A 111,246-nucleotide genomic window follows, 5' to 3' on the forward strand; every position below is an offset into this window, starting at 1 on the left:
CTACGACTCGGCCCGCCCTCGACCGCACGAACCTAGCGGCCTTGGACCTTGACCAAACACATAGGGGCACCCCCCCCCGGCTTCCTCCACGATCACCAACGTTCCGTGACTGCCGGGACCGACGGCGTGCCGGGCGCCTGCCGGCACTCGGAACATCTCGCCTCGTTCCACGGCGAACTCGGCGCCCTCCACCAGCAGTTCCAGCCGTCCGTCGAGCACCAGCAGCACTTCAGCGGCCGCGTGCACCTCTTCGGGGACCGGACTGCCGTCCATGCGCAGGACTTTCACGCAGGCAGTTCCCACGTGTCCCACGGAGCGGGAACTCCAGGCGGCCGGCAGCACGCCCGCCGTCTCCACGAGGTTGACCGAACTCATCACATGCCTCCCCGCGGGCTGCTTCGGCCATGGCGGGGCAGCCCGCGCAGCACCTTCAGCAGCCCGCCCATCGCGTTCAACGGATGCCAGAAAGCTATGCGGGCGGGGGCGGCCGTTGGTCGACCGTTCGGCAAAACCTCGTCCGCTCCCTCGCCTGTCCGATATCCGCCAGTCGCCGTCGCGGCATCGGGTGGCAAGATCAACGCATGCTGAAGCTCACCGATTTCATCATCGACTGCCCCGAGCCCATGGAGCTTGCGGCCTTCTACGCCGAAGTCACCGGCGAACCCGTCAAGCCCGGCAGCGACGACCACTGGGCCGGCATCAAGTTCGGCAAGATCGAGCTCGCCTTCCAGCGCGTCGAGGACTTCCGGGCCCCGAACTGGCCCGACGACGAGCACCCGAAGCAGTTCCACCTCGACTTCGAGGTCGACGAGATCGACGCCGAGGAACAGCGGCTCATCGCCCTCGGCGCCACCCTGCGCAAGGACTTCATCAACGACGAGGGCTACGGCTGGCGCGTCTACACGGACCCGGTCGGCCACCCGTTCTGCCTGTGCCGCAACAAGCGCGTCCAGTGGGTCGACGGCGAGCCCGTCTGGCCCGCCTGACCACCACCGGAAGGGCCCGGATGCCCCCAGGCCCTTCCGTCTCGTCGCTGAGGGGCCCGGCGGGCAGCGGTCGGGCTACGGGACCGGCGGGCAGCGGTCAGGCCGACGGAGTCGGCGCCGCCGGACGCCCCTCGCTTGGTTCGTCGTTCGGCTCGTCGTTCGGCTCGTCGTTCGGCTCGTCGTGCGCTTCATCGATCGCTTCGTCGTGCGCTTCGTCGTGCGCTTCGTCGATCGGCCAGGCGATCTCCAGGCGGTTCGCCGGGTCGTCCGGCCTGCCGGTCCACCGGCGGGAGACCAGCCGTACCGGGCCGACGAAAGTGAAGCCGCGCTTGGTGATCCACTCGGCGACAGCGTCGTACGCACCGAGGATGCGCGGGTACGCGGCAGCCGCGCCTTCGACCTCCGTACAGGCCAGGGCGATACCGGGCAGCTCCCTGACGGTCATGCCCTCGGGCAGGTCCGTGGGCTGCGCACCCTTCTCCCAGAACGGGAGACAGGCCTCGACGAGCGTCTCGCTCTCGTCGTCGCACACACCATGGAAACGGACGAACGCGGGCCCGGTGAAGGTGAGCGGGCCACGGCCGGCGACCTCGTACATCTCCTGGTACGCATCTCGGAGGAAGGCGTCGAGCCCGGAGGCGTCCAGGGTTTTCCCGCGTACGAGGATCCGTTCGGCGGCACCTTGGCGCACGGTGACACGGTGAGTCATCTCGGCTCCTTCAGTGAGTCGGCTCAGCAGGCTGTGGACCGCGGAACGCTGCACTTCCAACCGCCGCTCGGCCGCCCGCAGATGCTCATGCAGGGCGGCGGCCAGTGCCTCATCGCCACCGCCGAGCAGCCGGCGCACCTCTTCGACAGGGATGTCCAACTGCCGCAACGCCCTGATCGATTGCGCCGTGCGCACCAGGTCGCGCGCGTAGTACCGGTAGCCGCTCACCGGATCGACGAACGTCGGCACCAGCACTCCACTGACGTCGTAGTGCCGAAGTGCGGTGACCGAGAGGCCGCTTGCCTGCGAGAACTGCCCGATCGGCAGCAGGTTTCTCCTGTCCACGGCTCTAACTGTGCCGTCTCGCGTTACCTGAGAGTCAAGCCCGTCCGCGAGCCGGAAACGGTCAGTTCTGGTCCGTGATCTCTTGGCTGAGTTGCTCGAGGAACTCCTGAATGCCGCAAGCCACGGGGCGGAAGTCGTCGCACCAGGAAGCCGAGGCCGACTTCCATACGCGGCCACTGCCGGCCACGGCGAACAGATGACCGCCGCCGTCGCCGGCAAAGACGAGCGCGGGCATCTCGTCATCGAGCCGTACGGAGCCGTGCTCGCGGAAATGCGCGTCGACCGTCGCGGGCGAGTGGATGAAGTACCCGCAGCCGACATCCGGCATGGAGACCTCGGAAAGCACCCAGTACAGCGTGGTCAGATCGGAAGGGATCGGCGTGAGGTCCACGAGCGCACCCGTCGCCTTGCTGCTCCCGTCAGTTGCCAGGAGGACGGCGTTCTCCCCGGGTGGGAAGCCGTGCCGCTCGGCAAACGAGGTCTGCAGCGCTTCAAGCGCCGCTGAGGTCCGCTCGCACCAGCTGCGCACCCACGCGGAGTCGAGCCGCTCACCAGAGATCAAGGCCGTGCTCCGTCCTCGTTGTCACCGGCACAGGGCGGGATGGTCCACCGGAGTACGGCTCCCGTCCCGGATGTGAGCGCCTCCTGTCGCGGCCGCCGGTATCGCGCGTGCCGACAGGCCGGCGCCGAGCTGCGGCCAGTGGTCGATCCAGGACGCCATCCCCAGAACGAGCACACCGGACGGCGCGGTGACGGTTCCCAGGGCGGGTTCAGTGGTCGGCATCCGGCGATTAGAACGATCACCGGCGCTCGGGATCAAGGCCTGCGCAAGTCCGGGGACGGACGAGGACACACGCACGAAGAAACCCCCTCCCATCCACGTTTCCGCAGATCGGAGGGGGTCTACCTTCATGTGGCGGCGCCAGGATTCGAACCTGGGAAGGCTGAGCCGGCAGATTTACAGTCTGCTCCCTTTGGCCGCTCGGGCACACCGCCGGGGATGCCGCCCCGGATGTTCCGCTTGCGCGGTGCTCCGTGGCAACGACGTAAACGATACCTGATGACCGGGGGTGCTCCGCCACCCGATTGATCGGCACCTGGGGCCTGGCCGGGTGGCTAGGCTTTGCGGCATATCCGTAAGCCGTACGCATCCCTACGCAAGGAGCCACAGGACATGGCCGACTCCAGTTTCGACATCGTCTCGAAGGTCGAGCGGCAGGAGGTCGACAACGCCCTCAACCAGGCCGCCAAGGAGATCTCCCAGCGCTACGACTTCAAGAACGTCGGTGCCTCCATCTCCTGGTCCGGCGAGAAGATCCTCATGGAGGCCAACTCCGAGGACCGCGTCACCGCCATCCTCGACGTCTTCCAGTCCAAGCTGGTCAAGCGCGGTATCTCGCTGAAGGCGCTGGACGCCGGTGAGCCGCAGCTGTCCGGCAAGGAGTACAAGATCTTCGCCTCCATCCAGGAGGGCATCACGCAGGAGAACGCGAAGAAGGTAGCGAAGATCATCCGCGATGAGGGTCCCAAGGGCGTCAAGGCCCAGGTCCAGGGCGAGGAGCTGCGTGTCAGCTCGAAGAGCCGCGACGACCTGCAGGCCGTGCAGGCGCTGCTCAAGAGCCAGGACTTCGACTTCGCGCTGCAGTTCGTGAACTACCGCTGAGGACGCGGCGTTCAGGCCCACGATCAGGGGCGGGATCAGGGGCGGTACGAGATTTCTCGTACCGCCCCTGTCTCATGTCCGCCGCACCTGTCTCATGTCCGCCGCACCTGTCTCATGCCGGCTGCACCGGTCGCATGCCGCCCACCCCCTTGGCGTCCCCGCCGCCCCTTGCGCATGCCCCGGCCCGTCGGCCGCCTCAGCGCCGCGACCGCGAATGGCCGAACAGGATCCGGTACGCGATCAGCAGGGCCAGGGAGCCCGCGATGGCGGAGAGCCAGGTGGCCGTGTCGTAGAAGTCCGTGGTGATGGGGCGGTCGAGGAAGTGGGCCGAGCCCCAGCCGCCCAGGAAGGCGCCGGCGATGCCGATGAAGGTGGTGCCGATGAGGCCGCCCGGGTCGCGGCCGGGCAGCAGGATCTTGGCGATGGCGCCGGCGAAGAGCCCGAGGACGAGCCACGCGAGGATGCCCATGGTGTGAGCCGCCTTTCTGGAGCACGGGTGAAGGGACGACTGCGTCGGCGCGATATCCGGTTTGCGGTCCCGTGAACAGAGACGGGTGCCGGCCGTGGCCTGGTTGCGGCCGTCAGTAGGGTGCGGCGTATGACACAGGGGCAGTCGGCAGCCGGGCGCGGCGTATGACACAGCGGCGTACGGCACAGCGGCGTACGACACAGCGGCGTACGACACCGGGGCAGCCGGCAGCCGGGCCCGTACCGGCGCTGCGGCGGACTCTCGGGCTGTTCGACGCGGTCGGCATCGGGCTCGGGGCCATGGTCGGGGCGGGAATCTTCGCGGCGCTCGGGCCCGCGGCCGATGCCGCCGGGTCCGGGCTGTTCTACGGCCTGGCGATCGCCGGGTTCGTCGCCTACTGCAATGCCACGGCTTCGGCCCGGCTCGCGGCCCTGTATCCCGTCGCGGGCGGGACGTATGTCTACGGGCGTGAGCGGCTCGGGGAGTTCTGGGGTTATCTCGCCGGGTGGGCGTTCGTCGTCGGAAAGACCGCTTCGTGTGCGGCGATGGCGCTGACCGTCGGCGCCTATGTGTGGCCCGGGCAGGCGCACGCGGTGGCGGTCGGGGCGGTGGTGGTCCTGACCGCGCTGAATTGTCTGGGGGTTCAGAAGGCCGCCTGGATGAACCGGGTGATCGTCGCGGTCGTGCTCGGCGTGCTCGCCGCCGTGGTCGTGGCCTGTCTCAGCAGCTCGCAGAGCGGTACGGCGGGGTCCCCCGGCGGATTCGGCGGGGTGCTGCAGAGTGCCGGGCTGCTGTTCTTCGCCTTCGCCGGGTACGCGCGGATCGCCACCCTGGGCGAGGAAGTGCGGGATCCCGCGCGGACCATCCCGCGGGCGATCCCGCTCGCACTCGGCATCGCGCTCGTCGTGTATGCGGCGGTCGCGCTCGCGGTCGTCTCCGTGCTCGGTACGGGCGGTCTGGCCGGCACGACTGCCCCGCTGGTCGATGCGGTACGGGCAGCCGGGGCCTCTGCTCTCGCCCCCGTCGTACGGATCGGGGCGGCCGTCGCCGCGCTGGGTTCGCTGCTCGCGCTGATCCTCGGGGTGTCGCGGACGACGCTCGCCATGGCCCGTGACCGGCATCTGCCCGGTGTGCTCGCGGCCGTGCATCCGCGCTTCCAGGTGCCGCAGCGGGCCGAGATCGCGGTGGGTGCGGTGGTGGCGGTGCTCGCCGCCACGGCCGATCTGCGGGCGGCGATCGGGTTCTCGTCCTTCGGAGTGCTGCTCTACTACGCGATCGCCAACGCGTCGGCGTGGACGCTCGGTTCGCGCCTGAGGGACCGGGCGCTGCCCGTGCTGGGGCTCGTCGGGTGCCTGGCGCTCGCGGCCACGCTTCCGCTGTCGTCGGTGGTGTGGGGCGCGGCGGTGATCGCGGTGGGTGCGGGAGTGTTCTTCGTACGGCGAACCCTCGTTCCCGTACGGAAGTGATCAACTCCCCCGCGCCCCGTCCGGAAGCCCCTACCAGCGCCCCGTTGCCGCGAACGCCTCGTCCGTGCGCACGATGTCGCGGCCGAGCGGCATCAGCGACACCGGGATGAGCTTGAAGTTGGCGATGCCCAGCGGGATGCCGATGATCGTGATGCACTGCAGGACGCCCGTGACGATGTGGGCGAGGGCCAGCCACCAGCCGGCCAGGATCAGCCACAGGACGTTGCCCACGCAGGACGGGGCGCCGGCGTCACGCTTCTCGACTGTCGTGTAGCCGAAGGGCCAGAGCGCGTAAACGCCGATACGGAACGCGGCTATGCCGAACGGGATGCCGATGATCGTGATGCACAGGATCACGCCCGCGAGGAGATAGCCCAGGAAGAGCCAGAAACCGCTCAGGACGAGCCAGATGATGTTCAGGATGGTCTTCACTTCGGGCGACCTGCCTCCGCTGTTCGCTGACGTTGTCTGCTCTCTAGGACGCGGACGGGCCGAGCCCGGATCCCGGTGGGAACCCTGACTCGACCCTGATCGCGTACGTCACCGTCTCGTCCGTCACCGCTGGCGGCCGGCCATCTGCTCCAGGCGGGCGATGCGCTCGGCCATGGGCGGGTGCGTGGAGAACAGTTTGGACATGCCCTGCCCCGGGCGGAAGGGGTTGGCGATCATCATGTGGCTGGCCGCCTCGATCTTGGGCTCGGGCGGCAGCGGCAGCTGTTTGGTGCCGGCGTCGAGCTTGCGCAGCGCGTCGGCCAGCGCGAGCGGGTCGCCGGTGAGCTGGGCTCCCGACGCGTCCGCCTCGTACTCGCGCGAGCGGCTGATCGCCAGGCGGATCACGGAGGCGGCGATGGGGCCGAGCAGCATGATCAGGAGCATCCCGAAGATGCCCGGGCCCTCGCGGTTGCTGTTGCCGCCTGACGGGATCAGCCAGGCGAAGTTGACCAGGAACATGATCACGGAGGCCAGGGCACCGGCCACCGAGGAGATCAGGATGTCGCGGTTGTAGACGTGGCTGAGCTCGTGGCCGATGACGCCGCGCAGCTCGCGCTCGTCGAGGATGCGCAGGATGCCCTCGGTGCAGCAGACCGCGGCATTGCGGGGATTGCGGCCGGTGGCGAAGGCGTTCGGCGCCTCGGTCGGCGAGATGTACAGGCGCGGCATGGGCTGGCGGGCCTGGGTGGAGAGCTCGCGGACCATCCGGTAGAGCTGGGGCGCCTCGAACTCGCTGACCGGGCGGGCACGCATCGCCTTGAGGGCGAGCTTGTCGCTGTTCCAGTACGCGTACGCATTGGTGCCCAGCGCCACGAGCAGCGCGACGATCAGTCCCGTACGGCCGAAGAAGCTGCCGATGACGAGGATGAGCGCGGACAGTCCCCCGAGCAAGGCGGCGGTCTTCAGACCGTTGGTACGGCGGTGCACGACTGCGCCCTCCTGGTGGTGCGGCAGGGGAACCCTTTGCTGACTGGCTTCCACTTTCCAGTGGACCCTCCCTGCCTGGTCAACGCCAGGCGGGAAGGTGGAGTTCCCCGGCCGCTGGCCGGGAGGGCTGGACTGAACGGGTGAGACGGTCCCTGCGGGCGGGCGCGCTAGAAGAGGACCGTCTCCGAGAAGCGCAGCACCATCTGCGGGGCGCCGGACAGGACGATGCCGGCCACGGCGGTGAGCGCGATGGCCGCCGTGAGCGGGAAGGGCACGGCGCGTGCGGGGGCGTGGGGGACGGCACGCACGGGCGCCTCGTCCTCGGGGGCGCGGAAGAGGACCGCCGTCCAGCGCAGGTAGTAGTAGAGCGCGATCACGACGTTGAGTGCCATGACGACCGCGAGCCAGCCGAGGCCCGCGTCGACCGCGGCCTGGAAGACGGTGACCTTGGCGAACAGGCCGATGATGCCCGGCGGCAGGCCGGCCAGGCAGAGCAGGAAGAAGCCGAGGGCCAGGGCGGCGAGGGGGTGGCGCGCGTACAGGCCGCGGTAGTCGCTGAGGCGGTTCTCGGGGGCCGTACGGGCCACCAGGGCGGCCACGGCGAAGGCGCCGAGGTTCACGGCGGCGTACATCAGGGCGTACGCGACGGTGGCGCCGATGGCGTCCGCCGGATCGTCCACATAGCCCGCGGCCGCGATCGGGACCAGGAGATAGCCGGCCTGGCCGACCGAGGACCAGGCGAGCAGACGTACGGCGCTGAAGGCGCGGCCGGCCTGCTGGCGCAGGGCGGCGACGTTGCCCGCGGTCATGGTGAGGGCGGCGAGCACCGCGAGCGCGGGGGCCCAGACATCCGCGTACGAGGGGAAGGCGACGACCGTCACCAGGATGAGGCCGGTGAAGCCGACGGCCTTGCCGACCACCGAGAGGTAGGCGGCGACCGGCAGCGGGGCGCCGATGTAGGTGTCGGGGACCCAGAAGTGGAAGGGGACGGCGGCCGTCTTGAAGGCGAAGCCGACGAGGGTGAGGGCGACGCCCGTGCGGGCGAGGGTCTGCAGGTCGCCGTCGACCGCGGTGAGCTTCGCGGCCACTTCGGTGAGGTGCAGGGTGCCGGTGGCCGCGTACACGAAGCTGACGCCCAGGAGGGTGACGGCGGTGGCGGTGACCGAGGAGAGGAAGAACTTGAGGGCCGCCTCGGAGGAGCGTCGGTCGCCGCGGCGCAGGCCGACCAGGGCGAACGCCGGGAGCGAGGCCACTTCGAGGGCGACGACGAGGGTGGCGAGGTCGCGGGATGCGGGGAGCAGGGCGGCGCCCGCGGCCGAGGAGAGCAGCAGGAACCAGTACTCGCCTGCCGGAAGTTCCTTGTTCTTCAAAGGGGTTACGGACAGCAGCGCGGTCAGGAGCGCGCCGGCCAGGACCAGGAGCTGGATGACGACGGTGAAGCGGTCGGCGGTGTAGCTGCAGACGCCGGCGTCGGATGTGAGGCAGAAGGTCTCGCGGTCGCCGTCGAGGAGCAGCAGGAGCGAGGCGAGGGCGGCGGTCAGGCCGGCCAGGGAGATCCAGCCCAGGAGGGGCTTCTTGCCCTGCGGTACGAACAGGTCGGCGACCAGGACGGCGAGGCCGACGACCGCCGCGATGGTGGGCGGGGCGACGGCGGTCCAGTCGACGGACTGGACGAGGCTCGCGGCCGCGAGGGTGCTGCTCATGCCTTGCCTCCTGCGAGGAGCTTCTGCACGGCCGGGTCGGTGAGGCCGAGCAGCAGCGCGGGCCAGAGTCCGGCGAGAACGGTGAGTGCGGCGAGCGGGGTCCAGGCGGCGAACTCGTAGCCCTGGATGTCGGCCAACTCCTGGGGGCGTTCCGTGGTGTCCCCCATGCAGACCCGGCGTACGACGATGAGCATGTACGCGGCGGTCAGCAGCGTGCCGAACGCGGCGATGGCCATGAAGGTGAGGAACGCCGGGCGGCTGAGGTCCTCGGCGGGCCTGAACGCGCCGAACAGGGCCAGCATTTCGCCCCAGAAACCGGCGAGGCCGGGGAGCCCGAGCGAGGCGACGGCGCCGAAGGCGAGCAGGGCGCCGAAGCGGGGGGCCTTGCCGTAGAGGGCCTGGCCCGTGCGGCCCGCGAGGGCGTCCAGGTCGGTGGTGCCGGTGCGGTCCTTGAGGGCGCCGACCAGGAAGAAGAGCAGGCCGGTGATGAGGCCGTGGGCGATGTTGGCGAAGAGCGCGCCGTTCACGCCGGTCGGGGTCATGGTGGCGATGCCGAGGAGCACGAAGCCCATGTGGCCCACGGAGGAGTACGCGATGAGGCGCTTCAGGTCGCCCTTGGCACCTTGCTTGGCGAGGGCCAGGCAGGCGAGCGATCCGTAGATGATGCCGACGACCGCGAAGGCGGCGAGGTAGGGCGCGAACTCCCGCATGCCGTCCGGGGCGACGGGCAGCAGGATGCGGACGAACCCGTACGTGCCCATCTTGAGCAGGACGCCCGCGAGAAGCACCGAGCCGACGGTGGGCGCGGCGGTGTGGGCGTCCGGGAGCCAGCTGTGCAGGGGCCACATCGGGGTCTTCACGGCGAGGCCGATGCCGATCGCCAATACGGCGATGACCTGCACGGATGTGGTCAGTCCACGGCCGTTGTCAGTGGCGAGTGCGAGCATGTCGAAGGTGCCGGACTTCAGGCCGATGAGCAGGAGTCCGAGCAGCATCACGACGGAGCCGAGCAGCGTGTAGAGGATGAACTTCCAGGCGGCCTGGGCGCGTTGGGCGCCGCCCCACCGTGCGATGAGGAAGTACATCGGGATGAGGACCATCTCGAACGCCAGGAAGAACAGGAGCAGGTCGAGGACGGCGAAGGTGGCGAGGGTGCCCGACTCCAGGACCAGGAGGAGGGCGACGAATGCCTTGGGGGAAGGGCCCGTTGGCATCTTGAAGTAGCTGTACAGCGCGCAGAGGAAAGTCAGGAGCGCGGTCAGTACGAGGAGGGGGAGCGAGATGCCGTCGACACCGAGGTGGATCCGCACGTCCAGTGCCGGGATCCAGCTGATGTCGGTCGTGGCCTGCATCGTGGCCGGGTGGTCGTGGTCGAAGCCGAGGGCGAGGACCACGGCGGCGATGAGGATGACGCCGGTGACGGTCACGCCGTGCCGAAGCACGGCCTGGTCCGGGGACTCCCCCTTCAGCCCGGGCGGGGCGGGCAGGAGGGCCGCGGCGGCGCCGATGAGCGGCCCGGCCACGATCAATGCCAGAAGGAACTGCATCACGGACTCGCTGATATCGATCACGGCTCAGGCTCCCGCTGCGACGAGGACGGCGGCGACGGCGAGGACGACCGAGCCGGCGAGCAGGGCGCTCAAGTAGGTCTGCACGTTTCCGGTCTGGGCCTTCCTGACCACGGCGCCGAGGAGGTTGGCCGCGTTGCCCGCCCCGCGTACGTAGGTGTCGACGACCTCGCGGTCCAGGAAGCGGACCACGCGGGCGGCGGCCTGGGTGGGGCGGACGAACAGGGCCGCGTAGACCTTGTCGAGGTGGAAGCCGGTGGCCGCGGCCCGGTGCAGAGGGCCGAGCAGGAGGCGGCCGGGGTCGGCCGAGTCCGGGGCTTCCGCGATCGAGCCGTAAACGGGGGTGTGGGCGGTGATGGCTTCCGCCTCGGTGGCGGCGGGGCCGTCCTCGGGGTGGGCTGCCACGGCGCCGAGGGGCTCGCGGCCGCCCAGGCCGGCGGATGCCGCGTGGCCGTCGGGGCCCAGGGGCGCCGGGCGTCCGTCGGGGCCGAGGGGTGCGCGGGCGGCCATGGCCGAGCTGTGGCGCCAGGCGCCGTAGGTGACGATCACGCCGACCAGGGCGAGGCCCGTGGCGAGTACGGAGGTGGTGAGCGTCGGGGTCAGGTCGACGCCGTCGAACCAGTCCGGGAGCACGCCGTAGGTCAGGCCTGCGGCGAGGGAGGGGATGGCCAGGACCCACAGGACCGAGGTCATGGCGAGCGGCTGCCTGCCGTGGTCGGGGGCGGCCGGGCCCGAGCCGCGGAAGGCGAGGAGCCACAGGCGCGTCGCGTACGCGGCGGTGAGCAGGGCCGTGACCAGGCCGGCGACGAGGACGATCCAGCCCGCCGTGGCGGGGGCGAACTCGCCGTGCCCGGTGGCGGTGTGCTCCGCGGCACCGAGGACGGCCTCCTTGGAGAAGAAGCCGCTGAAGGGCGGGATCGCGGCGAGCGCGAGCAGCGCCACGGTCATCGTCCAGAAGGCGTCGGGGACGCGGTCCTTCAGGCCGCCCATACGGGACATGGCGGCAAGGGAGTTGGTGCCCGCGGCGTGGATGATCACGCCCGCGGCGAGGAAGAGCAGCGCCTTGAAGGCGCCGTGGGACAGGAGGTGGAAGGCGCCGGCGCCGCGGTCGCCGACCGCGAGTGCGCCGGTCATGTAGCCGAGCTGGCCGATCGTCGAGTACGCGAGGACGCGCTTGATGTCGTCCTGTGCGAGCGCGGCGAGCGCCGAACCGGCCATGGTCACGGCGGCCATGACGGCGAGCACGACCAGGGCCGCCGCGGAGGCGGCGAACACCGGGAGGAGACGGGCCACGAAGTAGACACCGGCGGCGACCATCGTCGCGGCATGGATCAGTGCGGAGACGGGCGTGGGGCCGGCCATCGCGTCGGGCAGCCATGTGTGCAGCGGGAACTGCGCCGACTTGCCGGCCACACCGGCGAGCAGGAGCAGGGCGATCAGGGTCGGGTGGTCCAGGCCGCCGTCCGCGACCTTGCCCAGGATCGTCGTGATCCGGAACGAGCCGGCGTCCGCGGCGAGCGCGAACAGACCGATCAGGAAGGGGACATCGCCGAGCTTGGTGACCAGGAAGGCCTTCAGGGACGCGGCGCGCGCCTCGGGGGTCTCCCAGTAGTGGCCGACCAGGAAGTACGAGCAGATGCCCATGATCTCCCAGCCGACCAGGAGCACCATCAGGTCGCCCGACCAGACGACGAGCAGCATCGCGGAGGTGAACAGCGAGACCAGGGCGGCATACGAGGGGTAGCGCGGGTCCTCGCGCAGATACGCCGTCGAGTAGATCTGCACGCACGAGGCGACCACACCGACCAGGACGGCGGTGAGGACCGCGAACCCGTCCAGGTGGAGGGCGAGTTCGATCGGGACCGAACCCGTCGGGGTGAGCTCGGTGGCCGCGTCGATCGCCTGGTCACCGCCCTGGCGCACGGCCACGACCACGGCGAGAGCGAGCGCGGTCAGCGTGGGCAGGATCGCGAGCGGGCGGACGAACCCGGGGGCCTTGCGGCCCAGGAGCAGACCGAAGACGGCGCCCAGGAACGGAAGGAGGGGTACGAGAACGGCGAGGGTCGTGGTCGTCACGCGGCGGCCTCTGTGGTGTGTGCCGGTGCGGCTTCGGGTGCGTCGGTGTCCGGGCCTTCGCCGGGGCCGTGGCCCTCGGCGGTGTCGCGCAGCCGGTCGACGTCCGAGCTGCCGCGGTTGCGGTAGACCATCAGCACGATCGCGAGGCCGATGCCGATCTCGGCGGCGGCGATGGCGATCGTGAAGAGGGTGAGGGCCTGGCCGGCGTGCAGGGCGTCGCGCAGCCAGACGTCGAAGGCGACGAGGTTGAGGTTGACCGCGTTGAGCATCAGCTCGACGGACATCAGGACCAGGATCGCGTTGCGCCGCGCGAGCACTCCGTACAGGCCCACGCAGAAGAGCAGCGCGGAGAGCACGGCGGGATAGGCGAGGTGCATCAGCGCTGCTCCTTGTCCGGGGTCACTGATCTCGCGGTCTCGGTCGCGGTCGCGGTCGGGGGCTCTGTCCCGGCCCCGGCCTCGGTCTCGCCGTTCTCGCCGTTCTCGCCGTTCTTGCGGGAAAGGACGATCGCGCCGACCAGGGCTGCGAGGAGGAGAACCGACAGGGCCTCGAAGGGGAGCACCCAGTGGCGGAACAGGATCGAGCCGGTGACTTCGGTCGAGCCCTGGACCGCACCGTCGAGGTCGATCCACTGCGTACGGAAGGCGTCGACGACGACCCAGACCAGGGCGGCCGCCGAGGCGACGGCGACCGCGAGGGCGACCCAGCGGTTGCCCGAATCGGCGTCCGGGGAGCGGCCGATGGGGGCCCTCGTGAGCATCAGACCGAACAACAGGAGGACGACCACGGAACCGACGTAGATCAACACCTGCACCCAGGCGATGAATTCGGCGGTAAGCAGGAGGTACTCGACGGCGAGCCCGCCGAGCGCGACGACCAGCCACAGGGCGGCGTGCACCAGCTGCCGCGTGGTCACGGTGATGACCGCGGCGCCGAGCGTGGCGATGCCGACGAGGACGAACGCGATCTCCACACCGGTGGGCGAGAGGAAGCCCTGGGGGGCGGTCGCGGCGAGCAGGCTCTGCGGGGCGGAGGCGAGGATCATGCCTGGTCCTCCCCTGGCCGGGGCGCGGCGGTGGGCTGCTCGGACTCCTGGGCCGCGGCGGCCTGTTCGGCGGCGAGCTTCTCCGCCGCCTTGCGGGCCGCGGCCAGCTCCTTGGGCTCCTCGGCGGCTTCGTCGAGCGCCGGCGGTGCGGGCGCGGTCCACATCCACTCGCGGAGCTTGTCGCGCTCGTGGGTGAGTTCGTGGATGTCCGTCTCCGCGTACTCGAACTCCGGTGACCAGAAGAGCGCGTCGAAAGGACAGACCTCGATGCAGATACCGCAGTACATGCAGAGGGAGAAGTCGATGGCGAAGCGGTCGAGCACGTTGCGGCTGCGCTCGCGGCCGCCGGGGGTCGCGGCCGGGATCGTCTCCTTGTGGGAGTCGATGTAGATGCACCAGTCGGGGCACTCGCGGGCGCAGAGCATGCAGACCGTGCAGTTCTCCTCGAACAGGCCGATCACTCCGCGCGTACGGGGCGGGAGTGCGGGCTGAACGTCGGGGTACTGCGCGGTGACGGTCTTCTTCGTCATCGTGCGGAGGGTGACGGCCAGGCCCTTGGCCAGGCCGCTGCCGGGGATGGGAGCCACTAGTTGATCGCCACCTTCACGATGCCGGTGAGCGCGATCTGCGCGAGCGCGAGCGGGACGAGGACGGTCCAGGCGAGCTTCTGCAGCTGGTCCTCTCGCAGCCGCGGGTAGCTCACGCGGAGCCAGATCACGAGGAAGGCGAGGATGCCGGTCTTGAGCAGGGTCCAGAGCCAGCCGAGGCCGTCGGCGCCCCAGGGACCGTGCCAGCCGCCGAGGAACAGGACGGCGGTCAGACCGCAGAGCACGACGATTCCGGCGTACTCGGCGAGGAGGAAGAGAGCGAAGCGCAGGCCGGTGTACTCGGTGTACGCGCCGAAGATGATCTCCGAGTCGGCCACCGGCATGTCGAAGGGCGGGCGCTGCAGTTCGGCGAGGCCGGCCACGAAGAACACCAGCGCGCCGACGATCTGCCAGGGCAGCCACCACCACTCGAAGGCGTTGAGGATCCCGGGCAGCGAGACCGTGCCGGCCGCCATCGCGACGGAGGCGGCGGCGAGCAGCATCGGGAGCTCGTACGCGAGGAGCTGGGCGGCGGTGCGCAGGCCGCCGAGGAGGGAGAACTTGTTGGCGGACGCCCAGCCGGCCATCAGCGAGCCGAGGACGCCGACGCCCATCACGGCGAGCACGAAGAAGATGCCGGCGTCGACGACCTGGCCGACCGCGCCCTCGCCCGGGCCGATCGGGATCGCGACCAGGACGAGGAGGTAGGGCAGGAGGGCGACGGCGGGGGCGAGTTGGAAGACACGGCGGTCGGCGTCCGCCGGGACGACGTCCTCCTTCTGCGCGAACTTCACGCCGTCGGCGATCAGCTGCGCCCAGCCGTGGAAGCCGCCCGCGTACATCGGTCCGAGCCGGCCCTGCATATGGGCCATGACCTTGTGCTCGGTCTGGCCGACGATGAGGGGGAAGGTCAGGAACACGACGAAGACGACGAGCAGTCGCAGGGCGACGTCGAGTACGTCGTTCATGCGCGGTCGCCTCCGGCGGGGGGTTCGGTGGTGGGGTCGGGGTCGCTGTCGGGGGCGGACTCCGGGGCGGGCTCGGCGGCCGGCGCGGGTTCCGGGGCCGGCGCGGGAGCCGGCTCAGGTGCCGCAGCCGGGGCCGGGTCGGGCTCGGGAGCCGGCTCAGATGCGGCAGCCGGGGCCGGGTCGGGCTCGGGAGCCGGCTCGGAGGGTTTGGCCGCTTCGGCGGGTTTCGCCGCTTCGGCGGACGGGGCCGCTTCGGCAGACGCATCCGGTTGAGCAGGCGTGCCCGCCGATGCGGGCGCCGACGTGTCCCGTTCAGCCGGCGCGCCCGCCGACGTGCCCGGTTCAGCCGACGTGCCCGGTTCAGCCGGCGCGCCCGCCGACGTGCCCGGTTCGTCGAAGGCCGCGCGCGGGTTGTGCCAGGGGGCGTCGGATGCCGTGCCCGTCTGGCTCGCCGAGCCCTCGCTCGCGGTGCGGTTGCGGCGCGGAGGAGCGGGCGTGCCCGTACCGGCCTGGCTCGCCGAGCCCTCGCTCACGCTGCGGGTACGACGCGGACGAGGCGCCGCCTCCGGCGTCCCGGTGTCCTCGGCCGCCGGCGGTGTGCCCACCGCGGCCGCTCCCTGGCTCGCCGATCCTTCGCTCGCACTCCGCGCCCGCCGTACCGGCCGCTCCCCCGCAGCTGCGGCACCGGCACCTGCCCCGGCCGCACGCGCACCCGCGCCCGCAGCTCGTCCCGCCCCACGCGCCGGACGCGCCGGTGCGGGCGGGAGCTGGCCCTTCAGGGGGCCCCACTCGTTGGGGTCCGGGACGCCCGGCGGCAGCATCTGGCGCCGCTTGGGCCCGCCGTGCTCGGACTCCCCCGGCTCCTTCGCGCCCGGCCACGCCTTCACGACCCGCGCGGCAAGCACGAAGTCCTTGCGCAGCGGATGGCCCTCGAAACCGTCCGGGAGCAGCAGCGGGTCGAGCCCCGGGTGGTCGGTGAAGTCCACGCCGAACATTTCGTGCGTCTCGCGCTCGTGCCAGCCCGCGCCCGCGTACACCGAGATCGCCGAGGCGAGCCGGGCGGAGGCATGCGGAACCGTCGTACGGACGAGGAGGCGGCGTACGGGATGCAGAGCCGCCACATGCGCGCAGACACGGAAGCCCGTGCCCGGCTCGTCGACGGCGCTCAGCCAGTCGAAATACGTGCAGCCGAGGATGTCGCGCGCGACCGTGAGCGCGGAGATCCAGGAGTCGGCGGGGACGTCGACCGTCAGGAGGTCGTACGCCTCCTCGGCCGTCGCGTCCGGACCGAACAGCTCGGTCACCTCGCCGGGAAGCCAACCCGTCACTTGGTGCCCTCCCCGGAATCCGCCACGGGCGGCTTCACCAGACCGCTCTGCAGCGCCGCCGTGGAAGCGGGCGCCGCATAGCGCTCACCGAGCGACTCCCGCGCGATCTTCTCCTGGAGCTTGAGAATCCCCTGCAGCAGCGCCTCGGGCCGCGGCGGGCAGCCGGGCACGTAGACGTCGACGGGGATGATCTGGTCGACGCCCTTGGTCACGGAGTACGAATCCCAGTAGGGGCCGCCGCAGTTGGAGCAGGCGCCGAAGGAGATCACGTACTTGGGCTCGGGCATCTGCTCGTACAGGCGCTTCACCGCGGGCGCCATCTTGTCCGTCACCGTTCCGGAGACGATCATCAGGTCCGCCTGGCGCGGGCCCGGCGCGAAGGGGATCACGCCGAGCCGGATGAAGTCGTGGCGGGCCATGGACGCGGCGATGAACTCGATCGCGCAGCAGGCCAGGCCGAAGTTGAAGACCCACAGGCTGTAGCGGCGGCCCCAGTTGAGGACCACCTTCATCGGCTGCGGAGCCAGGCGCGCCAGCGGGCCGAGCTTCGGGGCCGGCAGATCCACGGGCCCCGCGGAGGCGGGTGTCACGTCCATGTGAGGACGCCCTTCTTCCATGCGTACAGCAGGCCGATGGCGAGGAAGCCCAGGAAGATGAACATCTCCACGAGCGTCGCCCAGCCGTATCCGCTTGCGGCGAAGACCGTGGCCCAGGGGAACAGGAAGATGGAGTCCACGGCGAAGATCACGTACAGGAACGAGTAGACGTAGTAGCGGACCTGGGTGTGCGCCCAGCCCTCGCCGACGGGGTCGACCCCGCACTCGTACGTCAGGAATTTCTCCTGCGTCGGTACGACGGGCCGCAACAGCTTGCCCGCCCCGAACGCGACCGCGACGAAGAGCACCCCGACGACGGCGAGCAGGCCGACCACGGAGTAGCTGTCGAAGTAGCCGGCCGCGACCGCATCGGCGTCGGCGGCGAGAAGCGGTGAACTACCTGTTGGTTCCGGCACGTCCGGACCTCGCTCCCTCATCTCGCTGCAGTTGTCTGCGCCCCGTTCGACGATCTGTACGCACGGGAGTCTAGGGGTTGCCTCTTCGGGGGTGAGCAGGCCGTCGCCACCGTGGTGGGGTTTTCCCCAGTTGATCCGGGCGGCGGACCTCATGGCGGGGGCGCCCGCGAACCGGCACGCTTGGCGGCATGACCACACGTACCGCCGTACAGCAGGGCACCGACCGGCTGCCGCCCGCGCGTTTCGCCTTGGACGGGCAGACCTGGAAGGAGATCGCCCATCTACTGATCAACTTCCCGGTCGCACTGATCGGCTTCGTGTATGTGGTGACCGTGCTGTTCACCGGCGGCATGCTGTCCGTCACGGTGATCGGCCTGCCGGTGCTCGCGCTCGGCCTGGGCGGCGCCCGGCTGCTCGGGCGCTGGGAGCGCGGCCGGGCCCGGCGGCTGCTCGGCGTGCGGATCGACGAGCCGAGCCCGCTGCCGCGCCGCGGTGACGGTCTGATCGCCCGGGTGTGGAACGGGCTGAAGGACCCGGTGGGCTGGCGCACGATGCTGTACTCGTTCATACGGCTGCCCTGGGGGGTCTTCACCTTCGCACTGACCCTTGTGTCGCTGTTCGTGCTGTGGCCGGTGCTGCCGTTCCTCGCGCGCGGGCTGACCAACGCGGACCGGGCGATGGTGCGCGGACTCCTTTCTCCCTCCGACGAGTTGGAGCGGCGGATCGCCGAGCTGGAGTCGGACCGCGGGGTCGTCGTCGACACGGCGGCGGCCGATCTGCGCCGGATCGAACGCGATCTGCACGACGGCGCCCAGGCCCGTCTGGTGAACCTGGCGATGGGGCTCGGTCTGGCCAAGGAGAAGCTGCTCGAAGGCCAGAACGACGACATGGTGGCCGAGATGGTCGAGGAGGCCCACGGCGAGGTGAAGCTCGCGCTGCAGGAGCTGCGCGATCTGGCCCGCGGTATCCACCCCGCGGTGCTCACCGACCGCGGGCTCGACGCCGCGCTGTCCTCGGTGGCCTCGCGGTGCACGGTGCCCGTGAAGGTCACGGTGGATCTGGCCGAGCGCCCGGCGGCAGCGGTCGAGGGCATCGCGTACTTCACCGTCTCCGAGCTGCTGCAGAACGTCAGCAAGCACAGCGGGGCCAGTACGGCGACGGTCGATGTGTGGCGCTCGGACACCCGTCTCCTGGTCCAGGTCGGCGACGACGGACGCGGGGGCGCGAACCTCGACGGCGGCTCGGGTCTTGCCGGGCTCACCGAGCGGCTCGGTGCCGTGGACGGTCTTTTCGTGGTGGATTCGCCCGAGGGCGGGCCCACGACGGTGACGGCGGAGCTGCCCTGGCGGGACCGCGCGTAGGGGCGGAGCAGTGCCGCGCAGCCGGGGGCCCGGCCCTTCCAAGGGCCGGGCCCCCGGCTTGAGGTAGGGAAAACCCCCGGTCGGAAACGGAGACGGGCCGCATGGTTTCCGGGGTCTCCGGGCGCGAAGGTTGAAGAGTCGCAAAGCCGCAAGCAGCGCCACGGACAGCAGACCCGCACCTAGCAGAACGGACGACGCAGATGGCGACCGAATACGGACACCGGACCTGGTCCCAGTTCGCGAGCGAGGACGACCGGGACGCCCCGGACCGTCGCGAGCCCGCGCGGCGCCCTCTCCTTCCGCCCGCACTGCGCGCACCGGTCGAGGCACGCACCTGGCGCGAGTTCGGCTATCTGCTGCTCAGCCTGCCGATCTCCGTCTTCACCTTCACGTACGCCGTGGCGATGATCTCGATCGGCGCCGGTCTGCTCATCACCTTCCTCGGCATTCCGGTGCTCGCGGCCGGCCTCGTCGGACTGCGCGGGCTCGGCGCCGTCGAACGGGCGCGGGCCCGCGGGCTGCTGCACCTCGATGTGGAGAGCCCCGAGCCGCTGCGGCAGAAGAAGCAGGGCGCGCTGTCGTGGATGGGCGCGGTGCTCAAGAGCGGCGCCTCCTGGCGGCATGTCCTGTACGCGCTGCTTCACTTCCCGTGGGCGACGTTCGCCTTCACCGTGGCGGTGACGTTCTGGACGACCGGCTGGGGTCTGTTCACGTATCCGCTGTGGCAGTGGGTCTTCCCGATGTACACCGGGCAGGACGGCATCCAGCTGTACGGCGACGAGACCCACCAGTTCTATCTGGACAGCCCCTTCGAGATCCTCGTCACCTGCCTGATCGGTCTGCTCGTCGTGCTGGTGACGCCCTGGGTGATCCGTGCTCTGACCAGCGTGGACCGGCTGATGGTGCTCGGTCTGCTCGGCCCGTCCCGGCTGGTGACCCGCGTCGTGGAGCTGGAGTCGGACCGCGGTGTGGTCGTGGACACGGCGGCGGCCGATCTGCGGCGGATCGAGCGCGATCTGCACGACGGCGCCCAGGCCCGTCTGGTGAACCTGGCGATGGACCTCGGTCTGGCCAAGGAGAAGCTGCGGGAGGACCCCGAGGCCGCCGCGCGGATGGTCGACTCGGCGCACGGCGAGGTGAAGACCGCGCTGCAGGAGCTGCGCGATCTGGCCCGCGGTATCCACCCCGCGGTGCTCACCGACCGCGGGCTCGACGCCGCGCTGTCCTCGCTGGCCGCGCGGTGCACGGTGCCGGTGCAGGTCGAGGTCGATCTGCCGTACCGCCCGGCGGCGGCCATCGAGGGCATCGCGTACTACACGGTCTCCGAGCTGCTGCAGAACGTCAGCAAGCACGCCCAGGCGCGGCGCGCCACGGTCGATGTCTGGAAGTCGGAGAACCGGCTGATGCTGCAGGTCATGGACGACGGGATCGGCGGGGCCGGGCTGGGCCAGGGTTCCGGGCTCAGCGGGCTCGCCGAGCGGCTGGACGCGGTGGACGGTGTGCTCGCGGTGGACTCCCCCAAGGGCGGGCCGACCTCGATCACGGCGGAGCTGCCCTGGCGGCGCTGAGTCCCGTTCCGGCCCCGGCCCCGGTGTGGGGTCGGGGTTCGGTGCGTTGGCGGGTGCGGGTGCGGGTGGGTGGCGCCTGCGGCGGGCCTTTCTCCCCTACCGCCCCTTCCCGAAACCGGGGCTGTGCCCCGGACCCCCGCATCCGGGCTTCGCTCGGATCTGCTCAAACGCCGCAGGGGCTGGAAGACCCTGGGATGCTGGAAGCATCAGCAGGTGCCTTGAGGGCCGGGGGGACGGACGGATCGTGGAGGACAGAGTGCGCGTGGTCATCGCCGAGGATTCAGTGCTGCTCAGGGAGGGCCTGACCCGGTTGCTGACCGACCGCGGGCATGACGTCGTGGCCGGCGTCGGCGACGGCGAGGCCCTGATCAAGACCATCGGCGAACTCGCCGCGCAGGATGCGCTGCCGGACGTGGTCGTCGCCGATGTGCGGATGCCTCCGACCCACACCGACGAGGGCGTGCGCGCGGCCGTCCATCTGCGCGGAAAGCACCCGGACCTCGGGGTCCTGGTGCTTTCGCAGTACGTGGAGGAGCAGTACGCCACCGAACTGATCGCGGGTTCCAGCCGCGGTGTCGGCTATCTGCTCAAGGACCGGGTCGCGGAAGTACGGGAGTTCGTCGACGCCGTCGTCAGGGTCGCCCAGGGCGGCACCGCCCTCGACCCCGAAGTCGTCGCGCAGCTCCTTGGCCGCAGCCGCAAGCAGGATGTGCTCGCCGGGCTTACGCCACGCGAGCGCGAGGTACTCGGGCTGATGGCCGAAGGCCGTACCAACTCGGCGATCGCGAGGCAGCTGGTGGTGAGCGACGGAGCAGTCGAGAAGCACGTCAGCAACATCTTCCTGAAGCTCGGCCTGTCACCTAGTGACGGGGATCACCGTCGCGTTCTGGCCGTGCTCACCTACCTCAATTCCTAGCGACCTGACACTCTGTCAGATACGGGAGAGGGGTCGGCGGGCACCGAGGGTGAACTCCCAGGCGGGACCGGAGACCTAGAACCAAAGAACGAGCAGAGAGCGTCATCAGTGAAGGGCCGGGGGGTGATCGTATGGGGGTCAAAACAGGGGCAAAGTCGGGCACACGGCTGTCTCATTTGACCGTCCACTATCTGACCACCCCAGGGAAGGCGACCCTTACCGACGTAGGGTGGCCCTGGGAAGGACCGGTCGGCCGGTCGCTTCCGTGCCACAGCCTCGAGGGAGGTCCAGTTCAGTGACCAGCCAGGTCAGTAGCCCAGCCGGGCAGGCGAACAGCGCCGCGGGCGGTTCCGTGGTCGGTGACGTTGTCAGTGAGCAGCGCAAACCCTCCGTGGAGAAAGAGGTCCGCCGTCTGGACCGGGTGATCATCCGGTTCGCGGGCGACTCGGGCGACGGTATGCAGCTGACGGGTGACCGCTTCACCTCGGAGACGGCCTCGTTCGGCAACGACTTGTCCACGCTGCCGAACTTCCCCGCCGAGATCCGCGCGCCTGCCGGCACGCTCCCCGGTGTCTCCAGCTTCCAGCTGCACTTCGCCGACCACGACATCCTCACGCCGGGCGACGCCCCGAACGTGCTCGTCGCGATGAACCCCGCCGCGCTCAAGGCCAACATCTCCGATGTGCCGCGCGGCGCCGAGATCATCGTGAACACCGACGAGTTCACCAAGCGCGCGATGCAGAAGGTCGGTTACGAGACCAGCCCGCTGGAGGACGGCTCGCTCGACGGGTACAGCGTGCACCCCGTGCCGCTGACCACCCTGACCGTCGAGGCGCTCAAGGAGTTCGACCTCTCGCGCAAGGACGCGGGCCGCTCGAAGAACATGTTCGCGCTCGGCCTGCTGTCCTGGATGTACCACCGTCCGACTGAGGGCACGGAGAAGTTCCTCCAGCAGAAGTTCGCCAAGAAGCCCGAGATCATGAAGGCCAACCTGGCGGCGTTCCGCGCGGGCTGGAACTTCGGTGAGACCACCGAGGACTTCGCGGTCTCCTACGAGGTGCTTCCGGCGGCGAAGGCGTTCCCGACGGGCACGTACCGGAACATCTCCGGGAACCTGGCGCTGAGTTACGGCCTCGTCGCGGCCGGCAAGCAGGCGGATCTCCCGCTGTACCTGGGCTCGTACCCGATCACGCCGGCCTCCGACATCCTGCACGAGCTGTCCAAGCACAAGAACTTCGGCGTACGGACCTTCCAGGCCGAGGACGAGATCGCCGGCATCGGCGCAGCGCTGGGCGCGGCCTTCGGCGGCTCGCTCGCGGTGACGACCACGTCCGGTCCGGGTGTGGCCCTGAAGTCCGAGACCATCGGCCTCGCGGTGAGCCTCGAACTGCCGCTCCTGATCGTCGACATCCAGCGCGGCGGCCCCTCCACCGGTCTGCCGACCAAGACCGAGCAGGCCGACCTGCTGCAGGCGATGTTCGGCCGCAACGGCGAGGCGCCGGTGCCGATCGTCGCCCCGCAGACCCCGGCCGACTGCTTCGACGCGGCGATCGAGGCGGCCCGTATCGCCCTCGAATACCGCACCCCGGTGTTCCTGCTCTCCGACGGCTATCTCGCCAACGGCTCCGAGCCGTGGCGGATCCCCGACCAGGACGAACTCCCGGATCTGCGCACCCAGTTCGCCCAGGGCCCGAACCACACCCTGGACGACGGCAGCGAGGTCTTCTGGCCGTACAAGCGCGACCCCGAGACGCTCGCGCGTCCCTGGGCGATCCCGGGCACGCCCGGTCTCGAGCACCGCATCGGCGGCATCGAGAAGCAGGACGGCACGGGCAACATCTCGTACGACCCGGCCAACCACGACTTCATGGTCCGCACCCGCCAGGCCAAGGTCGACGGCATCAAGGTCCCCGACCTCGAGGTCGACGACCCGACCGGCGAGGCCCGCCTGCTCGTGCTCGGCTGGGGTTCCACGTACGGCCCGATCACCGCTGCCGTACGGCGACTTCGCACCGCGGGGCAGAGCGTGGCGCAGGCCCATCTGCGGCATCTCAACCCGTTCCCGCGGAATCTCGGCGAGGTTCTGAGGCGTTACGACAAGGTAGTGGTGCCCGAGATGAACCTCGGCCAGCTCGCGACCCTTCTGCGGGCCAAGTTCCTGGTCGACGCCATCTCGTACAACCAGGTCAACGGCATGCCGTTCAAGGCCGAGCAGCTCGCCACGGCTCTCAAGGAGGCCATCGATGGCTGAGACGATCACGGAAGGTTCGGGCACGATCGAGGCGCTTTCCCTCGTGCCGAAGGCCGAGGCGAAGCAGTCCATGAAGGACTTCAAGTCCGATCAGGAAGTGCGCTGGTGCCCCGGCTGCGGTGACTACGCGGTCCTGGCCGCCGTGCAGGGCTTCATGCCCGAGCTCGGCCTGGCCAAGGAGAACATCTGCTTCGTCTCCGGCATCGGCTGCTCCAGCCGCTTCCCGTACTACATGAACACGTACGGGATGCACTCCATCCACGGTCGTGCGCCGGCGATCGCAACCGGACTCGCCACCTCCCGGCGGGACTTGAGCGTCTGGGTCGTCACCGGTGACGGCGACGCTCTGTCCATCGGCGGCAACCACCTGATCCACGCGCTGCGCCGCAATGTGAACCTCAAGATCCTGCTGTTCAACAACCGGATCTATGGGCTCACCAAGGGCCAGTACTCGCCCACCTCCGAGGTCGGCAAGATCACGAAGTCGACGCCGATGGGGTCGCTCGACGCGCCCTTCAACCCGGTGTCGCTCGCGATCGGCGCGGAGGCGTCGTTCGTGGCGCGGACGGTGGACTCGGACCGCAAGCACCTCACGGATGTGCTGCGGCAGGCCGCCGCCCACCCGGGCACGGCGCTGGTGGAGATCTACCAGAACTGCAACATCTTCAACGACGGCGCCTTCGAGGTGCTCAAGGACAAGCAGCAGGCCGAGGAAGCCGTGATCCGCCTGGAGCACGGGCAGCCGATCCGCTTCGGTATCGACGGCGCCAAGGGTGTCGTACGGGACTCGCTGACCGGTGACCTCAAGGTCGTCGACGTCACCGAGGAGAACCAGTCGCAGATCCTGGTGCACGACGCGCACTCCGCGTCCCCCACCACGGCCTTCGCACTCTCGCGCCTGGCCGACCCGGACACCCTGCACCACACCCCGATCGGCGTCTTCCGCTCCACGGACCGCCCGGTGTACGACACGCTCATGTCCGACCAGCTCGACCAGGCCATCGAGCAGAACGGCAAGGGCGACCTGGCCGCGCTGCTCGCCGGCAAGGACACCTGGACGGTCGTCGGCTAGGCACCGACGCGTCCAACTGCCTTACGGGGCCCGGTTCCTGAGGAGACTCAGGAACCGGGCCTCGTCGTTTCCTCAGGCGCCTCAGGACCGGGCCTTGTCGTACTCCTCGCGGTTCTCCAGGACGGTCAGCGTGCGCTTCTCGGTCCACAGCGCCAGGGCGCGGACCCGCTCGGCGGCCTCCCGGCCCAGGTCCGTGAGCGTGTAGTCCACGCGCGGCGGGATCACCGGCTTCGCGTCGCGGTGCACGAAGCCGTCCCGCTCCAGGTTCTGCAGGGTCTGGGCGAGCATCTTCTCGCTCACTCCCCCGACATGCCGGCGCAGTTCGCTGAACCGGTACGAGCGCTCGAGCAGCGCGATCAGGATCAGCACGCCCCAGCGGCTCGTGACGTGCTCGAGCACGCCGCGCGAAGGGCACATCGCGTCATTGACGTCCGGCTTCATGCTCGGGTCCCATGCACTTACGCTCATGCCAGTACCTTACTTCAAAGTGGGTACTTCCTTCTGGTTAGTGCCCAGCTTACGGTGGGGTCATCACCGAGAACAAGAGTCTCTGACGGAACAAAACTCTCAGACCCACCGAGGAGCACCCCATGATCGTCGTCACCGGAGCCACCGGACAGCTCGGCCGCCTCGTCATCGACGAGCTGCTGACCAAGGTCCCCGCGAGCCAGGTCGCCGCCGTCGTCCGCGACAAGGACAAGGCCGCCGGCCTCGCCGAGCGCGGTGTCGAGCTGCGGATCGGGGACTACTCGCAGCCCGAGACGCTGTCCGGCGCCTTCCGGGCGGGCGACCGGGTGCTTCTGATCTCCGGCAGCGAGGTCGGCCAGCGGGTGGCGCAGCACCAGGCCGTGATCGACGCCGCGAAGGACGCCGGCGTGGCCCTCCTCGCGTACACCGGTGTCCTCGGCGGACCCGAGGCCGACTTCAAGCTGGCCGCCGAGCACAAGGTCACCGAGCAGGCGATCCTCGACTCCGCCCTGCCGTACACCTTCCTGCGCAACGGCTGGTACCACGAGAACTACACCGCCAACCTCGCCCCGGTCCTGGAGCACGGCGCCGTCCTGCAGAGCGCGGGCGACGGCCGGGTCGCCTCCGCCGCGCGCGCCGACTACGCCGCCGCGGCCGCCGCCGTCCTGACCGGCGAGGGCCACGAGAACGCCACGTACGAGCTGAGCGGCGATGTGGCCTGGAGCTTCGAGGAGTACGCGGCCGAGCTCTCGCGCCGGACCGGCAAGACCATCGCGTACGCGAACGTGCCGGCCGAGCAGCACCTGGCCGTGCTCACCGGGGCGGGCCTGCCGGAGGCCTTCGCCGAGATCCTGGTGGACGTGGACGCGGCCGTCGCCCGCGGTCTTCTCGCGCGGCAGAACGGCGATCTGGCCCGGCTGATCGGCCGCCCGACCACCCCCATCGCGGATGCCGTCAAGCAGGCGCTGGCCGCCTGACCTGCACTCTCCTCGCACCGACCCGGCTGTCATGACCGTATAGCGATACGGGCATGACAGCCGGGCCCCTGTGCCGCTACCTTCGAATGGGTCGAGGTGCGAGGACGAGGAGGGGCCTTGAAGCCGTCGGGCGAAGGGCGAGCGGGGCTCATATACGGCTTTGCCGCGTACGGGATGTGGGGCCTCGTGCCGCTGTTCTGGCCGCTGCTCAAGCCGGCCGGCGCGGTGGAGATCCTCGCGCACCGGATGGTGTGGTCCCTGGTGCTCGTGGGGCTCGTGCTCCTCGTGATGCGTCGCTGGGCCTGGGCCGGGGAGCTGCTCCGCCAGCCCCGCAAGCTCGCCCTGATCACCGTCGCCGCCACCGTGATCACCGTGAACTGGGGCGTCTACATCTGGGCCGTGAACTCCGGCCAGGTCGTCGAGGCCTCGCTCGGCTACTTCATCAACCCGCTCGTCACCATCGCGATGGGCGTGCTCCTGCTCAAGGAGCGGCTGCGGCCCGTCCAGTGGGCCGCCGTCGGCATCGGCCTCGCGGCCGTGCTCGTGCTCGCGATCGGGTACGGGCAGCCGCCGTGGATCTCCCTGACGCTCGCGTTCTCGTTCGCCACGTACGGCCTGGTCAAGAAGAAGCTCAACCTCGGCGGCCTGGAGTCGCTCGCCGCCGAGACCGCGGTGCAGTTCCTGCCCGCGCTCGCCTATCTGCTGTGGCTCGGCTCGCGCGGCGACGCCGCCTTCGGCGCGCACGGCGCCGGGCATGCGGCGCTGCTCGCCGCGACCGGTGTGGTCACCGCGCTGCCCCTGGTCTGCTTCGGTGCCGCCGCGATCCGCGTACCACTGTCCACGCTGGGGCTCCTGCAGTACCTGGCGCCGGTCTTCCAGTTCCTGCTCGGCGTCTGGTACTTCCACGAGGCCATGCCGCCGGAGCGCTGGGCCGGCTTCGCCCTCGTCTGGCTGGCGCTGACCCTGCTGACCTGGGACGCGCTGCGTACGGCGCGCAGGAACCGGGCCGAGACGCTGCGGCTTGCGGTACAGGCCCAGGCGACGGCGCCCGTGCCGCCGCGGGAGCCGGCCGCCTGATCCACCTCACCCTTCCTTGAGGACGCCAGTTGTCCGCAAGCCCGGGTGTACTGGTGGCATGACTCTGCACTGGAAACTCGTCATCGACGCCGAGGAACCCCGCAGCCAGGCCGACTTCTGGGCTGCCGCACTCGGCTACGAGCTGGAGGACCACAGCGCCCTGATCGGGCAGCTGCTCACGGCCGGCGCGGTGAAGGCCGAAGAGGTCCCGGAGTGGAACGGCCGCCCGGCCTTCCGCGACTACGCGGCCGTACGGCATCCCGACGACCCGTACGAGGAGCACACGGGCACCGGTCTGGGGCGGCGGCTGCTGTTCCAGCGCGTACCGGAGAAGAAGACCGGCAAGAACCGGCTCCATCTCGACGTACATGCCGGTGAGGGCCGCCGTGACGAGGAGGTCGCGCGCCTCGAAGCGCTCGGGGCGCGGGAGCTGTACCGGATCAAGGAGCCGATCGGTGAGTGGGTGACGATGGCGGATCCGGAGGGGAACGAGTTCTGCGTCCAGTGACGGTGTGCGGTGACGGCTTCCGGTGAAGTCGTCACCGCACGCCGCCCGGTGGCGGCGTCCCCCTCCGACTCGGTGGATCAGGGCGCGATGCCGACGCCCTCGATCCGGCTCCAGCGGCGCTCCTGGCCCGCGGTCATCGCGGGCCAGTCGCGGCCGCCGTCCGGCCGGGCCTCGACCCGTGAGGCGTACGAGCCGGGCCGGAAGCCCGCGTCGTAGAAGCAGCCCGTGCCGTACGTGGCGTCGAACGCGGCGCAGGACTCCGCGACCGACCGCGCCGAGGGCCGCTTGCCGGTATCGGCCCACGCCGCGAGCCGGGCCATGGAGTTGGCGTACTCGGCCTTGCTGAGCTGGCTGTGCTCGCTCTCGCGCGTGAAGGTCTGCAGGAGCAGGTGATCGCGGCCGGCCTCTTCGAGCGTCATCCGGTACGCCGACTCGTGCTCGACGAACGCCGTCGGGTCGTCGATGGCGTGCAGCGTGAGGACGGGGATCTCGACGTCCCCCGTCAGGTCGCTGTCGTACGAGAGGTCGCGCAGCGCGGTGGGGTCGGCCTCGAAGCGCTCGACGCCGGCGTTGAGCGCCCTGTCGTCGTGCGAACCGGAGTAGCGGACGCCCTTGTTGGTGAAGGGGTTACGGCCGCCGAGCCGGGTGTGCACGATGTCGCGGAAGGTGAACACCGAGAAGCGCAGATGTGATTCGAGGGTGCGCTCGGGGATCTTCGTCACGGCGAGGATGTCGTCGAGGTTGCGCTGCTGCAGCACGGTGCGCTCGGCAGGGGCCAGGTCGTAACCCGTGCACTCGCGCAGGCGGGCGCGCAGCCCGGTCGTGGTCAGCGTCGAGTCGGCGCGCAGGCCCTGCCACAAGGGGTACTGCGGCTCGGTCGGGCGGGGCAGGTTGGCGCAGTAGTACTGGTAGACCACGCGCAGATCGACCCGGTAGTCGTAGCCGCGCGAGCCGCCGCCGAGCACACCGTTGGTGAGCAGCGCCGCGTCGTAGGGGCCGCGCCTGTCCCCGTACATCTCCAGGGCCTTGGCCGCGATATTGCCGCCCCAGGACTGCCCGTGCAGGAAGGTGCGCTCCGGCTCGCCGAACTCGGCGGCGAACTGCCGCCGTACGTTCTCGGTGTCGATCGCGCCCATCCGCGTGCCGTAGCCGCCGCGGCGGTACGAGGAGCCGGCCCAGGCGTATCCCTCGTCGACCATGACCGACCAGCGGTCGAGGTCCTCGACACTGCGGGCCGGGTCGGAGGCCTCGCCCAGGTCGGGGCCGCCGTGGGCGTGGACGACGAGGTCGCCGTTCCAGTCCTTGGGGACGGCGATCGCGTAGTACGCGCCGTTGGAGTCCTGGCCGGTGTAACAGGCCGCCTTGTCGCCGATGCTCGCCGGGCAGGCGACCTGGTCCGACCGCTGGGCGCCGGCCTGGGCCGGGCTCGCGGCGGTCAGGGTGCCCGCGAGGAGGCCCGCTGCCGCCGCGGCCGCCGCGAGGACGTGCCGCAGTCCTCCCCGTATAGGTCGTATCGCCGGTGTCGCCCGTATCAGTCGTTTCGCCCGTATCGAAGGTGTCCTCAAAACAACGCTCCTGACCTCGGTGGCACGCCGTCGTCGCGCCGAGCGCTGTGATGCTAGGAAGCGGATCGCCGCCGCTCCATGGGTCCGGTGATTGCGTTCATAGTGTGCGGACGCACGAGGGCCGGAGGGCGTCTCGCCCTCCGGCCCAACCGAACTTCTGCCGGCGCTACTTCGCCTCGTTCGCCGCCTTCACCAGCGCGTCCTTGGTGACCGCGCCCGCGTAGACCTTGCCGTCGTCCGTCATGAGGACGTTGATCAGACGGGTCTTGAAAACGGTGCCTTCGCCGAACTCACCGCTGACCTTGTCGCCGAAGGAGTCGAGCAGACCGCCTACACCGGCCGGCATGTCCTTCATCTCACCCTCGTCCGGCATGCCCTGGCCGCCGGTGTCGAAGGTGGCGATGGTGGACCAGCCCTCGCCGATGACGTTCATGCCGCCCAGGTCGCCCTCGGCCGGCATGCCTTCCTTGCCGAACTCCTTCTCCAGGTCCTTGAGGTCCTTCTCCACGTCCTTGGGCAGGTCCTTCGGCAGGTCCTTCGGAGCCTGCTTCTCCAAGTCCTCGCCCTCGGTGACCTTGGCGCCCTTCGGCAGCGCGAAGTTCGAAGCGTCCGGCTTCGAGAAGTCGATCTTCGTGAAGCCCGCGTCGACCACGGGCTTGCCGCCGTCGGTGGAGTTGAGCGCGAACTTCAGCGGTACGTAGGTGTCCGCGTCCACATCGATGGTGATCGAGCTGATCGTGGAGCCGGACTGCTTGGGCTCCAGCTTCAGCTGGTACGCGTCCTGTCCCGCGATCCGCGAGGTGCCGTCCACGGTGACCTTGGTGGTAGGGTCCGCGGCCTTGAGCGCCTGCTCCGCCAGCTCCTTGGGGGTGGCGGTCGGCTCGGCCTCGTGGCCCTCGCCCGCGTCGCCCTTCGTGTGCACGGCTTCCTTCGTGCCGCTGTCGTACGCCCAGACATCGTCCCCGTTGTGGATCAGGCTGTAGTCCGAGCCCTTGCCGAGGATCGTGACCTTCTGCTTGTCCGGACCGTCGGCGGCGACCTGCAGATGGTGGGTGCCGGTGGCGAGTTCGAGCAGCTTGCTCTGCGGATCGGCGGTGGCGCCCTTGCCGTCACCGCCGTCCTTGCCGCCGCCGGCCAGGTCGCCGAGGTCGGCGAGACCGGCGAAGGAGGGCAGGCCCAGGTCGGTGCTGATCTTCACGTTGCCGGAGAGCTGCTCGGTGTCCGACGCGGCGATCTTCTCGATGAGCTCCTGCGCGCTGATCTTCGGCAGATCGGGGTCGCCGGAGCTCGCGAGCGCCGGCACCAGGCCGATGGTGGCCGCCGCGACACCGGCCACGGCGATGGGCACGATGTAACGCGCCGCCTTGCGCCGGCCGTCGCGCAGGTCATCGGCCTCGTCGCGTACAGGTGCCGGTTCGTAGGGTGCGTTGGGTGCCATGGGTGCCTTACCTCCGTGGTGCGGCGGGCGGATCACGTCGTCTTCTGTGCCTCTCCATACGACCAAATCGCCTGCCCCGAAGCGTCAGCCCCCGGATGCAACTCCATGTACTGCTGTGGGATGACATGAGGTGGTGCCCAGTGCTCCGACCCGTAGGGGGTGGGGGTGCCTGCGGCGCCTTTCCCCCACCCCGCCCCTTCCCGAAACCGGGGGCGCTGCCCCGGGCCCCGCATCCGAACTTCGTTCGGATCTGCTCAAACGCCGCAGGGGCTGAATCAGTCCTGCACGAAGACGTAATCCGCCTTGTACGGGACCCTCACGATGTCGCCCTGCTCGCAGGCGCCGGACGGAGCCACCCCGCCCACCGTGTTCAGCCGCAGAATCTCCGTCGTGTGCGCGAGCAGGCCGTGGGGCTTGCCGGTCTGCTCGGCGTCGAGGGCCAGCTCGGGGATGTTGGTCTCCCCGTTCGGGGTCCTGGAGATCAGCTTCGCCTTGACCGCGCTGCCGTCGGGGGCGATCCACTGCGGCGTACCGGAGTTCGGCGCCACGAAGGAGTGGTCGATCCGGCCCGCGAGCACCGCGCGCACATCACGCTGCTGGAACGAGAGGCTGCCGTCCTGGCCCGCCTTGCACTCGTAGATCTGCTCGCCCTTGACCACCGCGGCCTGGAAGTTGGCGAGCGCGCGGCGGAAGTCGAACGGGTCGGTGACCTTGTGCAGCTGGCCGCGGACCGCGCCGCCCGGGAACTCCGCGGTGTGCAGGTTCGCGTAGAAGCCGCCGGGGTTCGCCTTGAGTTCGCCGAGAAGCGCCTGGTCCTTGACGGTGACCGTGCCGGTGGCGCTGTGGCCCTTCGCGTGCGCGAGGAGCTCGGTGAAGTCGACCTTGATGCCGCCGTTGACGCCCTTGGCGCCCTGGTGGAGGTGGAGTGCGGTCGGCTTGGCCGTGCCGCGCCACTTCACGGCGAAGGACACCTTGTCGCCGCTGACCTTCACGAACTGCAGGGCCGCGCCGTCCTTGTCGCCGACGGCCTTGCCCTCATTGTTCGGCACCTCGTTGGCGCCGTTCAGGCTCGCGGCGAGGAGGGTGCCGTCGGTGGTGGTCACGGCCGGGCTGCTGCTGTCCTGGCCGCCGTGTCCCCCTTGGCCCCCGTGGCCCTTGCCGTGCTGGACGCCCAGCGCCGAACTCGCCTTGCCCTGGCCCCCGTCGGGGCCGCCGTCCGCGACGGCCGGCAGGACCGCGACCGCCAGTGCGGCGGCCGCGACGGCGGCAGCGGAGGCGATGAGGATCGGACGACGGCTGGTGAATCCACTCGAACTGCCCATGGCCGGAAATCTCCCCGTATACCGGCTGACACCCCCTGCGTCAGCTTCTGGGCATGAGTACGGAACAATTCCTGGCTTGGACTCAATCCAGGGAAGTGACCTGCGTCACATGCGGGAGTCCCGGGCCTCAGCCCGCCCGGTGCACGACCGCGTCACACAGCTCCACGAGGGCGGCCTTGGCGTCGCACTCGGGCAGCGGGGCGAGGGCCGCGCGGGCGTCCTCGGCATAGCGCACGGTGTCGCGGCGGGCCTGCTCCAGGGCGGGGTGCACCCTCAGGCGGGCCAGCGCCTCGGCGTGCCGGGCGTCGTCGGTGAGGTCGCCGTCGAGCAGCTCGCACAGGGCGAGGTCGTCGGGGCGGCCGTACTGGGCGGCCTGGGCGCGCAGATGCAGGACCGGCAGCGTGGGGATGCCCTCGCGCAGGTCCGTGCCGGGGGTCTTGCCGGACTCGTGCGAGTCCGAGGCGATGTCCAGGACGTCGTCGGCCAGCTGGAAGGCGACGCCGAGGCGCTCGCCGTACTGCGTGAGCACGTCCACGACCGTCTCGTCGGCGCCCGACATCATCGCGCCGAAGCGGCCGGAGACCGCGATCAGCGAACCGGTCTTGCCGGCGATCACATCGAGGTAGTGGTCCACCGGGTCGCGGCCGTCGCGCGGGCCCGCGGTCTCCAGGATCTGGCCGGTGACCAGGCGCTCGAAGGCCTCGGCCTGGATGCGGACGGCCTCGGGGCCGAGGTCGGCCAGGATGTGCGAGGCGCGGGCGAAGAGGAAGTCGCCGGTGAGCACCGCGACGGAGTTGCCCCAGCGGGTGTTGGCGCTGGGCACGCCGCGGCGGACGTCCGCCTCGTCCATCACGTCGTCGTGGTACAGCGTCGCGAGATGCGTCAGCTCGACGACGACCGCGGACGGTACGACACCCGGCGCGTGCGGATCGCCGAACTGGGCGGCCAGCATGACCAGGAGCGGCCGGAAGCGCTTGCCGCCGGCCCGTACGAGATGCTGCGCGGCCTCCGTGATGAACGGGACCTCGCTCTTGGTGGCCTCGAGGAGACCCTCCTCGACAGCAGCCAACCCGGCCTGGACATCGGCTTCGAGGGCCTGGTCCCGCACGCTCAGCCCGAACGGCCCGACGACGGTCACGAGGGGTTCTCCTGTCTGCTGACGAACACAAGGTCGGTCATGCGGCACTCACACGGTCGATGACACGGTTTGTCGATGTGTCGCTGCCATCACTCAAGTCAGCGTATCCGGTCGCGTTTCGATCACAGCGAGCGCCTGCCCGGTCGCAAGCCGCTCAGACTGCGGTCTTGTGGGCGTTGGGGCGAAACGCCCGAAGTAAAGGGCAGGTAACGTTCGGCTTGAGCTCTCCTTGACCCTCGCTGTCACGTCTCACCGCCTCTGCCGAGTACGCCGCATCGCCCGCTCTCCGGGTACCACGCATGGGCCGGATCAGACGAAGAGTCTTTCCAGGACGGCCGCGATGCCGTCCTCCTCGTTCGAGAAGGTGATCTCGTCGGCCACGGCCTTGAGCTCCTCATGGGCGTTCGCCATCGCCACGCCGTAGCCGGCCCAGCGGAACATCGGGATGTCGTTGGGCATGTCACCGAACGCGATCGCCGCCTGCGGCGCGATCCCCATCCGCTCGGCGGCCAGCGCGAGGCCGGTCGCCTTGGTGACGCCCATCGGCTGCAGCTCGACCGTGCCGGGACCGGCCATCGTCACCGTGACCAGGCCCTCCGCGGCGCTGCGGGCCGCGGCGGCGAGCTCGTCGTCGGTGAGGGAGGCATGGCGCATCAGGACCTTGTTGATCGGGTCCGACCACAGCGCGGCCCGGCTCGCCACGCGGACCGCGGGCAGCGTGGGGTGCGGCATCTCGTAGCCCGGCTCCATGAGCATCAGGCCTTCCATGCCGTCCTGGTTCACCGCCGCGAAGACCTCGCCGACCTCGGCCTCGATCTTGCCGAGGGCCACATCGGCAAGATCGCGGTTCATGGTCAGCGAGCTGACCAGGGTGTTGGCGGCTGCGTCGTAGACCTGCGCGCCCTGGCCGCAGACCGCGAGGCCCCGGTAGTCGAGCTCGAGCAGCAGATGGCGCACCTGGGGCACGGGCCGGCCCGTGACGACGATGTGCCGGGCGCCTGCCTCGGCCGCCCGGCTCAGCGCGGCGCGCGAGCGGGCGGAGACGGTGTCGCCGTGCCGCAGCAGGGTGCCGTCGAGGTCGGTGGCGATCAGGGCGTACGCGGATGGTCTTGCCATGGCTCCAGGATACGGAGATACCAACAAACCAAGGAAAAAAGGACTTTGGCTTACGGGAACGCCCTTGACCCCAGCGGCCGCAAGGGCCCCGAGCGTAGCGGCCCCGAGGCTCCGGGCACACACTGCCGCGGGGCCGGTCCGCACTTGTACGGTGTGGCCAACCTGCACATGGAAAGCGAGGCAGCGTCCCATGCCCGAGCCCACCCCGCTCGATCTCCCCGAAGGCCACCCCTTCGGTCCGCACAACCTGCCCTATGGCGTCTTCTCCCTGCCCACCGCGAGCGGTGAACCGCTGCGCAGGGTCGGCGTACGCCTCGGCGACCGTGTCCTGGACGCCGGTGCGGCCGCGCACGCGCTCGGTTCGCCGTATGCGTCGCTGCTCGCCCAGCCTTCGCTGAACCCGCTGCTCGCCGCGGGCCGGCAGACCTGGCGGGATGTGCGCAGGGCGCTGACCGCGTGGGTGACGGTGCCCGCGCACCGCGAGGTCGTGGAACCGCTCCTGCACCCGCTGGACACGGTCGAGCTGCACCTCCCCTTCGAGGTCGCGGACTACGTGGACTTCTATGCGAGCGAGCACCACGCGACCAACCTGGGCCGGATGTTCCGCCCGGACGGGGACGCGCTGCTGCCCAACTGGAAGCATCTGCCGGTGGGTTACCACGGCCGGGCCGGCACCGTCGTGGTGTCGGGCACCGATGTGGTGCGGCCGAGCGGCCAGCGCAAGGCGCCCTCGGACGCGGCGCCGGGCTTCGGCCCTTCGGCCAAGATGGACATCGAGGCCGAGGTGGGCTTCGTGGTCGGCGCCCCGTCGGCGATGGGCTCGCCGGTGCCGCTGTCCTCCTTCCGCGATCACGTCTTCGGTCTCTGTCTGCTCAACGACTGGTCGGCGCGCGACATCCAGCCCTGGGAGTACGTGCCGCTCGGTCCGCATGTCGCCAAGTCCTTCGCCACGTCGGTCTCCGCGTGGATCACCCCGCTGGAAGCCCTGGACTCGGCCCGTGCGCCGCTGCCGGCGCGCGATGTTCCGGTGCTGCCGTACCTCGACGACTCCGGTGAGGAGGAGCCCGGCGGCTACGACCTGCGGATCACGGTCAAGCTCAACGGCGAGGTCATCTCCGAGCCCCCGTACTCCGGCATGTACTGGTCGCCCGCGCAGATGCTCGCCCATATGACGGTCGGCGGCGCATCGCTGCGCACCGGTGACCTGTACGGCTCGGGCACGGTCAGCGGTCCCGAGCTGCACCAGCGCGGCTCGCTGATCGAGCTCACCTGGAACGGCACCCAGCCCCTCGAACTCCCCTCCGGCAAGCGCACCTTCCTCGAGGACGGCGACGAGGTCACCCTCACGGCCTGGGCGCCCGGCCCGGACGGCGTACGGGTCGGGCTCGGCGAGGTGACGGGCAGGATCGTGGCGGGCTGACCCGGCCACCGCCCCGCACGGTGAGCGCGGGGCCGCCCGCCGCAGCATCCGGCACCTCTTCGCCCGCCGACCGCTGCGGCACCTGGCACCGGCGTCCGGTCCGTCCCCGTACGGACCGGGCGCCGAGGGTCACTCATCCTCGGGCGCTCCGTCCCCCTGCCCGGCCCCGCTTCCGGACCATTCGGCCAGCACTTCGAGGACCGCCTCCCCGTAGGTCGCCAGCTTCTTCTCGCCCACTCCGCTGATCCCGCCGAGCTCCGCGATCGTGGACGGTCCGGTGAGGGCGATCTCCCTGAGGGTGGCGTCGGGGAACACCACGTACGCCGGGACGCCCTGTTCCTTGGCCTGGGCCGCCCGCCAGGAGCGCAGCGTCTCGAACAGCGGCAGCAGCTCCTCGGGTAGATCGACGGCAGCCTTGGACTTGCGCTCCCCCTTGGACCCCGAACTCCGCGCACCCGGCGCCTTCTTGGGCTCCTTGCGCAGATGCACCTCGCGCTGCCGGGCGAGCACCGCCCCGCTGTCCTCGGTCAGGACGAGCGTGCCGTACTCCCCCTCCACCGCGAGCAGCCGCTGCGCGAGCAACTGCCGCACCACACCGCGCCATTCGGCCTCGGACAGCTCCTGGCCGATGCCGAAGACCGACAGCTGGTCGTGGTCGAACTGGATGACCTTGGCCGTCTTGCGGCCGAGCAGGATGTCGACGATCTGGCCCGTGCCGAACTTCTGGCCGCGCTCGCGCTGCAGCCGTACGACCGTGGAGAGCACCTTCTGGGCGGCGACCGTGCCGTCCCAGCTCTCCGGGGGTGTCAGACAGCTGTCGCAGTTGCCGCAGGCCGGGGTCTCCTGCCGCTGTCCGAAGTACGCGAGGAGCTGGGCCCTGCGGCACTGGACCGTCTCGCAGAGCCCGAGCATCGCGTCGAGGTGGGCGGCGGCGCGGCGCTGGAAAGTGAGGTCGCCCTCGCCGCTCTGGATCATCTTGCGCTGCTGGACCACGTCCTGCAGGCCGTATGCCATCCAGGCCGTGGACGGCAGTCCGTCGCGGCCCGCGCGGCCCGTCTCCTGGTAGTAGCCCTCGACGGACTTCGGGAGGTCGAGATGCGCGACGAACCGGACGTCCGGCTTGTCGATGCCCATGCCGAAGGCGATGGTCGCGACGACGGTCAGGCCCTCCTCGCGCAGGAAGCGTGACTGGTGCAGCGCGCGGGTCTGTGCGTCCAGGCCCGCGTGGTACGGCACGGCCGGGATGCCATTGCGATTGAGGAACTCGGCGGTCTTCTCCACCGAGTTGCGCGAGAGGCAGTAGACGATGCCCGCGTCGCCGGGGTGCTCGTCCTTGAGGAAGCGCAGGAGCTGCTTCTTGGGGTCGTCCTTGGAGACGATCCGGTACTGGATGTTGGGCCGGTCGAAGCTCGCCTCGAAGTGGCGGGCGCCGTCCATCCCGAGATTCTTGGTGATCTCCTGGTGGGTGGCGCGGGTCGCGGTCGCGGTCAGGGCGATGCGCGGGACGTCGGGCCAGCGCTCGCCCAGGACCGAGAGGGCCAGATAGTCGGGGCGGAAGTCGTGGCCCCACTGGGCGACGCAGTGGGCCTCGTCGATCGCGAAGAGGGAGATCTTGCCGCGGGAGAGGAGGTCGAGGGCGGAGTCGAGGCGCAGGCGCTCGGGGGCGAGGTAGAGGAGGTCGAGCTCGCCGGCCACGAACTCGGCCTCCACGAGGCGCTGTTCGTCATAGTCCTGCGTGGAGTTGATGAAGCCCGCCTTGACGCCGAGGGCGCGCAGGGCGTCGACCTGGTCCTGCATCAGGGCGATCAGCGGGGAGATCACGATGCCCGTGCCCGGCCTGACGAGGGACGGGATCTGATAGCAGAGCGACTTGCCTGCGCCGGTCGGCATCAGGACGACGGCGTCGCCGCCGGCGACCACGTGCTCGATGACGGCTTCCTGGTCGCCGCGGAAGCTGTCGTATCCGAAGACGCGGTTCAGCGTGCGGAGGCTGTCGCTCTGTGTGAGCCCGGGGTCGGCGTGGTCCGTCGGACTCGCCTCGTCCATCACTGCGGTACCGCCCATCCTTTTGTCCCCCCGTGTGTCATGGGTCGTCTTTCGACCACGCCCCTCACGATAGGGGTTCGCTCCGACACGTCTGAAGTTATCCACAGGGCTGTGGACGGTCCGTCGCGGTCGGCGTGCTTCGGCGCTCCGCGGCGGGGGCGGGCGTGCGGGGGTGACGCCCACGCCCAGTGCCTGCAGGGGCTCCGCCCCCTGCACCCCGGGATGCTCCGCCGCTCCGCGGCAGCGCAGGGTGCCGGGCTGACGCCCGCACCCCGGCCCGCGGGGGCTCCGCCCCCCTGCACCCCCGCATCCGAACTTCGTTCGGATCGCCTCAAACGCCGGCGGGGCTGAGTGCGCCGCAGGGGCTGCAACAGCACGACCGCCCGGCACCCCCGAAGGGACACCGGGCGGTTGCAGCACGCAGCCGGATCGTCAGCGGACGAAGACTCCCGCCTGGTTGGCCAGATCCAGGAAGTACTGCGGAGCCACGCCCAGAACCAGCGTGACGGCCACGCCGACGCCGATCGCCGTCATGGTCAGCGGGGACGGGACCGCCACCGTCGGACCCTCCGGCTTGGGCTCGCTGAAGAACATCAGGACGATGACCCGGATGTAGAAGAAGGCCGCGATGGCCGACGAGATCACACCGACCACGACCAGCGCTCCCGCGCCGCCCTCCGCCGCCGCCTTGAACACCGCGAACTTGCCGGCGAAGCCGGACGTCAGCGGGATGCCCGCGAAGGCGAGCAGGAAGACCGCGAAGACCGCGGCCACCAGCGGTGAACGGCGGCCCAGGCCCGCCCACTTGGACAGGTGCGTCGCCTCGCCGCCCGCGTCCCGCACCAGCGTGACCACGGCGAAGGCGCCGATCGTCACGAAGGAGTACGCGCCCAGGTAGAACAGCACCGAGGAGATGCCGTCCGGGGTCGTCGCGATGACACCGGCCAGGATGAAGCCCGCATGCGCGATCGAGGAGTAGGCGAGCAGCCGCTTGATGTCCGTCTGCGTGATCGCGACGATCGCGCCGAGCAGCATCGTGGCGATGGCCACGCCCCACATGACCGGACGCCAGTCCCAGCGCAGGCCCGGCAGGACCACGTAGAGGAGACGCAGCAGGGCGCCGAACGCCGCGACCTTCGTGGCCGCCGCCATGAAGCCGGTGACCGGGGTCGGGGCGCCCTGGTAGACGTCCGGGGTCCACATGTGGAACGGGACCGCGCCGACCTTGAAGAGCAGGCCCATCAGGATCAGGGCGGCGCCGATCAGGAGCAGCGCGTCGTTGCCCATCGTGCCCGCGAGCGCCGGGTTCACGTTCTGCACGGTGCCGTCGACGACGTCCGCGATGCCGGCGTACGAGACCGTCCCCGCGTAGCCGTACAGGAGGGCGATGCCGAAGAGCAGGAACGCCGAGGAGAACGCGCCGAGCAGGAAGTACTTCACCGCGGCTTCCTGCGACATGAGGCGCTTGCGGCGGGCGAGCGCGCACAGCAGGTACAGCGGGAGCGAGAAGACTTCCAGGGCGATGAACAGCGTCAGGAGGTCGTTCGCCGAGGGGAAGACCAGCATGCCGCCGATGGCGAACAGGGCGAGCGGGAAGACCTCCGTGGTGGTGAACCCGGCCCGCACCGCGGCCTTTTCGCTGTCGCTGCCGGGCACGGACGCGGCCTGCGCGGCGAAGGAGTCGACCCGGTTGCCGTGCGCCTCCGGATCGAGCCTGCGCTCGGCGAAGGTGAAGATCGCGACGAGGCCGGCAAGCAGGATCGTGCCCTGCAGGAAGAGCGCCGGACCGTCGACCGCGAGCGCACCCATCGCCACGATCCCGGACGACGTGGTGCCGCGTCCGTCGGCCGCGAGCGCCACCACCGCGGCGAACGCGGCGACGAGGGCGACAACCGAGAGGAAGAGCTGCACGTAGTAGCGGGACTTCCGCGGTACGAACGCCTCGATCAGGATGCCGAGAATCGCCGCACCGATCACGATCAGCGTGGGAGCGATCAGGCTGTACTCGATCTGCGGGGAGTCGATCTTGGCGACCGGCTCCGCCGCGGTGGCCCAGAGGCCGTTGGTTGTCCACAGGCTGTGGACGGCAGTCGCGCTCACTTGGCCGCCACCTCCGGCTCAGGGTCGGGAGTCTTGTCCCCGGGATAGACGTCGGACAGCGTGTCCTTGACCGCCGGATTGACCAGGTCGGTCACCGGCTTCGGGTACACGCCGAGGAATACGAGGAGCACGATCAGCGGTCCGACGACGAGCAGTTCGCGCAGCTTGAGGTCCGGCATCTTCGCGACTTCCAGCTTCACCGGGCCCGTCATGGTCCGCTGGTAGAGGACCAGCGAGTACAGCGCGCCGAGCACGATGCCGAAGGTGGCGATGATGCCGATGACCGGGTAGCGCGTGAACGTGCCGACCAGGACCAGGAATTCGCTGACGAACGGGGCGAGCCCCGGCAGCGACAGCGTGGCGAGGGAGCCGATCAGGAAGGTGCCGGCCAGGACCGGCGCCACCTTCTGCGCCCCTCCGTAGTCCGCGATGAGCCGCGAACCGCGCCGGGAGATCAGGAATCCGGCGACCAGCATCAACGCGGCCGTCGAAATACCGTGGTTGACCATGTAGAGCGTCGCGCCGGACTGGCCCTGGGTGGTCATCGCGAAGATGCCCATGATGATGAACCCGAAGTGCGAGATCGACGCGTACGCCACCAGGCGCTTGATGTCCCGCTGACCGACCGCGAGCAGCGCCCCGTACACGATGGAGATCAGGGCGAGGACGAGAATGACCGGCGTCGCCCACTCCGATGCGCCCGGGAAGAGCTGCAGACAGAAGCGGAGCATCGCGAAGGTGCCCACCTTGTCGACCACTGCCGTGATCAGTACGGCGACCGGGGCCGTGGCCTCGCCCATCGCGTTCGGCAGCCAGGTGTGCAGCGGCCACAGCGGGGCCTTCACCGCGAAGGCGAAGAAGAAGCCGAGGAAGAGCAGGCGCTCGGTGTTGGTCGCCATCTCCAGCTCGCCGGAGGCCCGGAGCGAGGCGATCTCGGAGAGGGAGAAGGTCCCGGCCACCACATAGAGCCCGATCACCGCGGCCAGCATGATCAGGCCGCCGACCAGGTTGTAGAGCAGGAACTTCACGGCCGCGTACGAGCGTTGGGCCGCTGCGTTCTCGTCCGAGCCGGCGTGGGCGCGGTCGCCGAAGCCGCCGATGAGGAAGTACATCGGGATGAGCATGGCTTCGAACAGGATGTAGAAGAGGAAGACGTCGGTGGCCTCGAAGGAGAGGATCACCATCGCTTCCACCATCAGGATCAGGGCGAAGAAGCCCTGCGTCGGGCGCCAGCGGCCCGCAGCAACGCTGCTATCAGTTGCAGTGCCCGTCTCCTGCGGGTCCGCGTCGTGCCAGCCCGCCACGATGATGAACGGGATGAGCAGGGCGGTGAGGCCGATGAGGGCCACGCCGATGCCGTCCACGCCCAGTTCGTAGCGGACCCCGAAGTCCGCGATCCAGGAGTGCGATTCGGTCAGCTGGTAGCGGTCCTCGGCGCCGGTGTTGAACCGGATGCCGACGGCCACCGCGAGCGCCAGCGTGACCAGGGAGAAGAACAGCGCGAGCCATTTGGCCGCGGTGCGCTTGGCTGCGGGTACGGCGGCGGTGGCGATCGCGCCGAGCGCCGGTACCGCGGCCGTCGCCGTCAGCAGGGGAAAGCCTGCGTTCACTACGTCGGACATCGGATCAGACCGCCCTCATCAGCAGGGTCGCGGCGACGAGTACCGCCGTACCGCCCAACATCGAGACCGCGTAGCTGCGGGCGTAGCCGTTCTGCAGCTTGCGCAGCCGGCCCGAGAGCCCGCCGAACGAGGCGGCCGTGCCGTTGACCACGCCGTCCACCAGCGTGTGGTCGACGTAGACGAGCGAGCGCGTGAGGTGCTCGCCGCCGCGTACCAGGACCACGTGGTTGAAGTCGTCCTGGAGCAGATCGCGGCGGGCGGCCCGGGTGAGCAGCGAGCCGCGCGGCGCGGTGACCGGCACCGGACGCTTGCCGTACATGAACCAGGCGATCGCGACACCGATGACCAGGACGACCATCGTGGCGCCCGTGATGGCCGGGACGCTGATCACCGGGTGCGGGTGCTCGAAGGCCGTGACCGGCTCGAGCCACTTCACGAACGACTCGTTCAAGGAGAAGAGACCGCCCGCGAAGACCGAGCCGAAGGCGAGCACGATCATCGGGATCGTCATCGACTTGGGCGACTCGTGCGGGTGCGGCATCTCGCCGCCGTGGCCGTCGGCCGCGGGCTCCGCACTCGGGTCCTTGTGCGGATCCGGCGTGGGCTGCCAGCGCTTCTCACCGAAGAAGGTCATCAGCATCACGCGCGTCATGTAGAACGCCGTGATGCCCGCTCCCAGGAGCGCGACCCCGCCGAAGATCCAGCCGCGGATCCCGTCGTCATACGCGAAGGCCGCCTCGATGATCTTGTCCTTGGACCAGAAGCCCGACAGACCCGGGAAGCCGATGATCGCGAGATAGCCGAGGCCGAAGGTCGCGAAGGTGACCGGCATGTACTTGCGCAGGCCGCCGTACTTGCGCATGTCGACCTCGTCGTTCATGCCGTGCATGACCGAACCGGCACCGAGGAAGAGCCCGGCCTTGAAGAAGCCGTGCGTCACCAGGTGCATGATCGCGAACGCGTAGCCGATCGGGCCGAGTCCGGCCGCCAGGATCATGTAGCCGATCTGCGACATCGTCGAACCCGCGAGGGCCTTCTTGATGTCGTCCTTGGCGCAACCGACGATCGCACCGAAGAGCAGCGTGACCGCACCGACGATGACGACCGCGAGCTGGGCGTCCGGGGCGCCGTTGAAGATCGCTCCGGACCGGGTGATCAGGTAGACGCCCGCGGTCACCATGGTCGCGGCGTGGATGAGGGCCGAGACCGGGGTCGGGCCCTCCATCGCGTCCCCCAGCCAGGACTGCAGCGGCACCTGGGCCGACTTGCCGCACGCGGCGAGCAGGAGCATGAGGCCGATGGCCGTCAGCTTGCCCTCGCTGACCGGCGCGGCAGCGCCTGATGTCTCAGCACCGGTCGCCGCGAGCACATCGCCGAAGGCGAAGGTCCCGAACGTGGTGAACATCAGCATGATCGCGATGGACAGGCCCATGTCGCCGACGCGGTTGACCAGGAAGGCCTTCTTGGCCGCGGTGGCCGCGCTGGGCTTGTGCTGCCAGAACCCGATGAGCAGGTACGACGCCAGACCGACGCCTTCCCAGCCCACGTACAGAAGGAGGTAGTTGTCGGCGATGACCAGGATCAGCATCGCCGCGAGGAAGAGGTTCAGATAGCCGAAGAAGCGGCGGCGCCGCTCGTCGTGCTCCATGTAGCCGATCGAGTAGATGTGGATCAGCGAGCCCACACCGGTGATCAGGAGCACGAAGGTCATCGACAACTGGTCGAGCTGGAAGGCGACATCGGCCTGGAAGCCGCCGACCGGGATCCAGCTGAACAGATGCTGGTGCATCGCGCGGTCCTCGCCGTCGCGGCCCAGCATGTCCAGGAACAGGACCACGCCGACGACGAACGAGCCGAGCGCGAGGAGCGTGCCGAGCCAGTGGCCGGCCTTGTCGAGCCGGCGCCCGCCGCACAGCAGGACCACCGCTCCGAGCAGAGGCGCCGCGACGAGCAGCGCAATCAGGTTCTCCACGATTCAGCGACCCCTTTAGAGCTTCATCAGGCTGGCGTCGTCGACCGAGGCCGAGTGGCGGGAACGGAACAGGGACACGATGATCGCGAGCCCGACCACGACCTCGGCGGCGGCGACGACCATCGTGAAGAACGCGATGATCTGGCCGTCGAGATTGCCGTGCATCCGCGAGAACGCCACGAGCGCCAGGTTGCAGGCGTTGAGCATGAGCTCGATGCACATGAACACGACGATGGCGTTCCGCCTGATCAGCACGCCGGTGGCGCCGATCGCGAACAACAGGGACGCGAGATAGAGGTAGTTGACCGGGTTCACTTGGAGGCCTCCTGCTCTCGGTCGCGGCCCAGCCGCTCGGCCGACCGCTGCTCCAGGGCCGCCAGATCGCTGAGCGCCTCACCGGACACATCGCGGATCTGGCCGCGCTGGCGCAGGGTCTGCATGACCGTGAGCTCGGACGGGGTGCCGTCGGGCAGCAGACCGGCGATGTCCACCGCGTTGTGCCGGGCATAGACACCGGGCGCCGGCAGCGGCGGCAGGTGCTTGCCCTCGCGTACGCGCCGCTCGGCCATCTCCCGCTGGTTGAGGGCACGTTCGGTGCGCTCGCGGTGTGTGAGCACCATGGCGCCGACGGCGGCGGTGATCAGGAGCGCGCCGGTGATCTCGAAGGCGAACACGTACTTGGTGAAGATCAGGGCCGCGAGGCCCTCGACGTTGCCGCCCGCGTTGGCCGCGCCGAGTCCGTTGAACTCGGTGATCGCGGCGTTCCCGATGCCCGCGGTCAGCAGCACCGCGAAGCCGAGACCGCACAAGGCGGCGAGCCAGCGCTGCCCCTTGATGGTCTCTTTCAAGGAATCCGCGGCCGTGACACCGACGAGCATGACCACGAAGAGGAAGAGCATCATGATCGCGCCGGTGTAGACGACGACCTGGACGATGCCCAGGAAGTACGCGCCGTTGGCGAGGTAGAACACCGCCAGGATGATCATGGTGCCGGCCAGGCACAGCGCGCTGTGCACGGCCTTCTTCATCAGGATCGTGCACAGCGCGCCGATCACGGCGACGGTGCCGAGCACCCAGAACTGGACGGCCTCACCGGTCGATGTGGTGTAGGCGGCGAGGTCGGTCACCGCCGTGGAGGCGAGCGCGCTCATCGTCCGATCACCTTCTCGGAGGCGGGCTCGGACTCGCCGAAGGTCGAATCGCCCTCCTGCACCTCGCCCTTGGAGAACGCGACCTGCTGCACGGTCCCGGGCGCCGCCTCGGTCACCAGACCGCGGTAGTAGTCGCTCTCGTCCATGCCCGGGTAGATCGCGTGCGGGGTGTCGACCATGGTGTCGTCGAGCCCGGCGAGCAGCTGCTCCTTGGTGTAGATCAGGTTGGCGCGGCTGGAGTCCGCGAGCTCGAACTCGTTGGTCATCGTGAGCGCCCGCGTGGGGCAGGCCTCGATGCACAGTCCGCACAGGATGCAGCGCGCGTAATTGATCTGGTAGACGCGGCCGTAGCGCTCACCCGGCGAATAGCGCTCCTCGTCGGTGTTGTCCGCGCCCTCCACGTAAATGGCGTCGGCGGGACAGGCCCAGGCGCACAGCTCGCAGCCGACGCACTTCTCGAGGCCGTCGGGGTGCCGGTTGAGCTGGTGGCGGCCGTGGAAGCGCGGCGCCGTGGTCTTCTGCTGCTCCGGATACTGCTCCGTGAGCCGCTTCTTGAACATGGCCTTGAAGGTCACAGCGAACCCGGCCACGGGGTTCTGGAACCCCTGCGCCGTGTCCTTGCCCTCGACCGGATCCACGGACCCGGCGGACTGCGCGGGCAGCCCGGCGGGTCCAGTGGGCTCCATCGACTTACCAGTTTCCTCAGACACCGTCAGCCTCCTTTCCGTCACTCCCAGTGTCAGCACCACCACTGACAACCAACTCCCGCTCCTGCCGCGAGCGTCGACGCGGCACGGGCGGAAGCGATTGACCGGGCTTCGGCGGTACGGGGAAGCCGCCGGCCATCGGGTCGAAGTGCTCCGGAACCTTCTCGACCGGAACGTCCTTCTCCTTGCCGCGGAACATGTCCACCACGAAGGACAGCAACAGGAGCGCGAGGACCCCGCCGCCCACGTACATCACGATCTCGGAGAAGTCGTAGTTCTCGTTGCGCAGCGTGCGCACGGTCGCGACCAGCATCAGCCAGACCACGGAGACCGGGATGAGCACCTTCCAGCCGAGCTTCATCAGCTGGTCGTAGCGCACACGCGGGAGCGTGCCGCGCAGCCAGATGAAGAAGAACAGCAGCAGCTGGACCTTGACGATGAACCAGAGCATGGGCCACCAGCCGTAGTTGGCGCCCTCCCAGAAGGTGCTGATCGGGTACGGGGCCCGCCAGCCGCCCAGGAAGAGGGTGGTCGCGACCGCCGAGACCGTCACCATGTTCACGTACTCGGCGAGCATGAAGAGCGCGAACTTGATGGACGAGTACTCGGTGTTGAAGCCGCCGACCAGGTCGCCCTCGGACTCCGGCATGTCGAACGGAGCGCGGTTGGTCTCGCCGACCATGGTCACGATGTAGAGCAGGAACGACACCGGGAGCAGCAGGATGTACCAGCGGTCGCCCTGCGCCTCCACGATCGTCGAGGTCGACATCGAGCCCGAGTAGAGGAAGACCGAGGCGAACGCGGCGCCCATCGCGATCTCGTACGAGATCATCTGGGCGCAGGAGCGCAGGCCGCCGAGCAGCGGGTAGGTGGAGCCGGACGACCAGCCCGCGAGCACGATGCCGTAGATGCCGACCGAGGCGACCGCGAGGATGTAGAGCATCGCGATCGGCAGGTCGGTGAGCTGCATCGTGGTGCGCTGGCCGAAGATCGAGACCTGGTTGTCGGCGGGCCCGAAGGGGATCACCGCGATCGCCATGAAGGCCGGGATGGCCGCGACGATCGGCGCCAGGACATAGACGACCTTGTCGGCCCGCTTGACGATGACGTCTTCCTTGAGCATCAGCTTCACGCCGTCCGCGAGGGACTGCAGAAGTCCCCACGGGCCATGGCGGTTGGGGCCGATGCGCAGCTGCATCCAGGCGACGACCTTGCGCTCCCACACGATGGAGAGCAGCACGGTCACCATCAGGAACGCGAAGCAGAAGACCGCCTTGACGGCGACGAGCCACCACGGGTCGGTGCCGAACATCGACAGGTCCTCTGCGGCAAGCGGGGTCATCATGCCTCCACCTCCGCCACGTCCGAAGTCACGGTTGCCGGGCCGATCTTGACCAGCTCGCCCGGGTGGGCCCCGGTGTCGGAGGCGACGCCGCCGCCCACCGAGTTCAGCGGGAGCCAGACCACACGGTCGGGCATCGCGGTGACCTGCAGCGGCAGCTGTACGGAACCGGCGGGGCCGGTGACCGCGAGCTCGTCGCCGTCCTTGACCCCGGCCTCTGCGGCCGTGGCCGCGGAGACCCGGGCGACGGCCGCGTGCCGCGTACCGGCGAGCGCCGTGTCGCCCTCCTGGAGCTTGCCCTGGTCGAGCAGCAGCCGGTGGCCTGCGAGCACCGCCTCGCCGGAGGCCGGCCGGGGCAACTGCCCCGCGGTCTCCAGCGGTTCGGTCGCCCGCGGTCCGTCCCAGGGGCCGAGCCGGTCGAGCTCGCGGTGGATGCTCCCCTGGTCGGGCAGCGCGAGATGCACGTCCATGGCGTCCGCGAGCATGTGCAGCACGCGGGCGTCGGTGGGCGACAGGGTGCGGGTCATGTGGTCGGGCTTCAGCGCCGCCTCGAACGGCCGCGCCCTGCCTTCCCAGTTGAGGAAGGTGCCGGCCTTCTCGGCGACCGCGGCCACCGGGAAGACCACATCGGCGACGTCCGTGACCTCGCTCGGCCGCAGCTCGAAGGAGACCACGAAGGCCTCGCGCAGCGCCTCGCGGGCCCGTGCCGGGTCCGGCAGGTCAGCGACCTCGACCCCACCGACGACCAGCGCGCCGAGCTCGCCGGTCGCGGCGGCCTCGACGATCTGGCCGGTGTCGCGCCCGTAGCGGTGCGGGAGTTCGGCCACGCCCCAGGCGACGGCCACCTCCTCGCGCGCCCGCGGGTCGGTCGCGGGACGGCCGGCCGGAAGCAGGGAGGGCAGCGCGCCCGCCTCGACGGCGCCGCGCTCACCGGCCCTGCGCGGAATCCACAGGAGCTGGGCGCCGATCGCGGTGGCCGCCCGCATCACCGCGGTCAGCGCACCGGCCACACCGGCGAGCCGCTCACCGACGATGATCACGGAGCCTTCGGCGCGCAGCGCCTCGGCCGCGACGGCCCCCGTCTCGTCGAGCCCGACGCCGGAAGCGAGCGCGTCCAGCCACTCGGTCTCGGTGCCGGGAGCGGCGGGAAGGAGCGTGCCGCCGGCCTTCTCCAGACCACGGGTCATATAAGGAGCGAGACCGAAGGTCCGCTGCTTGTTCTGCCGCCAGGCCTTGCGCAGCTTCAGGAAGACGCCGGGCGCCTCCTCCTCGGCCTCGATGCCGACGAGCAGGACGGCGGGTGCCTTCTCCAGCTTCGTGTACGTGACTCCGGAGCCGTCGAGGTCACGGCCGCGTCCGGCCACCGCGGCGGCCAGGAAGTCGGCCTCCTCGGAGGAGTGGACGCGGGCGCGGAAGTCGACGTCGTTGGTGTCGAGGGCCACGCGCGCGAACTTGCTGTACGCGTAGGAGTCCTCGACGGTCAGGCGGCCGCCGGTCAGGACACCCGCACGGCCACGGGCCGCGAGCAGTCCCTCGGCCGCCTTTTCGAGCGCCTCGGGCCAGGACGCGGGCTCCAGCTCACCAGCAGCGTTCCGTACAAGAGGCGTGGTCAGCCGGTCACGCTGCTGCGCGTACCGGAACCCGAACCGCCCCTTGTCGCAGATCCACTCCTCGTTGACCTCCGGGTCGTTGGCCGCCAGCCGCCGCATGACCTTGCCGCGCCGGTGGTCGGTGCGCGTCGCGCACCCGCCCGCGCAGTGCTCGCACACGGAAGGCGAAGAGACCAGGTCGAAGGGGCGCGAGCGGAAGCGGTACGCGGCCGAGGTCAGCGCGCCCACCGGGCAGATCTGGATGGTGTTCCCGGAGAAGTACGACTCGAAGGGGTCGCCCTCACCGGTGCCGACCTGCTGCAGCGCACCGCGCTCGATCAGCTCGATCATCGGGTCGCCCGCGACCTGGTTCGAGAACCGGGTGCAGCGGGCACAGAGCACACAGCGCTCGCGGTCGAGAAGCACCTGCGTCGAGATCGGCACCGGCTTCTCGTACGTGCGCTTCTGGCCCTCGAAGCGCGAGTCGGCCTGTCCGTGCGACATCGCCTGGTTCTGCAGCGGGCACTCGCCGCCCTTGTCGCAGACCGGGCAGTCGAGCGGGTGGTTGATGAGCAGGAGCTCCATCACACCCTTCTGCGCCTTCTCCGCGGCCGGCGAGGTCAGGTGGGTCTTGACCACCATCCCGTCGGTGCAGGTGATGGTGCAGGAGGCCATCGGCTTGCGCTGGCCCTCGACCTCGACGATGCACTGGCGGCAGGCGCCGGCTGGGTCGAGCAGCGGGTGGTCGCAGAAGCGCGGGATCTCGATGCCGAGCTGTTCGGCGGCCCGGATCACCAAGGTCCCCTTGGGGACGCTCAGTTCCACGCCGTCGATGGTCAGCGAGACCAGGTCTTCCGGCGGGACCGCCGCCTCTCCGCCCCCTGCGGGAGCGTTGGTCGTGACGGTCATGCGTTCACCTCCGCGCTCGAAGCGTTCTTGTCCGCCCAGAGCGTCGACTTGGCGGGGTCGAAGGGGCAGCCCTTGCCGGTGATGTGCTGCTCGTACTCCTCGCGGAAGTACTTGAGCGAGGAGAAGATCGGCGAGGCGGCGCCGTCGCCGAGGGCGCAGAAGGACTTGCCGTTGATGTTGTCGGCGATGTCGTTCAGCTTGTCGAGGTCGGCCATCACGCCCTTGCCGGCCTCGATGTCGCGCAGCAACTGCACCAGCCAGTACGTGCCTTCGCGGCAGGGCGTGCACTTGCCGCAGGACTCGTGGGCGTAGAACTCGGTCCAGCGCGTGACCGCCCGTACGACACAGGTGGTCTCGTCGAAGCACTGCAGCGCCTTGGTGCCGAGCATCGAGCCCGCGGCGCCCACGCCCTCGTAGTCCAGCGGGACGTCGAGGTGCTCGTCCGTGAACATCGGGGTCGAAGAGCCGCCCGGCGTCCAGAACTTGAGCCGGTGGCCGGCCCGCATCCCGCCGCTCATGTCGAGCAGCTGGCGCAGCGTGATCCCGAGCGGTGCCTCGTACTGGCCGGGGCTGGTGACATGGCCGCTGAGCGAGTACAGCGTGAAGCCCGGGGACTTCTCGCTGCCCATCGACTTGAACCAGTCCTTGCCCTTGTTGAGGATCGCGGGAACAGACGCGATGGACTCCACGTTGTTCACCACAGTGGGGCACGCGTACAGACCCGCGACCGCAGGGAAGGGCGGACGCAGGCGGGGCTGGCCGCGGCGGCCTTCGAGCGAGTCGAGCAGCGCGGTCTCCTCACCGCAGATGTACGCGCCGGCGCCGGCGTGCACGGTGAGTTCGAGGTTCAGGCCGCTGCCGAGGATGTTCTCGCCGAGGTAGCCGGCTTCGTATGCCTCGCGCACGGCCTCGTGCAACCGCCGCAGTACGGGGACGACTTCGCCGCGCAGGTAGATGAACGCGTGGTTCGACCTGATCGCGTAGCAGGCGATGATGATGCCCTCGATCAGGCTGTGCGGGTTGGCGAAGAGCAGCGGGATGTCCTTGCAGGTCCCGGGCTCCGACTCGTCCGCGTTCACCACCAGGTAGTGCGGCTTGCCGTCGCCCTGCGGGATGAACTGCCACTTCATGCCGGTCGGGAAGCCCGCGCCGCCACGGCCCCGCAGGCCCGAGTCCTTCACGTACGCGATGAGGTCGTCCGGGGACATGGCGAGGGCCTTGCGCAGACCCTCGTATCCCTCGTGCCGCTTGTACGTCTCCAGGGTCCAGGGCTTGTCCTCGTCCCAGAACGCGGAGAGGACCGGGGCCAGGAGCTTCTCGGGGCTGGTCTCGTGGTTGATCTCGGCGGCCAAGGTCATCACTCCCCCTCCTCGGCGGTCGGACCTGCCGGGTGGGCAGGGTCGGAGGCCGACGTCTGCTGCGGTGCGTCGTGCGAGGACAGGTGCTCGGCGGGGCGGTCGCCCTGCGGAGCCTCGCCGCGCGGGTGCACCACACGGGCCGGGGGCGCCTCGCCCTTGGCCAGCTTCAGACCGATCAGCGAGGCGGGCCCGGCGCCGCCGGACTCGTCCACCGCGCCTTCGCGCTGGTCCGGGAATCCGGCCAGGATCCGCGCGGTCTCCTTGAAGGTGCACAGGCGCGCGCCGCGCGTGGGCTGGACCTCGCGTCCGGCGCGCAGGTCGTCGACCAACTGCCGTGCGCTGCCCGGGGTCTGGTTGTCGAAGAACTCCCAGTTGACCATCACCACGGGGGCGAAGTCGCAGGCCGCGTTGCACTCGATGTGCTCGAGGGTGACCTTGCCGTCCTCGGTGGTCTCGTTGTTGCCGACCCCGAGGTGCTGCTTCAGGTCCTCGAAGATGGCATCTCCGCCCATGACGGCGCACAGCGTGTTGGTGCAGACGCCGACCTGGTAGTCACCGGACGGCTTGCGCCGGTACATCGTGTAGAAGGTCGCGACGGCCGTCACCTCGGCGGTCGTCAGACCGAGTACGTCGGCACAGAACTGCATGCCGGTACGGGTGACATGGCCCTCCTCGGACTGCACGAGGTGAAGGAGCGGAAGGAGCGCCGAGCGCGAGTCCGGGTAGCGGGCGATGACGTCCTTGGCGTCCGCTTCGAGCCGGGCACGGACATCGGCCGGGTAGTCGGGGGCGGGCAGCTGGGGCATGCCCAGGCTGACGCCCTCTTGAGAAGTGGTCACCGGTCGACGCCTCCCATCACGGGGTCGATGGACGCGACGGCGACGATGACGTCGGCGACCTGGCCGCCCTCGCACATCGCCGCCATGGCCTGCAGATTGGTGAAGGACGGGTCGCGGAAGTGGACCCGGTAGGGGCGGGTGCCGCCGTCGGAGACGACATGCGCGCCGAGTTCGCCCTTGGGCGATTCGACGGCCGCGTACGCCTGGCCCGGCGGGACCCGGAAGCCCTCGGTCACCAGCTTGAAGTGGTGGATCAGGGCCTCCATGGAGGTGCCCATGATGTTCTTGATGTGGTCGAGCGAGTTGCCCAACCCGTCCGGGCCGAGCGCCAGTTGCGCGGGCCAGGCGATCTTCTTGTCCGCGACCATGACCGGGCCCGGGGCGAGCCGGTCCAGGCACTGCTCGACGATCCGCAGCGACTGCCGCATCTCTTCGAGGCGGATGAGGAAGCGTCCGTACGAGTCGCAGGTCTCGGAGGTCGGGACCTCGAAGTCGTACGTCTCGTAGCCGCAGTACGGGTCGGTCTTGCGCAGGTCGTGGGGCAGACCGGCCGAGCGCAGGATCGGACCCGTGGCGCCGAGGGCCATGCAGCCCGCGAGGTCGAGGTAGCCGACGTCCTGCATACGGGCCTTGAAGATCGGGTTCCCGGTGGCGAGCTTGTCGTACTCGGGAAGGTTCTTCTTCATGGTCTTCACGAACTCGCGCAACTGGTCCACCGCGCCCGGCGGCAGATCCTGGGCGAGACCGCCCGGACGGATGTACGCGTGGTTCATCCGCAGGCCGGTGATCAACTCGTACAGGTCCAGGATCAGTTCGCGGTCCCGGAAGCCGTAGATCATGATCGTGGTCGCGCCGAGCTCCATACCGCCGGTGGCGATGCAGACCAGATGCGAGGAGAGCCGGTTCAGCTCCATGAGCAGGACGCGGATGATGTTCGCGCGGTCCGGGATCTGGTCCTCGATGCCGAGCAGCTTCTCGACGCCCAGGCAGTACGCCGTCTCGTTGAAGAACGGCGTCAGATAGTCCATGCGCGTGACGAAGGTGGTGCCCTGCGTCCAGGTCCGGTACTCGAGGTTCTTCTCGATGCCGGTGTGGAGGTAGCCGATGCCGCAGCGGGCCTCGGTGACGGTCTCGCCGTCGATCTCCAGGATCAGCCGGAGCACACCGTGCGTGGACGGGTGCTGAGGGCCCATGTTGACGATGATGCGCTCGTCGTCGGACTTCACCGCGGACTCGACGACCTCGTCCCAGTCGCCGCCGGTGACTGTATATACAGTCCCCTCGGTGGTCTCGCGGGCAGAAGCGTGTGAAGTGCTCATCAGCTGTACGACCTCCGCTGGTCCGGAGCCGGGATCTGGGCGCCCTTGTACTCGACCGCGATGCCGCCGAGGGGGTAGTCCTTGCGCTGCGGGAAGCCCTGCCAGTCGTCCGGCATCATGATCCGCGTCAGCGCCGGGTGACCGTCGAAGATGAGCCCGAAGAAGTCGTACGTCTCGCGCTCGTGCCAGTCGTTGGTCGGATAGATGCCGACCAGGGACGGCACATGCGGGTCGCTGTCGGGAGCGCTGACTTCGAGCCGGATCAGCCGGCCGTGCGTGAGCGAGCGCAGGTGGTAGACGGCGTGCAGCTCGCGGCCCTTGTCGTTCGGGTAGTGCACACCGGAGACGCCGGTGCACAGCTCGAAGCGCAGGGCCGGGTCGTCGCGCAGGGTCCGTGCGACCTGGAGCAGGTGCTCGCGGACGACATGGAAGGTGAGCTCGCCGCGGTCGACGACCGTCTTCTCGATCGCGTTCTCGGGGAGCAGGTCCTGCTCCTCCAGGGCGCCTTCGAGTTCGTCGGCCACCTCGTCGAACCAGCCGCCGTACGGGCGCGCGGACGGGCCCGGCAGCCGTACGGAGCGGACCAGGCCGCCGTAACCGGAGGTGTCGCCACCGTTGTTGGCGCCGAACATGCCGCGCTGGACGCGGATCTCCTCGCCGTGCTCGCCGCGCTGGCCGGGCAGGTTGGAGGCGCCGAGGTCCTTCTCGGGGTTCACGCCGTTGCTGTTCTCGGTCACCGCAGCAGCCCCTTCATCTCGATGGTGGGGAGCGCCTTGAGGGCCGCCTCCTCCGCCTCACGGGCCGCCTCCTCGGCGTTCACGCCGAGCTTGGAGGTCTGGATCTTCTGGTGCAGCTTGAGGATCGCGTCCATCAGCATCTCGGGCCGCGGCGGGCAGCCGGGCAGATAGATGTCGACGGGGACGATGTGGTCGACGCCCTGGACGATCGCGTAGTTGTTGAACATGCCGCCGGACGAGGCGCAGACACCCATGGAGATGACCCACTTGGGGTTGGGCATCTGGTCGTAGACCTGGCGGAGGACCGGCGCCATCTTCTGGCTGACCCGGCCCGCGACGATCATCAGGTCCGCCTGGCGGGGCGAACCGCGGAACACCTCCATGCCGAAACGGGCGAGGTCATAACGACCCGCGCCCGTCGTCATCATCTCGATGGCGCAACAAGCGAGGCCGAAGGTGGCGGGGAAGACGGATGCCTTGCGCACCCAGCCCGCGGCCTGTTCGACCGTCGTCAGCAGAAAACCGCTCGGCAGCTTCTCTTCGAGTCCCATTGGTGACCCCTCAGCCCCTCAGTCCCATTCCAGGCCGCCGCGCCGCCATACATACGCATAGGCGACGAAGACGGTGAGCACGAAGAGCAACATCTCCACGAGCCCGAAAACACCCAGGGCGTCGAAGGTGACCGCCCAGGGATAGAGGAAGACGATCTCGATATCGAAGATGATGAAGAGCATCGCCGTCAGGTAGTACTTGATCGGGAAGCGCCCACCGCCGGCCGGAGTCGGCGTCGGCTCGATACCGCACTCGTAGGCTTCGAGTTTGGCGCGGTTGTACCGCTTTGGACCGATAAGCGTGGCCATGACCACGGAGAAGATCGCAAAGCCTGCCGCTAGGGCTCCCAGTACGAGGATGGGCGCATAAGCGTTCACCGCTCCTCGCTCCTCTCAGTCGACATTGACTGCTTCGGCGGACGGACCTGCGCGGGGCGATAGCGCCCCGCCCAGTGGGCGCGTGCCCCGACTCACCAAGATCGTGCTTATGTGAGGCAGTTCACAAGCCCAACTGCCCCGCATCCTATGCCTGCCGGTCTGTGATCTGCGACACGGGGTACGACAACGCCTTTGTGATCTCCACCACCTGACGAAGGATCATGAAGTCGGATGAGCGGTGATCTTCATACGCGAAGCTCCGGAGTGATCACCAATGGTGATCAATTAGCCGGTTACCGCTGGTCACGAGGGTGCGCTCACTATCAAGTGATGGCAGCTGCAAGCAAATTGGCGCCTCGATCGGCGACCTGATAAGGGCAGCCTTCCCTCGCTCGGGGGATCCTTTTGTACGGGTGCTGACGCGTGCACGCATTCACGAGCGGTCCGGCGTCCATATCTCGGGCACACGACGGAGACCTGTTCGTGACCTGTGCCACTTCTGTGAGGGCCGGGAACAACCGGGCTTGGCCAACAACTGCCACCGGTGGTAGGCGCTGGGCAAAACGGGCGTTATTTGGAAAACCCATGATCACAGCGCTGATCAAGGCTGTCCAAATTGCCCGTTACGGCGTCAATAAGCGTCGACACGCGCGGGATTCGGCTTGATCGGCCACAACTGTGGCGCAGCACACGTTTCTTGAAGGGAACCCTGACACCCTGATAGCGGTTGTTCTCATGTCCCACACCGCTCACATACCCAGCCACCGGAAGCCCCGCCCGCAGCGCGTCACCAAGCTGCGCGCCGGAGTTGCCGGTGGCGTCCTCAGCACCCTTGCGGTGGCCGGCACCACTGGCATGGCGAACGCGGCCGAGCCGGTGACCGAGACCATCGAAATGCCCACGCTCACCACCGACCTGGCGACCCAGGTGGCCGCGACGGCCGACGCCACGCAGCAGGCGGCCGACGCGTACACGCTCCAGGCGGACAAGGACGCGGCCATCGAGGCCGCGGCCAAGGACGCCAAGGAGGCCAAGGAGAAGGCGAAGGCCAAGGCCGCCGCCGAGAAGAAGGCCGCCGAGCGTGCGGCGAAGGAGCGCGCCGCCCGCGACTCCGAGCGCACCACGCTCTCGACCGCTTCCGCCTCCACCACCGCCGAGGCCCCCGCCTCCGGTTCGGTCTCCGCGGTCATCTCCTTCCTGAAGGCGCAGCTCGGCGACGCCTACGTCATGGGTGCCACCGGCCCCAACGCGTGGGACTGCTCCTCCCTGGTGCAGGCCGCGTTCAAGCAGGCCGGCGTGGACCTTCCCCGCGTCTCGCAGGACCAGTCGATGGTCGGCACCGAGGTCGGCACGTCCAACCTCCAGGTGGGCGACATCCTTTACTGGGGCGGCAAGGGCTCCGCGTACCACACGGGTGTGTACATCGGTAACGGCCAGTACCTGGACGCCGCCAACCCCTCGAAGGGCGTTGTCATCCAGGACCTGTCGGGCTACCCGGCGTCGGGCGCCGTGCGCGTTCTCTGACGGTTCGTCCGTACGTGTGGCGAAGGGCCGCTGCTTCCTCGGGGATGCAGCGGCCCTTCGTCGCGTTTCAGGCCGTCTCCGGGCCGTTGTTAGGGTCGGGCGTCATGACGGAGATCCTGCACCTCACGGAACGCGCCCTGTGGGACGCGGCTGTCCGTACGGGCTCGTACGAGCAGTCCACCCGCGGCCGCACCCTCGCCGAGGAGGGGTTCATCCACTGCTCGACGCGTGAGCAGCTGCCGGCCGTGGCGCGGTTCCTGTACGGCGAGGGCCCGCACGAGGGCGAACTCGTCGTCCTGGTCGTCGACTCCGAGCGCCTGACGGCCCCCGTACGCTTCGAGTCCGCACAGCCCGGCGGGCCCGCCTTCCCGCACGTATACGGCCCGATCCCCACAAATGCGGTCACCGCGCTGGAGCCGTGGCCGGTCTTGCCGTCAGCGTGACGGTCCGGCCGTCGCCGTCAGGTGGTACGTCGTGTCCACCCAGAAGCCGCGGCCCGTGTCGGCCCTGATCTCCAGGACGTACTCGCCGGGGGTCAGCGGGGTGAGCGCGCCCCACAGGCCCCAGGTGTGGTGGCGTTCGGTGCCCAGCGTGAACTGGCCGGAGAACTGCGTCAGTTCCAGCGGACTCCCGTTGAGCCAGGCCTCGGCCCGGGCGATGGGCATCCTCGGCGGTGCCTGGTCGAGCGCGCCGCGTACGGTCTGGATGTTGAACACCGGGAAGAACACCGGCCGGTCCGAGGGAATCGCACAGGTGCGGGTGACTTTGCCCCCGTATGTTCCGGCCAGGAACCACAGATCGTCCGGCTGGTCCCAGGCCGCGTGCTCCCCCGTCTCGTCCCGTACCGGACTCATCTCGTCCGGCGCGGACAGCGCCCACTGCCACCAGCGGCCGGCCAGCGCCCCGCCCACCCGCGGACCGAGCCGCCAAGAGCCGTCCGGTATCGCCTCGTTCACGGTCCCACCCCTTGGTCCGCCGGGCCGCAGCTGTACGCGCCCGTTGTGATCAGCGGACCTTACTGGATGCCCTGGATGCCGCTTCGGCCAGGGCTTTGTCGAGTACCAGCGGGTCTCTGCGCGAGAACCTGCACGGCTTACGTGAGGACCACGCAGCCCCGCCGCTCCAGTTCGGCCAGGACCGGCAGCCCGGGGTCGATTCCGTTCCAGCGGAGATCCAGCTTCTCCAGCGAGGGCAGCCGCACCGGCCAGTCCGGCAGCCGCGGCCCGAGCCGGTTGCCGCGCAGGTCGATGTGGCGCAGGAGCGGGAGGCCGGCAAGCGCCTCGGGGAGCTCCGTGAACGCGTTCTCGCGCAGGTCCAGATGGCGCAGCTCGCGGAGCTGGCCGACGGACGGCGGCAGTTGGGCGAGGGCGTTGCCGCGCAGCCAGAGCTCGCGCAGCTTGCCGAGGCGGCCGATCGAGTCCGGCAGGGAGGTGAGCCGGCCGTGCTGCGCGCGCAGTTCGACCAGCCCGCTCATCGCGCCGATGGCCTCGGGCAGGGCGGCGAGGGGGTTCTCGCCGACGTTGAGGTAGCGCAGCCGTGTCAGCCGCCCCAGCGTCTCCGGGAGCTCCGTGAGGCGGTTGTCGTGCAGATAGAGGCAGTCGCTGAGCCCGGTCAGGTCCCCGAGTTCACCGGGCACCTCGGTGAGCGCGTTGTGTCCCAGGTCCAGCATGCGCAGCCGGTCCAGCTTTCCGATCCGCGGCGAGAGGTGCGTGAGCCCGTTGTCCGCGAGGATCAGCACGTCGAGGTCCCTGCGCTGCCAGACCGACTCGGGTACCTCGCCGAGCTGTCGGCGCCACAGGTTCAGTGTGTGCTGCTGCACGGATGCCCTCTCTCGCAGCGGAAGCGAACTGGACAGGCCCCCGCTCCGAAAGCGGGGGCCTGAAAAAGCGGGAGCCTGAAAAAGCGGCGCCGGAATGCCTGGGCCGGGTCAGGCCTTCGGAGCCACCTTCGACAGACCGTTGATGATCCGGTCCATCGCGTCGCCGCCCGACGGGTCCGTCAGGTTCGCGAGCATCTTGAGCGTGAAGCGCATCAGCATCGGGTGGGTCAGACCGCGCTGGGTCGCGATCTTCATGACCTTCGGGTTGCCGATCAGCTTCACGAACGCGCGGCCAAGCGTGTAGTAGCCGCCGTAGGTCTCCTTGAGGACCTTCGGGTAGCGCTGCAGGGCCAGTTCGCGCTGGGCCGGGGTCTGGCGGGCGTGGGCCTGCACGATGACATCGGCCGCGATCTGGCCCGACTCCATCGCGTACGCGATGCCCTCGCCGTTGAACGGGTTGACCAGACCGCCCGCGTCACCGACGAGCAGCAGGCCCTTGGTGTAGTGCGGCTGGCGGTTGAAGGCCATCGGGAGTGCGGCGCCGCGGATCGGCATCGTCATGTTCTCGGGCGTGTAGCCCCAGTCCTCGGGCATCGAGGCGCACCAGGCCTTGAGCACCTCGCGCCAGTCCAGCTCGCGGAAGGCCTTCGAGGAGTTGAGGATGCCGAGGCCGACGTTGGACGTGCCGTCGCCCATGCCGAAGATCCAGCCGTAGCCGGGAAGGAGCCGGTCCTCGCCCGGGCCGCGCTTGTCCCACAGCTCCAGCCAGGACTCCAGGTAGTCGTCGTCGTGCCGCGGCGAGGTGAAGTACGTCCGTACGGCGACGCCCATCGGGCGGTCCTCGCGGCGGTGCAGGCCCATCGCGAGGGAGATCCGCGTGGAGTTGCCGTCGGCGGCGACCACCAGCGGGGCGTGGAAGGTGACTTCCTTCTTCTCCTCGCCGAGCTTGGCGTGCACACCCGTGATGCGGCCGGTGCGGTCGTCGAGGATCGGAGCGCCGACATTGCAGCGCTCGTACAGGCGCGCGCCCGCCTTCTGCGCCTGGCGCGCCAGCTGCTCGTCGAAGTCGTCGCGCTTGCGGACGAGTCCGTAGTCCGGATACGAGGCCAGCTCGGGCCAGTCGAGCTGCAGGCGCACACCGCCGCCGATGATGCGCAGGCCCTTGTTGCGCAGCCAGCCGGCCTCTTCGGAGATGTCGATGCCCATCGACACCAGCTGCTTGGTGGCGCGCGGCGTCAGGCCGTCGCCGCAGACCTTCTCGCGCGGGAACGCGGTCTTCTCCAGGAGCAGGACGTCGAGTCCGGCCTTCGCCAGGTAGTACGCCGTCGTGGATCCGGCCGGTCCGGCCCCGACGACGATGACATCGGCTGTGTTCTCTGAGAGCGGCTTGGTCAGGGAGTCGGGTGCGGGCTCGGAGAGGGGCTCGGTCACGACGGGTTCTCCCCTGGCGTAAAGATTTCGCGTGCTGAAGAGCACTGGACAGGGGCAGTCTATGGGGGCCGCTTGATCACGAATCGGAGGGCCGCCCGCATGACACGACCCACACCCAGCTCGCTCGTGCCGCTGCCCGCCGACCGGCTGCGGGTCCCGACCGAGGAGGACGCGTATGTCTGGCACCGGGTGTTCGACGACCCCGAGGTGATGGAGTTCCACGGCGGGAAGTCCGCCGAGGTGTCCGTGTACGAGGAGCTCACGGCCCGCCAGCGCCGCCACGACGCCGAACTGGGCTTCTGTCTCTGGACGATCCTCGACGAGGACGGCGCCGTGGCAGGCTTCACGGGCGCGCAGCCCTGGCCGCGCCCGCAGTGGGGCCCGGTCGGCGCCATCGAGATCGGCTGGCGTCTGGGCCGGGACGCGTGGGGCAAGGGCCTGGCGACGGGCGCGGCGCTCACCACCCTGGAGCGGGTGCGGGCGGCCGGTGTACCGGAGGTGGTCGCGATGGTCGCCACCGACAACCGCCGTTCGGTCGCCGTCTGCGAGCGGCTCGGGATGGAGCTTGCCGAGGAGTACGTGACGCCCGCGGGCAAGCGGGGGCGCCGCTACAGCCTGGCGCTCTGAGCCTCCGCGCCGACCGGTCTGCTGCCTTCCGGTCGGGCTCCCGGCCGTTTACCCTTCCGGTAGGTCCTGCCTTCGCCTTCCCGTCGTCGCCCGTAGGGCGGCTCGGCGGCGTCTGGTGCGTGCGATCGCAAGGCGCCGGAAGGACTTAGTAGCGGAGCTACTCAGGCCTTTCGGCAACGCAGCGAGCGTGCGTGCCAGACGCCGCCGAGCAGGCGGGAAGGCGAAGGCAGGGCCTTCGGCTGGGGGTGACGGCTTTGCGCAGAAAACCCGAAGTGACCGTCCCGAAGTTCGTCGGGCAGATGGCCATGGACGTACGTGAACAGGCGGCGCTCGCCGGCCTGTTGGTCGAGGCGCCGCAGGAGCCCGCCTTCCCGTTCATGGTGACCGATTACGTCGTACGCCAGTTCCCCGAGCCGGGCGCGCAGGTGCCGTTCGGTGCCATCGTCACGCTGTGGTTCGACTTCGGACCGGACGAGGGCGAGGGCGGCAGCGGGGTCCGCGAGCCCCGCACACCGCGCCCGCCGCACGGCGGGATGCAGCGGGAGCTGGACGAGCCCGACGGCAGTGGGGAGTGGATCCTGCCCGTGCGATGAGCTGCGGAGGACGCCGCCCGGCAGACAACTGCCGGGCGGCGGGCCTCGGTTCGCGCGGTCGCCAGGAGTCAGGTGCCTGGTGCCGGATGCCGGATGCGGATGCGGATGCGGATGCCGGATGCCGGATGCCGGATGCCAGACATCAGCCCGTCAGCCGCCAAGTGGCGAGCGCCTCCTCGAAGATCTCGCGGCCGCTGGGCTCCCAGCTCTCCTCGTAGTCCGTGAAGTAGATGGCGTACTCCGTGCCGTCCTCGGCCACATAGCCCTGGTCGATCGCGTGCACGGTCCGGCCGGTCTCCTCCTCGGTGTACGTGTACTCCCAGACCGCGCCCGGCCGGCCCTGGAAGGTGTTCTCCTCCAGACGGATCCGCTGGTAGTCCGGATTCTTCTGCGACTTCTGCTCGATCGTCCGGAAGTTCTCGTACGAGGAGACGGGGGCGTCCGGGACGACGCCGATCAGGAAGTGGCCGAAGCCGGTCGAACCCGCGTACGTGATCTGCCCGTTCTCCTCGCTCACCCGGTCCCAGACGTCAGGGACGGCGAAGGAGAAGCCGGCGGAGTCGGTGACGATCCGGGAGTCGGTGCCGGCCGTGGCGTCGGATCCGGCCGTGGGGTCGGTGGACGGGTCGGACGCGGTGCTGTCCGACGGCGAGGGCTCGGCCGTGGACGGTTCGGATGCGGTCGACTCCGCGCCGGGGGACGCGGAGGCCGAGGGCTTGGCGTCCTTGGGGGCGGGGTCGTCGCCGTCGTCCTGGAGCAGCAGGAAACCGGCCGTGGCACCGGCGCCGAGCACGAGGGCGGCGGTGAGGGTGACGATCCAGACGGCGGCGCGCGGGCGTTGCGGGGGCGGCCCCGCGGCGGGGGCCGTGGCGGTCGGCGCGTATGCGTGGCTGTACAAGGCTTCGGGGGCGGGCGGCTGCGCGCCCTCCGTCACGTCCTGCGCGGAAGCCGCGCTTCCCAGCATTCCCAGGTCGTACACCGGCTGGGCGCCGGGAGCCTCCGGGGTGTGGGGGGCGGCAGGCGCGCCGGGCATGCCCACACCCGGCGGGGCGTAGCCCGGTGCCGGCGGTGCGTAAGGCGCGGGCGGCAGGCTTCCGTTGCCCGTCATCCGCAGGACGTACGGGCCGAGGAAGGTGGCCGCGGAGAGCCAGAGCAGCCCGAAGAGCAGCAGCTCGGGAATGCTCGGACCGGCCTCGAAGCTGCCCTCGCCGCCGAGCTCGGCGAGCTCGCCGGCCGAGCCCTCGACGGCAAGCCCGGACGCGGCGGCCACGATGAGCAGCAGGGCGAAGAACAGCCCGGCCGCCAGGGGCTGTTCACCCCGGTTGGCGTGCCGGCGGGCGGCGAGCACGCCGACCACCAGGGCGCACACCGCACCGAGGGCGAGGCCGCCGACCATCGCCCAGTCGTTGGTCAGATCGGCGAGATCGGACAGCCCGACCGACTCCGATTCCGTACGGTCGCCGCTGAACTCGGAGTTGCGGCTCGCGGTGAACTCCAGCGAGCCGCCCCACCCGACGGCGAGCGCCGCGGCGCCCAGGTTGGGCAGGAAGGCGAGCAGGACGAGCAGGCCCTCCTTCTCCATGTCGTCCTGGGCGGCGAGGCAGAGATAGGCGACGAGGGCGCTCAGGGCGAGCACAACGGCCAGTGCGCGTACGGCGGTTGCTCCCGCCCGTACGCACGCGTGGACTCCCGGACGTACCGCGAGCCAACCCGCCAGGTCGTCCCGGTGCAGCAGGGCGAGGGCCGTCACGAGCGTGAGGCCCAGTGCGCCGAGCGCGGAGAGCACCGGGGCGGACGACACCTCGACGTCCTCGACGGTGGGCTGCGCGAACAGCGCGAGCACCAGGACGGCGACGCCCGCGACGACCGCGATCCGTACGGCCGCTTCGAGTCCGGCGGTACGCGAGAGCGCGGGCGCCGCGGCCTGGCGGGCGCGCAGCATCCGGACGCCGATGAGCAGCGCCACGATCCACAGCACGGTGAACGTCAGCGGGACCATCGAGAGCGTCGCGGTGCCCGACTCGGCGGAACTGCCGTCCAGGAAGCCTGAACTCTCCGAGCCGCCGAAGGGGTTGGAGTCGTCGCCGGACGGGCCCTGCGCCTCGAACCCGCCGCCGAGACCTTGCAGAAGCATGGCCGTGATGAGCCGGAAGCGGTCGGTGAAGGAGACGGGCGCCTCGCCCTCCTCCTGTCCGTACGAGGGAATCGCGAGGCCTGCCGCGGCGATCAGGAGCAGCCCGACCGGCCACAGCGCGGCCTGCGCGGACGCGGCCCAGCCGCCGCGGAACGCCCGTCCGAGGAAGGCGCCCAGGGGAGACGCGCCCGCGGGGGCGTACGTGGGGCCGTACCCGGGCGGGGGCGGCCCGCCCGGTGCGGCCGGATGGCCGGGGCCGCCGCCCGCACCGAAGCCGGGCTGCGCGCCCGGCCCTGTACCGAAGCCGGGACCGAAGCCGGGCGGCGGCGGAGCACTCGGCGGTGCGGGCTGGACGGGCTGAGAGGGCGGGGCTTGGGGCGCGTCCGAGGGCGCCTCCCCTCGCGCCCGCCCGCACTTCATGCAGAAGCGGGCCTCCTCCAGGAAGGCGGTGCCGCAGGCGGGGCAAGGCCATTGTGGCCACTGAGACGACAAGCCGGGCTCCTGGCGTCAGATCCGGGGACGGGAGCGGTGTTCCGCATCCCTACGGACTCAGCCTGCCCCTCCCGCGGTTCCCGTCAACTCCCTTTGCCCCGGAGCCTCTTGGACCTCAGAAGACCGAAAGGCCGGTGAGCGTGGTGAAGCGGTCGAGCGCCGCGACCCCCGCCACCGAGTTCCCGCGCTCGTCGAGCCCCGGGCTCCACACGCAGACCGTGCACCGCCCCGGCACGACCGCGACGATGCCGCCGCCCACACCGCTCTTGCCGGGCAGCCCGACCCGGTACGCGAAGTCGCCTGCGGCGTCGTACGTCCCGCAGGTCATCATCACCGCGTTGACCTGCTTGGCCTCACTGCGCGAAAGCAGCCGCGAGCCATCGGCGCGCACCCCGTGCCGGGCCAGGAAGCCGATGGCCAGGGCGAGATCTGCGCAGTTCATCTCGATCGAGCACTGGCGGAAGTAGTGGTCGAGGAGCGGCGGGATCGGCTGACGGATGTGACCGTACGAGGCGATGAAGTGGGCGAGGGCCGCGTTGCGGTCGCCGTGCGCCGCTTCCGACGCGGCGACTTCGAGGTCGAAGCCGAGCTCCGGGTTGCCGCTCTCGGCCTGCAGGAAGGCGAGGAGATCGGCGCTCGCGTCGCCGGTCAGGGTCTGCAGCCGGTCGGTGACGACGAGGGCGCCCGCGTTGATGAACGGATTGCGCGGGATGCCGTGCTCGTACTCCAGCTGCACAAGGGAGTTGAACGGGTTGCCCGAGGGCTCGCGGCCCACGTGCTCCCACAGGCCCGTGCCCTCGTGCGCGAGGACGAGGGCGAGCGCGAAGACCTTGGTGATCGACTGCGTGGAGAACGGCGTCCGCCACTCCCCCACCCCACAGACGCCGCCGTCCAGATCCGCGACGGCCATGCCGAAGCGGTCCGGGTCCACGCAGGCGAGCGCGGGGATGTAGTCGGCGGAGCGGCCGCGGCCGGGCTTGGCGGCGACCTCGGCGGCGATCTCCTCGAGTACGGGCAGGTAGTGCTCGGCGCCCGGCGCCGTGTGGTCGTACGGCATCGGCTCGTTCCCTTGCCCGCTCAGACCGTCTTGAAGCCCCGGTGCAGGGCCACGATGCCGCCGGAGAGGTTGCGCCAGGCCACCTTCGACCAGCCGGCGTCCTGCAGCTTCGCGGCGAGCGCGGGCTGGTTCGGCCAGTCGCGGATGGACTCGGCGAGATAGACGTACGCGTCGGGGTTGGAGGACACGGCGCGCGCGACGGGCGGCAGGGCGCGCATCAGGTACTCGGTGTAGACGGTGCGGAACGGGGCCCAAGTGGGGTGGCTGAACTCGCAGATGACCACGCGGCCGCCGGGCTTGGTGACGCGGTACAGCTCGCGCAGGGCCCGGTCGGTCTCCTGCACGTTGCGCAGTCCGAAGGAGATGGTCACGGCGTCGAAGGTGTCGTCCTTGAACGGCAGCTTCGTGGCATCGCCCGCGGTGAACGGCAGATGCGGGTGCTTGCGCTTGCCGACCCGGAGCATGCCGAGCGAGAAGTCGCAGGGCACGACGTACGCGCCGGTCTGCGCGAAGGGCAGGCTCGAGGTCGCGGTGCCGGCCGCGAGGTCGAGCACCTTCTGCGCGGGCCGCGCGTCCACCGCCTGCGCGACGGCCTTGCGCCACACCCGGTCCTGACCGAGGGAGAGCACGTCGTTGGTGAGGTCGTACTTCTCCGCGACGTCGTCGAACATCGAGGCGACTTCGTGCGGCTGCTTGTCCAAGGATGCGCGGGTCACTTGGTCATTGTCGCAGGGGTGGGCCGGGCGGGCGGGCGTGGGGGCGGGTGCGTGGCGGTGCGTCCTCAGGTGCGGGCCGTTGCGCCTGCGGGGCCAAAGGGGCTGAGTGGGGCCGGGTTACCGCCCCCGGTACAGCAAGCGGCCGGCGATGACCGTGGCCACACACGTCGAGGCGCCGAGGCGGACCAAGTCCTCGCGGGACGGGACGTCGAAGACGGCGAAGCGGGCCGGGCCGCCGACCGTGAGCTGGGGCAGGAGGACCAGGGGGCGCGGGGTGAGGGACACCGGGCCCGGCATCTTCTGCGGGCGGTTGCCGAAGGCCAGGCCGGCCCCGCGTACCGCGTCGATCGCGGCCTTGGACTTGAGTTCGCCCGCGATCGCCACCGTGCCGTGCGCGAGGAGGCGCTGGACGCCGCGGCGTGCGCTCGGGCCGAGGCGGGCGGGCTCGGCGCGGAAGATCTCGCGTGCGCGCTGACCGCCGATCGGCACGGTGCCGTACGTCCCGGCCTCGCGCGGGTCCGGGTGGTACGTCGACTCCAGGATCTCCGGACCGTACGGGTTGAGGAGCCCCGGCGTGAGGATGCCGGGCCAGCGGCGAACCCGCGCGGACGGGTGCGCCCCGGCCAGTTCGTCGAACGACCCCAGGGCCGCGACCGTGTCGCCGTCGACGAGGACCGAGCCGTCGTCCGTGGCGTGAAGTGTCAGCAAAGCGCGCTCAGTTGGCCGAGAGCAGCTTGAGCTCGGGGTGAGCCGTGCCGCCCTCGATCGCCGTGGACGAGATGTGCGAGGCCACGCGGTGGTCCACCGGGTCGTTCGCCGGGTCGTCGTGCACGACGAGGTGCTCGTAGGTGGTGGAGCGCTGGGCCGGCACACGGTCAGCGGTGCGGATCATCTCGATGATCTCGTGGAGGTTCGAGCGGTGCTTGGCACCGGCCGAGGACACCACGTTCTCCTCCAGCATCACGGAGCCGAGGTCGTCCGCGCCGTAGTGCAGGGTCAGCTGGCCGACCTCCTTGCCCGTGGTGAGCCAGGAGCCCTGGATGTGCGCGACGTTGTCGAGGAAGAGCCGGGCGATCGCGATCATCCGCAGGTACTCGAAGAGCGTGGCCTGCGTCTGGCCGCGCAGCTTGTTGTTCTGCGGCTGGTACGTGTACGGGATGAAGGCGCGGAAGCCGCCGGTGCGGTCCTGCACGTCGCGGATCATCCGCAGGTGCTCGATCCGCTCGGCGTTGGTCTCGCCGGTGCCCATGAGCATGGTCGAGGTGGACTCGACACCCAGGTTGTGGGCGATCTCCATGATCTCGAGCCAGCGCTCGCCCGACTCCTTGAGCGGGGCGATCGCCTTGCGGGGACGCTCCGGAAGCAGCTCGGCGCCGGCGCCCGCGAAGGAGTCGAGGCCCGCGGCGTGGATCCGGCGGATGGCCTCCTCGGCCGAGACCCCCGAGATCCGGGCCATGTGCTCGACCTCGGACGCGCCGAGGGAGTGGATGACCAGCTGCGGGTAGGCCATCTTGATCGCCGAGAAGTGCTCCTCGTAGTACTCGACGCCGAAGTCCGGGTGGTGCCCGCCCTGGAACATGATCTGCGTGCCGCCGAGCTCCACGGTCTCCGCGCAGCGGCGCAGGATGTCGTCGAGGTCGCGGGTCCAGCCCTTGGCGGTGTCCTTGGGCGGCGCGTAGAAGGCGCAGAACTTGCAGGCCGTCACGCAGACGTTGGTGTAGTTGATGTTCCGCTCGATGATGTACGTCGCGATGTGCTCCGTACCGGCGTAGCGGCGGCGGCGTACGGCGTCGGCGGCCGCGCCGAGCGCGTGCAGCGGCGCGTGCCGGTAGAGGTCGAGTGCCTCTTCGGGGGTGATCCGCCCACCCTCGGCGGCGCGGTCGAGAATCGACTGGAGTGCGGTCTTCTCGGTCACCGGCTGGTCCCTTTCGGACGTGGAGGACGGACCGATCCAGCGTACGCCAGGGGGCTCGGCACCTTTCCGGGGGCCGGGCCCCGGCCCGCCGGCCGCCGGGAGGCGCGCCTAGCCGACCTTCGACAGGCGCGCGCTGGGGTCGCCGCCGTCCGGGTTCTCGGACGAGTACTGCAGATCGTCACCGACCGGTGTCAGCCGCACGATGTGGTCGTTCTTCGTGCAGCGCGCGTCCTTCTTGTTCTTCGCCTTGCCGACGGCGATCAGCTCTTTGTCCGTGACGGACTGGAGGATCAGGATGTCGGTGCAGGTGCTCGCGCCGAGTTCGTCGGTCATGCTCGCGGTGCCCAGCTGCTTGCCGACGTCCGCCTGCTTCACCTTCACCTCGACCGTGCCCGCGGGCAGCAGCCCGCCGAGCGCCTGCGCCTTGCCCTGCCAGGTGCCGAGGTAGCGCTCGGGGATCTCGCTGAGCGCGCCGTCCGGCGTGGAGGGTTCCGCGCTCGGGGACGAGGACTGCGTGGCCGCGGGCGGCCGTGAGCTCTGCTTGCCGCCCGCGCCGCCGTCGTTGTCGCCGTTGTTGTCCGGCAGCATGTTGAAGACGAGCACCGAGCCCAGGGTGACCGCCGCGACCGCGCTCGCGACCGCGAGCGCCAGGGTGCAACTGACCTTGCGCCCGCGCCCGTTGTCCCCCTGCGTGGTCGCCGCCGACACCGAGACGGAGAGCTTGCCGGGCGGCGGCGCCGTCTCGGCCGCGGCCGGCTGCCGGTCCGCGGGCTCCTCGGACGCGTGCACGGCCGGGGCCCCGTACGTGGGGTCCGGCGGCCCGAACACCCCCGGCTTGCTGAACGGCACCGGGCCCGAGGCCTCCGGCGCAGGCGAGGGCTCCAGGTCGAGCAGGCGTACGGCGCTCCGGCTGACCTGCTCCACCAGCGGCCCCGGCAGCCAGCCCGCGGCCACGAGACCGGCCGCGCCGCCGGGCGCGAGCCGCCGGGCGACCTCGGCCGGTGCCGGGCGGGCCGAGGGCTCCTTGGCCAGGCAGTCGAGGATCACCTCGCGCAAGTCGCCGCCGGGCAGGGCGACTTCGGGTTCGGTGTGCACGACCTGGTAGAGCAGCGCGGCCGACGAGTCCCCGGTGAAGGGTGCGCTGCCGGTCGCCGCGTATGCGAGGACCGCGCCGAGCGAGAAGACGTCCGAGGCGCCGGTGACGCCCTTGCCGAGGATCTGCTCGGGCGCCATGTAGCCGGGCGAGCCGATCGAGACGCCGGTGGAGGTGAGGGAGGCCGTGCCGTCCGTGGCGCGGGCGATCCCGAAGTCGATCAGGCGCGGGCCGTCCAGCGCGAGCAACACGTTGGACGGCTTGACGTCCCGGTGGACCAGGCCGAGCGCGTGCACGGCCGCGAGCGCCTCGCCGAGGCCGGCGCCGAGCACCCGTACGGAATGGTCCGGCAGCACACGCAGCGCCCCGCGCTCGCCGACCGCTTCCGACAGCGAGGGCCCGGCGACGTACCCGGTCGCCACCCAGGGGACGGAAGCGTCCGCGTCCGCGTCGAGCACCGGGGCGGTCCAGGCGGCGCCGACCCTGCGGGCGGCCTCGACCTCGCGGCGGAAGCGGGCGCGGAACTCCTCGTCGAGCGCGAAGTGCGGATGCACGACCTTGACCGCCACGGTCCGCCCGCCGGCGCTGCGGCCCAGATAGACCCGCCCCATCCCGCCCGCGCCGAGCCGCCCGAGCAGCCGGTACGGGCCGATGGTCGTGGGTTCGCCCGCTTCGAGCGGCTGCATGGTGTCGGCCTCCCCCGCAATTCGCCGGCTCCCCCGGAAGCCGCCGGCCTTCGCTACCAGCAGCGTAGGCCCGAACGGGGCGGGCGCAGTGGCCCGGATCACCTTCCGCCCCAGGCAACCACATACATCCCTTTTGCCTCTTAATGCCCGGAATCCAGACCCGAACCACCGCCTCGCGGTGCCCCTCAGCCTGCCGGAGAAGACCCATGAAGCGCCTCAAGCGTCCGTACATCACGGCGGTGATCACCACCCTCGCCATCGCCGCCGCCCTCGTCGCCGTACTGCGGCCGGACGGCAAGAAGGACGAGGTCAGCTTCGGCGGTACGGGGACCACCCAGCAGGCGAAGGCCAATCCGGCCTCCGACGTGCAGCTGCCGACGAACCCGCGCGACTGGGAGACCCAGCGCACGCTCGCCGACGGCACCACGATCGGTGTCACGACCCTGCACGGCGAGAAGTCCGGCTTCACCGGCAAGGTCTGGGTGTGGGCGCCCAAGGAGTACAAGGACCCGAAGTACGCGAACAGCGCGTTCCCCGTGCTGATCGCGCTGCCCGGCTCGTACGGCTTCCCCAACAACTACTGGTGGGGCAAGGACTTCTCGCTCCAGGAGAAGATCGAGCAGGCCGCGGCCGAGGGGAAGAGCAAGCCGTACATCATCGTGATGCCCGTGCAGAACCCCAACCGGGACAACTACTACGACGGCGCCGACATCCCCGGCCAGCCGAAGATGGGCACCTGGATGTCCGAGGACGTGCCGAACCTCGTGAAGGAGAACTTCCGCACCTTCAAGTCCCCCAGCGGCTGGGGCTTCTTCGGCTCCTCCTCCGGCGGCTACATCGGCATCAAGATGGCCCTGCAGCACCCGGACAAGTTCAGTTTCGCGATCGCCGGCGGCCCGGACACCTTCCCCGACTCCCCGCTCTGGAAGGGCCACGAGCAGGAGAAGCAGGCCAACAACCCCGAGCAGCTGGCCGCCGACCTGATCAAGCAGGGCGGGCCCACCAAGGTGCGCATCACGATGCTGATGGGCGACAAGGAGCCCGCGAAGGACCTGCAGCGGATCAAGGGGTTCATCGCCGCGTACAACAAGGGCCCGATCGCCATCGACCTGCACATGATCCCGAACGCCGGGCACGACGGCTACAAGTACGGAGCCGCCCTCTTCCAGGGCCCCCTGGAGAAGATCAGCAAGTACGTGCCGGGGCCCACGGCGGGCTAGGCCCCCCTCAACCCTTGAGCAGTTCCACCCGTACGTCCGCCGCGAAGCCCGTCGTCGGGCCGACTCGGCGGGCGAACTCGGTGACGCCCGCCAGCTGGTCGGGTCCGAAGCGGAAGTCGAGCGTCGTGAAGTACCGCTCGAGCACCCCGGCGTCGAAGCTCTCCCAGCGCGCCGCCTGCTCGGCCACCTTGGCGACCTCTTCGAGGGAGACGTCGCGCGAGGCGAGGAAGGCCTCGTGCACCTGGCGTACGACATGGGGCTCGCGCTCCAGGTAGTCGCGCCGGGCCGCCCAGACCGCGAAGACGAAGGGGAGCCCGGTCCACTCCTTCCACATCGCGCCCAGGTCGTGCACCTGCAGTCCGAGCCGCGGCGCGTCGTGCAGGTTGGCGCGCAGCGCCGCGTCCCCGATCAGGACGGCCGCCTCGGCCTCCTGCATCATCACGCCGAGGTCCGGCGGGCAGGTGTAGTAGTCCGGGCTCACTCCGATGTGCTCGGCGAGCAGGAGCTGCGCCAGGCGTACGGAGGTGCGCGAGGTGGAGCCGAGCGCCACGCGCGCCCCGTCGAGCCGGTCGAGGGGCAGCTGCGAGACGATCACGCAGGACATGACCGGGCCGTCGCAGCCCACCGCGATGTCGGGCAGGGCGACCAGCCGGTCGGCGTTCTTCAGGAACTCCACGAGGGTGATCGGACCGATGTCCAGATCGCCGCGTACGAGCTGCTCACTCAGCTTCTCCGGGGTGTCCTTGGTGAGCTCGAGGTCGAGCAGGGTGCCGGTCCTGGCAAGGCCCCAGTACAGCGGCAGACAGTTCAGGAACTGGATGTGACCGACTCGTGGCCGGTTGCGACGGGATGCGGCGGCGGGGTGTGCGCTCGTGTCCACGGGAGAATTGTCCACATCGCGAGGCTAGACCTGGCGGCCCGCGGCACGGACGCCGGGGGAGGCGGTGACCTCCCCGGTTGCCCGTATTCATCCGATTCGTCACAGTTTCGTCAACACGCATGAGGCGCCTGTCAAACGTACGAGTGACGTGATCTTGCCCTCTATCGCTTCCCACAGACTGCGTGCTACGCTCGGCGCAAGTTGCAGTTTGGTTTCCCTTGCAGTACAGAGCCTGCGGAGCATGTAACCGCGGGCTCTCGTCGTTTTCAGACTTTTGCAGTAGTGGTGACACTCGCGGGTTCTGGGAGCAGGGACACCCTTTGGCCCATAGGAGGGCTTTATGGCTACCGGAACCGTGAAGTGGTTCAACGCTGAAAAGGGCTTCGGCTTCATCGCCCAGGAAGGCGGCGGCCCGGATGTCTTCGTCCACTACTCCGCGATCAACGCGTCCGGCTTCCGCTCCCTCGAGGAGAACCAGGCCGTGAACTTCGACGTCACGCAGGGCCCGAAGGGTCCGCAGGCGGAGAACGTCACCCCGATCTAATTCGGGCGACATTCGCTTGATCCCGTCCGGCCTGCTCTGGCCGGACAACGGATTGCAGTACCCAAGGAGCCCCCTCCCCGCCTCGGCGGGGATGCGGGGCTCCTGCCTTTTCCCGGGCTTCCTCTTCAGGCGCTCGGGCCGGCTCTTCGATACGAGCCCGGCCTACCTCTTCCGTACGGGCAGGATCAGCAGTGCGTACGCGAGCTGGCCGGCGGCCAGGGCGAGCGGCACGGCGGGCTCCATCGTCCAGAACGCGGCGGCGACCGGCGCAAGCGCCACCAGGAGCAGCACGGCCGCGGCGGTCCGCAGGGCCCAGGGAGCCAGGGCGCCGCGGCAGGCGCCGACCAGAGCGAGCACCACGGCCGACGGCAGGCCGACATAGATCGTGGCGAGCATCAGCACGAGCACGAGATCGCCGAGTATCGGCAGGTCCCCGGAAACGGTCGCGTAGACGACCCCGTACAGCACGATCCCGGCCACGAACAGCAGCCCGTGCCGCAGCACGCTCAGCCCGGTCCAGCGCGCCCACGGCCCCAGGGCGCCGAGCGGCACCCGGTCCTGTGCGGTCTCGGCTGTGGTCATGAAACCCCCCGTTCCCCACGGCAGTCCCCACTGCCGTGCCGTCAGCGTATGCCTCCCGTGCGCACCTCGCGAAAAGGGGACGACCGGACCTGTGCGGCAGGGCTTTGGGCCCTGCGGGCAGAGCGTTCCCGCTGCTTACGGTGAACGCGTACTGCATCACGCGACAGCGCGTCCACGCGTCGCACGACCAGGGAGCCTGCACACGCAATGAGCGGCAGCAAGAAGGAACAGCGGGCGGCTCGGGAGCGGCTGCGGGCCGAGCGGGAGGCCGCCGCGCGCAAGGCGAAGGTGCGCGGGCGGATCCTGGTCGCCGGGGCGATCGTCTCCTCGCTCGCGCTGGCCGGCGGTGTCGCCTGGTACGTCACCCAGCCCACCGCGGACGCCGCGGCGTCCGAGGGTCCGCTGGTCACGCCGGCGCACACCAGCGAGGACGGCCTCGTCGTGCCCTACGGAAAGGCCGACAGCAAGCACGTCCTGACCGTCTGGGTCGACCCGCGCTGCCCGTACTGCGCGGGCGCCGAGGTCGGTCTCGGCAAGACGATGAAGCAGCAGGCCGATGAGGGCAAGTACCGGATCGAGTACCACTTCGCGACGTTCCTCGACGGCTCGCTCGGCGGCAAGGGGTCCAAGCGGGCCGTGAACGCACTCGGTGCGGCCGCGAACGAGAGCCCCGAGAAGTTCATGGAATACCTCGGAGTGCTGTACGCGAACCACCCCGAGAAGGAGACGGACGACAAGTTCGGCTCGACCGCGACGCTGCTCGAACTCGCGGACCAGGTGGAGGGCCTGCGGACCCCCGCATTCAACAAGGCGGTCAAGGAACTCACGTATATGCCGTGGGTCGAAAAGGTCTCGCAGCAGTTCTACGAGCAGAACATCAACGGGACGCCGACGGTCCTGATCGACGGGAAAAAGATCCGGGTAAACTCGGGTAAGGGCATTGAGTCCATTTCGCCCGAGCGGTTCACCGAGCTCGTGGACGAGTACATCAAGTAGCTCTCGAGCGAGGAGTGCGTCATCCGGCGGCGATGGGTGTGGAAGCTTCGGGCGCTCGCCTCTGTGGCCGCGCTCGTGAGCATCGTCGCGGTCTCCGACGCCCGGGACCCGGCCGAGCCCGATCCGGATATCCCGTCGTATGTCGGCGCACTCTTCAGCAATGATCTCGACGGCGGTCATTTCTGCACCGCGTCGGTCGTGCACAGCAAGGGCCGCAATCTCATCGCGACCGCCGCGCACTGTCTCGGTGACGCGGACGGAAAGGTGTTCGCGCCCGGATACCACGACGGCCAGGCACCTTATGGGACCTGGACCATCGAGCGGATCCACGAGGACGAGTCCTGGCTGGACGACGAGGACGAGGACGCCGACATCGCGTTCGCGACACTGGCGCCCCGTGACGGCAAGGAGATCGAGGACGTCACCGGCGCGAACACCCTCGACACCGACGGGTTCTCCGGCGAGCAGGTGACCGTCACCGGTTATCCCAGCGATCTCGACCAACCGCTGACCTGCACGGTCGAGGCCACCGAGGCGTCGAGCACCCAACAGCGCGTGGACTGCCCCGACTTCACCACCGGCACCAGCGGCAGCCCCTGGGTGACCGGGGACGGCCGGCTCGTGGGCGTGCTCGGCGGCTACGAGGCCGGCGGGGACACCGACGACGTCTCGTACAGCGTCGTGCTCGGTGAGCTGACGGCCCGGCTGTATGAGGACGCCACCCGCTAGGGACTTACGTGCAGAGCGCGTCGATCTCCGCTACGGGTAGAGCGCGTCGATCTCCGCCGCGTACCGCTCGATGACCGCCTTGCGGCGGACCTTCATGCTCGGCGTGAGCAGCCCGCCCTCGACGTCGAAGTCCTCGTCCAGGAGCGCGAAGGCGCGGATGCGGGCGGGCCGGGCCAGTTGTGCGTTGGCGGTCTCGACGGCCTGCTCGATCAGGGCGTGCACCTGCGGGTCCTTGAGCGAGGTCAGCGTGACGCCTGTGCGGGCGGCCCAGCCGCGCACCTCCTCCTCGTCCAGGGTGATCAGGGCGACCGGGTACGGGCGGTGGTCGCCGACCATCACCGCGCGCGAGACGAACCGCGACTCCTGGAGGGCGAACTCGGTGAGCGAGGGCGTGAGGTTCTTGCCGCCGGAGGTGATGATCAGGTCCTTCTTGCGGCCGGTGATGTAGAGATAGCCGTCCTCGTCGAGGCGGCCGAGGTCTCCGGTGTGCAGCCAGCCTTCGCCGTCGAGCGCCTCGGCGGTCGAGGCCGGGTCGGCGTGGTAGCCGGGGAAGACGTGGGGGCCGCGGGTGAGCACCTCGCCGTCCTCGGCGATCCGCACCTCGCAGCCGGGCATGGGGCGGCCCACGGAGCCGTAGCGGCAGGCGGCCGGGTGGTTGAGCGAGATCACACCGCCGGACTCGGTCATGCCGTAGCCCTCGAAGAGCGAGATCCCGCAGGCGCGCAGGAAGTTGAGCGTGGCGGGTGCGATCGGGGCCGCGCCGGTGAGGGCCCACTTGAGGCGGCCGCCGAAGGCTCCCCGTACGAGGGAGAAGAGCCTCTCGTCGGCCGACTGCCAGGCCTCGAGGAGTTCCGCGGACGGCTCCTGGCCGCGTTCGCGCAGGTCGGCGACCTCGACGCCGACGCGCAGCGCCTCCTCGAAGCGTTCCGCGCCGCCTTCCTGGGACTCGGCGAGCGAGAGCACCACCGCGTGGATCTTCTCGAACAGGCGCGGTACGGAAGGGAGATGGGTCGGCCGTGCCTCGGCCAGTTCGCCGACGATGTCCTCGATCCGGCCGCCGAAGTAGATCAGCTCCGTGCCCTTGAGCAGCGTCTTGAGCTGCACCAGCTGCGCCATCGCGTGTGCGAGCGGGAGGTAGAGATACGTGGAGTCGCCCTCGTCCTCCGGGATCAGGTCGAGGGTCGCGTCGCGTACGGCGGCGAAGTTGCCATGGGTGAGCATGCAGCCCTTGGGCGGTCCCGTGGTGCCCGAGGTGTAGATGATCGTGGCCACGTCCGCGTCGCCGCGAGCCTCCGCACGGGCGTCGAGGGCTTCGTCCGTGGCGAGGTCCGGCAGTTGGAGGAGGTCGAGGTCCTTCTCGCCGGCTTCACTCATCAGGACGATCTCGCGGACGGTGGGCAACCGGTCGCGCAGACGCTCGATCTTCGCGGCCTGTGCGGCGTTCTCGCAGACCACCACCGAGGAGCCGGAGTCGCCGAGCACCCAGACGACCTCCTCGTCCCCGGCCGTCGGGTACACCGGCACCACCACCGTGCCGGCCGCGAACGCCCCGAGATGCGCGTACGTCCACTCCGGCCGGGTCTCCGCGAGGATCGCCACGCGATCGCCGGCGCCCACGCCGAGCCCCATCAGGCCGGCGGCCACCTTCCGTACGGTGGCGCGCAGTTCGCCGTACGTGAGGGAGCGCGGTCCGTCCGCGGACTTGAAGCGCAGGGCGGGGCGTTCGCCGTAGCGCTCGCCCGCCCAGTCGGCCAACAGGGCCAGGCTCTTGGGGTGTTCGGTCTGCTGCACGACGCCTCCCGGGTCCACGGTGCGTATGAAGCTAGGGACGCTCCGCTACGAAAAGGGATGACTGGAGGCGTCAGCACCACTGACCCGGGAGCTCAGTCCCGCTACCGTCATGACCATGGCGAGGCGGACGATCACCGTGCACCAGGTGCGGGCGCTCCTGAGCGGCGTCCAGGGTCAAGGCGTCGACACCGTGCCCCTGCTGCAGCGGGCACAGATACCTCCGCTGCTGCTCGGCGACGAGCGGGCACGGGTCACACCGGCCCAGTTCGTGCGGCTCTTCCGGGAGTTGTACGAGCTGACGGGCGACGAGTTCCTCGGTCTGAGCACCGCGCCGAGCCGGCCGGGGACCTTCGCGATGATGTGCCATGCCTCGCTGGCCAGCCGCGATCTGGGCGCGGCGATCGAGCGCGGGGTGACCTTCTACGGGCTCTTCCCCGGCGGCCCTGATCTGAGCCTCACGGTCGAAGGCGGCGAGGCGGTGCTCGTCGTGCGCAATGACTTCGCGTCCGAGGAGCAGCGGTTCCTGGCGGAGTGCGTGGTGATCATCTGGCATCGGCTCTGCAGCTGGCTGATCGGGCGGCGCATCCCGCTGACCTGGGCGTCCTTCGCCTCTCCCCCGCCGCCGTACAAGGACGAGTTCCCTCAGCTCTTCGGCTGCCCGGTGCACTTCGGTGCCGCACGTACGGGCGCCGGCTTCGCCGCGCAGTACCTCGCCGCACCCCTCGTACGGGACGAGGGCGAGCTGGCGCAGATGCTGCGGCGGGCGCCGTTCGAGCTGCTCAGCCGGCGCGAGTACGCCACGACGGTCACCGAGCAGGTGCGGCGGGCGCTGGTGCGGGCGCTCGGTGACTCGCCGCGGCTTCCCGCGCTCGGCGAGATCGCCGCGCGGCTCGCGGTGAGCCCGGCGACGCTCAGGCGGCGGCTCGCGGTGGAGAGCACCTCGTACAAGGAGCTGAAGGACACCGTGCGCAGGGACGCCGCGATCGCGGGGCTCGCGGAGGGCGCCGAGCCGATCGCGGAGCTCGCGGCGCGGCTCGGGTTCTCCGAGGACACGGCCTTCCACCGGGCGTTCCGGCGGTGGACGGGGACGACTCCGGGGGCGTACCGGCTGGCCACGGCAGCTACGACGGCCACCGCTCATGAGACGCGGAGTCAGCAAAGCTGAGCTGCCCGGTCAGCCCCCAACTTACTCGCCAGTCACTACCTTCACCCCAACTGACCCATCCCCACTGGACAGTTGGGAGAGCCGCATGCGTATCCCCAGATCGCTCCTCTCGGGACTCTGCACCGCCGTCCTCGCCGTCGCGCTGCTTCCGGCCACGGCCTCCGCGGCGCCCCAGGCCGCGGAGAAACCGGGTGACGTGCTCAGCGTCGCCGACTCCTCGTTCCATCCGCTGCCGCTGCAGCCCACCAACACCAAGGCCTGGAAGATCAGTTACCGGTCCACCTCGGCGACCGGGCAGGCCAACACCGTCACGGGCACCGTGATCGTCCCCGACGACGGGAAGACCGGGCCCCGCCCGCTGATCACGTACGCCGTGGGCACCGTCGGGCTCGGCGACTCCTGCGCGCCGAGCGCGGGCTTCCCCAAGGGCACCACGATGGAGGGCAATCTGATCCAGCAGTACCTGTGGCGCGGCTGGGCCGTGGTCGTCACCGACTACGAAGGCCTCGGCACCCCGGGCGAGCACACCTACACGGCGGGCCGCTCCGCCGGGCACGCCATGCTGGACGCGGCGCGGGCCGCCCAGCGCATCCCGGCGGCCGAGGCCTCCGGGATCACCGCCAAGAGCCCGATCGGGATCGTCGGCTACTCCCAGGGCGGTCAAGCCTCCTCCTGGGCGGCCGAGTTGAAGGACTCCTACGCGCCCGAGCTGAACGTCAAGGGCACGGCGACCGGTGGCGTACCGGCGCATCTGGAGAAGCTGGTGCCGGTGCACGACGGCGGCTACGGATCGGGGCTGCTGTTCATGGCGGCGGCCGGCCAGGACGCCGCGTACCCGGAGCTGAAGCTCGACTCGTATCTCAATACGGCGGGCAAGGCGCTGATCGGGTTCTTCCGCAGCAACTGCGTGGTCATCGACTCCACGGTCGGCTCCTTCAAGCGGATCTCGGACCTGACCACGAGCAACCCGCTTGCCACGCCCGAGTGGCAGCAGCGGCTCAACGAGTCGGACCTGGGCACGCACAAGCCGGACCACCCGGTGTACCTGTACCACGCGCTCGCCGACGAGCTGATCCCGTACTCGCTCGGCACGGGGCTGCGCAAGGACTGGTGTGCGCGCGGGGCCGCCGTGGACTGGCGGACGATCGTGGTCGGTGAGCATGTGTCCGGCGTGATCACCGAGGTGACGCGGGTGCAGAACTGGCTGGCGGACCGGTTCGCCGGGAAGCCGACGTCCGGCAACTGCTGACGGTCCGGCTCACGGACGGCGGCTGACTCCCGTACGGGGGGGGACGGGAGTCGGCCGCCTCTCGTACGGGGTAGGCGGACGCCTCTCGTACGGGGTGGCCGGCCGCCTCTCGTACGGAATGCTCAGCTCGTACGGAATGCTCAGCCGCCCTCCGGTCCGCAGGAGGACCCGTCGCTCGGCAGCGACCCGTGCAGCAGGAAGTCGTTGACCTTGCCCTTGACGCACTTCGACGAGGCGTAACCCGTGTGCCCCTCGCCCTTGTTGTCGAGGACGACGGCCGAGTCGCCGAGCCGGCGGGCGGTCTCGGTCGTCCACTTGTACGGAGTGGCGGGGTCGCCACGGGTACCGACCATGAGGAACTTCGGGGTGTCGACGTCCTTGATGTCGCGGATGTAGTCGGTGCCCTTCGGGTACCCCGCGCACAGCATGACCTCGTAGAGCCGCAGCGGTCCGAAGACCGGCGAGGCCTCGGTGAAGTCGGCCTCCAGCTTCTTCAGCCGGGCCTCGTCCTCCAGGTCCGCGGCGGTGAACCGGTCCGGGTCGTCCGCGCAGTTGACCGCGACGAGGGCGGCGGTGGAGTTGTCGTAGGGGACGTCCTCCTCGTAGGAGCCGATGTCGCTGCGCGGACGCGGCCCGGTACCAGCCGTGGGCGCCAGCGTCAGAGCCCCGCTGATCCGCATCAGCGAGCGCGGATCGCCGTCGAGGACCAGGGAGAGCAGCGCCTGCGAGAGATACGGCCACATGTCGCGCTGATAGAGCGCGTGGCCGAGGGAGTTGACCAGGTCGTCCCCGGTGAAATTGCCGAAGCCGGCCGACACCGGGAACCTGTTGAGCTGTTTGACCAGCTTGACCATGTTCTCCTTGGCCTCGCGGGAGTTGGTGCCAAGGGCGCAGCCGGTGTTCCCGGCGCACCAGGTCAGGAAGTTGTCGAGCGCCGTCTGCTGGCCCTCCGCGCCCACCAGGGCCTGCTCGGTGAGCGGTTCGGTCAGGGTGTCCACACCGTCGAGCACCATCCGGCCGACCTTCTTCGGGAACTGCGCGGCATAGACGGCGCCGAGCCGCGTCCCGTACGAGAAGCCGAGATAGTTGAGTTTCTTGTCGCCGACCGCGCTGCGGATCACATCGAGATCGCGCGAGACGTTCACGGTCCCCATGTGCGCGAGCACCGGACCGGAGTGCTTGCGGCACAGCTCGTACTGCGCCTTCAGCATCTCGAACGCGAAAGCCGTCTCGTCCCCGCCGTCGCCCGGCGGCTCCAGTTCCGGCATATCCGTGCCGTCACCGCAGGTCACGGGGGCGCTGCGGCCCACTCCGCGGGGGTCGAAGCTCACCACGTCGTACGCATTGGTCAGTTCGCCGAAGACCTTCTCGCCGCCCGCGAGGCCGGGCACTCCGGGGCCGCCGGGGCCGCCGAAGTTGAGGACCACCGAGCCGCGCGGGTCCTTCACCGAGGCCTTGAAGCGGGCCATCGCGAGATTCAGCGTCTTCTTGCCCGGATCGGCGTAGTCGAGGGGCACCTTGACCGTGCCGCACTGCAGGCCCTTCGGCGCGTGGGCGAGCCCCTTGCACGCGCCCCACTTGATCTCCTGCGTGTAGAAGCCGCTCAGATCCGGCTGGCGGTCGTCCGCGGCGGACACGGCCTGGCGGTCGTCCCCGGCGGACACGGCGTGGGCGGTGCCGCTCCCCATCAGGGTCAGGGCGGCTATGGAGGCGATCATGCGCAGATGCATCGGCAGCCCTTCGGTCGGGGTGCCCCTTCGGCCACGATAGGCGGGGGGAGCTTTCCGGGCATTTCGGCCCGGAGGCGCGCCCGAGTGGGCGCAGGTGCCGATACCGCGGCATCGCCCCTGCTCAGGGCCTCGACCTGGGTCCTGACTTTCGAGTAACTTGCGCATCTGAAGATCGTTGGCCGCCGCCCCGGGAGAGCGCTGATGACCGTCGTACGACTGGGGCGCCCCCCTCACCTCGCACCCGTCCTCTTCGCGGGCGCCCTGCGTTCGCCGCTGAAGCGGCCTCGCCCCGACGCGCCCCTGCCCGAGCGTTCGATCGAGCTCGCCGAGGCCGCGGTGGATCCGGCGCGGCTCGCGGCGTACGCGGAGCTGTGCGGGTTCCCGGCGGACGGGCGGCTGCCCGTCACGTATCCGCATGTGCTGGGTTTTCCGCTCGCGATGAAGCTGATGGCGGCGCGCGACTTCCCGCTGCCGCTGCTCGGTCTGGTGCACACCTCGATCGAGATACGGCAGGAGGCGGCGCCGCTCCTGGCCGGCGACCGGCTCGAACTCTTCGTCCACGCCGAGAAGTTGGCGCCCCACCGGCGCGGCACGGAGGCGACCGTGGTGACCCGGGTGCGGTGCGCGGGGCGCGGCGACACGGTGTGGATGTCGCGGTCCACGTATCTGGCGCGGCACGGGAAACCGTCCGAGGCACCGGACCGCCCGGCGGACAACCCCCTGCCGGTACAGGCGACTTGGCGGCTCCCGGCCTCGCTCGGCCGCCGCTACGGTGCCGTGTCGGGCGACCGCAACCCCATCCATCTGCACCCGCTCACGGCGAAGGCCTTCGGCTTCCCGCGGCAGATCGCCCACGGGATGTGGACGGCGGCGCGCTGCCTGGCCCAGCAGCCCTTCACCGGCCCCGTGGACGTACGCGTGGACTTCAGGGCACCCGTACTGCTGCCGAGCACGGTCGCATACGGGGCGGACGCGGGCGCCTTCGAACTGCGCGGCGCGGACGGGCGGTTGCATGTGACCGGGAAGCTGTCACTTCGGCAGTGACCGGGGCAGCTGCTGTCACCTGGGCGGCGACCGGGGCAGCCGTTACTTAGGCGGTGACCAGGGCTTTCCCTGCATGAGGTTGGCCAGGCCCGCCCAGGAGAAGTTCATCAGGGTGGTGGCGGCCTCGCGGGCCGTCACGCCGGGGGTCGCGTTGGCCCAGACGGCGAGCGCCTCGGCCGCGCCGACCAGCGCCTCGGCGAGCGGGGCCACCTCGCCCTCGGGGAGCGTCGGATTGCCGTGCGCCTCGCGGGCGGCCTCGGCGATGAGCAGCGTCACGAAGGCGACGATCTCCTCGCGCATCACGGCCACTTCACGCGCGAACGGCTCCCCGTGCGTACGGGCCTGGCTGTGCAGCACCGACCAGCCGTCGGGGCACTCGGCGGTGTGTGTGAAGAAGGCCAGCAGTCCGGCCCACAGCTGCTGGTCGGCGGGCTCACCGGGGGTGATGCCGCCGCGCACCGCCTCGACGAGGGCGGCGGCCTCGCGCCGGATGCAGGCGCTGAACAGGTCTTCCTTGGAGTTCAGATACAGATAGACCAACGGCTTGGAGACACCGGCCAGTTCGGCGATCTCGTCCATGGAGGCGGCACGGTAGCCGCGCCTGCCGAAGGTGGCGACGGCGGCGTCCATCATCTGGCGCTCGCGCTCGGCCCGCGGCATCCGCTTTCCCCTACGGCCTCCGGCCGCCTTCTTCCCAGCGTCCGTGCCCTGCACTCCGCCCGACCTCCCCAGTCGCCCTGCCCTTGGGGGCAAGCGTACGCATGCATATGACAGGGCGGTGCCGGGGCGGGCGTTGCGGTTCGGGCGGAGACCGGGAGCCGGAGCCCGTGGGCCTTCGGCCCGGAGCTCCTACTCCCCCACCTCGTACTCCGCCCTGCTCAGCCCGTGCACCAGCGCCGTCCGGCCCGCGTCCGGCGCCACCGTCTCCTTCACCAGGCGCATGCCGAGCTTCGACATGACGCGCTGCGAGGCCTTGTTCTCCGGCTGGGCGATGCTCAGGATCTGGTTCAGGCCGCGATCCCGGAACCCGAAACGCAGCGCCGCACGCGCGGCCTCCGTCGCGTACCCCTTGCCCCAGTACTCACGCCCGAGCCGCCAGCCGATCTCGACGGCCGGCAGCACCTCCGGCAGGAAGTGCGGCACCGAGAGCCCGGTGAAGCCCGCGACCCGGCCCGTCGCCCTGACCTCGACCGCGAAGAGCCCGAAGCCCTCGTGCTCCCACTCCCGCTCCCACGCCTCGATCCCGGCCCGGGTCCGCTCCTCGTCGCGCACCGAGCCGTCGCCGATCCAGCGCATCACCTCGGGGTCGGCGTTGACGACGGCCATCGCGGCCACGTCCTCGGCGCGCCAGCGCCGCAGCACCAGCCGCTCGGTCTCGATCCTCTGCACCACATGCTCCCTTCGCACCCTCCATCCTCGGGGAGCGGACCGGCCCGCGACCAGACCCCTTGGGCGCCGCACGACCGGGCCGTACGCCCTCTCGTCCCCAGGCCCGAAGGGCTCCGCGCGGGTGACCGCACCGGGGCGCCGACGGCCGGATCACCCATCTCGCGGGCCCGCGCGCCTACCGTCCGCGCCCATGGACACCCTCATCTTCGGCGGCCTGCTCGCCGCCCTGGTGGTCCTGTACCAGGACCGCCCAAGGAAGCTCCTCCTCACCGTCTGGTGGGTCGTGCTGTTCGCCACCGTCGCGCTGCTCGCGCACCACATCACCAGCAGCCTCAAGCTCGGGCTGAGCTACTGACGTGGCGACGACGACCCCGACTCCGGCCGCGTCCGCGGAAACCTCGCGCCCGCTCGGCAAGCTCCAGTTCTGGTTCGCCTGCTTCTTCGCCGCCGGCTGGACCGGCGTCGTCTGCGGCGGGCTCGGCGTGCAGTTCATCAGCTGGGACTACCCGTGCCCGCTGTGCATGGTCCAGCGGATGTTCATGCTGCTCGCGGCGCTCGGCGCGGGCTGGATCGTCCGCCGGGGCATGACCGGGACCATCACCGGCCGCGACTACATGATGGGCTGGGGCATGGCGCTCGTCGCCGTCATGGCGGGCGGCTTCGCGTCCTGGCGGCAGACGATGCTGCACATCCTGCCCGGCGACAAGGGATACGGAAGTCCCGTGCTCGGCCTGCACATGTACGTCTGGGCCTGGATCCTCTTCATGGCCTCGGTGGTGGCCGTCGGCATCGTCCTGACCTTCGCCCACCTCACGACGGACACCGCGCTCCCCTCCTCACCGCTCTACCGCAGGGCGGGCCTCGCGGTCCTCGGCTTCGTCGGCCTGGTCATCACGGTGAACCTGGTCGCGGTCTTCTTCCTGGAGGGCTTCCACTGGTTCCTGCCGGACGACCCGAACCGCTACCGGTTCTTCCACGACGTCGGTATCACCGACTAGCGGTGTCACGGGCGGGACGCGCGCCCCGGGCCAGTCGAAGAAGGACCCCGTCCTGCGCCTCTCGTAGGAGTTCTCGGCTCGCGCCGGCCACGCGTCCACGTCCGCGGCCATCGAGGGGAACCGCTCCTTGAGCGGTTCCGCGAGGGCGGCGAGCTCCTCCCAGGAGTCGGCCAGATACGTCTCGTTCTCCAGGCCGATCGCCACGGCCACGCGGAACGGGTCGTCCGCCTCCAGCCACCGCTTGCCCATCTCGATGATCTGCCGGCCCGACTCGACCTCGATGATCCATGCCATCGGCAGGAGCTGTTCGGCGACGTACCCGGGAGTGACGTTGGGAGCGCGGTGCTCGACGAGAAACTCCATGACTTCCTCGACTGTCATGGGCCACACGTCAGAGCCGGCCAGGGGCATCAGCGGAGCCCTGTACGCAGAGGTGCCCGCACCCCCGAGCCGGGGGTGCGGGCACCTTCACGCTGTGCCGGGGATCAGGCGGCGGCGGGCACCGCGCGCTGGTCCTCGAAGGGCTCGTCGACCGGGGACGCGGTGGCCGAGTTGTAGGCCTCCTTGTCCAGGATGCCCTCGCGGGCCGCGACGATCACCGGGACCACGGACTGGCCGGCCACGTTGGTGGCGGTGCGCATCATGTCCAGGATCGGGTCGATGGCCAGGAGCAGGCCCACGCCCTCCATCGGGAGACCCAGGGTGGAGAGGGTCAGGGTGAGCATGACCGTCGCGCCGGTCAGACCCGCGGTGGCCGCGGAGCCGATGACCGAGACGAAGACGATCAGCAGGTACTCCTTGATGCCGAGCTGCACGTCGAAGATGTGCGCGACGAAGATCGCGGCGATCGACGGGTAGATCGCGGCGCAGCCGTCCATCTTGGTCGTGGCGCCGAACGGCACGGCGAAGGAGGTGTAGTCCTTCGGGACGCCGAGACGCTCGGTGACCTTCTGCGTCAGCGGCATGGTGCCGACCGAGGAGCGGGAGACGAAGGCCAGCTGGATCGCGGGCCAGGCGCCCTTGAAGAACTGCAGCGGGTTGACCTTGGCGACGGTCGCCAGGAGCAGCGGGTAGACGCCGAACAGCACCAGGGCGCAACCGATGTAAATGTCCGCGGTGAACGTCGCGTACTTGCTGATCAGGTCCCAGCCGTACGTGGCGATCGCGGTGCCGATGAGGCCGACGGTGCCGATCGGGGAGAGCTTGATGACCCACCAAAGGGCCTTCTGCAGAAGCTCCAGGACCGACTCGCTGAGGGTGAGGATCGGCTGGGCCTTCTCGCCGATCTTCAGGATGGCGATACCGGCGACGGCGGCCATGAAGACGATCTGCAGCACGTTCAGCTCGGTGAACGGCGTGATGATGTCGGTCGGGATGATGCCCGTCAGGAAGTCGAGCCAGGAGCCGGTGTGCTCCGGCTTGGCGCCGTCCTTCGGGGAGAGGCCGGTGCCGGCGCCCGGGTTGGTGAGCAGGCCGATGACGAGGCCGATGGTGACCGCGATCAGCGACGTGATCATGAACCAGAGCAGCGTGCGCGAGGCGAGCCGCGCGGCGTTGTTGACCTTCCGCAGGTTGGTGATCGACACCAGGATCGCGAAGAACACCAGCGGGGCGACGGCCAGCTTGAGCAGCTGGACGAAGATGTCGCCGATCTGCGTGAGCGTGGTGGTCAGCCACTCGACCTCGCCGTTGCGGGCGATGGCACCGAGGCCGACACCGACGACGAGACCGATGAGGATCTGCGCCCAGAAGGGCAGGGGTATGCGGAAGCCGGTGGACTTCTGCGGGGAGTCCTTGACAGTCGAGGACACGGGGGCACTCCGTTGAGATTCGTGCGCGGGCGTGGGGGGGGGACGTACGGACTTCAAAGTGGAGCGACGGCCGCAAGTGTCAGGTGAGGCGGCGCCGCTGCATTGTGTCGCTAGCTCAAGCGCGGCAACAGGCCGCGGACATGCAGCGGCAGAGATCGACATGCAGGCGCGCGACGAGCGGGGTGCTCGGGTCGCGGGGCGCAGCTGCTGTCTTCATGTCGAACACGTTAACACTTGAACTTTGAGGAACTCAAAGGGCTGCTTTGGGACCTGGGTCCCCGGAAACGCCGAAACCCCTGGGACCAAAGGCCCAGGGGTTTCGCGGTGTGACGAGTCTTACACGCTTCTTACGGCGCGGCGTGCGCCTCAGATGCCGTCTTCCATGCTGCGGTTCTCCGCGAGCCGGGTCTTGGCACGGTCGACGCGGGTGACGATCTGCTCGGACATCTCGTCGCGCTGCTTGCGCAGGAGCACGAAGCTGAGCGGCGCCGAGATGACGATGGCGAGGATCAGTACCCACAGGTAGTTGGAGTCGCCGAGCCCCCGCGGCAGCACGCCGTAGTAGACCAGGGCCCACAGCACGAGGAAGCTGCCGGCGAAGATGCCGATGCGCATCAGGCTGTACCGGAGAGTGGCGTTCACCTTGGCTGCCACGACTGGCCTCTTTTCCTTCTACGAAATCCTGCTCGACCAGTGAACCATGTCCGGTTTCCGCTCAATACAGCGGCAGATACATGGTGATGTCGTCCCGGTCGTCCCCGGGCGCGACCCGGATCGCGCCCGGCACCCGGCCGCCATCCTTGTAACCGCAGGACGCGTAGAACCGGTCGACCCCGGTGCCGCCCCGGCAGGTGAGCCGGATCAGCTCGATCCCGTCGAAGCCGCGCGCGGCCTCCTCGACGGCCGCCATCAGGTCGCGTCCGTACCCCTTGCCCTGGTGCTTGGGATGCACCATCACGGTGTACGCCCAGATCCAGTGCCGCATGAGGCGGTGGGTGTTGAACGCGAGGAACGCCGTCGCGGCCACCGCGCCCTCCTCGTCGTATCCGACGAGGAGCCGCATCCGCCCCTCCGCGATCGCGACGAAGTGCTTGACCAGTTCGGGGCGGATCTCCTGCGGCGAGACCGGCGGCACGAAGCCGACGGCGCCGCCCGCGTCGGACACATCGGCCCAGAGCGCGAGCAGGCCGTCACGGAGCTCGGGACCTATGGCGGGGTCCAGTTCGAAACGCAGCGCCATGTCGTACGTCAGACCCGCATCGGCTGCGGCGACTCGCGGCGGTCCGCCTCGGGGCCCGGGTACTCGCGGATGATCTCGTAGCGCGTGTTGCGCTCGACGGGCTGGAAGCCGGCGTCGCGGATCAGGTCGAGCAGGTCCTCACGGGAGAGCTTGTTGGGCGTCCCGTAGTTGTCGGCGTCGTGCGTGATCTTGTACTCGACCACCGAGCCGTCCATGTCGTCCGCGCCGTGCTGCAGCGCGAGCTGGGCGGTCTGCACTCCGTGCATGACCCAGAAGACCTTGACGTGCTGGATGTTGTCGAAGAGCAGCCGCGAGACCGCGAAGGTCTTCAGGGCCTCGGCGCCGGTGGCCATCGTGGTGCGCGCCTGCAGCTTGTTGCGGACCTTGCCGTCCTGCATGTCCACGAAGTCGTGCTGGTAGCGCAGCGGGATGAAGACCTGGAAGCCGCCGGTCTCGTCCTGCAGTTCACGCAGCCGAAGGACGTGGTCGACGCGGTGGCGGGGCTCCTCGATGTGCCCGTACAGCATCGTGCACGGGGTCTTGAGACCCTTCGAGTGCGCGAGCCGGTGGATGCGCGACCAGTCCTCCCAGTGGGTGCGGTGGTCGACGATGTGCTGGCGCACTTCCCAGTCGAAGATCTCGGCGCCGCCGCCGGTCAAGGACTCCAGGCCGGCCTCGATGAGCTCGTCGAGGATGTCGGAGGCCGACATCCCGGAGATCGTCTCGAAGTGGTGGATCTCGGTGGCGGTGAAAGCCTTCAGCGAGACGTTCGGCAGCGCCTTCTTGAGCTCGCTGAGCGAACGCGGGTAGTAGCGCCACGGCAGGTTGGGGTGCAGGCCGTTGACGATGTGCAGCTCGGTGAGGTTGTCGTTCTCCATCGCCTTGGCGAGGCGGACGGCTTCCTCGATACGCATCGTGTACGCGTCCTTCTCGCCCGGCTTGCGCTGGAACGAGCAGTAGGCGCACGACGCGGTGCACACGTTGGTCATGTTGAGGTGGCGGTTGACGTTGAAGTGGACGACGTCGCCGTTCTTCCTCGTCCGCACCTCGTGGGCGAGCCCGCCGAGCCAGGCCAGATCGTCGCTCTCGTAGAGCGCGATGCCGTCCTCACGGGTCAGCCGCTCCCCGGAGCGGACCTTCTCTTCGAGCTCACGCTTGAGTCCCGCGTCCACCTGGCCGCCTCCCAATACTGACTACTTGTGCGGACCACCCACGGTACGCCCCGCCACCGGCCCTTCCGGCGGCCGCCCCCTGCCCAACCGCGAGGGTCAGAGCTGCTCCGGCAGGTCCCCGACCCGGTTCTCCCACTTCGTGGAGAGCACGATCGTCGTCCGCGTACGCGAGACGCCCTTGGTGCCGCTGAGCCGGCGGATCGTCTTCTCCAGGCCGTCCACGTCGCTCGCGCGCACCTTGAGCATGTACGAGTCGTCGCCCGCGATGAACCAGCAGTCCTCGATCTCGTGCAGGTCCTTGAGCCGGCGCGCCACGTCCTCGTGGTCGGCGGCGTCGGAGAGCGAGATGCCGATGAGGGCGGTCACGCCGAGTCCGAGCGAGGCGGAGTCGACCGTGGCGCGGTAGCCGGTGATGACGCCCGCGCTCTCGAGCCGGTTGATGCGGTCGGTGACGCTGGGTCCCGACAGGCCTACGAGGCGGCCCAGTTCGGCATACGAAGCCCGGCCGTTCTCCCTCAGGGCCTGGATGAGCTGCCTGTCCACCGCGTCCATGCGCCGGCACCTTCCATTAATTAGCGATCCTGCGAGTTTAGGTGTAAAATCTAAGGCACGCAGGGCGGTTTCCCTGCGATTCTTGCAGAACTTTTCGCGTTTCTCGCGTTTTCCGAGGTCTGCAGAAGATCAACGACGATCTACAGGAGTGTCCTCACCGTGTACACGCTCGAGATGGCCTACGCCCACATGCGCTCGCTGCAGGAGCTGGCCGACCGCTCGCGTGCCCACAAGTCCCCGATCGCCGCCGCCCGCGCGGACAAGCTGTCCCGCCCGGCGCGCGCCAAGAAGCGCTAACCCGCGCCAGGGCCTTCACGCGGTCCCCCGCCCGATGGGCGGGACCCACCGCCGAGTTCGCCCTCCCAGCGGCGGTACAGACCGTGCGGCACACCCGCCGCGTCGAGCACCCGCCCCGCGACGAAGTCCACCAGATCCTGGATGTGCGTCGCCCCCGCGTAGAACGCCGGCGAGGCCGGGAGCACCACGGCTCCCGCCTCGTCCAGGCTCACCAGGTGCCTGAGCGTCTGCCCGTTCAGCGGCGTCTCGCGCACCGCGACCACCAGCTTGCGGCTCTCCTTGAGCGTCACGCTCGCCGTCCGCTGGAGCAGGTCCTTCGAAAGTCCCAGTGCCACTCCGGCCACACAGGCCGTCGAGGCGGGCACGATCAACATGCCCTTCGTCCTGTACGAACCGGAGCTCGGCCCGGCCGCGAGATCGCCCGCGGCCCAGTGCCGTACGTCGCCGAGATCGAGGCCCGTGAACGTGCCGGGCTTGCCGTCCGCTCCCCGGGCCAGCCACTCCCCCAGGTCCTCGCGCCAGTGCGCGTCCCGGTAGGAGATCCCGGTCTCGTCGAGCAGCGTGAGCCGCGAGGCCCTGCTGACCACCAGGTCCACACTCTCGCCCGCGGCGAGGAGCCCGCGCAGGACGGCTGCCGCGTACGGCGTCCCGGAGGCTCCGGAGACCCCTACGACCCAGGGGATGCGCTCGGCGTCTTTCATACCCCGAGCCTATCCGCAGGCCCGGAACCGAGCCGCGCCTCCCATGCGTTGAACGCAGTGAGGGCCACTGCTCCGTGGCAGGCCCGACAGCCTGGGGGTCCGCTCATGTCGTACGGATACACGTCACCGCTCCCGCAGCCCGCGCCCGCCGAGCGCCGCCGCGACCGCGCGAAGGCGGCCGGTCTGGTCATGGCCGGGTGGCTCGCGCTGCTGTGGCTGCTCGAAGCGGTCGACGTGGCGAGCGGGCACACCCTGGACACGTACGGCATATCCCCGCGCGAGTTCACCGAGCTGCGCGATGTGATCCCGGCGTCCTTCCTGCACTACGGCTGGGACCACCTGATCGCCAACAGCATGCCGCTGCTCGTGCTCGGCTTCCTCGCCGCGCTGTCGGGGATACGGCGCTTCGCCGCGGTGGTCGCCACGATCGTCGTGGTGAGCGGCGTGGGCGTGTGGTTCACCGCCCCCGCGTATTCGGTGACGGCCGGTGCGTCGGGCGTGGTGTTCGGGCTCTTCGGCTATCTGCTGGTGCGCGGCTTCGTGGACCGGCGGATCGGCGACGTGGTCATCGGCCTGCTGGTCGGCGCGGTGTACGGCTCGATCCTGTGGGGCGTCCTGCCGACGGCCGAAGGGATCTCGTGGCAGGGCCACCTGTTCGGCCTGATCGGCGGGGTGCTCGCGGCGTTCACGTTCCGCCGGAGCGTTGCCTAGACAGCAGTACGGGCCGCCGCGAGCGCGTCCTTGACCTGCTGGACGACCCGCGCCGCGTCCTCGGGGTTGTTCACCACGTCCGTGCAGTTCATGTCGATGACGAGGACCTCGCTGGCCGAGTAGTGCTCGTTCACCCAGTCGTCATAGCCCGACCAGAGCGTGCGGTAGTACGCGACGAGGCTCTCGTCCTGCTCGAAGTCACGGCCGCGCAGGCCGATCCGGTGCAGGACCGTCTCGAAGGAGGCCTTGAGGTAGACCATGAGATCGGGCGCCTTGCGGTACGGCAGGCCGTCGATCTCCCGCATCATCTCGTTCAGCAGACCCTCGTAGACCTGCATCTCCAGGGTGCTGATGCGGCCCAGGTCGTGGTTGACCTTGGCGAAGTACCAGTCCTCGTAGATGGAGCGGTCGAGGACGTTGTCGCCCTTCTTGTACGCCTCCTTGATGGAGGCGAACCGGGTCTGCAGGAAGTACAGCTGGAGGAGGAACGGGTAGCGCTTGGCCTGTATCTCCTCGGGGGACGCCGTGTAGAACAGCGGCAGGATCGGGTTGTCGTCCACGCTCTCGTAGAAGACCTCGCTGCCGAGTTCCTTGGAGATCAGCTCGGCGACACTCGTCTTGCCGATGCCGATCATGCCTCCGACGCAGATCACCGGCATACCTCACTTCTCCCTGCGGGGTCGTCTCTTCGTACGAGCCAAGTCACGAGCCACGAGACAACCCCCGGAGCCGCAGTGAAGCTTAGATGAAGATGTGGCGGGATCAGACAGCCGCGGATGCGGGCGTCCGCGCGGCACGGCGCCTGTCGGCACGCAGCGCGAGGAACGTGGCCACGGCGCCTGCGCCCTCCCACAGGCCGACCCCGATGAACCCCGCGGGAGCGCGGTCGCCGAGCACGGCCAGGGTGAACACGGTGCAGGTGAGGAGACGGAACGGCACGGTCCAGCGGAAGAAGGCCGTCCAGTCGCTCGCGGCGGCGAGCACGTAGTAGACGCCCATGTTGAGCGCCGCCATGGACGAGGCCGTGAGGAAGACCACCGTGTGGTCACCCTCGCCGCGCCCACCGTCGGGCGCGGCCGCGAAGCCCATCGTCTTGATCAGGACGTCGGGCGCGATCAGGCCCACGATGCCCATCACGGCGGCGAGCAGGCCGAATATGGACATGGTCCAGCCCGCCGACGAACGCGGCAGGAGCTTGAGCTGCACGGACTTCCCCCTCGTCGCGGCGCACGGCGAAGCGGCCGGCGCACGGTGAACGTGCCGATGATCCGCTGAAGATTACGGCAGACACTGACAGTTGGCCGCCCCGGGTCCGCGCGGGGTCGCCAACTGCGGGCGTTCTCACCCCATTTCAGGGCTGTTGCCGCGTCTCTGTAGGCCGGTCGCCGCGCTACTTCAGACCTGCCGCCGCGTTCCTTCAGGCCTGTTGCCGCGTCCCCGCGAGCACGATCTCGCGGATGCACACCTCTTGCGGCTGCCCGTACGCGTAGAGGACGGCCTGGGCCACAACCTCCGGCGCGAGCGCGGCGTTCTCCTTCTTCCACTCCTCGTATCCGGCCTTGATGCCGTCGTCCGTGGTGTGCGAGAGCAGTTCGGTCTCCACGGCGCCAGGGCCGATGACGGTCACGCGGACCCCGTGCGGCGCCACTTCCTCGCGCAGGTTCTCCGACATCGCGTGCACGGCGAACTTCGTGCCCACGTACGCGGTGTGGTTCGGGAAGGTCTTGCGGCCGGCGACCGAGCCGATGTTCACGATGGTGCCGCGCTCGCGCCCGATCATGCCGGGCAGCACCGCGCGCACCCCGCCGAGCAGCCCCTTCACGTTCACGTCGAACATGCGGTCCCACTCGTCGGGGTCCTGGTCGGCGATCCGGCCGAGCAGCATCACGCCCGCGTTGTTGACCAGCGCGTCCACCGGCCCGTACCGCGCTTCGGCCTCCTCCACAGCGGCCGCGACGGCGGCACGGTCGGTGATGTCCACCTTGCGGCACAGGGCGTCCGGCAGACCCAGCGCTTCGAGGCGGTCCACGCGCCGGGCGAGCAGCAGCAGCGGGTGGCCCTGCGCGGAGAGCAGCCGGGCGGTGGCGGCGCCGATGCCGGAGCTCGCGCCGGTGATGACGATGAGGGGCTTGGCCATGGAAGTGCGCCTTTCGGAGGTCGGGCGGGTCGGTCTCTCCATGGCACCACCGGTCGGCCGCCCGCGCAGACCTGCAGAGGGGCCCGCCCGAGAGGGGGTCCGGCAGACCCCCTCTGACCTCGGCGGACCGCCCGCGCCCGGGCTAGCGTGGAAGGCATGACCAGTGGTGCGAGGGGTGACGAGCTCAGGGAGTTCCTGCGCAGCCGCCGCGCCCGCGTCACCCCCGAGCAGGCCGGCCTTCCGCTGCACGCGGGACGGCGACGGGTGCCGGGGCTGCGGCGCGAGGAGGCGGCGCTGCTCGCCGGCGTGAGCGCGGACTACTACGTACGCCTGGAGCGCGGCACGGTCCGCAACCCGTCCGCCGAGGTCCTCGAAGGCGTGGCCCGCGCCCTGCACCTGGACGCCACCGAGCGCGCCCATCTGTTCCGTCTGGCCCGGCCCGCCCGCACCGGCGCTCGCCGCCGCCCCGCGCCGCCACAGCGGGTGCGGCCCGGGCTGTACCGCCTCCTCGCGACCCTCGACACCACGCCCGCGATGATCCTCGGCCACCGCATGGACGTGCTCGCGGCCAACCCCATGGCCCGCGCCCTCTACACGGACTTCGACGCGCTGCCGTACCGCGAGCGCAATCTGGCCCGCTTCGTGTTCCTCGCGCCCGAGGCGCGCGAGCTGCTCGCCGACTGGGAACGGGCTGCCCAGGGCACGGTGGCGGCGCTGCGGCTGTACGCGGGCCGGCATCCCGAGGACTCCCGCCTGAGCGAACTGGTCGGCGAACTCTCCGTACGGGACGAGGACTTCCGGCAGTGGTGGGCCGCGCACGACGTCCTGGAGTACACGCACGGCACGAAGCTCTACCGCCATCCACTGGTCGGCGAACTCGCCCTGGAATACGAGTCGTTGACCCTGCCCGACGACCCCGACCAGGCGCTGTACGTCTACACCGCCGAGCCGGGCTCCCTGTCCGAGCAGGGGCTCAGGCTGCTCGCGGGGCTGCGGGGATCCGCTGAGGGATCTGTTCCCGGAGTGACCGCCGGGGCATGATGGCGCGGTGTCCACAGAGGAGTTCACCCGCGACGTCACCGTGCCCGCTCCGCCGGAACGGATCTTCGCGCATCTCGCGGAGCCGGAGAGCTACCTGGGCCTCTCGCCGCTCCTCGTCGCCGTACGCGACATCGTGCGCGGCGGCGACGGGATCCGGTACGTGGCGGTGGAGCGTTTCCGCATCCTCGGCCCGCTGCGCTGGGACAACCCCATCCGCGTGACCATGACGTTCCCCGAGCCGGGACGGCGCATCGTGAGCGAGGTGCACAGCCCGGGCGGAGTCCGGCTCACGGCCACGGTCGTGCTGACGCCGATGGACGCGGGCACGCAGATCACGGAGACCGTCCGCGTCACGTACCCGAGGCCGCTGCGCCCGCTGGTCATCGGCCAGGCCGCCAAAGCACAACGACACCGCCTCGCCGAGCTCGCCCGGCGTATGACGGTGTCGTCCGTGGATGAATCGAAGGGCTAGACCGTCAGCCCCCGCACCAGCAGATCCAGCAGCGCGCACACGAACAGCGCGATCCCGATGAAGCCGTTCACCGTGAAGAACGCGCGGTTCAGGCGGGACAGGTCCTTCGGTGTGACGATCGAGTGCTCGTACGCGAAGGCCGCCGCCACGATCATCAGGCCCAGCCAGAAGAAGAACCCGGCGTCGGTGGCGTAGGCGTACCAGACGAGCAGCCCCGTCGTGACGACATGCGCACCCCGCGCCCCGTACAGCGCGGCCGCGATCCCGAAGCGGGCCGGCACCGACTTCACGCCCTCGGCGCGGTCGGCCGCCACGTCCTGGCAGGCGAAGATCAGGTCGAAGCCGCCGATCCAGATGCCGACCGCGAGCCCGAGGATGACCGCGTCCCAGGACCACTCGCCGGTGATCGCGAGCCAGGCACCGATCGGGCCGATGGCCTGCGCGAGGCCGAGGATCGCGTGCGGGAAGTTCGTGAACCGCTTGCCGTACGGATAGACCACCATCGGCACGACGGCGAGCGGCGCGAGCGCCAGGCAGAGCGGGTTGAGCAGCGCCGCCGAGCCGAGGAAGACCACGACCGCGACGATCGCGCCGGTCCACGCGGACTTCACCGACACCGCACCGGTGACGAGCTCGCGTCCGGCCGTACGCGGGTTACGGGCGTCGATCTCCCGGTCGATGATCCGGTTCGCGGCCATCGCGAAGGTCCGCAGGCCCACCATGCAGATGGTGACCAGGAGCAGCCGGCCCCAGTGGATGTTCTTGTCGAGCTGGAACATCGCGGTCAGCGAGGCGATGTACGCGAACGGCAGCGCGAAGACCGAGTGCTCGATCATGACGAGCCGCAGGAACGCCTTCACCTTGCTGCCGGAGGGCGGTGGGCCCACGACCTCGTCGGCGGTCGTCATCATGCGAGGGCCTCCAGGAAGGCGTCGAGGTCGGCGAGGAGCCCGTCGGCGGGCAGCGGTCCGGTCTCGACGGTGAGCGGGACCGCCTCGTCGCCGGGCGGGGTGATGCGGGCGGTGAGGGACCAGGAGCCATTGCCGTCGGACGTACCTTCGAGCTGCAGTGCGGCGCCGCCGTCGACGGCGAACTTCTCGCTCCCCGCCGCCAGTTCGGCCCGCAGCTGCTCGGCGAAGGCGGTGGGTTCCGCGTCCCGTACGCCGGGCAGTTCGAAGCCGTCGCCCTCCCCGTCCCGCTCCCACAGCACGGTCCAGGTCCCCGAGGTGGCCGCGAGCTCCTCCGGTGTGACGCCCGCCTGCGCGGCGGCCTGCCGCACCTCCGGATCGGCCGGGTCGATCTCAGGCCGCACCAGGGCCACGTAGTCGTCCTCGCCCAGGAAGAGGGCCGGTCCGCCCGTCACCACGAAGCTCACAGGCCGTACTCCTTCCAGCGCCGGTCCACCATCGCGGCCGTCGTGGGATCGGACTCGACCATGTTCGGCCAGCCGCCGTCGCGCGTGTAGCCCTCCTCGGGCAGCTTCTTGGTGGCGTCGATGCCCGCCTTGCCGCCCCAGAACTGCTGGTACGAGGCGTGGTCGAGGTGGTCGACGGGGCCCTCGACGACCGTGAGGTCGCGGGAGTAGTCGGTGTTGCCGAGCGCGCGCCAGGAGACCTCGTGCAGATCGTGCACGTCGCAGTCGGCGTCGACCACGATGATCAGCTTGGTCAGGGACATCATGTGCGCGCCCCAGATCGCGGACATCACCTTCTGCGCGTGCTTCGGGTACTTCTTGTCGATCGAGACGATCGCGCAGTTGTGGAAGCCGCCCGACTCGGGCAGGTGGTAGTCAACGATGTCCGGCACGATGATCTTGAGGAGGGGGAGGAAGAACCTCTCCGTGGCCCGGCCGAGCGGACCGTCCTCCGTCGGCGGGCGGCCGACCACGATGGACTGAAGGAGCGGACGCTTCCGCATCGTCACACAGTCGATCTTCAGCGCGGGGAACGGCTCCTGCGGCGTGTAGAAGCCGGTGTGGTCGCCGAAGGGACCCTCCGGCAGCATCTCGCCCGGCTCCAGCCAGCCCTCGATGACGACCTCGGCGTTGGCCGGGACCTGCAGCGGCACCGTCTTGCAGTCGACCATCTCGACGCGCTTGCCCTGGATGAACCCGGCGAGCAGGTACTCGTCCATGTCCCCGGGCAGCGGCGCGGTCGACGCGTAGGTGACGGCCGGCGGGCAACCGAAGGCGATCGCGACCGGCAGCTTCTCGCCGCGCTTGGCCGCCACCTGGTAGTGGTTGCGGCTGTCCTTGTGGATCTGCCAGTGCATGCCGATGGTGCGCTTGTCGTGGCGCTGCAGGCGGTAGAGCCCGAGGTTCCGTACGCCCGTCTCCGGGTGCTTGGTGTGCGTGAGCCCCAGGTTGAAGAAGGAGCCGCCGTCCTCCGGCCACGTGAAGAGCGCAGGCAACTGCTCCAGATCCACGTCGTCGCCGGTCAGGACGACCTCCTGGACCGGAGCGTCCTTCACCTTCTTCGGCGGTACGTGGGTCATCGCGCCGAGCTTGCCGAAGGCCTCGCGGATCCCGACGAAGCCCTGCGGCAGCTCGGGCTTGAGCAGACCGCCGATCTTCTCGCTGATCTCCCCGTACGACTTGAGACCCAGCGCCTTGAGGAGGCGGCGGTCCGTGCCGTACACGTTCATCGCGAGCGGCATCGACGAGCCGCGCACGTTCTCGAAGAGGAGCGCGGGGCCGCCCGCCTTGTTGACCCGGTCGACGATCTCACCGACCTCCAGATACGGGTCGACTTCGGCCTTGATGCGCTTCAGGTCGCCCTCGCGCTCCAGGGCACGGAGCAGGGAGCGAAGATCGTCATAAGCCATACGTCCCAGTATCCGGCACCCGCTACCCTGGCCCCGTCACCGGGGGCTCCGGTCCGCCCTCGCCGATACCTCCTGGGGGAACGCACACCATGCTCCGGATCCTGATGATCCTGATCCCGCTCGCGCTGACGATCTTCGCGTTCATCGACTGTCTGAACACCCCCGAGGACGAGGCCAAGCATCTGCCGAAGATCGCCTGGGTCTTCATCATCCTGCTGTTCTGGGTGGTCGGGCCGATCGTCTGGCTCGCCGCCGGCAAGGACCGCACACCGCCGCAGGGCGGCCGTACGCCCTCGGAATGGCACCGCAACCACCGCACCACGTGGGTGGCGCCGGACGACAATCCCGAGTTCCTGAAGTCCATCAAGGACGAGAACAAGAAGGACGAGTCCCTCCTCAAGGACTGGGAGGCGGATCTGCGCCGCCGCGAGGAGGAGCTCAAGAACCGCGAGAGCGGCGGCGAGGACGGGCCCGAGGACAAGAAGTAGGCCCGATCTGCGGCGGGCCCGAGGACGAGAAGTGAGGACGGGGACGGCGGCGGGCAGTCTGAGGCCATGACCTCCGACGCCGGCCGCCCCCGAGTCCCCACCCTCGATCTGACGCCCTGGCCGGACGGGCCCCGCGAGCGGCGTGACGCGCTGGTGCGCGCCGCCGACGAGGCGCTGCGCAGCGCTGGGTTCCTGCTCGTCACCGGCCACGGTGTCGATCCGGCGCTGCGGGCGGACATCCGCGCGGCGGCCCGGGAGTTCTTCCGGCTGCCGCCCGCCATGAAGCAGCCGTACGCGGTGAAGGTCGGCGAACGCGGCTGGCTGGGCCCCGGCGCCGAGGCCAACGGCTATGCCGAGGGCACCGAGACACCACCCGACCTCAAGGAGTCCCTGTCCTTCGCGGCCCACGAGCCGACCGGGGACGCGCGCGTGGACGCGGAGTGGTTCAAGCCCAACACCTGGCCGGCCGAGGTCCCCGAGCTCAAGGCCCTGGTGGAGACGTATCTCGGACAGATGCGGACGCTGTCCGACCGGCTGCTCGGGCTGCTCGGCGCGGCCCTGGGCGAGCCGGAGGACTTCTTCACGCGGCACACCGGGCATCCCACCTGGGGCTTCAACATCAACTGGTACCCGGGCACGGACACCGTCGGCGCCCCCGAGGAGGGCCAGTTCCGCATCGGCCCGCACACCGATTTCGGCACGGTCACGGTGCTCGACCGCCAGGACGGCAAGGGCGGACTGCAGATCTTCACCGACGAGGGCGGCTGGGAGGACGCGCCGTACGACCCGGCCGCGCTGACCGTCAACATCGGTGATCTGATGGCCCGTTGGACCGGCGACCGCTGGCGCTCGGGCCGCCATCGCGTGCTGCCGCCCCCGCTCGACGCCCCGGCCGAGGAGCTGCTCTCCCTCGTCTACTTCTACGAATGCGATCCGGGCACCCGCGTCGAGTCCCTGCCCGCGCCCAAGGGCCGGGTCGCGTACGAGCCGGTCGACTCCCACACGTATCTGCGCGCGCAGCTGGACGCGATCAGTGTCGGCTGACCTGTCGCCGGCCACGGCGCGCCAGTGGCTCGCGACCGCCCTCGCCGAGGCCCGCGCCGGGCTGGCCGAAGGCGGTGTCCCCATCGGTGCCGCCCTCTATGCGGCGGACGGCACGCTGCTGGGCCGGGGCCACAACCGCCGTGTCCAGGACGGCGATCCTTCCGCCCACGCGGAGACGGCGGCCTTCCGTGCCGCGGGCCGGCAGCGCTCGTACCGCGGTACGACGATGGTGACCACGCTGTCGCCGTGCTGGTACTGCAGCGGTCTGGTGCGGCAGTTCGGGATCTCGCGGGTCGTCATCGGCGAGGCGGAGACGTTCCGGGGCGGCCACGAGTGGCTGGCCGGACTCGGCGTCGAGATCGTGCTCCTGGACGATCCGGAGTGCGTGACGCTGATGCGGGAGTTCATCGCCGAGCGGCCGGAGCTGTGGCACGAGGACATCGGGGAGTGAGGCCCCCGCCCCTCCGCGGGCGATCAGCGCGCGGGCCGGGCCGCCTGGGCGTATCCGTCCCTGAGCTCGCGCCACCGCTCCAGGCTCCACGTCGACCAGTCCTTGGGGTGCCCCGCCAGGGCCGCTTCCAGGAACTCGATGTGGTTGTGCCAGCCCGCCAGGCAGTCCAGGCGGAAGGCGTCGTCGCCCTCGAACTCGTTCGTGAAGCGGACCGTCGTGGCCGGGGCATCCGGGCCCGCGTGCTCCAGGTGGAAGCGGCAGCGGCCGTGCAGATCGATGGTGTACTCGACGATCCGCTCCACGTCCCAGGCCGTGATGTGCCCGGAGTGCACGCCCCCTTGAGAGGCCTCCTCGTTGTTCAGCCAGCGCAGGGTGACCGCCCCGCCGAGCCGCGGTTCGAGGACATCGGCGGCGGCCAGCCAGCCCGCGAGCTCCTCGGGCCTGACCAGGGCGGTCCACACCCGCTCCACGGTGTGCGGAAGGTGCAGCAGGAAGTGCAGGGTCTGCGTGCTTCCCTCGGTGGTGCTGGTGCCATGTTCGATTGCTCCGGTGTTCTCGGTCATGACACCAGCCTTCCGCCGAATCAGGAGTTCCGCACGCCCCCGGCTCAGTCCTGCGCGGGCCCAGTCCTGCCCGGGCCCAGTCCTGCCGGGCTCAGTCCTTCGCGGACTCCTGAGCGGCCGACTTGTCCCCGGCAGCCCCGGCGTCCTTCTCCCCGGGCGCGGCCTCCTTCTCCGCGGCCTCCTTGTCCGCGGGGTGGTCCTTCTCCTTCACCCCTGGCTGCGCCTTCGGCGCCGAGTCCACGACCTTGCGCTCCAGGACGGCGGTGTTGGCGGTCACCGTGCCCGCGGGCGTGCCGGGGCACTGCTTCTCCGTGCCGTCGGCCTCGGTGACGCTGCCGCCGTCGCCGTCCTTCGTCAGCACACCACGCTCACCGAGGTAGGTGTACGACGTCTTGTCGAAGATCAGCTCCTGGCGGTGGCCCGACTGCTCGTCGATCCGGCCGACGGCGATCCCCTTGCGGCCGATCGCGTCCGTGGCGTTCGGCACCAGCTCCACGCCGGGGATCTTCGCGGCCGCCCGGTAGAGCGCCGCCGCCACCTTCGGCGGGACGAGGGACTCACGCACGAGGTCACCGACGAGGGTGAAGGTGTTCTGGTCCTCGCTCTTGCCGCCCTCGCTCGCCTTGTGCAGCCAGTCGAGCATCTTGTCGGGGTCGGTCGGCAGGGTCTCCAGATGGCGGTAGTACGTGTTCGACGGGATGCCCGGCGTGGGCCGCTCCATGGACTCGACCGGCTTGCCCGCATCCGTACGGAAGACCCCGGCGCGGTCGGCGGACACCGGCACCCACGCCTCGCGCTCCCTGACAGGACCCAGCTTGAGCGGCGAACACATCTCGCTCTCGCCCCAGGCGGCCTTCGTCTTGATGTACGCGTACTGGTCGTCGCGGAGCTCGCCCAGATCCTCCTTGGACGCCACCGTCGCCACCCGGTCGAGCAGCTGGGCCGCGCTCTGCGGGGCACCCTGCGGTACGGCTTGGCCGCCCGGCGCTCCGGTGCCGCCCCCGTCGCCGCCCATCAGCGCGACGCCGCCGACGACCGCGAGGGCCAGGGTGCCGGCCAGCGCGGGCCCGGCGAAGGCGGGGCGCAGCCACTTCCTGCGGGCCGGACGGGGCTGTGCGGAACGGGTCGCTTCCTGCCGGATCTCGTTCAACAGGTGCTCCTTGAGGAGTGCTCGGCGGCCCGCCGGAAGGTCCCGCTCGGGAAAGCCCCGCCCGGGAAGGTCCCTCTCGGGGAGGGACGGGAAGTCGTTCATCGGTTCCCCTCCTGGATGGCCTCGACCGCGGAGATGCGGCCTCCTCTTACCTGTCCGCGCCTTTGCGCGGGTTCCGTATGTTCCAAGGCTTTCGCGAGTTTCGTTCGGGCCCGCGAAAGCCGCGACCGTACGGTGCCGACGGGTATCCCGAGGGCCTCGGCCGCGGCCGCGTAGTCGAGCTCGCCCCAGACGCACAGCGCGAGCACCTCGCGCTCGGCCCGCCGCAGCCGTGCCACCGCGGCCCGGACGCCCGCGAGATACGCCGAGTCGTCGAGCCGGCCCGCGATCTCGTCCGCGAAGTCGACCACCGGCTCGGGCGGTGGCAGCCGCTCCACGGCGGCCGCGTGCCGGCGGGCGGCCCGCCGTGTGTTGCGGGCGACGTTGGTCGCGATGCCGAGCAGCCAGGGCCGCAGCGAACCGCCGTCCTCGTCGAGCCGATCCCGCAGCCGCCAGGCCTCCAGGAAGGTCAGCGAGACGATGTCGTCCGCCGCCGTCCAGTCCCCCGTGAGCCGGTAGCCGTGGTTGTAGACGGACCGGGAGTACGCATCGAAGAGCCGCCCGAAGGCGGCCTCGTCCCCCGCTCTGACCCCAGCGCGCAAATTCGTGTCCACACCCCTCCCCCTGTCCGTACGGCGAAGGCCGGTTCCCGCGGTCCTCCGCGGAAACCGGCCTTCGCCGAAACAGCCGATGAAAGGGGGCTCAGACCCCGGCGTACGAGTGCTTGCCGGAGATGACCATGTTGACGCCGTAGTAGTTCCACAGGAAGCAGGCGAACGCGAAGAGCGCCAGGTAGGCGGCCTTGCGGCCCTTCCAGCCCGCGGTCGCGCGCGCGTGCAGGTAGGCGGCGTACGCCATCCAGGTCACGAAGGAGAAGACCTCCTTGGGGTCCCAGCCCCAGTAGCGGCCCCAGGCGTCGCCGGCCCAGATCGCGCCCGCGATGATCGTGAACGTCCACAGCGGGAAGACCGCGGCGTTGATGCGGTACGAGAACTTGTCGAGCGAGGCCGCCGACGGCAGCCGCTCCAGGACCGAGCTCGCGAAGCTGCCCGGCTTGCCGCCGGACGCCAGCTTGTTCTCGTAGGAGTCGCGGAAGAGGTAGAGCGCCGTGCCGACCGCGCCCAGGTAGAAGACCGCGCCGCAGAAGATGGCGGTGGAGACGTGGATCCACAGCCAGTACGAGTCGAGGGCCGGGACGAGCTGGTCGCTCTCGGTGTAGAGCCACTTGGTCGCGATGCCCAGGTCGAGCAGGACGGTCGTGACGAGGATCAGGCCCATCCAGCGGACGTTCTTGCCGAGGGCCATGAGCACCAGATACGTGGTGACGGCCACCGCGGAGAAGGTGATCGAGAACTCGTACATGTTGCCCCACGGCGCCCGCATCACGGACAGGGCGCGGGCGACCACACCGCTGACGTGGATCAGGGCGGCGAGCACGGTGAGCGAGACCGCGATGCGGCCGTACATGTCGCCCTGCTCCGTACCGCCGTGCGCGCCGGGGCCGTCGGGCACGTCGCGGGTGCCGGCGGCCGAGCGCGTCACGACCTTGGGGCGGTCGAGGACCGCCGTGCTGCCGCCCTTGGTGACCTGCACCTTCGGCGCCTCGGCCGAAGCCGGGCCGGACGAGGTGAGGGCCGCGGCCGTACGGCCGACCTTGCTGCGGCTGCCGAAGACCCACTCGGCGATATGGGCGAGGAAGGCCAGCGTGTAGACGGCCATCGACGAATAGATCAGCACATTGCTGATCTGCGCCATGTTCTCGTTGGTGGCTGCGGCGAGAGTCACTTCTCAGCCCCTTCGGCAGGAACAGCTTCGGATTCGGGGGAAGTTTCGGAGTCTTCGGCGGGCGCGGAGGGCGCCTTGGAGTGCAGCACGGCGGCCAGGTCGCCCAGCTCCTCGGGCACCTTCGCGGACTCGCTGCGGCCCAGGCCCGCCATCTCGACGACGGTCACGCCGTCCTCACCGCGGACCGCACGGACCCAGACGCGGCGGCGCTGGATGAAGAGCGAGCCGGCGAGGCCGAAGATCGCGGCGATGGCGCCGCCGAGCGCCCAGCCGTTGCCCGGCTGCTGCTTGATCTGGAAGGAGGCCCATTCCTTGAGCTCCTTCTCGTACGTGATGGAGCCCTGGCCGTCGGGCAGCTTCATGGTCTCCCCGGGCAGCAGCCGCTGCTTGAGGAGTTCGCCGTTCTTGTCCTTGAACTCCTTCATCTTGGTCGTGTCCAGCTGGTACACGTTCTGCGGCAGACCGGAGTCGATGCCGAGCGAGCCGTGGTACGCGGACAGGGCCAGGACGGGGAAGTCGGGGGCCGGGAACTGGGAGAGCATGTCGCCCTTGCCGTGGCCCGCGAACGTCGGCACGAAGAAGGCGTTGAAGCCGAGCTGCTCCTTCTTGCCGTCCTTGTTGCGGTAGCCATCGGGGATCTTGATGGCGCCGGTGGACGTGATGTTGGCGTCGATCGGCAGCAGCGGCACGGCGCCGCTGAAGACGACCTTGCCGCTCGGGTCCTTGACGGTGACGACGGGCGCGTAGCCGTGGGCGATCAGATAGACCGTGGAGTCGCCGACCTCGAGCGGCGAGTTGACCTCGATCGCCTTCTTCTTCAGGGGGCCGTCGACCCCCTCGGTGTACTGGACGTGCGCCTTGAAGGTACGGGCGGTGCCCGTCGCCGGGCCCTTGCGCTCGTAGTCGTCCTCGAACTCGTCGAGCTGGAAGCTGAAGCGCTCCAGGCTGTCGTTGTCGAAGAGGGCGCCCGACCGGAAGTCGTCGTACTGCGGCAGGACGTTGGCGAAGCCGCCGTCGCCCTCGACCACGAGCTTGCCGCCCTCGGACTTGAACAGCACACCGACCGCGAACGCCACCAGCATCACGATCAGCGAGATGTGGAAGAGCAGATTGCCGGCCTCGCGCGTGTAGCCCTTCTCGGCGGTGACCGCGTCGCCCTCGATGTGCGAGCGGAAGCGCCGGCCCTTGAGCAGCTTGAGCGCCTCTTCCCGTACGTCCTCAGGAGCAGCCTCCGTACGCCAGGTCGTGTACGCGGGAAGGCGGGTCAGCCGCTTCGGGGCGCCCGGCGGACGTCCCTTGAGCTGGCCGACGAACTGCCAGGTGCGCGGAACGATGCAGCCGATGAGGGAGACGAAGAGCAGGATGTAGATCGCCGAGAACCACACCGAGCTGTAGACGTCGAAGAGCTGCAGCTTCTCGTAGATCGGCGTGAGCGTCTCGTGCGCCAGCTTGAACTGCTCGACCTTCAGCTCGTCCACGCTGTTCTGCGGGACCAGCGAGCCGGGGATCGCGCCGAGCGAGAGCATGAAGAGGAGCAGCAGCGCGACCCGCATCGAGGTGAGCTGCCGCCAGAACCAGCGGGCCCAGCCGATCACCCCGAGCGAGGGCAGATTCGGCAGCTCCTCCTTGGGGGCGGTGGACAGCTGCGAACCCGCGGCTCCGAGGTCGTCGGAGGCCGTCTCGGGCGTGGTGTCCGTCTTGCTCATTCTCAGATCCCCACGGTGAAGCCGGAAGTCCAGACCTGCATCTCCTGGACGATGCTGTCCCAGGCGCCCGTGACGAGCAGCAGGCCGGTGATGATCAGCATCGCGCCGCCGATCCGCATCACCCACACATAGTGCTGCTTGACCCAGGCGAAGGCGCCGAGTGCCCGGCGGAAGGCGATGGCGGCCAGTATGAAGGGCACGCCCAGACCCAGGCAGTACGCGACCGTCAGCAGGGCGCCGCGGCCGGCGCTGGCCTCGTTCGAGGAGAGCGCCATCACGGAGGCGAGCGTCGGGCCGATGCACGGGGTCCAGCCGATGCCGAAGAGCACGCCCAGCATGGGGGCGCCCACGAGTCCCGTGGCGGGCTTCTTGTGGAAGCGGAACTCGCGCTGGGTCAGGAAGGGCATCGCGCCCATGAAGAACAGGCCGAGCAGGATCGTCAGCCCGCCGAGCACCTTGGAGATGACCTCCTGGTGTTCGAGCAGGTTCCTGCCGAACTCGCCGAAGAGCGCGCCGAACGACACGAACACGGCGGTGAACCCGAGCACGAACAGCGAGGCCCCGCCCGCCATCCGCCCGCGCTTGGCCTCTTCGAGATCGGCGCCGGTGACCCCGGTCACGTAACTGAGATAGCCGGGGACGAGCGGCAGCACGCACGGCGAGAAGAACGAGACGAGTCCGGCGAGCAGCGCGATCGGGATGGCGAGAAGCAGCGCTCCCCCGAGCACGGTGGTGTTCGGGTCGGTGGCCGCGGCGAGGGCGTGCACGGAGGTCACTTCTCCGCGAGCACGGGGTTGATCATCTCGTACAGGCGCTTGTCGCTGAGCGCGGTCAGATAGCGCGCGGCGATCTTCCCGTCACGGTCGATCACGATCGTGGTGGGGATCGCCTGCGGGCTGAGGCTGCCCTTGGGGAACTTGAGGATCTGCTTGCCGGCCGGGTCGAACAGGCTCGGGTAGGTGATCCCCTGGTCCTCCTCGAAGGCGATGGCCGAGCTCTTCTGGGCATCGCGGGTGTTGATGCCCAGGAACTGCACACCCTTCGACTTGGTCGCCTCGGAGACCCGCTGGAGGTACTTGGCCTCGGCCCGGCACGGGCTGCACCACGAGCCCCAGGTGTTGACGACGACGACCTTGCCCTTGTAGTCGGAGAGCTTCAGCTTCTTGCCGTCGAGGGTCTCGCCCTCGATGTCCGGCGCCGCGACCCGCTCGCTCTTCTCCGAGATCGCGATCCCGCTCTTGCCGGTCACGAAGTTGGTGTTCCCGCCGCCACCCTGCGTACCGCCGTCACCGCACGCGCTCAACGCGAGGGCCGCAAGCGCGGTCCCCGCAGCGAAAAGGGCACGTCGGGAGGCAGGACGTCCAAGGCTCATGTGAAAAGTTTCGCATGACCGTTTCAGCGCTTTCGGCCGCCCCCCGAAAGCCGCGGAACACCCAGTTCAGGCGGCTTGATCAGCGGCTTGATCAGCGGCTTGATCAGAGATCTCAGGCCGCATTGCGGCGCCCGGCCGGGAGCTTCTCGCCGACGTCGAGTGCCTGCAGCCTCTGCAGCACCTCCGGCTTCTGCACATCGAGCCAGTCCACGAACTGCCGGAAGGAGACGAGCCGTACGTCCTTTTTGTCGGCAATCTGCTTCAGCGTTTCCTCGACGGCATCCATGTAGATACCGCCGTTCCACTGCTCGAAGTGATTGCCGACGAAGAATGGCGCCCGATTTGTCTCATACGCACGCTTGAATCCCGCGAGATACGCCTCGGTCGCCTGCTTGCGCCAGCGCGGGTAGTTGGCGGGCGGTGCCTGGGTGGAGTTGACCGACTGGTTGGCGAGGATGTTGTAGTCCATCGAGAGCACCTCGAAGGAGTGCCCCGGGAACGGCATCGCCTGCAGCGGCAGATCCCATACGCCCTGCTTCTTCACCGGCCAGCGCTGCCGCCCGCCGGGCGAGGACGCGTCGTAGCGCCAGCCGAGCTCGCGCGCGACGGGCAGCAGCCGGTCCTGGCCGAGCAGACACGGGGTGCGGCCGCCGACCAGTTCCTTGTCGTAGTCGAAGGGCAGCGGGGGCAGATCGGTCCAGCCCGTGTTCGTACGCCATTGCTGCACAAAGGACTTCGCCTGGCGGATCTCGTCCCGCCACTGCGCGGAGGTCCAGTTGGCCACCGACCCGGAGCCCGCGCAGAAGTGCCCGTTGAAATGGGTGCCGATCTCATGGCCTTCGAGCCAGGCCTGCCGCACGTATTTCAGCGTGCGCTTGATGTTCTCGTCCTTGAGATAGCCGATGTCGGAGGCGCCGACGGGATTGTTCGGCGGACGGTAGAGCCGCTTCTTGGACTCCGGCAGGAGATAGAGGCCGGAGAGGAAGAACGTCATCTTCGCATCGTGCTCCCGAGCCAGCTTCAGGAAGCGCGGAAAGAGCCCGTTGCCGATTTCGCCCGCGCCGTCCCAGGAGAAGATGACGAACTGCGGGGGTATCCCGCCGAGTTCGAGCGGTACCGGCGCCGGGGGCTGGTGCGGCTGCTTGCCGGTGTACGCGGTGGAACCGTCCCCGAGAGGCTTGCCCTCCGGCGAGCGGGACCGCGTATTGCCCGCGGGCGCATGGTCGTTGGGGTCGCTGCGCGGCCCGCTCCCCTGACCGCTGCACGCGGTGAGGCCGGCGGCCGCGGCGGCCCCGACTCCGAGACCGATCAGTCCCCTTCGGCTGATTTGCTGCATGACGTCCCCTGCCTCCGTGTTGCTCCCCGTTTACGGTGGACGTCCCCTTAGAGGGCACAGCGGACACAGAGGTTCCTGCGTATTGCGGAAAATTTGCTCTCCGTACGAGAAGTTCCCGTGGCCACGCATGCCGAAGGGCTGGTCACCTTGTCGGTGACCAGCCCTTCGTTCCCGTACGGAAAAGACTCAGGCGCCGAACGCCTTGTCCTTGCCCTTCACCGGCTTGGCACCCGCCCGCAGATGCGCCGGGACCAGATCGATCGCGGGCTCGCTGTAGCCCACCGACACGATCTTGTCGCCGCGGTACGTGAAGGTGGTCAGCGAGGCGAGCGTGCACTGCCGCTTGCGCGGGTCGTGCCACAGACGGCGCTTCTCGACGAAGCTGCGCACGATCCAGATCGGCAGCTGGTGGCTGACGCACACCGCCTCGTGCCCGCGCGCCGCGTCCTTGGCCGCGTCGAGCGCGCCCATCATGCGCACGACCTGCTCGAGATACGGCTCGCCCCAGGACGGCCTGAACGGGTTTACCAGGTGCTTCCAGTTCTCCGGCCGCTTGAGCGCACCGTCGCCCACGCCGAAGGTCTTGCCCTGGAAGACGTTGTCCGCCTCGATGAGGCGCTCGTCGGAGGCGAGGTCGAGCCCGTGCGCCTTGGCGATCGGGGTCGCGGTCTCCTGCGCGCGCTCGAGCGGCGAGGCGACGACATGCGTGATGTCGCGCGACGCGAGGTGCTCGGCGACCCGGTCGGCCATCTGCCGGCCCAGCTCGGACAGGTGGTAGCCGCCGAGGCGCCCGTACAGGACACCATCGGGGTTGTGCACCTCGCCGTGGCGCATCAGGTGCACCACGGTCAGGTCGTCGTCGCGCTTCGGTTCGCTCATGCCGTGGCCTCCGCGGCGGCGCGGGCGGCGGTGGGCAGGGCGTCCGCGATGCGCTGGACGGCCCGCTCGTCGTGCGCCGTGGACACGAACCAGGACTCGAACGCGGACGGCGGCAGGTAGACGCCGTCGGCGAGCAGCGAGTGGAAGAACGCGGTGAAGCGGAAGGAATCCTGCGTCTTGGCGTCCTCGTAGTTGCGCACGTCCTGGTCGGTGAAGAACACCGAGAACATGTTGGACGCGGTCTGCAGCCGGTGCGCGACGCCCTCCTTGGTGAGGGCCGCGGTCACCAGCGCCTGGATCTCGCTGGACACAGCATTCACCTTGGCATACGCGGCGTCGTCCAGCAGCCGGAGCTGGGCGAGGCCCGCGGCGGTCGCGACCGGGTTACCGGACAGGGTGCCCGCCTGATAGACCGGGCCGGCCGGTGCGAGGTGCGCCATGACGTCCTTGCGGCCGCCGAAGGCCGCGGCCGGGAAGCCGCCGCCCATGACCTTGCCGAAGGTCATCAGGTCGGGCTCCACGCCGTCGACGCCGAACCAGCCCGCCTTGCTCGTACGGAAGCCGGTCATGACCTCGTCCGAGATGTACAGCGCACCGTTGGCGGCGCACAGGTCCTTCAGGCCCTGGTTGAAGCCGGCGGCCGGCGGCACGACGCCCATATTGCCGGGCGAGGCCTCGGTGATCACACAGGCGATCTCGCCGGGGTGCGCGGCGAAGGCCTCCCGTACGGCTTCGAGATCGTTGTACGGGAGCACGACGGTCTCGCCGGCCTGCGCGCCCGTGACACCGGGGGTGTCCGGGAGTCCGAAGGTGGCGACACCGGATCCGGCCGCGGCGAGCAGCGCGTCCACATGGCCGTGGTAGCAGCCGGCGAACTTGATCACCTTGGCGCGGCCGGTGAATCCGCGGGCCAGGCGGATCGCGGACATCGTGGCCTCCGTGCCGGAGGAGACGAGCCGCACCTGCTCGACCGGGGCGATCCGCGCCACGATCTCCTCGGCGAGCGCGACCTCGCCCTCACCGGGCGTACCGAAGGAAGTGCCGCGCCCGACGGCCTCCTGTACGGCGGCGATCACCTCGGGGTGCGCATGGCCGAGGATCATCGGTCCCCACGAGCACACGAGGTCGACATACTCGCGACCGTCGGCATCGGTGAGGTACGGACCCTGACCGGACACCATAAAGCGGGGCGTACCACCCACGGCGCGGAAGGCGCGCACCGGAGAGTTCACGCCGCCGGGTGTCACGAGGGCCGCGCGGTCGAAAAGCGTCTGCGAAACTGGGGCGTCATAGGGAAAGCTCACACGAGCCATGGTGTCAGAGGCTTCGGAGTTCCCGCGGACCGGTGATTCCCGTATCCGGCGGACGATGATCGGCAGCAGTCCCCGGACTGGCTGGGGGTCCGGGAGCGTCCCCCGGGAGAATGGAGCCCTCGTACGTTTCACCGGCGGGCCGTGGGGGAGGTCACTGTCACGATGATCGGGTTGCGCGGCGGGGGCGCTGCCGTCTACAAAGCGAGTCGGGCTACAAAGCAGTCTGGGTGAAAGATATGCATCGCGGTGGAGGGCTGGGCGAGGGGACCGGTGACCAGGGTGCCCTCGGACCGCGACGTGCCCGTCGGGGGAAGCACCGGCGCGAGGCACACGAGAACGACGCACAGGCGGCCACCCCCCATGCAGGCGAGCAGGCTGAGCACACGGGAATCAGGAGCGGCCGGGTGGGGGTGACCTACAAGTACTTCGGCGCCCCCGACGGGGCGACGGCGGCCCGGGTCCCGGTCACGATGCGCCCGGAGGAGCTCGGCGGCGACGAGCTCGGCATGGGCGGCATGTTCACCAAGATCAAGCCGGAGACGATGGCCGCGATGGTCCTCACCGGCATCGAGGGCATACCGCTGCACAAGGTCCCGCCGCTGGAACTGGTCGTGCTTCACCCCGACTATGCGGTGGTCAAGCTTCCGATGACCGTGGTCGACCCCCTTCGGGGCATCGGCGAGGAGGCCGTGGGCGCGGCCGCGTTCATCTGGTCGACGGTCCCGGACCGCGGGGGTCCCCGGGATGCGTTCAATGTCTACCAACTGCTGCACGAATGGCAGGACTTCAGCCACCGGCTGCACGAGGCCGGGCATCAGCCGTATTGCTTGGTGTGGCCCTGATCGGTGGCCTTGTGCGGGCCTGATCGGTGGCCTTGCGCGGGCCTGATCGGTGGCCTTGCGCGGGCCTGATCGGTTGTCTTGTGCGGGCCTGGTCCGTTGCCTTGTGCGGGCCCGACCAGCCCCTTCGTACGGCTCTGATCCGGTTTTCGGATACATCACGTGTGTGGCGTTAAGCCCTGTTTCCGCATGACATGTGCACCGTGGACCCCGTGTCGATGCTGAGACGGCCGAAACGGTCGCGGGCCCTGGCCCTGTGCGTAGGTCTGCTGGCGCTCGGCGCGGGTGCGCCGGCCGGAGCGGAACCGGATCCGGAGCCGTCGCTGCACTCGCGGTCGCCGCTGCCGTTCCCGGAGAACACCCCTGACCAGTGGATCCCGCCCTGGTTCACCGCGGGACCGGCCGCGCTCGGCGGGAGCCGGGCCGCGGGCCGGCAGCGGAGCCCCGGCGATCCGTTCCCGCAGTACGGCAAGTACCGGGACCTGCGGGAGCTTGAGCTCGTTCCGGCCAGGGACCAGGGCAAGGCGCGGCTCTTCCCGTACTGCACCGGCGCCGCGGGCCCGTACCAGAAGGAGCTCGAGCGGCATCTGAAGCTGCGGCCCGTCGACGGCAAGCAGTCCCCCGCCGACTGCAAGGCGATCCAGAAGTTCCAGCTGCGGAACCGGATCGCGCCGCAGATGGGATACGCGGGCCCGCACACCTGGGGCACCGCGAAGCTGCTGCACGCGAGGAAGTACCCGAACCCTGGCGGCAAGTGCCCGGTGCGGGCCGGGCGCCGGGTGGCCTGCGTGGATCTGTCGCGCCAGCTGATGTGGGTGCAGCTGGGCAGGAAGGTCGTGTTCGGTCCGGCGACGATCCGCTCGGGCAAGCCCGGCTATCGCACCCGTACGGGGATGTTCGCGGTGTATCTGCGCCGCGCGGAGTTCACTTCCACGCTCTATGACGCGCCCATGCCGTACGCCCAGTTCTTCTCCGGCGGGCAGGCCTTCCACGGCCGCTACCGGACCGTCTACTACGAGCCCGGCTCGCACGGCTGCGTGAACCTGTCCTACCGGGACGCGGAACGGCTGTGGAAGACGCTGCGGGGCGGCGACGCGGTGTACGTGTTCGGCAGCAAGCCGCCGCCGCCCCGGATCACGCGCTAGTCCTTGTCCTTGTCCTTGCCGGGGATGTCGTCGGGCGACATGCCCGTGCCCTGGTTGGTCACCACGACGGAGACGGTCCTGCCGTCCACCACCTGGAACACCGGGTCCTCGGCGCTCGCCACGCCGCCGACCGCGTAGGAGACCGTCCAGCCGCGCGGCAGTTCGCTCGCCGCCTCGCTGACATTGCAGTACGTGCCGACCGCGACGTCGTCGACGGTCACGGTCTCACCGGCGCTCAGCTCCACCTCGCCGGCGGCCCCGTCCTGGCAGGAGTAGTCGACGGTGAACGACGAGGGCACCCGGCCGAAGGCGGGCGGCACCACATTCTTGGTGATCTTGAAGCGTGTCTTCACGACCTCGACGTCGGAGAAGTCATTGGTGATGATCACGTTGTTGACGCGGTCCGTCGAGATCCCCGGGTCCGGTGCGGCGGCCGGGAAGTACGTCACCGTGGCGCCTTCCGGGAAGGAGTCCGTGCCCTGCTCGACGACCGTGCAGGTCGATCCCGAGGGGATGTTCCTGAGGATGTGCCGGCCGTCCGCGGTGGTGCCGATACCGCCACCGCCGCTGAACGTCAGGGTCTCCGTGGCGGAGCCCCCGTCGGGACCGGTGCAGGTCACCACCACCGTGTACGAGGTCGGCAGCGGCTCGACCGGGCGGCCCTGCGGGTACACGACCCGCTTGAGGACGAGGAGTTCGCCCTCGACGCCCCTCGGCATCTGCTCGAAGTGGTAGCAGACGAAGTAGTGGCTGATGTCCGCCACATTGCCACCGGAGTTACGGGGCGCGATGTAGTTCTGCGGGGCCGCGAGCTGCGGCGGGAGGTACGGGGCCTTGTAGACGTTGGACGCCGGGCCGCCCTTGACCACCACGGCGTCGACCACGACGCCGGCGAGCTTGCCCGCGGGAGTGATCTCGACCTGGACCTTCGTGGGGTTCGAACCCGTCCCGGTGGCCTTCACATAGGCGTCGCCGGAGTTCTCGTTGTTCTCCCCGGAGATCTGCACGTCGTTGGGGAAGCCGACCTGGGCGCAGGTGGTGAGGTTCTGCTCGACGAACGTCGCCCGGCTGTCGGAGGGCACCGGCTCCGGGGCGCCGGGCGCCGCGTACGCGGGTGCCATGCCGAGGACGAGCCCGGCCAGGGCGGAGACGAGCAGTCCGGTGGATCTGACGGTGCGAGGGGGCGCTGCGGAACGCCGGGTGGTGCGCATCATCGGCACAGCCTCTCGATTTGCGATGTTTGTTCTGATACGGGCACATGATTCGCCGCACGCAGGTCGCAGGGTCGGCGGCGCGCGCTGCCGCGGACGCGAGCACACCCGCCCACACGCACCCGCACCCCGGGCCGGCACCCCGATGGGTCAGCAGCGCTCGCCCCCCGCGCCCGTCGGCGCCTTGACTGGCCTTCGACGGCGCGGCGCTCCGGCCGGCGGCACCAGCGGGAGGACCCAGCGGGAGGCGGCATGGCCTGGACGGCGCGGAAGGAAAGCCTGCGCGCCGGCACCGTGCGCCTTCGCACCCACGCGGAACGTCTGCGGACGAACGCCGAGGCGC

111 protein-coding genes and 1 tRNA gene (1 of these 112 only partly in view) are annotated in these 111,246 nt (G+C 69.8%); 35 read left to right on the forward strand and 77 right to left on the reverse strand.

The features are described from left to right. Positions 1-375, reverse strand: coding sequence for a cupin domain-containing protein (locus tag H9Y04_RS39145; RefSeq protein WP_187818999.1), 375 nt, complete (start codon positions 373-375; stop codon positions 1-3). Between the two features lie 206 nt (positions 376-581). Here H9Y04_RS39145 and H9Y04_RS39150 point away from each other — a divergent pair, with 206 nt between their 5' ends. Further along, positions 582-986: a VOC family protein gene (locus H9Y04_RS39150; protein WP_187819000.1), complete on the forward strand. Its 405-nt coding sequence runs from the start codon at positions 582-584 to the stop codon at positions 984-986. A 97-nt stretch (positions 987-1,083) separates the two neighbouring features. Here the strand turns inward: H9Y04_RS39150 and H9Y04_RS39155 are convergent, their stop codons facing one another. The 4 genes from H9Y04_RS39155 to H9Y04_RS39170 form a co-directional block, all read right to left on the reverse strand. Then, positions 1,084-2,040 (reverse strand): MerR family transcriptional regulator, encoded by a 957-nt coding sequence (locus tag H9Y04_RS39155; RefSeq protein ID WP_187819001.1) that lies wholly within the window; start codon positions 2,038-2,040, stop codon positions 1,084-1,086. Between the two features lie 61 nt (positions 2,041-2,101). After that, a complete protein-coding gene (locus tag H9Y04_RS39160; RefSeq protein ID WP_187819002.1) occupies positions 2,102-2,602 on the reverse strand; it encodes a hypothetical protein in 501 nt (166 codons plus the stop codon). Positions 2,603-2,623: 21 nt separating this feature from the next. After that, complete coding sequence (locus H9Y04_RS39165) at positions 2,624-2,824, reverse strand: hypothetical protein (protein WP_187819003.1); 201 nt, start codon at positions 2,822-2,824, stop codon at positions 2,624-2,626. A gap of 130 nt (positions 2,825-2,954) precedes the next feature. After that, positions 2,955-3,036 (reverse strand) — tRNA-Tyr (locus H9Y04_RS39170). 178 nt (positions 3,037-3,214) lie between these two features. Here H9Y04_RS39170 and H9Y04_RS39175 point away from each other — a divergent pair. Further along, positions 3,215-3,703, forward strand: a complete 489-nt coding sequence (locus tag H9Y04_RS39175; RefSeq protein WP_187819004.1) for a YajQ family cyclic di-GMP-binding protein — start codon at positions 3,215-3,217, stop codon at positions 3,701-3,703. Between the two features lie 196 nt (positions 3,704-3,899). Here H9Y04_RS39175 and H9Y04_RS39180 read toward each other — a convergent pair whose 3' ends face one another. Then, positions 3,900-4,172 (reverse strand): GlsB/YeaQ/YmgE family stress response membrane protein, encoded by a 273-nt coding sequence (locus H9Y04_RS39180; RefSeq protein ID WP_187819005.1) that lies wholly within the window; start codon positions 4,170-4,172, stop codon positions 3,900-3,902. A gap of 164 nt (positions 4,173-4,336) precedes the next feature. Between H9Y04_RS39180 and H9Y04_RS39185 the strand changes: the two genes are divergently transcribed. Beyond that, a complete protein-coding gene (locus H9Y04_RS39185) occupies positions 4,337-5,638 on the forward strand; it encodes an APC family permease (protein WP_187819006.1) in 1,302 nt (433 codons plus the stop codon). A gap of 30 nt (positions 5,639-5,668) precedes the next feature. Here the strand turns inward: H9Y04_RS39185 and H9Y04_RS39190 are convergent, their stop codons facing one another. From H9Y04_RS39190 to H9Y04_RS39245, 12 genes are all read right to left on the reverse strand, one after another. Next, positions 5,669-6,070, reverse strand: a complete 402-nt coding sequence (locus H9Y04_RS39190) for a YccF domain-containing protein (RefSeq protein WP_187819007.1) — start codon at positions 6,068-6,070, stop codon at positions 5,669-5,671. Positions 6,071-6,193: 123 nt separating this feature from the next. Further along, the gene (gene htpX, locus H9Y04_RS39195; protein WP_187819008.1) at positions 6,194-7,057 is read right to left on the reverse strand and encodes a zinc metalloprotease HtpX; all 864 of its coding nucleotides are present in this window, start codon (positions 7,055-7,057) and stop codon (positions 6,194-6,196) included. 167 nt (positions 7,058-7,224) lie between these two features. Continuing rightward, on the reverse strand, positions 7,225-8,760 hold the full coding sequence (locus H9Y04_RS39200) for an NADH-quinone oxidoreductase subunit N (RefSeq protein WP_187819009.1): 1,536 nt from the start codon (positions 8,758-8,760) through the stop codon (positions 7,225-7,227). Continuing rightward, on the reverse strand, positions 8,757-10,331 hold the full coding sequence (locus H9Y04_RS39205) for a complex I subunit 4 family protein (RefSeq protein ID WP_187819010.1): 1,575 nt from the start codon (positions 10,329-10,331) through the stop codon (positions 8,757-8,759). Before H9Y04_RS39205 ends, H9Y04_RS39200 begins: the two co-directional genes overlap by 4 nt. 3 nt (positions 10,332-10,334) lie before the next feature. Beyond that, on the reverse strand, positions 10,335-12,404 hold the full coding sequence (locus H9Y04_RS39210; protein ID WP_187819011.1) for an NADH-quinone oxidoreductase subunit 5 family protein: 2,070 nt from the start codon (positions 12,402-12,404) through the stop codon (positions 10,335-10,337). Next, a complete protein-coding gene (gene nuoK, locus H9Y04_RS39215) occupies positions 12,401-12,781 on the reverse strand; it encodes an NADH-quinone oxidoreductase subunit NuoK (protein WP_187819012.1) in 381 nt (126 codons plus the stop codon). The genes H9Y04_RS39210 and nuoK (H9Y04_RS39215) overlap by 4 nt, the downstream gene beginning before the upstream one ends. After that, positions 12,781-13,449, reverse strand: coding sequence for an NADH-quinone oxidoreductase subunit J family protein (locus H9Y04_RS39220; RefSeq protein ID WP_236072006.1), 669 nt, complete (start codon positions 13,447-13,449; stop codon positions 12,781-12,783). The genes nuoK (H9Y04_RS39215) and H9Y04_RS39220 overlap by 1 nt, the downstream gene beginning before the upstream one ends. Beyond that, the gene (locus H9Y04_RS39225) at positions 13,446-14,036 is read right to left on the reverse strand and encodes a NuoI/complex I 23 kDa subunit family protein (protein ID WP_187819013.1); all 591 of its coding nucleotides are present in this window, start codon (positions 14,034-14,036) and stop codon (positions 13,446-13,448) included. Before H9Y04_RS39225 ends, H9Y04_RS39220 begins: the two co-directional genes overlap by 4 nt. Next, positions 14,036-15,004, reverse strand: coding sequence for a complex I subunit 1/NuoH family protein (locus H9Y04_RS39230; RefSeq protein WP_187819014.1), 969 nt, complete (start codon positions 15,002-15,004; stop codon positions 14,036-14,038). Before H9Y04_RS39230 ends, H9Y04_RS39225 begins: the two co-directional genes overlap by 1 nt. Then, complete coding sequence (locus H9Y04_RS39235) at positions 15,001-16,332, reverse strand: NADH-quinone oxidoreductase subunit C (protein WP_187819015.1); 1,332 nt, start codon at positions 16,330-16,332, stop codon at positions 15,001-15,003. Before H9Y04_RS39235 ends, H9Y04_RS39230 begins: the two co-directional genes overlap by 4 nt. Beyond that, on the reverse strand, positions 16,329-16,928 hold the full coding sequence (locus H9Y04_RS39240; RefSeq protein ID WP_187819016.1) for an NADH-quinone oxidoreductase subunit B: 600 nt from the start codon (positions 16,926-16,928) through the stop codon (positions 16,329-16,331). Before H9Y04_RS39240 ends, H9Y04_RS39235 begins: the two co-directional genes overlap by 4 nt. Then, positions 16,919-17,365, reverse strand: coding sequence for an NADH-quinone oxidoreductase subunit A (locus H9Y04_RS39245; protein WP_214662087.1), 447 nt, complete (start codon positions 17,363-17,365; stop codon positions 16,919-16,921). Before H9Y04_RS39245 ends, H9Y04_RS39240 begins: the two co-directional genes overlap by 10 nt. Positions 17,366-17,532: 167 nt before the next feature. On the opposite strand from H9Y04_RS39245, the gene H9Y04_RS39250 reads away from it, so the two are divergent. The 5 genes from H9Y04_RS39250 (at position 17,533) to H9Y04_RS39270 (ending at position 24,512) form a co-directional block, all read left to right on the forward strand. After that, on the forward strand, positions 17,533-18,705 hold the full coding sequence (locus H9Y04_RS39250; protein ID WP_187819018.1) for a sensor histidine kinase: 1,173 nt from the start codon (positions 17,533-17,535) through the stop codon (positions 18,703-18,705). 200 nt (positions 18,706-18,905) lie between these two features. Beyond that, positions 18,906-20,273, forward strand: coding sequence for a sensor histidine kinase (locus H9Y04_RS39255; RefSeq protein WP_187819019.1), 1,368 nt, complete (start codon positions 18,906-18,908; stop codon positions 20,271-20,273). 256 nt (positions 20,274-20,529) lie between these two features. After that, positions 20,530-21,189 (forward strand): LuxR C-terminal-related transcriptional regulator, encoded by a 660-nt coding sequence (locus tag H9Y04_RS39260; RefSeq protein ID WP_308801821.1) that lies wholly within the window; start codon positions 20,530-20,532, stop codon positions 21,187-21,189. A gap of 295 nt (positions 21,190-21,484) precedes the next feature. Next, on the forward strand, positions 21,485-23,440 hold the full coding sequence (locus tag H9Y04_RS39265; protein ID WP_187819021.1) for a 2-oxoacid:acceptor oxidoreductase subunit alpha: 1,956 nt from the start codon (positions 21,485-21,487) through the stop codon (positions 23,438-23,440). Further along, positions 23,433-24,512: a 2-oxoacid:ferredoxin oxidoreductase subunit beta gene (locus tag H9Y04_RS39270; protein ID WP_187819022.1), complete on the forward strand. Its 1,080-nt coding sequence runs from the start codon at positions 23,433-23,435 to the stop codon at positions 24,510-24,512. Before H9Y04_RS39265 ends, H9Y04_RS39270 begins: the two co-directional genes overlap by 8 nt. An 81-nt stretch (positions 24,513-24,593) precedes the next feature. Here the strand turns inward: H9Y04_RS39270 and H9Y04_RS39275 are convergent, their stop codons facing one another. Continuing rightward, on the reverse strand, positions 24,594-24,980 hold the full coding sequence (locus H9Y04_RS39275; protein ID WP_187819023.1) for a winged helix-turn-helix transcriptional regulator: 387 nt from the start codon (positions 24,978-24,980) through the stop codon (positions 24,594-24,596). Between the two features lie 122 nt (positions 24,981-25,102). On the opposite strand from H9Y04_RS39275, the gene H9Y04_RS39280 reads away from it, so the two are divergent. From H9Y04_RS39280 to H9Y04_RS39290, 3 genes are all read left to right on the forward strand, one after another. Beyond that, entirely contained in the window at positions 25,103-25,957 is an 855-nt protein-coding gene (locus H9Y04_RS39280) for an SDR family oxidoreductase (RefSeq protein WP_187819024.1), read from the forward strand. Positions 25,958-26,131: 174 nt separating this feature from the next. After that, on the forward strand, positions 26,132-27,034 hold the full coding sequence (gene rarD, locus H9Y04_RS39285; protein ID WP_187819124.1) for an EamA family transporter RarD: 903 nt from the start codon (positions 26,132-26,134) through the stop codon (positions 27,032-27,034). Positions 27,035-27,092: 58 nt separating this feature from the next. After that, positions 27,093-27,542 (forward strand): VOC family protein, encoded by a 450-nt coding sequence (locus H9Y04_RS39290; RefSeq protein WP_187819025.1) that lies wholly within the window; start codon positions 27,093-27,095, stop codon positions 27,540-27,542. 77 nt (positions 27,543-27,619) lie between these two features. Here H9Y04_RS39290 and H9Y04_RS39295 read toward each other — a convergent pair whose 3' ends face one another. The 5 genes from H9Y04_RS39295 to H9Y04_RS39315 all read right to left on the reverse strand — a co-directional run bounded on the left by H9Y04_RS39295 (position 27,620) and on the right by H9Y04_RS39315 (position 34,121). Then, positions 27,620-29,107 (reverse strand): alpha/beta hydrolase family protein, encoded by a 1,488-nt coding sequence (locus tag H9Y04_RS39295; protein WP_438818207.1) that lies wholly within the window; start codon positions 29,105-29,107, stop codon positions 27,620-27,622. A 166-nt stretch (positions 29,108-29,273) separates the two neighbouring features. Then, the gene (locus H9Y04_RS39300) at positions 29,274-30,545 is read right to left on the reverse strand and encodes a LolA family protein (RefSeq protein WP_236072007.1); all 1,272 of its coding nucleotides are present in this window, start codon (positions 30,543-30,545) and stop codon (positions 29,274-29,276) included. A 275-nt stretch (positions 30,546-30,820) separates the two neighbouring features. Then, on the reverse strand, positions 30,821-31,867 hold the full coding sequence (locus H9Y04_RS39305; protein ID WP_187819026.1) for a CHRD domain-containing protein: 1,047 nt from the start codon (positions 31,865-31,867) through the stop codon (positions 30,821-30,823). A 127-nt stretch (positions 31,868-31,994) separates the two neighbouring features. Continuing rightward, complete coding sequence (locus H9Y04_RS39310) at positions 31,995-33,005, reverse strand: polyprenyl synthetase family protein (RefSeq protein ID WP_187819027.1); 1,011 nt, start codon at positions 33,003-33,005, stop codon at positions 31,995-31,997. Between the two features lie 309 nt (positions 33,006-33,314). After that, a complete protein-coding gene (locus H9Y04_RS39315; RefSeq protein WP_187819028.1) occupies positions 33,315-34,121 on the reverse strand; it encodes an HAD family hydrolase in 807 nt (268 codons plus the stop codon). 190 nt (positions 34,122-34,311) lie between these two features. Here H9Y04_RS39315 and fahA point away from each other — a divergent pair, with 190 nt between their 5' ends. After that, positions 34,312-35,541: a fumarylacetoacetase gene (fahA, locus tag H9Y04_RS39320; RefSeq protein WP_187819029.1), complete on the forward strand. Its 1,230-nt coding sequence runs from the start codon at positions 34,312-34,314 to the stop codon at positions 35,539-35,541. Positions 35,542-35,670: 129 nt separating this feature from the next. On the opposite strand, the gene recQ is transcribed toward fahA, so the two are convergent. The 15 genes from recQ to H9Y04_RS39395 form a co-directional block, all read right to left on the reverse strand. Beyond that, positions 35,671-37,605: a DNA helicase RecQ gene (gene recQ, locus H9Y04_RS39325; protein ID WP_187819030.1), complete on the reverse strand. Its 1,935-nt coding sequence runs from the start codon at positions 37,603-37,605 to the stop codon at positions 35,671-35,673. 414 nt (positions 37,606-38,019) lie between these two features. Beyond that, positions 38,020-39,687 carry an NADH-quinone oxidoreductase subunit NuoN gene (nuoN, locus tag H9Y04_RS39330; RefSeq protein ID WP_187819031.1) on the reverse strand — a complete coding sequence of 556 codons (1,668 nt, stop codon included), beginning with the start codon at positions 39,685-39,687 and terminating at the stop codon, positions 38,020-38,022. Next, positions 39,684-41,309, reverse strand: coding sequence for an NADH-quinone oxidoreductase subunit M (locus tag H9Y04_RS39335; RefSeq protein ID WP_187819032.1), 1,626 nt, complete (start codon positions 41,307-41,309; stop codon positions 39,684-39,686). The genes nuoN and H9Y04_RS39335 overlap by 4 nt, the downstream gene beginning before the upstream one ends. Before the next feature lie 4 nt (positions 41,310-41,313). Continuing rightward, positions 41,314-43,281: an NADH-quinone oxidoreductase subunit L gene (nuoL, locus tag H9Y04_RS39340; RefSeq protein WP_187819033.1), complete on the reverse strand. Its 1,968-nt coding sequence runs from the start codon at positions 43,279-43,281 to the stop codon at positions 41,314-41,316. Between the two features lie 15 nt (positions 43,282-43,296). Further along, positions 43,297-43,596, reverse strand: a complete 300-nt coding sequence (nuoK, locus tag H9Y04_RS39345; protein WP_062780258.1) for an NADH-quinone oxidoreductase subunit NuoK — start codon at positions 43,594-43,596, stop codon at positions 43,297-43,299. Further along, entirely contained in the window at positions 43,593-44,432 is an 840-nt protein-coding gene (locus tag H9Y04_RS39350; RefSeq protein ID WP_187819034.1) for an NADH-quinone oxidoreductase subunit J, read from the reverse strand. Before H9Y04_RS39350 ends, nuoK (H9Y04_RS39345) begins: the two co-directional genes overlap by 4 nt. After that, on the reverse strand, positions 44,429-45,118 hold the full coding sequence (nuoI, locus tag H9Y04_RS39355; protein WP_236072016.1) for an NADH-quinone oxidoreductase subunit NuoI: 690 nt from the start codon (positions 45,116-45,118) through the stop codon (positions 44,429-44,431). Before nuoI ends, H9Y04_RS39350 begins: the two co-directional genes overlap by 4 nt. Positions 45,119-45,134: 16 nt before the next feature. Beyond that, positions 45,135-46,481, reverse strand: coding sequence for an NADH-quinone oxidoreductase subunit NuoH (gene nuoH, locus H9Y04_RS39360; protein WP_187819128.1), 1,347 nt, complete (start codon positions 46,479-46,481; stop codon positions 45,135-45,137). Next, positions 46,481-48,979: an NADH-quinone oxidoreductase subunit G gene (locus tag H9Y04_RS39365; protein WP_187819035.1), complete on the reverse strand. Its 2,499-nt coding sequence runs from the start codon at positions 48,977-48,979 to the stop codon at positions 46,481-46,483. Before H9Y04_RS39365 ends, nuoH begins: the two co-directional genes overlap by 1 nt. Next, positions 48,976-50,337, reverse strand: coding sequence for an NADH-quinone oxidoreductase subunit NuoF (nuoF, locus tag H9Y04_RS39370; RefSeq protein WP_187819036.1), 1,362 nt, complete (start codon positions 50,335-50,337; stop codon positions 48,976-48,978). Before nuoF ends, H9Y04_RS39365 begins: the two co-directional genes overlap by 4 nt. Beyond that, complete coding sequence (nuoE, locus tag H9Y04_RS39375; RefSeq protein WP_187819129.1) at positions 50,337-51,143, reverse strand: NADH-quinone oxidoreductase subunit NuoE; 807 nt, start codon at positions 51,141-51,143, stop codon at positions 50,337-50,339. The genes nuoF and nuoE overlap by 1 nt, the downstream gene beginning before the upstream one ends. A gap of 29 nt (positions 51,144-51,172) precedes the next feature. After that, positions 51,173-52,495 (reverse strand): NADH-quinone oxidoreductase subunit D, encoded by a 1,323-nt coding sequence (locus H9Y04_RS39380; protein ID WP_187819037.1) that lies wholly within the window; start codon positions 52,493-52,495, stop codon positions 51,173-51,175. Further along, on the reverse strand, positions 52,495-53,232 hold the full coding sequence (locus H9Y04_RS39385; RefSeq protein ID WP_187819038.1) for an NADH-quinone oxidoreductase subunit C: 738 nt from the start codon (positions 53,230-53,232) through the stop codon (positions 52,495-52,497). The genes H9Y04_RS39380 and H9Y04_RS39385 overlap by 1 nt, the downstream gene beginning before the upstream one ends. Then, positions 53,229-53,783: a NuoB/complex I 20 kDa subunit family protein gene (locus H9Y04_RS39390; protein ID WP_003998928.1), complete on the reverse strand. Its 555-nt coding sequence runs from the start codon at positions 53,781-53,783 to the stop codon at positions 53,229-53,231. Before H9Y04_RS39390 ends, H9Y04_RS39385 begins: the two co-directional genes overlap by 4 nt. 18 nt (positions 53,784-53,801) lie before the next feature. Beyond that, on the reverse strand, positions 53,802-54,161 hold the full coding sequence (locus H9Y04_RS39395; protein ID WP_093617117.1) for an NADH-quinone oxidoreductase subunit A: 360 nt from the start codon (positions 54,159-54,161) through the stop codon (positions 53,802-53,804). 735 nt (positions 54,162-54,896) lie between these two features. Between H9Y04_RS39395 and H9Y04_RS39400 the strand changes: the two genes are divergently transcribed. Together H9Y04_RS39400 and H9Y04_RS39405 are read left to right on the forward strand one after the other, a co-directional pair. Continuing rightward, complete coding sequence (locus H9Y04_RS39400; protein WP_187819039.1) at positions 54,897-55,685, forward strand: C40 family peptidase; 789 nt, start codon at positions 54,897-54,899, stop codon at positions 55,683-55,685. A gap of 104 nt (positions 55,686-55,789) precedes the next feature. Then, a complete protein-coding gene (locus tag H9Y04_RS39405; protein ID WP_187819040.1) occupies positions 55,790-56,128 on the forward strand; it encodes a DUF952 domain-containing protein in 339 nt (112 codons plus the stop codon). On the opposite strand, the gene H9Y04_RS39410 is transcribed toward H9Y04_RS39405, so the two are convergent. The 3 genes from H9Y04_RS39410 to H9Y04_RS39420 form a co-directional block, all read right to left on the reverse strand. Further along, the gene (locus H9Y04_RS39410; protein WP_308801791.1) at positions 56,120-56,641 is read right to left on the reverse strand and encodes a hypothetical protein; all 522 of its coding nucleotides are present in this window, start codon (positions 56,639-56,641) and stop codon (positions 56,120-56,122) included. The genes H9Y04_RS39405 and H9Y04_RS39410 overlap by 9 nt on opposite strands. 137 nt (positions 56,642-56,778) lie before the next feature. Next, complete coding sequence (locus H9Y04_RS39415) at positions 56,779-57,504, reverse strand: leucine-rich repeat domain-containing protein (RefSeq protein ID WP_308801793.1); 726 nt, start codon at positions 57,502-57,504, stop codon at positions 56,779-56,781. Between the two features lie 108 nt (positions 57,505-57,612). Continuing rightward, positions 57,613-58,899, reverse strand: coding sequence for a geranylgeranyl reductase family protein (locus H9Y04_RS39420; protein WP_187819132.1), 1,287 nt, complete (start codon positions 58,897-58,899; stop codon positions 57,613-57,615). Between the two features lie 135 nt (positions 58,900-59,034). On the opposite strand from H9Y04_RS39420, the gene H9Y04_RS39425 reads away from it, so the two are divergent. Together H9Y04_RS39425 and H9Y04_RS39430 are read left to right on the forward strand one after the other, a co-directional pair. After that, on the forward strand, positions 59,035-59,562 hold the full coding sequence (locus H9Y04_RS39425; RefSeq protein WP_187819041.1) for a GNAT family N-acetyltransferase: 528 nt from the start codon (positions 59,035-59,037) through the stop codon (positions 59,560-59,562). A 272-nt stretch (positions 59,563-59,834) separates the two neighbouring features. After that, positions 59,835-60,155, forward strand: coding sequence for a PASTA domain-containing protein (locus H9Y04_RS39430; protein WP_308801795.1), 321 nt, complete (start codon positions 59,835-59,837; stop codon positions 60,153-60,155). Positions 60,156-60,297: 142 nt separating this feature from the next. On the opposite strand, the gene H9Y04_RS39435 is transcribed toward H9Y04_RS39430, so the two are convergent. The 6 genes from H9Y04_RS39435 to H9Y04_RS39460 form a co-directional block, all read right to left on the reverse strand. Continuing rightward, positions 60,298-62,781, reverse strand: a complete 2,484-nt coding sequence (locus H9Y04_RS39435) for a zinc ribbon domain-containing protein (RefSeq protein WP_214662088.1) — start codon at positions 62,779-62,781, stop codon at positions 60,298-60,300. Between the two features lie 115 nt (positions 62,782-62,896). After that, positions 62,897-63,838, reverse strand: a complete 942-nt coding sequence (locus H9Y04_RS39440) for a glutaminase (RefSeq protein WP_187819044.1) — start codon at positions 63,836-63,838, stop codon at positions 62,897-62,899. A 20-nt stretch (positions 63,839-63,858) separates the two neighbouring features. Next, complete coding sequence (locus tag H9Y04_RS39445) at positions 63,859-64,554, reverse strand: demethylmenaquinone methyltransferase (protein WP_187819045.1); 696 nt, start codon at positions 64,552-64,554, stop codon at positions 63,859-63,861. Between the two features lie 117 nt (positions 64,555-64,671). Next, complete coding sequence (locus H9Y04_RS39450; RefSeq protein WP_187819046.1) at positions 64,672-65,262, reverse strand: imidazolonepropionase-like domain-containing protein; 591 nt, start codon at positions 65,260-65,262, stop codon at positions 64,672-64,674. Positions 65,263-65,269: 7 nt separating this feature from the next. Beyond that, the gene (gene mqnC / locus H9Y04_RS39455; protein ID WP_187819047.1) at positions 65,270-66,469 is read right to left on the reverse strand and encodes a cyclic dehypoxanthinyl futalosine synthase; all 1,200 of its coding nucleotides are present in this window, start codon (positions 66,467-66,469) and stop codon (positions 65,270-65,272) included. A 108-nt stretch (positions 66,470-66,577) separates the two neighbouring features. Next, positions 66,578-68,248 (reverse strand): serine/threonine-protein kinase, encoded by a 1,671-nt coding sequence (locus H9Y04_RS39460; protein WP_187819048.1) that lies wholly within the window; start codon positions 68,246-68,248, stop codon positions 66,578-66,580. A gap of 206 nt (positions 68,249-68,454) precedes the next feature. On the opposite strand from H9Y04_RS39460, the gene H9Y04_RS39465 reads away from it, so the two are divergent. Beyond that, on the forward strand, positions 68,455-69,468 hold the full coding sequence (locus H9Y04_RS39465) for an alpha/beta hydrolase (RefSeq protein WP_187819049.1): 1,014 nt from the start codon (positions 68,455-68,457) through the stop codon (positions 69,466-69,468). 7 nt (positions 69,469-69,475) lie between these two features. On the opposite strand, the gene H9Y04_RS39470 is transcribed toward H9Y04_RS39465, so the two are convergent. Then, entirely contained in the window at positions 69,476-70,348 is an 873-nt protein-coding gene (locus tag H9Y04_RS39470) for a menaquinone biosynthetic enzyme MqnA/MqnD family protein (protein ID WP_187819050.1), read from the reverse strand. 340 nt (positions 70,349-70,688) lie between these two features. Between H9Y04_RS39470 and H9Y04_RS39475 the strand changes: the two genes are divergently transcribed. Further along, complete coding sequence (locus H9Y04_RS39475) at positions 70,689-70,892, forward strand: cold-shock protein (protein WP_052580872.1); 204 nt, start codon at positions 70,689-70,691, stop codon at positions 70,890-70,892. 162 nt (positions 70,893-71,054) lie between these two features. Here H9Y04_RS39475 and H9Y04_RS39480 read toward each other — a convergent pair whose 3' ends face one another. Next, positions 71,055-71,474, reverse strand: coding sequence for a hypothetical protein (locus H9Y04_RS39480; protein WP_187819051.1), 420 nt, complete (start codon positions 71,472-71,474; stop codon positions 71,055-71,057). A 207-nt stretch (positions 71,475-71,681) separates the two neighbouring features. On the opposite strand from H9Y04_RS39480, the gene H9Y04_RS39485 reads away from it, so the two are divergent. Both H9Y04_RS39485 and H9Y04_RS39490 read left to right on the forward strand, forming a co-directional pair. Further along, positions 71,682-72,470 (forward strand): thioredoxin domain-containing protein, encoded by a 789-nt coding sequence (locus H9Y04_RS39485; protein ID WP_187819052.1) that lies wholly within the window; start codon positions 71,682-71,684, stop codon positions 72,468-72,470. Between the two features lie 36 nt (positions 72,471-72,506). Next, positions 72,507-73,199: a trypsin-like serine peptidase gene (locus H9Y04_RS39490; RefSeq protein ID WP_187819053.1), complete on the forward strand. Its 693-nt coding sequence runs from the start codon at positions 72,507-72,509 to the stop codon at positions 73,197-73,199. A gap of 30 nt (positions 73,200-73,229) precedes the next feature. Here H9Y04_RS39490 and H9Y04_RS39495 read toward each other — a convergent pair whose 3' ends face one another. Further along, the gene (locus tag H9Y04_RS39495; RefSeq protein WP_187819054.1) at positions 73,230-74,990 is read right to left on the reverse strand and encodes an AMP-dependent synthetase/ligase; all 1,761 of its coding nucleotides are present in this window, start codon (positions 74,988-74,990) and stop codon (positions 73,230-73,232) included. 115 nt (positions 74,991-75,105) lie between these two features. Between H9Y04_RS39495 and H9Y04_RS39500 the strand changes: the two genes are divergently transcribed. After that, on the forward strand, positions 75,106-76,155 hold the full coding sequence (locus tag H9Y04_RS39500) for an AraC family transcriptional regulator (RefSeq protein WP_187819055.1): 1,050 nt from the start codon (positions 75,106-75,108) through the stop codon (positions 76,153-76,155). Positions 76,156-76,240: 85 nt separating this feature from the next. After that, a complete protein-coding gene (locus tag H9Y04_RS39505) occupies positions 76,241-77,404 on the forward strand; it encodes a lipase family protein (RefSeq protein ID WP_187819056.1) in 1,164 nt (387 codons plus the stop codon). 140 nt (positions 77,405-77,544) lie between these two features. Here H9Y04_RS39505 and H9Y04_RS39510 read toward each other — a convergent pair whose 3' ends face one another. Beyond that, positions 77,545-79,134, reverse strand: coding sequence for an alpha/beta hydrolase (locus H9Y04_RS39510; RefSeq protein WP_236072008.1), 1,590 nt, complete (start codon positions 79,132-79,134; stop codon positions 77,545-77,547). Between the two features lie 201 nt (positions 79,135-79,335). On the opposite strand from H9Y04_RS39510, the gene H9Y04_RS39515 reads away from it, so the two are divergent. After that, on the forward strand, positions 79,336-80,178 hold the full coding sequence (locus tag H9Y04_RS39515) for a MaoC family dehydratase (protein ID WP_187819057.1): 843 nt from the start codon (positions 79,336-79,338) through the stop codon (positions 80,176-80,178). A 42-nt stretch (positions 80,179-80,220) separates the two neighbouring features. On the opposite strand, the gene H9Y04_RS39520 is transcribed toward H9Y04_RS39515, so the two are convergent. Further along, complete coding sequence (locus tag H9Y04_RS39520; protein ID WP_187819058.1) at positions 80,221-80,838, reverse strand: TetR/AcrR family transcriptional regulator; 618 nt, start codon at positions 80,836-80,838, stop codon at positions 80,221-80,223. A 189-nt stretch (positions 80,839-81,027) separates the two neighbouring features. After that, positions 81,028-81,558, reverse strand: coding sequence for a GNAT family N-acetyltransferase (locus tag H9Y04_RS39525; protein ID WP_438818209.1), 531 nt, complete (start codon positions 81,556-81,558; stop codon positions 81,028-81,030). A 199-nt stretch (positions 81,559-81,757) separates the two neighbouring features. Here H9Y04_RS39525 and H9Y04_RS39530 point away from each other — a divergent pair, with 199 nt between their 5' ends. Continuing rightward, the gene (locus H9Y04_RS39530; protein WP_187819060.1) at positions 81,758-81,922 is read left to right on the forward strand and encodes a DUF5993 family protein; all 165 of its coding nucleotides are present in this window, start codon (positions 81,758-81,760) and stop codon (positions 81,920-81,922) included. A 1-nt stretch (position 81,923) separates the two neighbouring features. Further along, positions 81,924-82,565, forward strand: coding sequence for a disulfide bond formation protein B (locus H9Y04_RS48010; protein WP_187819061.1), 642 nt, complete (start codon positions 81,924-81,926; stop codon positions 82,563-82,565). 485 nt (positions 82,566-83,050) lie between these two features. Here H9Y04_RS48010 and H9Y04_RS39540 read toward each other — a convergent pair whose 3' ends face one another. The 5 genes from H9Y04_RS39540 to H9Y04_RS39560 form a co-directional block, all read right to left on the reverse strand. Further along, entirely contained in the window at positions 83,051-84,376 is a 1,326-nt protein-coding gene (locus H9Y04_RS39540) for a dicarboxylate/amino acid:cation symporter (RefSeq protein WP_187819062.1), read from the reverse strand. Positions 84,377-84,742: 366 nt separating this feature from the next. Continuing rightward, positions 84,743-85,030, reverse strand: coding sequence for a DUF4229 domain-containing protein (locus H9Y04_RS39545; protein ID WP_308801801.1), 288 nt, complete (start codon positions 85,028-85,030; stop codon positions 84,743-84,745). 61 nt (positions 85,031-85,091) lie between these two features. Further along, positions 85,092-85,616: a GNAT family N-acetyltransferase gene (locus tag H9Y04_RS39550; protein WP_187819063.1), complete on the reverse strand. Its 525-nt coding sequence runs from the start codon at positions 85,614-85,616 to the stop codon at positions 85,092-85,094. Positions 85,617-85,624: 8 nt separating this feature from the next. Further along, positions 85,625-86,788: an aminofutalosine synthase MqnE gene (mqnE, locus tag H9Y04_RS39555; RefSeq protein WP_187819064.1), complete on the reverse strand. Its 1,164-nt coding sequence runs from the start codon at positions 86,786-86,788 to the stop codon at positions 85,625-85,627. A gap of 96 nt (positions 86,789-86,884) precedes the next feature. Continuing rightward, positions 86,885-87,340 carry an Lrp/AsnC family transcriptional regulator gene (locus H9Y04_RS39560; RefSeq protein WP_187819065.1) on the reverse strand — a complete coding sequence of 152 codons (456 nt, stop codon included), beginning with the start codon at positions 87,338-87,340 and terminating at the stop codon, positions 86,885-86,887. Between the two features lie 159 nt (positions 87,341-87,499). Between H9Y04_RS39560 and H9Y04_RS39565 the strand changes: the two genes are divergently transcribed. Next, a complete protein-coding gene (locus tag H9Y04_RS39565) occupies positions 87,500-87,637 on the forward strand; it encodes a hypothetical protein (protein WP_187819140.1) in 138 nt (45 codons plus the stop codon). On the opposite strand, the gene H9Y04_RS39570 is transcribed toward H9Y04_RS39565, so the two are convergent. Continuing rightward, positions 87,634-88,338: a UbiX family flavin prenyltransferase gene (locus H9Y04_RS39570; RefSeq protein ID WP_187819066.1), complete on the reverse strand. Its 705-nt coding sequence runs from the start codon at positions 88,336-88,338 to the stop codon at positions 87,634-87,636. The genes H9Y04_RS39565 and H9Y04_RS39570 overlap by 4 nt on opposite strands. A gap of 105 nt (positions 88,339-88,443) precedes the next feature. On the opposite strand from H9Y04_RS39570, the gene H9Y04_RS39575 reads away from it, so the two are divergent. Next, positions 88,444-89,049 (forward strand): rhomboid family intramembrane serine protease, encoded by a 606-nt coding sequence (locus H9Y04_RS39575; protein ID WP_187819067.1) that lies wholly within the window; start codon positions 88,444-88,446, stop codon positions 89,047-89,049. Here H9Y04_RS39575 and H9Y04_RS39580 read toward each other — a convergent pair. From H9Y04_RS39580 to H9Y04_RS39590, 3 genes are all read right to left on the reverse strand, one after another. After that, positions 89,046-89,708 (reverse strand): deoxynucleoside kinase, encoded by a 663-nt coding sequence (locus H9Y04_RS39580; RefSeq protein WP_187819068.1) that lies wholly within the window; start codon positions 89,706-89,708, stop codon positions 89,046-89,048. The genes H9Y04_RS39575 and H9Y04_RS39580 overlap by 4 nt on opposite strands. Before the next feature lie 103 nt (positions 89,709-89,811). Then, on the reverse strand, positions 89,812-90,213 hold the full coding sequence (locus H9Y04_RS39585) for a hypothetical protein (protein WP_187819135.1): 402 nt from the start codon (positions 90,211-90,213) through the stop codon (positions 89,812-89,814). Positions 90,214-90,466: 253 nt separating this feature from the next. Further along, positions 90,467-91,186, reverse strand: coding sequence for an SDR family oxidoreductase (locus tag H9Y04_RS39590; protein WP_187819069.1), 720 nt, complete (start codon positions 91,184-91,186; stop codon positions 90,467-90,469). Positions 91,187-91,342: 156 nt separating this feature from the next. Between H9Y04_RS39590 and H9Y04_RS39595 the strand changes: the two genes are divergently transcribed. Together H9Y04_RS39595 and H9Y04_RS39600 are read left to right on the forward strand one after the other, a co-directional pair. Next, positions 91,343-92,227: a helix-turn-helix domain-containing protein gene (locus H9Y04_RS39595; protein WP_187819070.1), complete on the forward strand. Its 885-nt coding sequence runs from the start codon at positions 91,343-91,345 to the stop codon at positions 92,225-92,227. A 7-nt stretch (positions 92,228-92,234) separates the two neighbouring features. Next, the gene (locus H9Y04_RS39600) at positions 92,235-92,699 is read left to right on the forward strand and encodes an SRPBCC family protein (RefSeq protein ID WP_187819071.1); all 465 of its coding nucleotides are present in this window, start codon (positions 92,235-92,237) and stop codon (positions 92,697-92,699) included. On the opposite strand, the gene mqnP is transcribed toward H9Y04_RS39600, so the two are convergent. From mqnP to H9Y04_RS39615, 3 genes are read right to left on the reverse strand one after another with little or no spacing between them, the layout of a single operon-like run. After that, positions 92,696-93,610, reverse strand: coding sequence for a menaquinone biosynthesis prenyltransferase MqnP (mqnP, locus tag H9Y04_RS39605; protein ID WP_438818208.1), 915 nt, complete (start codon positions 93,608-93,610; stop codon positions 92,696-92,698). The two genes, H9Y04_RS39600 and mqnP, sit on opposite strands and share 4 nt — an antisense overlap. Continuing rightward, positions 93,607-94,074: a hypothetical protein gene (locus tag H9Y04_RS39610; protein ID WP_187819072.1), complete on the reverse strand. Its 468-nt coding sequence runs from the start codon at positions 94,072-94,074 to the stop codon at positions 93,607-93,609. The genes mqnP and H9Y04_RS39610 overlap by 4 nt, the downstream gene beginning before the upstream one ends. Continuing rightward, positions 94,071-95,522: a menaquinone biosynthesis decarboxylase gene (locus H9Y04_RS39615; protein ID WP_187819073.1), complete on the reverse strand. Its 1,452-nt coding sequence runs from the start codon at positions 95,520-95,522 to the stop codon at positions 94,071-94,073. The genes H9Y04_RS39610 and H9Y04_RS39615 overlap by 4 nt, the downstream gene beginning before the upstream one ends. 89 nt (positions 95,523-95,611) lie before the next feature. Here H9Y04_RS39615 and H9Y04_RS39620 point away from each other — a divergent pair, with 89 nt between their 5' ends. From H9Y04_RS39620 to H9Y04_RS39630, 3 genes are all read left to right on the forward strand, one after another. After that, on the forward strand, positions 95,612-96,010 hold the full coding sequence (locus H9Y04_RS39620) for a PLD nuclease N-terminal domain-containing protein (protein WP_187819074.1): 399 nt from the start codon (positions 95,612-95,614) through the stop codon (positions 96,008-96,010). Positions 96,011-96,076: 66 nt separating this feature from the next. Then, positions 96,077-97,054, forward strand: coding sequence for an isopenicillin N synthase family dioxygenase (locus tag H9Y04_RS39625; RefSeq protein WP_187819075.1), 978 nt, complete (start codon positions 96,077-96,079; stop codon positions 97,052-97,054). Continuing rightward, positions 97,044-97,505 carry a nucleoside deaminase gene (locus tag H9Y04_RS39630; RefSeq protein WP_308801803.1) on the forward strand — a complete coding sequence of 154 codons (462 nt, stop codon included), beginning with the start codon at positions 97,044-97,046 and terminating at the stop codon, positions 97,503-97,505. The genes H9Y04_RS39625 and H9Y04_RS39630 overlap by 11 nt, the downstream gene beginning before the upstream one ends. 23 nt (positions 97,506-97,528) lie before the next feature. On the opposite strand, the gene H9Y04_RS39635 is transcribed toward H9Y04_RS39630, so the two are convergent. The 10 genes from H9Y04_RS39635 to hemL form a co-directional block, all read right to left on the reverse strand. Then, complete coding sequence (locus tag H9Y04_RS39635) at positions 97,529-98,068, reverse strand: SRPBCC domain-containing protein (protein ID WP_187819076.1); 540 nt, start codon at positions 98,066-98,068, stop codon at positions 97,529-97,531. Positions 98,069-98,159: 91 nt separating this feature from the next. Continuing rightward, positions 98,160-99,320 carry a CU044_5270 family protein gene (locus tag H9Y04_RS39640; RefSeq protein WP_187819077.1) on the reverse strand — a complete coding sequence of 387 codons (1,161 nt, stop codon included), beginning with the start codon at positions 99,318-99,320 and terminating at the stop codon, positions 98,160-98,162. Then, entirely contained in the window at positions 99,317-99,931 is a 615-nt protein-coding gene (locus H9Y04_RS39645; RefSeq protein ID WP_187819078.1) for an RNA polymerase sigma factor, read from the reverse strand. The genes H9Y04_RS39640 and H9Y04_RS39645 overlap by 4 nt, the downstream gene beginning before the upstream one ends. A gap of 88 nt (positions 99,932-100,019) precedes the next feature. Then, on the reverse strand, positions 100,020-101,102 hold the full coding sequence (ccsB, locus tag H9Y04_RS39650) for a c-type cytochrome biogenesis protein CcsB (RefSeq protein ID WP_187819079.1): 1,083 nt from the start codon (positions 101,100-101,102) through the stop codon (positions 100,020-100,022). Beyond that, the gene (gene resB / locus H9Y04_RS39655; protein WP_187819080.1) at positions 101,099-102,808 is read right to left on the reverse strand and encodes a cytochrome c biogenesis protein ResB; all 1,710 of its coding nucleotides are present in this window, start codon (positions 102,806-102,808) and stop codon (positions 101,099-101,101) included. The genes ccsB and resB overlap by 4 nt, the downstream gene beginning before the upstream one ends. A 2-nt stretch (positions 102,809-102,810) precedes the next feature. Then, positions 102,811-103,584: a cytochrome c biogenesis CcdA family protein gene (locus tag H9Y04_RS39660; RefSeq protein WP_187819081.1), complete on the reverse strand. Its 774-nt coding sequence runs from the start codon at positions 103,582-103,584 to the stop codon at positions 102,811-102,813. Further along, entirely contained in the window at positions 103,581-104,180 is a 600-nt protein-coding gene (locus tag H9Y04_RS39665; protein WP_187819082.1) for a TlpA family protein disulfide reductase, read from the reverse strand. The genes H9Y04_RS39660 and H9Y04_RS39665 overlap by 4 nt, the downstream gene beginning before the upstream one ends. Positions 104,181-104,292: 112 nt before the next feature. Continuing rightward, positions 104,293-105,516, reverse strand: a complete 1,224-nt coding sequence (locus H9Y04_RS39670) for a polysaccharide deacetylase family protein (RefSeq protein WP_187819083.1) — start codon at positions 105,514-105,516, stop codon at positions 104,293-104,295. Between the two features lie 186 nt (positions 105,517-105,702). Next, the gene (locus H9Y04_RS39675; RefSeq protein ID WP_187819084.1) at positions 105,703-106,395 is read right to left on the reverse strand and encodes a histidine phosphatase family protein; all 693 of its coding nucleotides are present in this window, start codon (positions 106,393-106,395) and stop codon (positions 105,703-105,705) included. Next, complete coding sequence (gene hemL / locus H9Y04_RS39680; protein WP_187819085.1) at positions 106,392-107,708, reverse strand: glutamate-1-semialdehyde 2,1-aminomutase; 1,317 nt, start codon at positions 107,706-107,708, stop codon at positions 106,392-106,394. The genes H9Y04_RS39675 and hemL overlap by 4 nt, the downstream gene beginning before the upstream one ends. 236 nt (positions 107,709-107,944) lie before the next feature. Here hemL and H9Y04_RS39685 point away from each other — a divergent pair, with 236 nt between their 5' ends. Both H9Y04_RS39685 and H9Y04_RS39690 read left to right on the forward strand, forming a co-directional pair. After that, positions 107,945-108,550: a hypothetical protein gene (locus tag H9Y04_RS39685; protein ID WP_187819138.1), complete on the forward strand. Its 606-nt coding sequence runs from the start codon at positions 107,945-107,947 to the stop codon at positions 108,548-108,550. A 215-nt stretch (positions 108,551-108,765) separates the two neighbouring features. Next, positions 108,766-109,692 (forward strand): L,D-transpeptidase family protein, encoded by a 927-nt coding sequence (locus tag H9Y04_RS39690; RefSeq protein WP_236072020.1) that lies wholly within the window; start codon positions 108,766-108,768, stop codon positions 109,690-109,692. On the opposite strand, the gene H9Y04_RS39695 is transcribed toward H9Y04_RS39690, so the two are convergent. Next, the gene (locus H9Y04_RS39695) at positions 109,689-110,906 is read right to left on the reverse strand and encodes a DUF5979 domain-containing protein (RefSeq protein WP_187819087.1); all 1,218 of its coding nucleotides are present in this window, start codon (positions 110,904-110,906) and stop codon (positions 109,689-109,691) included. The genes H9Y04_RS39690 and H9Y04_RS39695 overlap by 4 nt on opposite strands. Positions 110,907-111,155: 249 nt before the next feature. Here H9Y04_RS39695 and H9Y04_RS39700 point away from each other — a divergent pair, with 249 nt between their 5' ends. Then, positions 111,156-111,246, forward strand: partial view of a YhjD/YihY/BrkB family envelope integrity protein gene (locus H9Y04_RS39700; protein WP_187819088.1) — the beginning only. It continues 896 nt past the right edge of the window; 91 of the gene's 987 nt are visible here — the first part of the coding sequence; the start codon lies at positions 111,156-111,158; its stop codon lies off the right edge, out of view.

It is taken from the genome of Streptomyces polyasparticus (assembly GCF_014493765.1).
Lineage (GTDB): Bacteria > Actinomycetota > Actinomycetes > Streptomycetales > Streptomycetaceae > Streptomyces > Streptomyces polyasparticus.

What these genes read in the sequence shown, in the direction of transcription:
- H9Y04_RS39145 (WP_187818999.1), bottom strand. Translation starts at nt 375, where the DNA reads ATGAGTTCGGTCAACCTCGTGGAGACGGCGGGCGTGCTGCCGGCCGCC.
- H9Y04_RS39150 (WP_187819000.1), top strand. Translation starts at nt 582, where the DNA reads ATGCTGAAGCTCACCGATTTCATCATCGACTGCCCCGAGCCCATGGAG.
- H9Y04_RS39165 (WP_187819003.1), bottom strand. Translation starts at nt 2,824, where the DNA reads ATGCCGACCACTGAACCCGCCCTGGGAACCGTCACCGCGCCGTCCGGT.
- H9Y04_RS39175 (WP_187819004.1), top strand. Translation starts at nt 3,215, where the DNA reads ATGGCCGACTCCAGTTTCGACATCGTCTCGAAGGTCGAGCGGCAGGAG.
- H9Y04_RS39180 (WP_187819005.1), bottom strand. Translation starts at nt 4,172, where the DNA reads ATGGGCATCCTCGCGTGGCTCGTCCTCGGGCTCTTCGCCGGCGCCATC.
- H9Y04_RS39185 (WP_187819006.1), top strand. Translation starts at nt 4,337, where the DNA reads ATGACACAGCGGCGTACGGCACAGCGGCGTACGACACAGCGGCGTACG.
- H9Y04_RS39200 (WP_187819009.1), bottom strand. Translation starts at nt 8,760, where the DNA reads ATGAGCAGCACCCTCGCGGCCGCGAGCCTCGTCCAGTCCGTCGACTGG.
- nuoK (WP_187819012.1), bottom strand. Translation starts at nt 12,781, where the DNA reads ATGCACCTCGCCTATCCCGCCGTGCTCTCCGCGCTGCTCTTCTGCGTG.
- H9Y04_RS39220 (WP_236072006.1), bottom strand. Translation starts at nt 13,449, where the DNA reads ATGATCCTCGCCTCCGCCCCGCAGAGCCTGCTCGCCGCGACCGCCCCC.
- H9Y04_RS39230 (WP_187819014.1), bottom strand. Translation starts at nt 15,004, where the DNA reads ATGAACGACGTACTCGACGTCGCCCTGCGACTGCTCGTCGTCTTCGTC.
- H9Y04_RS39240 (WP_187819016.1), bottom strand. Translation starts at nt 16,928, where the DNA reads ATGGACGTGACACCCGCCTCCGCGGGGCCCGTGGATCTGCCGGCCCCG.
- H9Y04_RS39245 (WP_214662087.1), bottom strand. Translation starts at nt 17,365, where the DNA reads ATGAGGGAGCGAGGTCCGGACGTGCCGGAACCAACAGGTAGTTCACCG.
- H9Y04_RS39250 (WP_187819018.1), top strand. Translation starts at nt 17,533, where the DNA reads ATGACCACACGTACCGCCGTACAGCAGGGCACCGACCGGCTGCCGCCC.
- H9Y04_RS39255 (WP_187819019.1), top strand. Translation starts at nt 18,906, where the DNA reads ATGGCGACCGAATACGGACACCGGACCTGGTCCCAGTTCGCGAGCGAG.
- H9Y04_RS39270 (WP_187819022.1), top strand. Translation starts at nt 23,433, where the DNA reads ATGGCTGAGACGATCACGGAAGGTTCGGGCACGATCGAGGCGCTTTCC.
- H9Y04_RS39275 (WP_187819023.1), bottom strand. Translation starts at nt 24,980, where the DNA reads ATGAGCGTAAGTGCATGGGACCCGAGCATGAAGCCGGACGTCAATGAC.
- H9Y04_RS39280 (WP_187819024.1), top strand. Translation starts at nt 25,103, where the DNA reads ATGATCGTCGTCACCGGAGCCACCGGACAGCTCGGCCGCCTCGTCATC.
- rarD (WP_187819124.1), top strand. Translation starts at nt 26,132, where the DNA reads ATGTGGGGCCTCGTGCCGCTGTTCTGGCCGCTGCTCAAGCCGGCCGGC.
- H9Y04_RS39290 (WP_187819025.1), top strand. Translation starts at nt 27,093, where the DNA reads ATGACTCTGCACTGGAAACTCGTCATCGACGCCGAGGAACCCCGCAGC.
- H9Y04_RS39300 (WP_236072007.1), bottom strand. Translation starts at nt 30,545, where the DNA reads ATGGCACCCAACGCACCCTACGAACCGGCACCTGTACGCGACGAGGCC.
- H9Y04_RS39305 (WP_187819026.1), bottom strand. Translation starts at nt 31,867, where the DNA reads ATGGGCAGTTCGAGTGGATTCACCAGCCGTCGTCCGATCCTCATCGCC.
- H9Y04_RS39315 (WP_187819028.1), bottom strand. Translation starts at nt 34,121, where the DNA reads ATGGCAAGACCATCCGCGTACGCCCTGATCGCCACCGACCTCGACGGC.
- fahA (WP_187819029.1), top strand. Translation starts at nt 34,312, where the DNA reads ATGCCCGAGCCCACCCCGCTCGATCTCCCCGAAGGCCACCCCTTCGGT.
- recQ (WP_187819030.1), bottom strand. Translation starts at nt 37,605, where the DNA reads ATGGGCGGTACCGCAGTGATGGACGAGGCGAGTCCGACGGACCACGCC.
- H9Y04_RS39335 (WP_187819032.1), bottom strand. Translation starts at nt 41,309, where the DNA reads ATGTCCGACGTAGTGAACGCAGGCTTTCCCCTGCTGACGGCGACGGCC.
- H9Y04_RS39350 (WP_187819034.1), bottom strand. Translation starts at nt 44,432, where the DNA reads ATGAGCGCGCTCGCCTCCACGGCGGTGACCGACCTCGCCGCCTACACC.
- nuoI (WP_236072016.1), bottom strand. Translation starts at nt 45,118, where the DNA reads ATGGAGCCCACTGGACCCGCCGGGCTGCCCGCGCAGTCCGCCGGGTCC.
- nuoH (WP_187819128.1), bottom strand. Translation starts at nt 46,481, where the DNA reads ATGACCCCGCTTGCCGCAGAGGACCTGTCGATGTTCGGCACCGACCCG.
- H9Y04_RS39365 (WP_187819035.1), bottom strand. Translation starts at nt 48,979, where the DNA reads ATGACCGTCACGACCAACGCTCCCGCAGGGGGCGGAGAGGCGGCGGTC.
- nuoF (WP_187819036.1), bottom strand. Translation starts at nt 50,337, where the DNA reads ATGACCTTGGCCGCCGAGATCAACCACGAGACCAGCCCCGAGAAGCTC.
- nuoE (WP_187819129.1), bottom strand. Translation starts at nt 51,143, where the DNA reads ATGCCCCAGCTGCCCGCCCCCGACTACCCGGCCGATGTCCGTGCCCGG.
- H9Y04_RS39380 (WP_187819037.1), bottom strand. Translation starts at nt 52,495, where the DNA reads ATGAGCACTTCACACGCTTCTGCCCGCGAGACCACCGAGGGGACTGTA.
- H9Y04_RS39390 (WP_003998928.1), bottom strand. Translation starts at nt 53,783, where the DNA reads ATGGGACTCGAAGAGAAGCTGCCGAGCGGTTTTCTGCTGACGACGGTC.
- H9Y04_RS39400 (WP_187819039.1), top strand. Translation starts at nt 54,897, where the DNA reads ATGTCCCACACCGCTCACATACCCAGCCACCGGAAGCCCCGCCCGCAG.
- H9Y04_RS39405 (WP_187819040.1), top strand. Translation starts at nt 55,790, where the DNA reads ATGACGGAGATCCTGCACCTCACGGAACGCGCCCTGTGGGACGCGGCT.
- H9Y04_RS39425 (WP_187819041.1), top strand. Translation starts at nt 59,035, where the DNA reads ATGACACGACCCACACCCAGCTCGCTCGTGCCGCTGCCCGCCGACCGG.
- H9Y04_RS39440 (WP_187819044.1), bottom strand. Translation starts at nt 63,838, where the DNA reads ATGCCGTACGACCACACGGCGCCGGGCGCCGAGCACTACCTGCCCGTA.
- H9Y04_RS39460 (WP_187819048.1), bottom strand. Translation starts at nt 68,248, where the DNA reads ATGCAGCCGCTCGAAGCGGGCGAACCCACGACCATCGGCCCGTACCGG.
- H9Y04_RS39465 (WP_187819049.1), top strand. Translation starts at nt 68,455, where the DNA reads ATGAAGCGCCTCAAGCGTCCGTACATCACGGCGGTGATCACCACCCTC.
- H9Y04_RS39475 (WP_052580872.1), top strand. Translation starts at nt 70,689, where the DNA reads ATGGCTACCGGAACCGTGAAGTGGTTCAACGCTGAAAAGGGCTTCGGC.
- H9Y04_RS39480 (WP_187819051.1), bottom strand. Translation starts at nt 71,474, where the DNA reads ATGACCACAGCCGAGACCGCACAGGACCGGGTGCCGCTCGGCGCCCTG.
- H9Y04_RS39485 (WP_187819052.1), top strand. Translation starts at nt 71,682, where the DNA reads ATGAGCGGCAGCAAGAAGGAACAGCGGGCGGCTCGGGAGCGGCTGCGG.
- H9Y04_RS39500 (WP_187819055.1), top strand. Translation starts at nt 75,106, where the DNA reads ATGGCGAGGCGGACGATCACCGTGCACCAGGTGCGGGCGCTCCTGAGC.
- H9Y04_RS39505 (WP_187819056.1), top strand. Translation starts at nt 76,241, where the DNA reads ATGCGTATCCCCAGATCGCTCCTCTCGGGACTCTGCACCGCCGTCCTC.
- H9Y04_RS39510 (WP_236072008.1), bottom strand. Translation starts at nt 79,134, where the DNA reads ATGCATCTGCGCATGATCGCCTCCATAGCCGCCCTGACCCTGATGGGG.
- H9Y04_RS39515 (WP_187819057.1), top strand. Translation starts at nt 79,336, where the DNA reads ATGACCGTCGTACGACTGGGGCGCCCCCCTCACCTCGCACCCGTCCTC.
- H9Y04_RS39520 (WP_187819058.1), bottom strand. Translation starts at nt 80,838, where the DNA reads ATGCCGCGGGCCGAGCGCGAGCGCCAGATGATGGACGCCGCCGTCGCC.
- H9Y04_RS39530 (WP_187819060.1), top strand. Translation starts at nt 81,758, where the DNA reads ATGGACACCCTCATCTTCGGCGGCCTGCTCGCCGCCCTGGTGGTCCTG.
- H9Y04_RS39550 (WP_187819063.1), bottom strand. Translation starts at nt 85,616, where the DNA reads ATGGCGCTGCGTTTCGAACTGGACCCCGCCATAGGTCCCGAGCTCCGT.
- H9Y04_RS39560 (WP_187819065.1), bottom strand. Translation starts at nt 87,340, where the DNA reads ATGGACGCGGTGGACAGGCAGCTCATCCAGGCCCTGAGGGAGAACGGC.
- H9Y04_RS39570 (WP_187819066.1), bottom strand. Translation starts at nt 88,338, where the DNA reads ATGAAAGACGCCGAGCGCATCCCCTGGGTCGTAGGGGTCTCCGGAGCC.
- H9Y04_RS39575 (WP_187819067.1), top strand. Translation starts at nt 88,444, where the DNA reads ATGTCGTACGGATACACGTCACCGCTCCCGCAGCCCGCGCCCGCCGAG.
- H9Y04_RS39580 (WP_187819068.1), bottom strand. Translation starts at nt 89,708, where the DNA reads ATGCCGGTGATCTGCGTCGGAGGCATGATCGGCATCGGCAAGACGAGT.
- H9Y04_RS39585 (WP_187819135.1), bottom strand. Translation starts at nt 90,213, where the DNA reads ATGTCCATATTCGGCCTGCTCGCCGCCGTGATGGGCATCGTGGGCCTG.
- H9Y04_RS39590 (WP_187819069.1), bottom strand. Translation starts at nt 91,186, where the DNA reads ATGGCCAAGCCCCTCATCGTCATCACCGGCGCGAGCTCCGGCATCGGC.
- H9Y04_RS39595 (WP_187819070.1), top strand. Translation starts at nt 91,343, where the DNA reads ATGACCAGTGGTGCGAGGGGTGACGAGCTCAGGGAGTTCCTGCGCAGC.
- mqnP (WP_438818208.1), bottom strand. Translation starts at nt 93,610, where the DNA reads ATGATGACGACCGCCGACGAGGTCGTGGGCCCACCGCCCTCCGGCAGC.
- H9Y04_RS39615 (WP_187819073.1), bottom strand. Translation starts at nt 95,522, where the DNA reads ATGGCTTATGACGATCTTCGCTCCCTGCTCCGTGCCCTGGAGCGCGAG.
- H9Y04_RS39620 (WP_187819074.1), top strand. Translation starts at nt 95,612, where the DNA reads ATGCTCCGGATCCTGATGATCCTGATCCCGCTCGCGCTGACGATCTTC.
- H9Y04_RS39625 (WP_187819075.1), top strand. Translation starts at nt 96,077, where the DNA reads ATGACCTCCGACGCCGGCCGCCCCCGAGTCCCCACCCTCGATCTGACG.
- H9Y04_RS39635 (WP_187819076.1), bottom strand. Translation starts at nt 98,068, where the DNA reads ATGACCGAGAACACCGGAGCAATCGAACATGGCACCAGCACCACCGAG.
- H9Y04_RS39640 (WP_187819077.1), bottom strand. Translation starts at nt 99,320, where the DNA reads ATGAACGACTTCCCGTCCCTCCCCGAGAGGGACCTTCCCGGGCGGGGC.
- resB (WP_187819080.1), bottom strand. Translation starts at nt 102,808, where the DNA reads ATGAGCAAGACGGACACCACGCCCGAGACGGCCTCCGACGACCTCGGA.
- H9Y04_RS39665 (WP_187819082.1), bottom strand. Translation starts at nt 104,180, where the DNA reads ATGAGCCTTGGACGTCCTGCCTCCCGACGTGCCCTTTTCGCTGCGGGG.
- H9Y04_RS39670 (WP_187819083.1), bottom strand. Translation starts at nt 105,516, where the DNA reads ATGCAGCAAATCAGCCGAAGGGGACTGATCGGTCTCGGAGTCGGGGCC.
- H9Y04_RS39675 (WP_187819084.1), bottom strand. Translation starts at nt 106,395, where the DNA reads ATGAGCGAACCGAAGCGCGACGACGACCTGACCGTGGTGCACCTGATG.
- hemL (WP_187819085.1), bottom strand. Translation starts at nt 107,708, where the DNA reads ATGGCTCGTGTGAGCTTTCCCTATGACGCCCCAGTTTCGCAGACGCTT.
- H9Y04_RS39685 (WP_187819138.1), top strand. Translation starts at nt 107,945, where the DNA reads ATGCATCGCGGTGGAGGGCTGGGCGAGGGGACCGGTGACCAGGGTGCC.
- H9Y04_RS39690 (WP_236072020.1), top strand. Translation starts at nt 108,766, where the DNA reads ATGCTGAGACGGCCGAAACGGTCGCGGGCCCTGGCCCTGTGCGTAGGT.
- H9Y04_RS39695 (WP_187819087.1), bottom strand. Translation starts at nt 110,906, where the DNA reads ATGATGCGCACCACCCGGCGTTCCGCAGCGCCCCCTCGCACCGTCAGA.